The organism is Streptococcus sp. SN3 (assembly GCF_030439905.1).
The window spans coordinates 1-115343 of record NZ_JAQFJF010000002.1; the positions used below are offsets into that span (position 1 = coordinate 1).

Below are 115343 nucleotides of genomic sequence, written 5' to 3' on the forward strand. Positions count from 1 at the left end.
GAGGAAATATGCAAAGAAACGTGAAGTATCTTCCTACAGTAAAAATACTCGAAAGCACATAGAATAAGGCTTTACGAGCATTTAAGAAAATATAAAAAGATAATTAGAAATTTATACTTTGTTTATATGAAAAAGAGCAAAGTGATTATTTGCTCTTGATTTTTCTATAATTATGGATGGCTGACAATCAGCTGCAAATCTCCAGACAAGGTCCATTCTGTAACATCGCTAGGCAGGATGAAATGCTCTCCTTTTCCAAGAGGATAGACCGTCCCATCAACTTCTAGCTCACCGACACCTTCCAAGACACTGACCAAGCTATAGTCTGCTGTCTTTTTAAAATTGACCGAACCAGCGATATCCCATTTGTAAACAGCAAAGAAGTCATTGGCCACCAAAAGAGTAGAAGTCAAACTATCTGCCTGAATGGTAACAGGACGGCTATTGGCTGGCTCACCGATAGTTAAAACATCAATCGACTGCTCCAAATGCAGCTCACGAAGATTACCAGCATCGTCCTTACGATCAAAGTCATAGACACGGTAGGTCGTGTCACTGGACTGCTGAGTTTCCAAAATCAGAATACCTGAGCCAATGGCATGCATGGTGCCACTTGGTACATAGAAGAAGTCACCAGCCTTGACTGGGATTTTGGTCAGAAGATGGTCCCAGTCCTTGCTCTCAATCTGCTGGCGCAGCTCTTCCTTGCTCTTGGCATTGTGACCATAAATAATCTCTGCTCCTTCGTCTGCAGCAATGACATACCAGCACTCAGTCTTACCAAGCTCCCCTTCGTGCTCTAGTCCATAGGCATCATCAGGATGGACCTGAACACTAAGCCAGTCATTGGCATCTAAAATCTTTGTCAAAAGTGGAAAGACAGGTTCCGAACGATTGCCAAAAAGCTCACGGTGCTCGGCATAGAGAACATCTAACTTCTGGCCGGCAAATCGTCCGTTCTTGACGGTTGACACACCATTAGGATGAGCCGAGATAGCCCAGCACTCCCCTACATGGTCGCTGGGAATCTCATAGCCAAAGACATCGCGCAGCTTGGTTCCGCCCCAAATCTTCTCCTGCATCACAGACTGTAGAAATAATGGTTCTGACATAGTAGACTCCTTAAATATTTTTAACATCCAGCAAGGAATACCCCTTGATGTCGAAACGGTTGTTACTGCTTCTATTATAATATAGCTGGAGGTCCTTTGTCTACTCTCTTCCGAAAACAGGTCCTTTATAATAAAAAAAGTAAAGCTCCCCAGCAAATGCCGCAAAGATAGCCTACCAGCACATCCTTTGGATAGTGCACTCCGCCAATCACGCGCACTACGGCCAGCCCTGCTGAAAGCAAGAGGCAGATAAGTCCCGGCAGCCAGAAAAAGTAGAGTAGACACATGGAAATCACTGTCGCCGAAAAAACATGGCGGCTGGGCATGGATTTACCTGATGTATCCTTGGCCAGCAAGGGTTGAATATCCCATTTTTCGTAAGGACGTGCTTGATTCAGTCGTTTACGAATAGCTGACAGCAGACCAAATCCAATGGCTGGTAAGAAGAAAAAAGTAAGCATCCCTTTCCAGCCTTCCGTCAGAAAGGCACTGATTAGAACGAGACCATAAACAATAGGTATGAAGAGGGTCATTCCCCGATTAAAGTAAACCAGACCTTTCAGCCACTGAGGGCGGCTACAAAAGGGAGCCGTTAATTGTTGATAAAAAATCGTGTAGTCTTTCATGCTTGCTTACCCTGCTTTTCTAAAAGTTGGACTCTCATACTTTCTCTACTATAGCATATTTCTAGACAAGATGGTAGATAGATAGCAAAAGAGACTGAGACCCAGATCCCAATCTCTTATTGTTTATGTTTTCTCAGGAGTATTATTTCTCCAAGTTCCAGATTTCCTTGGCATATTGCTCAATGGTATCGTCTGAGGTAAACTTGTCTGATGTAGCGATATTAATCAAGCTCATGCGGGCCCATTTTTCTTTGTCACGATAGAGAGCATCAATCTTCTCTTGAGCTTCTACATAGGCATGAAAGTCTTCCAAAAGGAAGTATTCGTCATTGTGGGTAATGAGGGCTTCGTAGATTTCAGATCCTTCTTCACGGACGTTTGGAATGGTGCCGTTGACAAAGGTATCGACCACTCGGCGAATATCTGGATTGCTTTCATAGACACCGCGTGAGTAGTAATCGTGGCAGGCATAGTGCTCGTAAACTTGGTCCTTGTCCATCCCAAAGATGACAATATTGTCGTCACCGACCTCGTCCTTGATTTCGATATTGGCTCCGTCCAGTGTAGCCAGGGTAATGGCACCTGTCATCATAAACTTCATATTGGAAGTACCAGAAGCTTCCTTGGAAGCCAGAGAAATCTGCTCTGATACATCAGCAGCTGGAATGATGAGCTCAGCCAGACTGACGCGGTAGTTTTCCAAGAAGACAACCTTGAGTTTGCCTTGCAGGCTTTCATCCTTGTTGACCAGATTGGCTACTTCATTGATCAGCTTGATGACCGACTTAGCAAAGTGGTAGCCTGGAGCAGCCTTGGCACCGAAGATAAAGACGCGTGGCACCATATCCTTGTCAGGATTGTCCTTGAGGTCCCAGTAAAGCTTGATGATATGAAGTAAGTTGAGCAGCTGTCGCTTGTAAGCGTGGAGACGTTTCACCTGGACATCAAAGATAGCTTCTGTAGAGACTTCCACTCCTGTTGATTCCTTGATGAAGTCAGCCAGACGGGCCTTGGCTTCCTGCTTCACTCGGTAGAAATCACCCAGCACTTGCTGATCATCCTTGAATTCCAAAAGCTTGCGCAGCTCATGGATATCACTTCTCCAACCCTTGCCAATCAGCTTATCAATCTCAGCTGACAGAGGCTGGTCCGCAATCTGCAGCCAGCGGCGCTGGATAATCCCGTTGGTTTTGTTATTAAACTTCTCTGGGTAAATGCTGTAGAAATCACGCAAGGTGTCTTCTTTGAGCAGTTCTGTGTGGAGTTTGGCAACACCATTGATTGAATGACCGCCAATGATAGCCAAGTGAGCCATGTGGATTTGATTGTCCTTGACGATTCGAGTATTTTCGATAACTTGCGGATCAAGGCTGCGTCCAGCCATTTCAGCTACATAGCGGTTGTCGATTTCTAGGATAATCTGATAAACCCGCGGCAGGACATTCTTAAAAAGCTCTGCATCCCATTTTTCCAAGGCTTCAGACAGAATGGTATGGTTGGTATAGCTCATGGTGTTAACCGTAGCATTCCAAGCATCTGCCCATTCCAAATCGTACTCATCCATCAAGAGACGCATAAACTCAGCCGGTGCAACCGCTGGGTGGGTATCGTTGATATGGACAGAGACCTTCTCATGAATATCCTTGAGCGGACGCCCTTGCTTGAGGTAGGATTTGATAATGGTCTGCAGACCTGCACTGGTCATGAAGTATTCCTGGATCAAGCGCAGCTCTTTTCCTTCGTAGCTAGAGTCGTCGGGATAGAGAATAGCAGTGATGTCTTGCACCCGGCGACGAGCCTCAATGGTCGGATAGTCCAGTTCATGCTCCTCTGGAATTTCAACATCCCAAAGCCGGAGATTATTGACATTATCATTGCCAAAGCCAATCTGCGGCACATCGTAAGGAACGGCCCGCAAGGTTTTGGAATTCTCATAAAGTGGCACGATCCGGCCCTTTTCATTAGCATGGAGGGAAACATTTCCGAAGATTTTAACATCGACAATATCATGGTCCTTACGGGTCTCCCAGACATTGCCCAGACTGCCAAACCAAGCATCAGGAATTTCTACCTGATAGCCATCTACGATGCGTTGCTTAAAGAGTCCATAGCGATAGCGAATCCCATTTCCAAATCCTGGATAGCCAGTGGTTGCCAGCGAGTCCATAAAGGCAGCCGCCAAGCGGCCCAGACCGCCATTGCCCAAGGCCATGTCATACTCCGCATTCTTGACATCTTCAAAGTCAACGCCCAACTCGGCAAAGCCCTCCTTGACCATATCGAGGATACCTAAGTTGAGCAGATTGGTTTCCAGCATGCGTCCTGGAAGAAACTCGATAGAAAAGTAATAAGCTGTCTTTTGCTGCTGCTCAATCAACTGATTGCGACGCTCCAACCAAAGGGGCGTGATATACTTGCGGACAGTGCTGGCCAGAGCCTGAAAAAGCTCCACTGAAGTCGCATCAGCAACTTTAATCAGCTGTCTTTCATGTAGAATATCCTTAAAATCTCGAATAAAACGTTCTTTTGTTAGTTCCATAGTGGATGGTTATCTCCCTTTCTAAATAACGGGAAGCAGATTTAAACGTAGAAATACTTTTTTCAATTAAGATGGGAATCGCTCACTTCAGCCACAAGCTAAAAACAGTGCTCCAACACAGTATGATAATATATAAAAATGTAATTCTCACGGAAATCCTCCCTTGTCCCATGGACAAGAGAGGATTTTTTATACTGATTCCAAAGTAAATGTTATAGAAGTGATTGATATAAATCACTGTAAGCCTTGCTGGCTGTATCCCAAGAGAAGTCTCTTTCCATCGCCTGTTCTTGCAGAGATTTCCAAGCTTCCTTGTCATCGGCATAGAGCTTGAGTGCTTCCTTGAAGGTCCAAGTCAACCAGTAGCCAGAAAAGTTATTGAAGCTAAAGCCCGTTCCCTGTCCTGTATAGACATTGTAAGGCTCGACGGTATCACGCAGACCGCCCACTTCATGCACCAAAGGCAAGGTTCCGTAGCGCATGGCCATCATTTGTGAAAGGCCACAAGGCTCGAAGCGGCTTGGCATGAGGAAAATATCGCTGGCAGCGTAGATCTCCTGAGCCAAGGTTACATCAAAGAGAATATTAGCTGAAAGCTTATCAGGATAGGCATGACCAAACCAAGCGAAAGCCTGCTCAAAAGCTGGATCCCCTGTTCCCAAGAGGATAATCTGCACATCTTCCTGGAGGAGATTATGCAGCTCTTCCACTACCAAATCAAAGCCTTTCTGACGGGTCAGACGGGAAACAATCCCAACTACCGGCACATCATCACGCACAGGCAGACCAACTCGCTCTTGCAAAGCTCGCTTGTTTTCTAGTTTACCAGATAAGTCAGATTTGTTAAAGTGATGGGCTAATAGCGGATCCGTTTCTGGATTATAGATATCTGTATCTATACCGTTGACAATTCCGACCAGCTTACCGGACTCCATCCGCAGGATTTGATCCAAATTACAGCCAAATTCTGGTGTACGGATTTCACCTGCATAGCTTGGTGATACAGTCGTCACTCGGTCCGCATAGAGAATACCAGCCTTCATCCAGTTGAGACAGTCATTCCAACGCAGGGTTCCGTCTGCATAGCGCTCATAGCCCACTCCAAACAGTTCCCAAAGCATGCTGTCAGGGAATTGACCTTGGAACTCCAGATTATGGATGGTCAAGACGGTTTTGATATTCTGATATGCTTGAATCCAATGGTATTTTTCCTTAACCAAGAAAGGAATCATAGCTGTATGATAATCGTGAACATGCAGAACATCCGGAATGAAATCAATCCGCTCCATCAGCTCTACGGCTGCTAACTGGAAGTAGGCAAAACGCTCACCATCATCAAAATCCCCGTAAACATGGCCGCGGAAGAAATAATGCTGATTGTCAATAAAATAGAAGGACACACCGTTCAAGACCAGTCGCTTGATCCCAACATACTGCCGGCGCCAGCCAACACTGACTTCAAAGTAGAAAAGGTCTTCCACCTGGTCGCCAAATTTGGCATGGGTCATGTCATAGTAAGGCAGAATAACACCAACTTCATGGCCAGCCTTGACCAGTGATTTGGGGAGAGCGCCGATAACGTCTCCCAAACCACCTGTCTTAGAAAATGGGGCTCCTTCTGCTGCTGCAAATAAAATCTTCATCGAATTATGTCCTCTGTAACTTTTTGGCCCTTCTTGACTACGATTGGGTCTTCTGCTGTTCCGCGAATCACTACGCCTTCGGCAATTTCAACACCCTTGTCCACAATAGCGTACTCAACAGTTGCATTTTCTCCAACTTTGACTCGAGGGAAGAGAACACTGGATTTAACACTGCTTCCAGTCTTAATCTTGGTATTCCGCGAAATCACAGAATTGATGACTTCACCTTCCACAATGCTTCCTGACGCAAATTGAGAGCGAGCTACTTTCGAAGACTCAGCATAGTAAGTTGGCTCCTCATTCTTAACCTTGGTGTAAATCTTTTGGTTCGGACTGAAGAGAGAGTAGAATTTCTTGCTTTCAAGCATATCGATGTTGGATCGGTAGTAGGTCTCTACAGAATAGATATTCGCCAGATAGCCTGTATATTCGTAGGCAAATGCCCCTTCCTGAGTTGCTAAATCACGCAAGACATAGCGCAGTTTTTGCGGATGCTCTTTCTTAGCTTCTTCTTCCAGCTTTTCAATCAGCCATGGAGTATCCACCACAAAGATGTCTGTAGACATATTAAAGAGCTCAGCATCTTCTCGGCCATCAAAGAGTTTATGCCCTCTAACATGGTCCGTTTCGTCAATATCTAGGACAGCATTCACATCCGAAATATTTTCCTTATGCAATTTCTTATAGACAACTGTAATCGGCTGCTCTGTTGTATTGTGCAAGTGGAAAACTTGATTGAGGTCAATATTAACCAAGATATCACAGTTAAGTGCAACAGTTTGGTTGGAGCCAGAGCGTTTCAGATAGGTCAAAAGCTGATCATAGTATTCCTCACCTACTGTAGAACTTTCTACACGGGTATTGTAGATTCCCAGGTAATAGTGGCTGAGCAAGGTAGACAGACCCCACTCACGACCAGAACGAATATGGTCAAAAACAGAGCTGATATTGTCCTGTTGGAAGATACCAAAGACACTGCGGATACCAGCATTGGCAAGACTTGAAAGCGGGAAGTCAATCAAACGATATTTCCCACCAAATGGCAAGCTAGCTACTGGACGATGATTTGTCAGAGTTGACATATCATGGAAGCCGACTGTATTTCCTAAAATTGCTGAATATTTATCAATCTTCATCTTTTGGTACCCCCACTTTCTCGTTGTATCCGACAACATATACTTCCTCTGTGCCATCAATCTCTACACCATCAGAGATGATCGCACCTTCGCCGATAATGGCCCGCTTGATCTTAGCGTCTTTGCCAATAACAGCTCCACTCATGATGACAGAGTCTTCAATGACTGCGCCCTTTTTGACCTGAGCACCAGTAGAAAGAATAGAGTGTTTTACTGTGCCGTCAACGAAACATCCATCAACGACCAGCGAATCTTCTACATGGGAATTTTCACTGATGAAGTTTGGCGGAGAAATCAAGTTGCGAGAATAAATTTTCCAGCGACGATTGCGGCTGTCCAGAGCATTTTCTGGGCTGATGTATTCCATGTTGGCTTCCCAGAGAGACTCTACTGTACCAACGTCTTTCCAATAGCCTGCAAAGTCATAAGCATAAACGCTTTCGCCAGATTCAAGGTAGTTAGGGATAACATTCTTACCAAAGTCAGACATATCCACATTGCTCTTTTCAGCAGCTACCAGCATATTGCGCAGACGCTGCCAGTCAAAGATATAAATCCCCATAGAAGCCTTGGTTGACTTAGGATTTTCTGGTTTTTCCTCAAATTCAACAATCCGATTATTAGCATCTGTATTCATGATACCAAAACGGCTGGCTTCTTTGAGAGGCACATCCAGAACGGCTACTGTCAAGCTGGCATTGTTGTCCTTGTGAGACTGAAGCATGTCATCATAGTCCATCTTGTAGATATGGTCCCCAGACAAAATCAGAACATACTCAGGATTGATGCTGTCGATATAGTCGATATTTTGATAAATCGCATGGCTGGTACCTTCAAACCAACGATTTCCTTCGCTCGCAGAATAAGGCTGAAGAATGGACACGCCTGAGTTAATACCATCGAGACCCCAGCTAGAACCATTTCCGATATGACTGTTCAGAGCTAATGGCTGGTATTGAGTAATGACACCGACATTGTGAATACCGGAGTTGGCACAATTAGACAAGGCGAAGTCAATAATACGATAGCGGCCGCCAAACTGTACCGCTGGTTTTGCGATACTCTGTGTGAGCTTTCCAAGACGAGTTCCTTGCCCGCCGGCAAGAATCAAAGCTAGCATTTCATTCTTCATAGACTATTACTCCTTTGTGGAATCTTTTTTAACATTTTTACGAGCAATCCGACGCTTGATCTTCCAGATGCTGGCTCCAAGAGCTGGCAGTGTAAAGGTCAAAGTCTGTGGATAATCTTTCCAAAGTCCTTCTTGAGACTGAACTGTTTCGTTATGTTCCTTCCAAACACCTCCCCATTCTTCTAATTCAGTGTTCCATACTTCTTCATAAATGGCTTCCACTGGAACACCAATGGTAAAGTTCTTCCGCTCTACCGGCGCCATATTGAATACACAAACTAACATATCTCCTTTTTCCGTCTTACGGATAAAAGAGAGGACACTTTGATCAGTATTATCCGCATCAATGATTTCGATGCCATCATAGCTCAGATCAATTTCCCAAAGCGGACGATTGTCTTTATAGAAGGCATTGAGTGCAGCAGTAAAGCCCTGCATCTTCTTGTTCATCTGATCGTCCAGATTAGACCATTCTAGCTGCTCTTCTGACTTCCATTCTAGGAACTGACCAAATTCTGAGCCCATAAAGAGCAGTTTCTTGCCCGGATGGCAGATTTGGTAGGTCAGCAAGTTGCGGAGCCCTGCAAATTGATTGTAACGGTCACCCCACATCTTGTGCATGAGACTCTTCTTGCCGTGAACTACTTCATCATGCGAGAATGGCAGGAGGAAGTTTTCAGAGAATACGTACATAAAGCTGAAGGTCACTAGATTAAAATCGTACTTACGATAAATCGGATCTTCCTCGTAGAAGCGAAGGATATCATTCATCCAGCCCATATTCCACTTGTAGTCAAATCCAAGGCCACCCAGCTCTCTCATACCAGTAATCTTGGTCTCTGAGGAACTTTCCTCTGCAATCATCATGACATCAGGATGGGCTAGCTTAATGACCGTATTGAGGCGTTGCAGGAAGTAATAACCTTCATAATTGCGATTGCCGCCATCTTTATTTGGCTGCCATGGACCGCTGTCATAGTCCAGGTAAAGCATATTGCTGACAGCATCAACCCGAATCCCGTCCAAATGATAGAAATCAATCCAGAATTTAATACTGGAAATCAAGAAAGACTGAACCTGATTCTTGCCCAAATCAAAGTTGAGAGCACCCCAACCATAGTTATGAGCCCGATCGTGGTCCTGATACTCGAAAGTCGGTGTCCCATCATAATAGGCCAGAGCATCATCATTAATAGTGAAGTGACCTGGCACCCAGTCCACAATGACACCGATATTGTTCAAGTGACATTCTTCGACAAAATCCTGAAATTCCTCAGGTGTGCCATAGGTATGCTCAAAGGCGAAGTAGCCCATAAGCTGATAGCCCCAGCTAAGTCCTAGCGGATGAGCCATAAGCGGCATGAATTCCACATGTGTGTAGTTCATCTCCACCAGATAAGGAATCAAGTCTTCTTTTAACTGGGCAAAGCTATAAGGACTGCCGTCTTCATTACGTTTCCAAGATCCGGCATGCACTTCATAGATATTGACCGGCCGAGAGAAGAAGCCCCAGCGCTTCCGGCGTGCCAGCCAGAGACCGTCTTTCCACTTCTTCTCAGGAATAGTGCGAATAACTGCTCCCGTGCCCGGGCGCTCTTCCAGATAGATAGCCAGCGGATCAATTTTCAAAATTTCCTGACCACTGCTACGCTTGATATTGTACTTGTAAATATCTCCTTCCTTAGGTAGCTCTGTGAAGACTTCCCAAACGCCCGCTTCATTTCGGACCATAGGAATCTGCTCTTCATACCAATTGGTGAAATCTCCAATCAAATGGACACTCTGAGCATTAGGCGCCCAAACGCGGAAAGAGTAGCCAGACTTGCCGTCCACTTCATCCTGATGCGCCCCTAGATAATGCTGCAAATGAAAGTTTTCACCTGTTGTAAAGGTTCTTAATGCTTCGTTCTTATCCATGTAATCACCTTTCTATTTGTAAGCGTTTTCTATAATACTATTCTACATTATTTTTATCTCTTTTTCAAGTAAATTTCAAATATCCTTACGGAAAATCACTAAAACCGAACATTAGCTAAAATTAGTAATAAATGAGAGAGAAAACACTGCATTTTGTGCCTCTAAGTATGTTTTTATTCCTTTTTCGCTAAATATAGGAGCTATCCAAAACAAGAAAAAGATGAAAATTTTCATAAAGATATAGACCAATATGTAAATTTACATTTTAAAATAATAAGCAATTAAACATATAAATGCTTGATTCTTTTCAAATCATGAGGTAATCTTATTAGATTTACAAGTTCATCAATGTAAGAAAAAAGGCCGCACAAAGCCGCCTTTCTCATTATTTCACATCAAACACGATGGATTTCACTTGTGTCATCGCTTCGATACTGTAACGAATCCCTTGCACTCCTGCTCCAGATCCCTTAACTCCAAGGAATGGGAAGTTATCTGGACCACGTTGGGTCTTATTATTGATATGTACAGTACCCACTTCCAGTTTCTCAGCAATTTCAAATGCTTTAGGGAAATCATTTGTAAAGACTGAAGATTGAAGACCAAACTCTGACTGGTTACAGATCTGAATAGCCTCTTCAACGGAAGTCACACGAATAATCGGAAGAACAGGACCAAATGGCTCTTCCCAAGCTAATTTCATATCCAGTGTCACATGGTCAAACAAGGCAGGCCAGATGAGATTTGCTTCACGTTTGATTTCTGTCAAGGCTGACGCTCCCTTTTCCTGAGCATCTTCAATCAAGCCCCAGATGAAATCTGCTGATGCATTATCAATGACTGGTGTGATATCCGCATTATCAAAGGGATCCCCAACCGTCAGTTTCTCTACCTCTGCCTTAATCAGCGCCGCTAATTTGTCTGCTACGCTCTCCATGACAATGACACGTTTAATAGCCGTACAGCGCTGGCCAGAATAACTGTATGCCCCGCCAACAATCTGCTTAGCTGCATGCTCCAAGTCAGCATCTTCCAGCACAACTGCAGCATCCTTACCACCCAATTCTAACATAATTGGACGCATACCAGCTAACTTCCCGATGCGCTCACCGATTGGGGTGGAGCCAGTAAAGTTAATGTAGTTTACTTCCTTATGCTCAATGATGTAATCCCCGATTTCTGAACCACGTCCTGTGATGGTATTGAAAACACCAGCAGGCAGACCAGCCTCAGCAAAAGCCTGAGCCAAGAGCAGACCAGAGATTGAACCTTGAGTAGGTGGCTTAAACATCACGACGTTTCCGCCGATAAGGGCAGGAGCAATCTTAGAACCAGACAGGTTGACTGGGTAGTTAAATGGCGCAATGGCCAGTACAACTCCTACAGGCTCACGACGAACCACAGCCAATTTTTTCTTGCTGGCAGCTTCAAAGCCGCCACCTTCCATAACCTGACCGTGAATACGAATGCCCTCTTCAGCCGCATAGCGAATCAAGTCTGCTGTCCGGACTACCTCTCCGACTGCCGCTTTGATACCCTTGGCAACTTCTTTTGCAAGAATTTCGCCAATCTTCTCCTGATCACGCTCCAAAATATCCGCAACCTTATGCAAATAAGCTGCACGCTCAACTGCTGAAAGAGCTCGCCAAGCTGGCAAAGCCGCACGAGCGCTCTCCATCGCATAGTCAACCTCTGCCTGAGTCATGGCAGGCACAGTTCCTAAAATCTCATTGTTGATAGGAGATGAGATGGTAATTTCATTTTCAGAAACTTTCCACTCTCCATTTATATAGTTTTTATATTGTGTCACTTGTCCCCTCCAAAATGTTATTAAATATTATTTTACCAAATTTTCTGAAAATTTCAACCAAAAGTTATAAATTTAAAGAATTTTTTCACAATTAAGATAGATTATTAAATTTTGTTCATATTAGATCTGCTTATTTTCCGTTTTCTTTGATTTCAACTTTCTGCACAAGCTTCACTCTGCCCCTGAACAAAACTAAAAAAGACCAGGAAAATCTCCCTGATCTTAATTTTTTAGATTAATAGAAGTCCAGATATTCTTTTTCAAGTTCAAGAACTTCTTCCATCGTTGCACATTCAGTCAATGCACGCTGAGCCAGTTCTTCCATCTTCTTCGTATCCAGCTTCTTCATGAGGCTACGAGTCCGAAGAACAGAAGTCGCACTCATAGAGAATTCATCCAAGCCCATACCTACGAGCAATGGTACCGCTGTTTGGTCGCCGGCCATTTCTCCACACATACCTGCCCACTTGCCTTCAGCATGAGCTGCCTTGATAACATTGTTAATCAAGCGAAGGATAGATGGGTTGTATGGTTGATAGAGGTAAGAGACTTGCTCATTCATCCGGTCAGCTGCCATAGTGTACTGGATCAAGTCGTTAGTACCGATAGAGAAGAAGTCTACTTCCTTGGCAAATTGATCCGCTAGCATAGCTGCTGCTGGGATTTCAATCATGATACCTACTTGGATATTGTCTGCTACTGCAACGCCTTCAGCTTGCAGCTTAGCTTTTTCTTCGTCATAAACCGCTTTAGCTTTACGGAATTCTGTCAGAAGGGCTACCATTGGGAACATGATACGCAATTGTCCGTGTACAGAAGCGCGCAAGAGTGCGCGGATTTGTGTACGGAACATAGCATCGCCAGTTTCAGAGATAGAGATACGCAAAGCACGGAAACCAAGGAATGGATTCATTTCATGTGGCATATCGAAGTAAGGAAGTTCCTTATCTCCACCAATGTCCATCGTACGAACAACAACTGGTTTTCCATTCATGCCTTCAAGCACAGCCTTGTATGCTTCATACTGCTCATCTTCTGTCGGGAAGTCTTGAGAATCCATATAAAGAAACTCAGTCCGGTAAAGACCAACTGCCTCTGCACCGTTAGCATTGACACCTTCAACATCTTTTGGCGTACCGATATTGGCTGCCAATTCGAAGTGCTTGCCATCTGCAGTCACAGTCTGAGCATCCTTAAGCAATTCCCATTCAGCTTTTTGCTTAGCATAAGCCTCACCAGCTGCTTTAAATGCTGCGATTTGCTCTTCAGTTGGGTTGATAATCACTTCACCAGTAATACCGTTAGCTGCAATCACATCGCCGTCTTTTACAAGCTCAGTAATGTTATTAGTTCCCAATACTGCTGCGATTTCAAGCGTACGTGCCATGATAGCAGAGTGGCTTGTCCGGCCGCCGATATTGGTTACAAAAGCTTTAACAAATTTCTTATCCAGCTGTGCTGTATCAGAAGGAGTCAAGTCATGAGCAATCACAACTGATTCTTCATTGATAGACGCTGGGTTTGGCAATTTCTTACCCAAAAGGTTAGCAAGAACACGCTTCGTCACGTCGCGGATATCTGCCGCACGTTCCTGCATATATGGATTGTCGTCCATGTTTTCAAAGAGAGTGATAAACATGTCCGTTACTTCTTTCAGACCAGCTTCTGCATTGGTCTTTTTCGCACGGATTGTTTCTTTGATTTGCCCAACCATTTCAGGGTCAGCAAGTACCATTAAGTGAGCGTCAAACACCTGAGCGGCTTCCTCACCAAGGCTATCTACTGCTTTCTCACGGATAACAGAAAGCTCGTTCTGTGAAGCTTCAAGAGCTGCATCCAAACGAGCCTCTTCTGCATTCGTATCTTCGACTGAAACAGTCTCAAATGATAAATCCGGTTGAACTAATAGATATGCCTTAGCAACGGCAACACCGTCAGATGCTGCAATTCCTTTAAGCATTTCTGTCATATTAAGCCAATCCTTCTTTTTCCATTGTTTCAGAGATTGCAGCGATAGCATCGTCTGCATCTGCACCTTCAGCTGAGATCTTAACATCAGCTCCTTGGCCAACACCGAGACTCATAACACCCATGATAGATTTCAAGTTTACTGATTTACCTTTGTATTCAAGCGTAATGTCTGAAGCGAATTTGCTAGCAGTTTGAACCAACAAAGTTGCTGGACGTGCGTGAATACCTGTTTCTGCTACAATGTGGAAATCTTTAGAAGCCATAGTTAGACTCTCCTTTTAAATAATTCTTTTTGAGTTATTGTGATAACCCTTACAAGTTGATATTATATCACCTTTTGAAATCTTTTTCAAGAATTTTATAGCCCGCTTACAAAATATTTCTTAGGAAATGAAAACTCTTCTTATTATATTGAAGGTGGAATTTCCAAGCAAAAGCCCCTATCTTTCAGCTTTTATTCAAACATTTCTTCCAGCAAGTTTTCAATCATAAATTTCTTATTTTTATATTCTTAATTTCCATAAATTAAGAATATAAACTCCTCCCTCCACTCCTGCTAGTGATTCCCTAAATTCTGTAACACAAGATATTGGATTTTGGTTTTGGGGAGGAAAAGCTACTAGTCATTTTTCTAACATTTTAAGACTTGTTTAAGCATTGCCGCAACAGCATTTTGCTCCTTTTCTGCAATTTTTCACTTCTTTTCACCGCTTATACAAACACTATATATTGTATTGCAATCTATCCTATAACAAAATATCACACAATATTTAGTTCAAAACTATTGACATTCTATTTTCTTTTAGATATACTAGTTTCGTATTATTTAAAAGAAAAAACGAAAGTTTAGAGGAATTTTTAATGGTAACTATTTACTCAAAAAACAACTGCGTTCAGTGCAAAATGACCAAGCGCTTCTTAGATACTAATCATGTAGAATACCGCGAAATCAACTTGGATGAACAGCCAGAATTCATTGACCATGTCAAAGATCTTGGTTTCAATGCTGCTCCTGTGATTCAGACAGCAACTGAGGCATTTTCTGGTTTCCAACCTGGTAAATTGAAAAAACTGTCTTAATGTAGTTTATTTTGAGGGCAGCGCGCCTTGATTGGGAGATAAACTAAAAGACAGATTATCAGGGCAAACTGCAGCTCCTATGCTCATAGGGGCCGTTTCTTTTGTAAGGCGGATATTTTTCCGCTAGCTAATTATCTTATTTATATAGAAAAGGAAAAACATGGGACTCAAACATTTAGAGGATGTGACATACTTCCGACTCAACAACGAAATCAACCGTCCAGTTAATGGTCAGATTATGCTTCATAAAGATCAAGAAGCCTTAAAAGCTTTTTTTAAAGAAAACGTTGAGCCAAACACCAAGCAATTTTCTTCTATCACAGAAAAAATTAAATATTTAATAGAAGAAAACTATTTGGAGAAGGAATTTATTGAACTTTATTCTCCGGAATACATCGAGGAGCTGACTGCTTTTATCCATGCTCAAGATTTCAAGTTTAAATCTTTCATGGCAGCTTATAAGTTCTACAACCAGTATGCACTGAAGACCAATGATGGTGAATACTATCTGGAAAGCATGGAAGATCGGGTACTCTTCAACGCCCTCTACTTTGCCAACGGAGATGAAGCCATTGCCAAGGATATTGCCAATGAGATTATCCACCAGCGCTATCAACCGGCGACACCAAGCTTCCTCAACGCTGGTCGGGCTCGTCGCGGTGAATTGGTTTCTTGCTTCCTCATCCAAGTAACAGATGACATGAACTCAATCGGCCGCTCCATCAACTCTGCCTTGCAACTCTCTCGTATCGGTGGCGGGGTCGGTATTTCCCTCAGCAATCTACGGGAAGCTGGAGCACCTATCAAGGGTTATGAAGGAGCTGCATCTGGCGTTGTACCTGTTATGAAACTCTTTGAGGACAGTTTCTCCTACTCTAACCAGCTGGGCCAACGTCAAGGAGCTGGGGTTGTTTACCTCAATGTCTTCCACCCAGATATCATTGCCTTCCTTTCTACTAAGAAAGAAAATGCTGACGAAAAAGTTCGGGTTAAAACCCTCTCACTCGGTGTTGTCATTCCGGATAAGTTCTATGAATTAGCGCGCAAGAATGAAGAAATGTACCTCTTCAGCCCCTATTCTGTTGAACGCGAGTATGGAGTGCCATTTGCCTACCTTGACATCACTGAAAAATACGATGAATTGGTCGCTAATCCAAATATCACTAAGACCAAGATCAAGGCCCGTGATTTGGAAACAGAAATTTCCAAACTCCAACAAGAATCTGGCTATCCTTATGTCGTAAACATTGATACGGCCAACCGTTCAAATCCAATCGACGGTAAAATCGTCATGAGTAACCTTTGCTCTGAAATCCTGCAGGTGCAAGAGCCTAGCCTTTTGAATGATGCGCAAGAGTATCTTCACCTAGGAACAGATGTGTCATGTAACTTAGGCTCTACTAACGTTGTCAATATGATGACTTCACCTGACTTCGGAAAATCTATCCGAACTATGACACGCGCTTTGACCTTTGTCACAGACAGCTCGCACATCACAGCTGTGCCTTCTATCGACAATGGTAACAGTCTGGCGCATACCTTTGGTCTGGGAGCTATGGGACTGCACAGCTACTTGGCACAGCAGCTGATCGATTATGGATCAGCGGAAGCTGTAGAGTTCACTAGCATCTACTTTATGCTTATGAACTACTGGACTTTAGTTGAGTCTAACAATATCGCTCGCGAGCGTGGCGTGACCTTCCATAACTTTGAAAAATCTGACTATGCTAACGGAACTTACTTTGACAAATACCTGACAGGTGAATTTGTACCTAAGTCTGACCGTGTCAAAGAACTCTTCGCAGGCATCTTTATCCCATCTGCAGAGGATTGGGCAGAGTTGCGTGACAAGATCAAAGCTGATGGTCTCTACCACCAAAACCGCCTAGCTGTTGCACCAAATGGCTCTATCAGCTACATCAATGACGTTTCTGCTTCAATTCATCCAATTACTCAACGGATCGAAGAACGTCAAGAAAAGAAAATCGGTAAAATCTATTATCCTGCTGCTGGTCTGTCAACTGAGACTATCCCTTACTACACCAGCGCCTATGACATGGATATGCGCAAAGTTATCGATGTTTATGCAGCCGCAACTGAGCACGTGGACCAAGGTCTTTCCCTGACTCTCTTTATGCGCAGCGATATCCCTAAAGGCCTCTACGAATGGAAAAAAGAAAGCAAGCAGACGACCCGCGATCTTTCTATCCTGCGCAACTATGCCTTCAACAAGGGTATCAAATCCATCTACTACGTCCGTACCTTCACTGACGATGGTGGCGAAGTCGGTGCCAACCAATGTGAAAGCTGTGTCATCTAACAAGAGATTTTAGAAAAAGAAAAGAAAATTCGACCATGTTACAATTTTACCTTCCTCATCATTGTCAGGAAGGTAAAATCGTGAAGCATTGGGACAGTATCCAAGAAGGGATAGCTGATACCACATCAGGTCGTACCATCTACTAAAGGAGAAAGAATGCAAACTTACTACAAAGCCATTAACTGGAACGCTATCGAAGATGTGATCGATAAGTCCACCTGGGAAAAACTGACCGAGCAATTTTGGCTGGATACGCGGATTCCCCTATCCAATGACCTGGATGACTGGAGAAAGCTGTCCCACAAGGAAAAAGACTTGGTCGGCAAGGTCTTCGGTGGCCTGACCCTGCTAGATACCCTCCAGTCTGAGTCTGGTGTGGATGCCCTGCGCAAGGATGTCCGCACTGCTCACGAAGAAGCTGTCTTCAACAACATTCAATTTATGGAGTCCGTTCACGCCAAGTCTTACTCTTCTATCTTTTCTACACTCAACACCAAGTCAGAAATCGATGAAATCTTTGCTTGGACCAACACCAATCCATACCTGCAAAAGAAAGCTGAGATTATCAATGAGATTTACCTGAATGGTACAGCTCTGGAAAAGAAAATAGCCAGCGTTTTCTTGGAAACCTTCCTCTTTTACTCTGGTTTCTTCACTCCGCTCTACTATCTGGGTAATAACAAACTGGCCAACGTTGCTGAAATTATCAAGCTGATTATCCGTGACGAGTCTGTCCATGGAACCTATATCGGCTATAAGTTCCAGCTAGCTTTTAACGAATTGCCAGAAGACGAGCAAGAAAAACTCAAAGAATGGATGTACGACCTGCTCTACACCCTCTATGAAAATGAAGAAGGCTACACTGAAAGCCTGTATGACACAGTCGGCTGGACCGAAGAGGTCAAGACCTTCCTGCGCTACAATGCCAACAAGGCTCTGATGAATCTGGGACAAGATCCACTCTTCCCAGACTCGGCAGACGATGTCAATCCTATCGTCATGAATGGTATCTCAACCGGTACCTCCAACCATGACTTCTTCTCCCAGGTGGGTAACGGCTACCTGCTGGGCGAAGTTGAAGCCATGCAGGATGACGACTATAATTACGGTTTATAAGAAAAAGAATCCCTCTTTCCAAAATACGGAAAGAGGGGGTCTTTGACTGACTATTAATCTATTGACTATCATAGATATATTCTTCCAGATGTTCTGCGACTGTAATCTCAACTCCAACATCAGATGTTAGATAAATCACGGTACAGTCATGAGCTGGGACAATAGGAAATAAAAAGGGCTTCATATTTTGATAAATTCTATACATCCGCCTTTGACTCGTTGGATTTTCAAGATAAAGCTTGCTGTCACCACCAGAAAAGTCAGCTGGCAGAAGGGCATAATAAGCTACCAAAGCTCCATTTTCATCCAATACTCTAGTCTTATTTAAATCCTCAGCTATTTTTTTCATCATTAAAGTAGCCATCTTTTCCTCCCTTCATGTTTTTTATCCAAATAAAGGTGGAGCTAGGAACATCATCCCTAACTCCACTTATGCAGTCACTAATTAGATACGCGATAATACGGATGCTGGGAAGCAGTGATAGCATCTTGTCCAACTCGAATCTGTGCTTTAGGATTCTCGTTTCCAGTATCAGGCAAAACAGCTCCTTCTGGAATTACTAAAAAGGTTGCGCTACTGCTACCAGCAGTATAAGCAAGAGTAGATACATAACTACCATCGCTTACTTGACCTTTTAGTAAAGTATAATCGCTGGATTCTTTTCCATTCAGAGTATGAGAAACGACCCCTTGATTATTCAATACTATCGCATCCCCCAAATCATTTTGCCAAGTACCGGCTACAGTCGAAAAATCTCCTGCTGCCAAAGCATTGACATCGATACCCGCTGCTGGAGTGGCTGGGTCTTTCGTGTCAGACTTTGTTTCATTTTTAGGCTGAGCTTCAGAAGATACTGACGCTGCATCAGTTTCATCTGGGCTAGCTGATGGAACAGCTTTCGCTTCAGACTTAGAATCTGATTTAGAAGTTTGAACTGTTTGGCTAGAGCTACTACTTTGAGATGTTTGCTTGTCCTGCTGTTTACTGCAAGCACCAAGCAAGATAATGGAAGAAGTGAGTGCAGTCGCAAGAAACATTAATTTTGCATTTTTCATAAAAGAGGCCTCCTCATGAATTAATACCTTTTTGTAATCTTATTGTAACATTTTGAATTAATAAAATCAATAATCATATTGAAATATTATAAAATTAATTTATTGCTACATAACGACGGCTACCACTATACCCAACATAGCTAATCCACTGATGACCATCTGCAATAAAAGTTTGATCATAAAAGACTGTGCTCCCTTTGTCAAAGTTTGCTAGTTCTGGACTTGATATTTTAGCTTCAGACCGAATAGAAGCATAGCCTTGAAAAACGTAATTCCCTTTTGATGGAATAGATATAGTTGGTAATGCGACTTCCGTAGTAGCTGAGCCGGCACCTACAAGTTTTCCATCATCCTGAACGTAGTACAGGTGGACGTTGTATTTCCCTGTGGAATTTTTATGATCACTTACTTTAATAGTCTGTTTGTAAGTCCCATCTGGTTGCTTGCTAGCAGTGTACCAAACCACGTCATCCTGGTCATTGGCAGCAGACCATGTAGGTACCTTTACTTCTTTTACACCACCAGGATTAGAAACATTAGACACAATAATATCAAAGGTACCTGTCTTTGAAGTATTATTCCGAATAGTAATAGTTCCTGTCGGCCGGATTAATTCCTTATCCAAGGAGACTTCTGTCGTCGTTCCTGTTACACAAATCATTTGGCCATTATTTTGAACATAGTATAAATGCACATTATATTTTCCAGTGGAATATTTATGATCGCTAGCCTTTATTGTCAATTTGTAAGTGCCATCCGATTGTCTTTTAGGAGTATACCAAATAATATCATCTTGATCATTCGCACTAGACCATGTAGGTACTTTTACTTCTTTTACACCACCAGGATTGGAAATGTTAGATATAACAACATCAAAGGTTCCTGTTTTTGAATTATTATTTTGAATAGTAATTTTCCCTTCAGGCTTCTTAATAGAAACGGTAGTCTTCGTTCCCCCAGCTCCAACCATTTCCCCATTATTTTGAACATAATATAGATGGATATTATACTCTCCCGTAGAACCTTTATGTTTATTTGCATTGACAGTTATTTTATATGTTCCATTAGGCTGTTTAGCAGCAGTGTACCAAACAATATCATCTTGTCCATTTTCACTTGACCAAGTTGGTAATTTCACTTCTTTCACACCATACGGGCTAGAGACATCAGATACAATGACATCAAAAGTCCCTGTCTGAGCATTATTGTTTTGGATAGTCAAGGTTCCCTTTAAAGGAGCCTTTGTCTTTGTTACTCCAATGGCAATATATCTACGATTTCCAGCAAAGGAGAGATAGCTAATCCATTGATGGTCATCTGCTTCCAATTTACGATCATATGTAACAGTTTGTCCTGCATCATAATAAGCTAATTCAGGACTAGACATCTTAGGCTCAGCTTTAATGGAGGCTCTTTGAGTGAAATGATACACTCCACTGGCAGGGATTCCTTGATTATCAGAAGGCTGGGAAATCGGTGTGGATGTACCTCCAATGATATCTTTAAAATGTATAAAGCCTGAGATTGAACTTGCAGCAACTACTCTGCGATTATAACTTTTACTCCAAGCATAGTTATATTCTTCAATTTCTACATTATTTCCCAATACATTGGACACCCATGCTACATGTCCGTAACTTCCATCATCAATCCAAGCGACTGAGCCAAGAGCTGGATGATTATCTACCCTATATCCTTCTCTTCTTGCCCGATACCCCCATTCACCGCCATTTCCGTACGCACGAGGAATGTTAAAACCATTAACTGAACTTAATCTATAAGCAGTAAATGAAGTACAATTTTTAACAATAAGTCCCCAATCGTCCGCAGCATAATCAGGGAGATTTTTAAACCTTACTGGATAATCATCGCCTCGAGCGATTGAACCATTCCCTGTAGCCAGTAAAGTCGTATGTCCAGTCCCGTTTGCAACTTTACCAACAGTTGTTTTGAGAGTTGTTTTTTCTTCTTTAGTTGCACGGCGGCGGCTGACATCATTAACAATTGAGGTGGCTGGCTTATCTACATTCGAAGCGGCATAGCCACGTGTTACTAAATGTTTAGGATTAGTAGGATCATCTATAACTGGATTTATTTCAACAGTTTTCTGTTTTTCATTAACTGTTGAAGTTTGATCAGAAACAGGCTCAGTGTTGATTGGAATATCATTTGCATTTGTCGCTTTATTTTCAGTTTCTAGTGGTTCAGGAACTTCAGAAGTTACTCCATTTTCAATACTAACTAAATTGTTATTTACAGCATTTTTTGTTTCCGATTCAATATCAGAACTTACTGTTGCATTTGACTTTTCTGAAACACTCTGATTTGTGTCCACAGCTATGTCAGAAGGTGCTGTAGAAACTACTGAATCAGTACCAGTTGGCGAAATTACTTGATCAGCAGCAACTGTTTGAGTCCCTGCAAATAATAATGTTCCTAGAAGCACTGAAACTGCTCCTAGAGAATATTTACGAATAGAAAAACGTTGAACCTGCTTATTAAAAAATTGATTTTTCATTTTATTTGCTCCCTTTATTAATCTTTGTGCACGACAACATTTAATTTCCTAAAGCCAAAACCAAATCATGGCGAGATAATAAGAAATCCTAAACATGTGATTCTCTCCTTTCCTATTTAACTTTTTCCATGTTTCAATTATAGACTCAATTACAAATAAAAAACAGGACATAGATGTCCTGCTAGCCTTGATGATAGAGCCGAAGTTCTTTATTCCACTCCTCAGCCATTTTTTTAGATAGAAAAGTATGACCTAACAATCTTGCCAGTGTCAGTCCCTCTTCATAGTATTGTTGAGCTTTTTTCTCGTCCTTGTGTACGAAAAGCTCATATTCTCCCTCTAACATTCTTATCAGCGGTTTCTTTTGATAGTCCTCTGTCAATTCCATGATTACATTAAGTTTGTTGAGCGTATCTTTTGTATAAATGAACTCTTTTCGCTCGCACTCAATACCTGGGATTGTCAGTAGAGCATCTCGCATGAGAAAGAGATATTCATTTGGAATATAGTCAACTGACTGCAGTAATCGCTGAGCGATTCTTGCATATAATTCCTTATCAAACTTAGCTGACCGAATCTCCTCTTCATCTCCCACATAGATCTGATAGAGCTGGATGTAGAGTAAATCATTCACGTCATAATGCTTTTTACTCTGCAAATCGTCCAAATGCTGGGCAAAGAGAGTCATTCCATACTTATGGAATTTCTCAGAAGTATAAGTATAAATCTTTGATTGCAAGATATCCATTACATTCTGCTCAGCTTCTGGCAAATCATCATAATAAACTTCAAAAATTTCATCTATGATATGCTCCAATTCGAACAAAGCTTCGGTATTGCCATAAGTGGTCGTCCGAATCAGCTTATACTTCAAGCGCTGATAGTCAGTAGGTAGAGCTACATCTTCTTTTTTACTTCCTGTCAAAGTTGTCAAATCGACCTCTAGACAGAAAGCCAGATATTCTAAAGTAGAAAGAGTAGGCTGGGAAATGCCTGACTCCAAACGGGTTAACTGCCGTATAGAAAGCTTTGACTCATCACCACACAATTGCTCCTTAGTCCAGCCCCTATTTAATCGAAGCTGTTTCAAATGCTGTCCAAATTCTTTTCCTTGCATCGTCAATCCCCTCCCAAATAAATCAGGAAACTTTTGGTTATGTTATCATGTTATTCTAGATTTATTATAGCATAATTGGAAAGATTTTACTAATAAAATTCCAAAAAGATTACTTCCTTTTCTCAGTGATGAAATCTACCTAACTGTTGCAACAGTTAGGTAGAGCGGAGCTATTGAGACCTTAGGCTCAATAGCTAGTCATGGAACTCTGCAGGAGGTCGCTGACATCCGCCATCACTTGAGAAAAGCATGTAAATCTAAAAATTAGTATATTACAAGTATTAAAGGACCCCAAACTTAAAAGTTTAGAGTCCTTCTACCATATTCTTTTTTGAGTCTAAACACAAAAAAACTAGTAATACACATTCAAGTGAGAAGGCAAGACACGAATCGTTACTGGCAGTTGGTCACCCTCATCTCCGTCAACGTTGACGCTGAGCTCTGCCTTGTCATCAGCCAACTCAACTGTGATTTCCCTAAAGGTCAGATACTCGATATTATCACTTTCTTCTCCATTGCCCGAAATCAAATCCGGCACAGAAACCAAGGTGTCCAAGAGATTTTTATCCTTAAGATACAAAAGATGGAGCAAGCCGTCATTGACAGTAGCTTCAGGGAGAATGCTCTCGAAACCTCCGATAGAGTTGGTAGAGCCAATCAAGAGTGTACTGCTCTTTATCGTACGCTCTTCTCCATCAATATTTAAGTGAAATTCGTAAAAACTAGTATCCATCAACTGCTTGAAACCAGAGATAAAGTAGGCAAACTTGCCCCACTTGGTCTTGTCTTCTGAATCTACGTTGTTGATTGACTCAGGAATAGTTCCAATGGCAACCACATTCATAAAGTACTGGTCATTAATCTTGCCGATATCAAGTGGCTTGACTTTGTTGATATCCAGATTCTGAATGGCTTCTTCAGCGTCTAGAGGAATGCCGAGAGCACGCGCCAAATCATTGACTGTACCAAGTGGAAAGAAACCAAAAGTCGGACGATAGTCTAGTTCAGCCAGGCCGCTGATTCCTTCATTGACTGTTCCATCGCCACCCATGACAAAGACGCTATCATAATGGTCTTCTGCGGCTTGCTTAGCAAAAGCTGCTGCGTCTCCACCTTTTTCAGTATGCTTGACCACTACCTCATCGAAACATTCTGCCAGTTTTTCTCTTGCCAAGTCTTCATAGGACTTGGCTTTTTCGCCTCCCGAGCTAGGGTTGACAATTAATAGGACTTTAGACATAAGGAAACCTCTTTTCGTTTGATAGCTCATTATACCATCTGGAAAACACTTTCACAAGAATTTGAAACTTCTAGCTTTCGAAAAACCAGAAAAGCAGTTTAGTATTTAAACTCCATTCCACAGAAAAACACTTCTTGCGTTAGATTTTTCTGTCTAACTTTAGAAGTGTTGTCGTATATTTAACTTTTTCTACTAAAAGAAGACAATGAGAACAAAGGCAATTAGATTATTGGCCAAATGTAGCCCCATTGAGTAGCGCAGGTCCTTCTTAGCTAGATAGCCTAGTCCAAAGATTGCCCCCAAGATGAAGTAAACCAGAAACTGAACTAGATTACCCGGCATGTGCAGAAGAGAGAAAAAGCTGGCAGATACAGTTAAATAAAGCAGAATTTTCGCCAAGCTATTTTGGTCAGGAAAGAGAAACTTAGCCAAAAAACCTCGTGTCAGTAACTCCTCAAGAATAGGAGCAAAGATTACCATGTATAGGAAGGCAAAGGCTGGCTGCTGCTGAATCAACTCTACAGCAGTGTTCTGATTGGCAGAAGATTCAATAGGAACGAGCTGCTGGAAGATGATAAAAGCAAGCAAGAGAGCACTGGGTAGCCAGATAGAACTGGTTAGCTTGGTATTTTTGATTTCCAGTTTCAAATCTTTCTGGTACCATTTCCACATGGCAAAAGAATAGAGACTTGCAAGTATGACAAAAATCGGCAAAATCAATAGTTGAGAAGTTCCTCCTGTCAGAGAACCTATAGTGAAGACAACTATAGCCGAAAAGATATAGGAATAGGATAAGAGGACAAGAATATAAAGGCCAAAATTAGTAAAGAAAGTTTTTAATTTCATAGTGATTCCTTATAGATTGATTTACTTAAACATAGCTAGCAGCAGCATTATAGCCATAGGAAGATTGTTCAGGATATGAACCAACATGGAATCTTTTATATTCCCCCGACGAGCATAGGATAAATAAAGAACCAGTCCAAGTGCAAAATAAATTGGGAACTCAGTCAATTGGGTGATATGAGGCAGAGTGAAGACCACAGAAGTCACAATGGCAGCCAAAACTTTTTGATTATTTTTGAAAAAGAAGGCAGTCCCAAAACCGCGGAAAATTAATTCCTCCATGATAGGAGCAATAAAAGCAATCGTTGCAACAAAGAGTAAGGCAAAGAAGATATGCTGCGAAGACATCATTCCCCCTAGCCCTTGTATGGCGCTGTCATTACTGGTCTGGGAATTGCCGCTCAGGATGAGATTAAGATAAACACCGACAATAGCAGCCACTCTGGCAAGGAAAAAGAATAGAAAAGCAAAACCGATATCCTTGCCAGACAGTTTAAATTTCTTCTTTTCTTCAGGCACATACTTCTGATATCGCCGCCATAAGCTACGAAAAATCAGGAAAACTAAAATCAGATACAAGGCTACCAATAAGATTTCTGCATAAATAGGTAAACTCTTCCCGAGCCTTAAGAATAGCATTGGAGCAACATTTATAAGGAGGCTAAGAGCAATTAAGCCTATCCATTTTACAAGTCCTAAAGCAGTTGATTTGAAGTTGTTCATTTTGTATTCTCCTTTTGATAAATATTAATACCGACTTCCGTATCCTCAACAGCGATTTCCCCCTTCTGCCGAAGAATAGCGACAGCGAGGAAAAAATCTCCTGCACAGCCGGCTGCATGGAAGCTAGCAAGGACGATATAAGAAGCCGCAGTCAGAATATGCAAGGCATAGATCAAGGTCAGGGCTAGGCTAATCAGAAAGAAAGGTGCCAGGATGATGACAAGCATCCTTTTTCGACTGTAACGACTGCCTGGGCTGGTCGCATAGGCCATGCCGCTTTTAAAACCAAACTTGACCTTGGTATTTTCATCTCCCAAGACCTTGAAGAAAAAGCCGTGAATCAGCTCATGGATGACCATTAGAACAAGGAGGTAGAGTAAGTCAAAAAAATGAAAAACTTCGCTACCCTTGCCATACATCAGAATAGCAATCCAAGTAAAGAGGGCTAGAAAAGGGAAGATCAGCAATACAGCCGTTATATTCAGAGTCAGATTGACCTTTTTATTATGGATAAAATCAAGTTCTTTCAGTAGTTTCATAATTTCCGCCTTTCATCGGGAAATAAGCTTATTTGAAATATTTTCTTACCATTGGATAATACATAAGATTGATATAGATATGGATCACCACTAGGACGACAAAACCAGAAACGACATTGAGGGGTGTGAAAGTTCCCACTATCCCTAAAATAACATAGAGGGCTGGCAGAAGTCTCTGATTTACATTAAAGAGAATAAGATAGCACTGTTCATAATTGGCTTGCAGCTCTGACTCATCATAAGAGAGGGCAAATTCTTTTATTTCCTCAGTAGTCGGAAAGGCTGATAGCTTATAGTGCCGCACCTTCTGAACTGTCTTTAAAAAGACAACTTGCAAAATAATATAAAGAAAGGCAATCGCATAATCTATAAGACTCCACTGAAGAGGGCTCTTATGATTAGTGATATTTCCAATAAAAACAACTCCAACTAAAATCGTAAAAAGAACGATAGCACTGCTGATATTAAAGACAATAGTCGCATATTCCAGATTTTTAAAGGTTAGCCGGTACCATTCATAATTCTTATCCTCATCTGCTTCTTTTTCATAGGCTTCATTGTATTTACGAGTCCGATAAATCAAGAAAAAGACCAAGGGATAGAGGATGATAAGGCTGGCCCTACCTAGCTGGCGCAGCAGTTGAACAGAAAAAATAGTCGACCAACTGATGTTTTTTAGCAGACCAGTTTCAGAAAACAAAATAGACAGACCACCTATTAAAGCTCCAGCTAGAAATATAAGGACATTATATAAAACTCTTTTCTGTGTAGATATACGCTTTTGCTCTTTCACGACTTCTTCTCCTTTATTTTTTTACAATAGATGATACAAGAATGCTGAGGCTGAAGGACTGTTTTAGCTCCTCTTGAAATGAATCTTAATCGGTTCTTCATTCTGCTTCCTCCACCAGCCGAAAGATATTCTCAACATTTTCATTGAAAATATGGGCAATCTTAAGGGCAATCACAATCGATGGGGTATATTCGCCTCTCTCTATAAGGCTGATTGTCTGCCTGGAAACACCGGCCAGCCTAGCCAGTTCTGTCTGGTTGAGACCGTCACGCGCCCTCAACTCCTTGAGTCGATTTCTAAGCTGCATCATAAACTCCTTATTTATTATTCTCCCTTGGATAAAATCATTGTAACAGATTCTTTTCTTTTTGACAAGTATCTTTGTCAAAAAAATAATAATCATTGTCAAAAATACCATTATCATAGACAAAAAAGAATCCAGCTCAAACTGAATCCTTTTCCTTTATTCATCTACTTCTGAAAATACTTCTTTTAAAATAGCAATACCCTGCTGAATTTCCTCCCTGCTGATAGTCAAAGGCGGCAGGAGACGGATAACATTCTCTCCGGCTGTCAGGATAATCAAGCCTTTCTGACGAGCAGCTTCAACAATCTTTGATAGACTGTCACTTGTTTCAATCCCAATCATCATGCCCAGACCGCGAACAGCAGAAATCTTTGGATGATTCTGAAAAGCAAGCTGCAGCTGCTCCAATAAGATATCACTCTTAGATCTGACTTCTTCCAGAAAGCCTGCCTCTTTCATGATATGCAAAGTCTCCAAGGCAGCTGCCATGGCTAATTTATTGCCACCAAAGGTAGAACCATGACTGCCAGGTCCAAAAGCCGGAGCCAAGCTAGATTTTCCTAATAGAGCGCCAGCGGGCAAGCCATTGGCCAGCCCCTTAGCCAGTGTAACAATATCCGGTATAATCCCATAATGCTCAAAGGAATAAAGCTGACCCGTGCGCCCCATACCTGTCTGGACCTCATCAACAATCAGCAAAATCTCCTCTCGTCGGCAAAAATCAGCCAAGTTTTTGACAAAGGTTACTTCTGCTGGACGAACCCCCGATTCTCCTTGGACCAATTCCAGCATGACAGCTGCCGTATCCTGATTGACCAACTTTTCTACGCTAGCTAGATCATTGTAAACCGCATAGCTGAAATGGGGCACACCATCACCAAATCCTTTCTTGATCTTATCCTGTCCTGTTGCGGCCATAGCACCAAAGGTCCGACCGTGAAAGGATTGCTGAAAAGTTATAATGCCTTGCTTGCCAGTAGCTTTGCGGGCTAGCTTAATAGCAGCTTCATTGGCTTCTGCTCCGCTATTGCAGAAAAAAGCCAAATAATCATAAGAACCAGCCAGTTCCTGAGCCACCTGCTCTTGCAGAGAGCTAAGATAGAGATTGGGACTGTGCCAGATGCGCCCGGCCTGCTGGATCAAAGCCTGCTGGACCTGCGGGTGAAAGCCAAGATTGGTTACGCCAATCCCCGACGAAAAGTCCAAATAAGCCTTTCCCTCACTGTCAATCAGATAGGAGCCCTCTGCTTTAACAAACTCAATAGGCGCGCGCTTGTAGTTTTCAAATAAATAAGTCATCGTTATCCCTCTGCTATCAAGGTGCCCGTCAAAAGATTGTCACCAATCAGAACCTGCCCGACACCGGAAAGCACAGTCTGGACAGCACTCTCAATCTTAGGAATCATACCACCCTTGATGACACCTGTCTGAATCTTCTTGGAAACCTGACTGGTCAGAAGCTGGGGCAGGACCTTTTTGTCCTCTAGAACTCCTTCTATATCTGTCATCAGGATTAGCTTCTCTGCCTGCAAGCTGCTAGCAACTGCCGCTGCTAGATAGTCTGCATTGATATTTAAGAGATCGCCAGATGAATTTTCTCCTAGCGAAGCCAGCACTGGGACTATGTCCTCAGCCAGCAGTTGCTCTAGATAGGCAGTTTGAATTGCCGTCACATCACCGACATAGCCATAGAGCTCTTTATCGATAAAATCTGCCGAAACTGTCTTTCCCAAATGTGAAACCAGCTGAAGACTTTCAATATCTGAGTCGTTCAGTTCTTGTGTCAGCGTCCGGCCGACTTGACCTAGCAGGGCCTGCTCAATGATAGGTAAGTCAGACTTAGCTGTCACCCGCAACCCCTTAACTTTGTGAGTAGGCAGCTGGCGCTCTTTCATGAGTTGGTTAATGACCAGACCGCCCCCATGAACGACCACGATTTTCTTACCAGCTGCTATCCAATCTTGCATCTGCTTGATAAACTTATCAGACAGCTTTTGAGCTGCAACGCCACCAATTTTTATAACAATCACATCTTTCATTGCATTTCTCCTTAGGTTCTATAGAGGGCATTGATTTTCACATAATCATAGGATAGATCGCAGCCCCAGGCCTGAGCTTCAGCGTCCCCATCGTGTAGGTCAATGGTCAAGGTCAGCAGCTCTCCAGCCATGGCATCACTTGTTTCCTCGGGGTCAAAAGCCACAGGGCTAGAAGCCTGCATAACTGGAATCCCTTCAATCCAAATATCAATATTATCCACCGAGACGTCTGCTCCCGCATAGCCGATAGCTGCTAAGATTCGGCCCCAATTGGGATCTTGACCAAAAATAGCTGTTTTGACCAAGCTAGAGCCAACGACACTCTTGGCAATCATACGCCCGCTCTGTTCATTCTTGGCGTGCCGCACATTAACTTCAATCAGCTTGGTCGCTCCCTCGCCATCCTTGGCAATTTTCTTAGCCAAGTCAGCCATAAGATAGCGGAGCATCTTGGAAAACTTTTCAAATTCTTCCGTATCTGGTAGAATTTCTTCGTTTTGTCGGCAGCCATTTGCCATGACTAATACCATGTCATTAGTCGATGTATCGCCATCCACCGTGATTTGGTTGAAAGTCGTCCCCACATGCTGACTGAGAGCCTTTTGCAAGGTAGCACTGGAAATATTGGCATCACAAGTGATAAAGGCCAGCATAGTTGCCATATTTGGATGAATCATGCCCGATCCCTTAGCCACTCCCGCCATAGTCACCAGGTCTGAGCCAAACTCTTCTGTGATTACACAGGTCTTGGTACAAGTATCCGTCGTCAAGATAGCCTCAGCAAAATCTTCTGCCTTGCCACTCACCAGAATCTGTGACAGACCATTTTTCAGAGCATTCATTGGAAGCTGCTCGCCGATGACTCCTGTAGAAGCCAGACCTACTAAGTCAGGCTCAATCTTCAGCTTTTGAGCAGTCAATCGCTGCATTTCATATGCAGCATCTAGCCCCTGCTGTCCTGTACAGGAATTGGCAACACCAGAATTAACCACTATTGCCTGCAATTTCTGGCTCTTTTGAATTGTTGCTTTGGTCACTAGAAGCGGAGCAGCAATGACCTTATTGGTCGTATAGACTCCTGCCACACTGGCCGGTACTTCTGAGACAATCCAGCCAAAATCCAACTTCTTTTTCTTAAAGCCAGCGTGTAAACCGTCAGCCGAAAAGCCTAGCGGACTGGCAATCGTTCCATCAATAATCTTCATATTTAACCCTTTCTCATCTAGACATAGGACGGTTGACTGAGCAGGCCATCTGTTTCGGGAAAGCCCAGCATTAGATTCATATTTTGAACCGCCTGACCAGCAGCCCCCTTAATCAAGTTATCCAGCACAGCTACTACCGTTAAAATGTTTGTTACAGGATTATAGTCAAAACCAATATCTGTATAATTAGTACCGACAACCTGGTGCAGATTCGGCAGAGCTGCTTGGATACGGACAAAAGGCTTGTCCTGATAGCAATCTTGGTAAATAGCAGCCAGTTCTTCCCGAGTCAAAGGTTCCTTCAACTTGCTGTAAACCGTCGCTACGATGCCACGATTGAGCGGGATGAGGGAAGTTGAAAACTGAATCTGCTGCAATCTCTTATCAAAACGCTGCAACTGTTGCACAATCTCAGGAATATGCTGATGCTGATTCAGCTTGTAAGTCACATAGTTATCGTGCACATGGACAAAATGGCTGGATGCGGCTGGATTTTTCCCTGCCCCTGTCAAGCCACTCTTGGCATCAACAATAATGAAGTCCAGCTCAATAGCCCGAGCCTTCAGCAAGGGAATCAAGGCCAACTCTGTAGCTGTCGCATAGCAGCCGGGATTGGCAATAAATCGCTCCCCCCTGACATCTGTAAACTCAGACAGCCCATAAATAAACGCTTTTTGGACATAGTCTTCAGCTGGCTCTTTCTGATACCATTTTTTATAAATATTCCCTGGTAAACGATGATCACCAGATAGGTCAATAACTGGAAATCCCGCTTCTACAAAATCTTTTGACAAATCTTTAGCCACTCCGCTTGACGTTGCAAAGAAAACAAGATCTGCTCGTCGCATTATTTCCTGACTGTCGAAAGCTTCTATTTTCAGGTCGCAAATCCCCTTCAAATGAGGATAAAGCTCTGACGCAGGAGCCTCCATATCTTGGCTGGCATGAAGGGAAACGACTTCTGCCTGCGGATGCTGCAGTAAAATACGGAGGAGTTCCATTCCTGAATAACCAGTTATTCCTACAATCGAAATTCGCATATTTTTAAAACACCTCCGTATAAATATGCGTTTTATTTTACTCGCATATTTTCCCTTTGTCAAGTATTTTCTGTATTTTTATGCAATATTTTTGAAAATATCATTATTTATTCTAAAACAATTCATACTTTCTTGCCGAAAAACGGCCTATTTGCTTCTCATATAGAGAAGTAAAGGAGCTGAGAGCACAGAAAAAGATCCGCCCAAAGAGCAGACCTTTTCATCTATCTGTTATCTAATATTACAACTTCTCAGCAACTGCTGCTAGCAGGTCTGGAATAGCTGATTGCTTGCTGCCGCCGGCCATAGCCATGTCTGGCTTACCGCCGCCTCGACCATCTACAATCGGTGCCAATTCCTTAATCAGATTACCAGCATGGACGTCCTTGGTCTTGCTGGCTGCAAGGACATTGACCTTGTCACCAATTGCTGCGACCAGTACAAGAACATCTGAATAGTCCTTCTGCTTCCAAGTGTCCGCAAAGGTACGCAGGGCACCCGCATCAGACACAGAGACCTGACTAGCAATAAAGCTATGTCCATTTGCTTCTTGAACATTCTTGAAGACTTCACCAGAGGCCGCTGCTGCTGCCTTTTCCTTGAGCTCTGCATTCTCTTTTTGCAGTTGACGCAGCTGCTCTTGCAGCGCTTCTACCTTGTGAGGTACTTCCTTGATTTGCGGTGCCTTGAGAGTCGCAGCGATAGCCTTGAGCGCCTCTTCTTCCTCACGGTAGGCTGTGAAAGCTTCCTTGCTGGTGACCGCCAAGATACGACGAGTTCCGGATCCGATCCCCTCTTCTTTGACAATCTTGAAAATGCCGATTTCAGAAGTATTGCCTACGTGGGTTCCTCCGCAAAGCTCGACAGAGTAGTCACCGATGGTTACGACGCGAACTTCTTTACCATATTTTTCGCCAAAGAGCGCCATGGCACCCATTTCCTTAGCCGTGTCAATATCTGTCTCTACTGTCTCGATAGCAAGGGCTTCCCAGATTTTCTCATTGACTTCTTGCTCGATAGCGCGCAGCTCTTCTGCTGTCACCGCTTGGAAATGCGTAAAGTCAAAGCGCAGGAATTCTACTTCGTTCAAAGAGCCTGCCTGTGTTGCATGGTTACCAAGAACATTATGCAGGGCAGCATGCAGGAGGTGGGTTGCCGTGTGGTTTTTCATCACGCGATGGCGGCGGCTGTAGTCAATTTCCAGTTTATAGCTTTGACCCAGAGCCAGAGGAGCCAAAACTTCTACAGTATGCAGTGGCTGACCATTTGGCGCTTTTTGCACATCCTTAACTTGCGCTACCAGATTGCCTGCTCCATCAAAGATTTGACCGTGGTCAGCTACCTGACCACCCATTTCTGCATAGAATGGTGTTTCTGCAAAGATGAGAGCAGCTGTTCCTGTCTCAACAGACTCTACTGATGCATCATCCGCCACGATAGCAAGGAGTTCAGCAGTTAGCTCTTCTTTTTCGTAGTTAAAGACACTCTCTACAGTGATGGCCTGCAGGGTTTCATTTTGCATGCCCATTGAGCCGCCCTTGACGACAGACGCACGCGCCCGATCCTGCTGCTCTTTCATAGCTGCTTCAAAGCCAGCACGGTCCACAGTCATGCCTGCTTCTTCAGCAATTTCTTCAGTCAACTCCAGCGGGAAACCGTAAGTATCGTAGAGTTTAAAGGCATCTTGACCAGCAATAACAGTTTGTCCCTTAGCTTTCAAATCTGCCACGATTGTTTCTGCAAAATGTTGACCAGAGTGCAGAGTACGAGCAAATGATTCTTCCTCACTCTTGATAATCTTTTCGATAAATTCTTGCTTTTCAAGAACTTCTGGATAGTAGCTTTCCATAATCTTGCCCACAGTTGGAACCAGTTTGTAAAGGAAAGGCTCATTGATACCCAATTTTTGACCATGCATTGAAGCACGACGGAGCAGACGACGAAGAACATAGCCTCGACCTTCATTTCCAGGAAGAGCCCCATCACCAATGGCAAAGGAAAGCGAACGGATATGGTCTGCGATAACCTTGAAACTCATATTGTCGCCATCTTGGTCATAGACCTTGCCAGACAGTTTTTCTACTTCGCGAATGATTGGCATAAAGAGGTCGGTCTCAAAGTTGGTCTTAGCTCCTTGGATAACAGCGACCAAACGCTCCAAACCTGCGCCCGTATCAATGTTCTTGTGTGGCAATTCCTTGTACTCGCTACGTGGTACAGCAGGGTCAGCATTGAATTGTGACAAGACGATATTCCAGATTTCGATATAGCGATCGTTTTCAATATCTTCTTCTAAGAGACGGACCCCAATATTTTCTGGATCAAAAGCCTCACCTCGGTCAAAGAAAATCTCTGTATCCGGCCCAGAAGGTCCCGCACCGATTTCCCAGAAGTTGTCCTCAATCGGAATCAAATGACTAGGCTCAACGCCCATAGCAATCCAGCGGTTGTAAGAGTCCTTATCGTCTGGGTAGTAGGTCATGTAGAGCTTGTCTTTGGGGAAATCAAACCACTCAGGGCTAGTCAAAAGCTCGTAAGCCCACTCAATCGCTTCATCACGGAAATAATCGCCGATAGAGAAATTGCCCAGCATTTCAAACATAGTATGGTGGCGGGCAGTCTTTCCGACATTTTCAATATCGTTGGTCCGAATGGCCTTTTGAGCATTGGTAATCCGAGGATTTTCCGGAATGATGGTTCCATCGAAGTATTTCTTGAGGGTTGCTACACCAGAGTTAATCCAGAGCAAGGTTGGATCGTTGACCGGCACCAAGCTGACAGATGGTTCTACTGCATGACCTTTAGTTGCCCAAAAATCCAGCCACATTTGACGAACCTGAGCACTTGACATTTGTTTCATTTCTTTTTCTCCTTAATGTTTTTCTAAAAATAATTGCATTATGACGACGAATTTTCCAGCATTTCGACATAATCAATAGCGACACAGAGGGAAATCACCAAATCTGAATAAGTCTCATCATAGACACTCACCTGATAAGTAGAGGTTAGATGGAAAAGCTCCTTGGTAATCTCTGCAACGACTTGATTGCTGTCATCCAGCAGACGAAAGTTTAAATCCCAGATATTCCCTTCAACTCGAAGACCCAAATTATCAAATTTATATTTATCACGCAAAAAAGAGAATTTCTTACGGATATAAAAGCTATGCCCGCTGCTGAGTTTGATTTCAAACTGGGGCAAGAGGGTTAAAAGGGTCTTGGTAATCTGACTGACGATTTGTCCTTGACTATCATAGATAGTAAAGGTCTTAGGAATCTGAAAGAAAGAGCCTTCCACTTGGTAATCCACATTTCCTCGATCGTCCTTGATATCAAAGCGTTCGCCGCCTAAGCGAAATTTCTGTTTGACAAGATAGGTTTTCATTACGTTACCTCCAGAGTCAACATAAAAGACAAGTTCCTTGTCCGAAGGGCGAAAAACCGCGGTACCACCTTCATTCAATGAACTTGTCATTCTCATTTCGTATTCTATTTTTCAAGATGAGTAGCATGATTCTCCGTCTCAGATGGCTCGCAGCACCGCCAATTCTCTGAACTAAGAACTTGAAAAATCAATTCTCACCAGTCTTATTATACTTGCTTATTCTCTTTTCGTCAACCTTATTCTGCGGCTGATGATGAAGCTTCTGCTGAACTGCTTTCAGCTGCTGAGCTAGACTCAGAAGTCTTTGAGCTGCTGGCAGCACTTGATGAAGAAGTTGAAGAACCTGTCGTTTCGATATACTGAGCAAAGATAGATTGGAAAGCACTATCCTTAACCTTGATGTTAGCATCTTTCAGCTCTTTCGCCACAACGCTTTGGATAAAGCTAGTATCTTTTTCTTTTTGCGCAATGATAATCTTTTTCAGCTTGTCCTTGTAGTCTTTCCAGTTAGAAGATTTCTCTGACTTCTTGACTAGCTTAACAATATAGTAGCTTGCTGAGTACTGTGAATCTGGCACAGTCACAAGGTCTGAAACGCCATTTTCTTCCAAAGCAAAGGCAGCTTTTTTGACGGCATCTGGAACATCAGTAGAGCCAGAGTCAAACTTGATTTCTCCGCCTTTTTCCTTAGTGGTAGCATCGGTAGAGTTTTCCTTAGCGATTTGACTGAAGTCGGCTCCTTCTGCTTTAGCTTTTTCAAGAACTTCCTTACCTTTGTCTTCGCTGTCAACCTTGATGATTTGAGCTGTTACTTCTGGCGTGTAGTTTTCAAAGGCAGCCTTGTAGTTTTCATCAGTCAGCTCTTTTTCAGCAGCCTTCTTAACGGCATGCTCTACCAGCATATTGGTGCGGATTTGCTCCTTGTAGGCATCTTCGGTCAATCCATTTTGAGCCAAGACTTGGGCAAAAGCTGTACCGTAAGCAGTTTTAGACTTTTCGAAAGCATCCTTAACGTCCTTGTCTTTGACATCTTTGCCGTATTTTTCTTCAAAGATGTCTTTGATAGCCATCTGTAGCAAGACCTGCTGAGCTGCACCATTGTTTTTCACTTGATCGTAGAACTCATTGACAGTAATCGTGTTTCCTTTCATGGTCACGATGTCCTTGCCTTCTGAGTTAGAACATGCTGCTAATACAGCGACTGACAAGAGTGTCACAGCTCCTGCAAATATTTTTTTCTTCATTTTATATTGACTCCTTATTCTTAAAAGTTCATGTTTTCTATTGTAGCACAAATTTGAATTGATATCTTAAATTTTACTAAAAATTTTTGGAAATTAGGAAAAAATCAGAGATGTCATTTTTTTCTAATCATAAGCAGTCCATCTCCCAAGGGAAGCAGACTGGAAGTTAAATCTGAACTGTCCAAAGTTGCGTCAAACAGGCTGTGCAAGCCACGGTAAATAGCTCGTTGACCACGCTTAATTTCCTCAAAAGGCTTGGCAACATCGCCACCTTGAAAGACATCATCAATGAGGACCAGACCACCAGGATTGAGGCGCTTGAGGACATGGGGCAGAAAGACCACATACTTGGACTTGGCAGAGTCCATAAAGACAAGATCGTAGGAATCCTCCAGTGTCTCAAGCAAATCCACCGCATCGCCTTCCAGCAGGGTGATCTGCTGGTGGCTGTCATACTTGGCAAAATTATCCTTGGCCAGCTCAATCATCTCTGGATTGCGGTCAATAGTCGTAATCTGAGCCTGAGGAGCATGCTCCGCCATCAAAAGAGCCGAAAATCCAATAGCCGTCCCGATTTCTAAAATCTTCTCTGGCTGGAGACTTTCGAGTAGCAGGCGGAAGTAAGCCACTGTCTCATGGGGAATCACAGGTACATTTTCGGCTTTAGCAAAATCCTCCAGCTCCTTGAGTCCACCAGCGACCGGCTGGAGACGCTGTCTCATAAAGTCTACAATTTCTTCTTTGACCACTGGCCGACGCATATTGGGATTAGAGTTTTGGTTATAAGTCTCGACCATCTTATGCTAATCCCAACTTTTCTACCAAGGCTTCAAATTCATCCAAGCGACGCTCAAAGACAACAAAAGCAGCGTTTAGGTAGTCTTCTTTTTCCATATCTACCCCTGCTTTTTTGATGACATTGAGTGGGTAGTCAGAGTTCCCAGCTTTGAGATAATCCAGATACTTGTCCTTGTCTTCCTGACTGCCATGGACAATCTTTTCAGCCAAGGCAGAAGCCGCTGAAAATCCTGTCGAATATTGAAAAACATAGTAATCATAGTAGAAATGAGGAATCCGTGCCCATTCGTACTGAATCTGCGGATTATCTTCTTTCTTCAGACCATAGTATTTTTCGTTCAAGTCAGCATAGAGCTCATTGAGAAACTCGCTAGTCAAAACTTGACCTTCTTGGTCAGCCTTGTGGATTGCATGCTCAAACTCAGCAAACTGGGTTTGACGGAAGACCGTACCTCTAAATCCATCCAAAAAGTGATTGAGAATAGCAAAGCGAGTAGCGTCGTCTTCTACTTCTTCCAAGAGCTTCTCTGTCAGGATGTTTTCATTAGTCGTTGAAGCAATCTCAGCTAGAAAGATAGAGTAGTCCCCATAGACATAAGGCTGGGTCTCACGAGTATAGCTGGAATGCATACTGTGGCCTGTCTCATGCACCAAGGTAAAGAGATTGTCCAGCGTGTCCTGCCAGTTGAGCAACATAAAGGCATTGGTATCATAAGAACCGCCTGAGTATGCTCCTGAGCGCTTGCCTTGATTTTCATGAACATCAATCCAGCGCTCTGAAAAGGCTGTCTTGACTCGGCTCAAATAATCCTCACCCAGAATAGCCAGAACTTCCTCAGACTTAGCCAAGGCTTCCTCGTAAGTGAACTTGTAGTCTGTCTCTGACAAAGGTGTGTACATATCATACATCTTCAAATCAGAAATGCCTAAAATCTTCGCTCGCAAAGCGATATAACGCTGCAAAAGAGGCAAATGCTTATTGACAGCTGAAACTAAGCTGTCGTATACACTTTCTGGAATAAAGTCCGCTGACAAGGCCGCTTCACGGGCAGATGAAAACTTGCGGACTTTCGCATTGTAGTTGTGGACCTTGACATTGGTCTGCAGAGTCTTGGCATAGGTATGCTGATACTGCTCGTATACGCTGTAGAGAGCCTCGTAAGCTTCCTTACGGACCTCTCGGTTCTTAGACTCAACCAAGGTGATATAGTTACCGTGACTGAGCTGAACTTCATTTCCATCTTCGTCATGCACCATCGGAAAGACGATATCTGCATTATCCAAGATAGCAAAGGTTTCGCCCGCTGCACCAAAAATTTCACCAGCACCAGCCAATAGCTCCTCTTCACGCTGTGTTAGGATGTGGGCTTTCTTTTTCAAAAGCTTGTCAAAATAATGCTGATACTGCTGCAAGGCTGGCTGCTCAGCCAAGAAAGCTTGGTACTGCTCTTCTGTAATCGCCATAAATTCTGGCTCATAGAAAGCAAAGCTTTGACCAAAGTCGCTGTAAAGAGTCATACCTTTAGCCTGATACTCTTGGTACTTAGCTACACGTGTATCCTGGTCATTCTTCATATGAGCATAAGAATAAAGCTTTTCAATACGGCGCATCAAGTCCAACTGCACTTCAGTCGTTGTTAAGAGACTGTCCGCTGAATCAAGCAAATGCCCAGCCAGACTAGCTGCTTTCTTCACTTCTTCTGAAACCTGCGCCAACTCCGCTTCAAAGGTTTCATCTGTTGGGAAAATGGTACTCAAATCCCAAGTATATTTTTCTTCAATTTCATTTCTTTGTTTTGCCATAAAAAAATCCTCCGACTCCCCTATTCTATCACAAAATTCTACTTTTTATAAAACTCAAGTACCAAAATCACATAGTAGCTAGGCAGACAGACTTAATTAATAAAAAAACTCTTTGAACCTAATTCCTGACCAAAGAAAAATTAGATTCCAAAGAGTTCATTGCTAAATTTCTTCAAATTTCGTACCGCTGTTGTCTATAACGCTTACAACTTTTTTAGAAAATTGCCCTTTCATCGAGCTATCTATCTGATCTGCAGCTACTTTCACACTCTCCTGAACAGTCTTTGCGACATCGGTAAAAAGAGTATCATAATTGCTTTGAAGGCTGCTTTTTTGAGCTAACAAAAGAGGAGCTAAAACATTCGTTATAATTTGCTTTTCTATTGCTTTCCTAATTTCTGCCAAATCAGCTGTTTTAGATGGTGAAAAGTAACTTTTTACTGGTGTTGAAGCTATTTCTGATATAAACATAGACTTTTTCCTTTCCTCTACTCTAAACAGCGGATTTATTTAGAATCACGAAGACGACAATAGCTATCTTCAATTTCCCATTCTAAACGGCGTCTCTGCTTAGAGAATGTTTCCAAAACTTTCTCATCTTTTAAATCAAGATTTTTCAATTCCTCGCTGCTAGCCTCTTCTGCCAATATATCATAGGTTTCTATATACTGATTTAAAGCTTGCCATTCGATACTAGTGTCCCTTTCTTGTTTCCGTAAAATAGCAGTCGCCATTTCATACTCTTCTTGTAGCATGTCGGAAAAAGCTTTTTTCTTAGATAGTATGATATCTCGTTCTTTATCAATCTTCAAACGTTCACGCTGAAGTTCTGAGTATAGTTCCTCCATCTCTTTTTCTTTTTTAGCTATATCCTGCTTCATTGATTGATTTGGTTCCATTGCTCAAAATCTCCTGCTAATGTTTGATCCTTAGCCAGCAACAGCTCAATACCAGCTTTAATCTGACCTTGCAAAACTTCAAAGATAGTTAGAAGCATCTGAAATTTAGACAATCGACTTTCAAAGTGCTCTTGTAAAGATCCGACCAATGATTGATAATCTGCACCTCCAGCCTGATAGGCTGCAGTCACCTCATCTGGACTAAGACTGAAGCCCTGAGGAACCTTTCCTAACTGCTCTGCTAGCTTTTCCGCTTCGCTAACAACCCGATCTCTAGCCTGCTGCAACGTGTCATAGCCTAGTTTGGTCACATTTACTAAATTTTGAACAGTTGCCTGGGCTTGAACACTGTCTAGATAAATCTTTTCATTACTGCTAAATCCCCCCTTAGACAGATACTTCTTCATATTCTGGTAAGGAATCATATTTGCTTTGATGGTATCCTTGATAGTCGTCTTTCCAGTCCCATCCATAAGCACAAAATTTTTATTTTTATCGTAGATATAGCCCTCCATCATATGCTGATCGCCGATTTCTTTTTCGACCGTCGCAATATGATGTACAATACCAGCAGCATTTTCACTGCCAGATAAGCTGTAGCCTAAGCTGACGATATCCTTATGGTCGATATGATTAAAGATCTTATACTTAGCGCTATCCAGTCGAGCCTGCTGTTCCTTGGGCAAGAGAGGATAGATATTAGGGCCATTGTAGATATGGACTGTGCCAATATGGCGCATTTCCTCCTCTGTCAGGGTGGATAGAGCATACTGGATATCCATAGAGCCCAAAGAGTGTCCGTAAAGATCAATCTTGGCATTCGGATACTTACGAATGGTTTCCTTAAGATGCTTAGCCGCATCCTTAAACTGAGCAGGAGGAAACTCTTGTGTCTGTTTGAGATAACTAGCAGCTACCATAATATTCGGTGCAGCAATTCCTGTCGTGAAAGTTCCGCCAGAAACACCTGCAAGATTTGATATAACATTCTTCCTCAGCTCATTGAAAGGATTTTTATTGAAAGAATTAAGGCTCTGCTTCACAGCTTGACCAGCATCTTTATTAAAGATTCCGACTACATTTCCTATCTTATTACTTACGTCTCGATCTGCCTTATCTAGTTGTTCTCGGCTTTTTTGAGTAATAATATTTTTTGAATGACGATAAACAAAAGGGGTAGCATATTCTACTGCGCCTACAGGTCCCAGACGGTGAGACGCCGTCACAAAGTCTGTAGGCAGCCAATCCGTAACAGTGTCATGGAGCAACTTAGGAGTGTGCGTCTTGGTCTGAGAGCCCTGCATCATGACTGTCACATCCTGCACCTGAGCACGCTCAGCATCCGAAGCGGAGTAGGGAACAGCACCACGCAAATTCCCATTAGAGTCTTTGATTTCAGCTTCTGTTAAGCCACTTTCTTTATTAGTTAGCACATAGACCTGCTCTTCATGGCCATGTACATTATCATAAATTTGGGAGACAGTGCCGACATAGCCTCCATCTTTAAGTTTGACCTCTTGATTTACTTTCTCAATTTCATATTCTTGCAATGTAATATCAACTTTTTTCTTATCACTAAATCCTTTATCATATGTCATGTCATTCTCCCCTCAATTTCTTTGCGAGTTCACCAGAGATTACATAACCTGTATGCTCTAATTTCCCTTCAGATTCTTCCATCAATGTTGTTTTAATAGTTAATTCTGGATCACCATTGATTATAAGTTCAACGATTAACCCCCCCATAGGATTATACTCTAATTTATCTTTGTTAATTGAATATTCTTTTATAATCCCCTCCTCAGTCAATGCTTTAGAATCTTCCTGTCTTAGTAATTCTTCTATTGCTTTCTGCGCTTTCTTCCCCTCCGCAATCTGAATCATTTCTTCTTGTTCTGAACGACTGTTTATCATACTACAACCTCCTAAAATCATGCCTGAACTGAGCGTAATGATACTCAGAAAGATGACAAAAATTTTCTTCATGACAGCTCCTTTCATTTCTCTTCTTTGCTAAAACTGATTCCTTAACAAAAATGGGAAACTAGATTTAGATTAATGTCTTATATTAGTTATTATACTATTTTTATCGAGAATATGAAAGCGGAATCATAAAAGATTCATTAAATATAAAAAACTGTTCTTCATGGCTATTTACATTGTCGTATACCTGAGAAAGATTACCAATGTATCCATTCTTACCTGCTATTGAATAATTTCTCCCAAATTCTAATTCACGATACTCTACCAAAGCTGCTGCAACATTCTGCTTATCATTGTACTCTGCATTATTAGCCATGTTAATACTCTCCTAATAACTCACTCAATTCTTGTGGAATACCATATGATACAACTTCATATTCTCCAGTATCTTCTTCTTGAACAGTCATATCAATATTCAAAACTTCATTCCCATTAATAATTATGTAAACATTTAGTCCACCCATGGGATTATAATCTAACTTATCCTTTTGAATTTCATAGGATTTAATCTTTCCTTCTGGTGTCAAAGCTTTAGAATCTAAACCTTTGAGAAATTTTTCCAAGGTTTTCTTCATCTTTTTACTCTCCACAATCTGAATCATTTCTTCTTGTTCTGACCGACTATTTAGCATACTGCAGCCTCCTAACAACATAGCTGAACTGATCACGATGATACTCAGAAAAATGACAAATATTTTCTTCACAATGGCCCCTTTCGCTTCTCATCTTTGCTAAAGCTAGCTGAATTAGCACGATTTAGAATTTTTAACTGTCTAACTTATTACTTTATTATATTATACAGGATTCTCAAATATTCTAAAACTGAAAGTATAGCTAAAAATTTATGGCTTCATCAATGAGAAACTAACGATACTTAGCATTTTTCTCTTATCATCTCATAAAAAGCCGGTGAATAAACAATTTGCAGATTTTTTTGCTGGAGATTGGTGTAATAATTCTCAAACTGCTGATAATAGTCTGTCAGGTCAGTACTTATCTGACAGAAGGAGGTAGCTTGTATTGGCCGAACCTGCGGATAAAAATCCTCTGCAGTCTTAGTCAATAGATTATCGCCATTCTGGTAGAGCTGGGCCTGCAGCCTCATCCATCTAGGCTGCTGATAATAAAGCTGACGGCGTATATAATTGCAGATCTGCAGATCTTGCTGGGCCAGAAAACTGTTCAACTCCTGCTTTTGAAAGGGCAAACGCAAAATATCCAAAAGCCGGCCGTGACCAAAGGGAAAGTTCTTGGTCTTGTGCTGGACTTTTCCATGCAGATCTTCGTGAATCAGGTATTTGAGACGCAGAACTTGCTTTTCTTGATCCAGCTCCCAGAGATGAAAGCCCATATTTTTACTAAAATAGAGAAAATCCTTCTGCAGGCGAGTTAGGGAATCCTTGAGCCAAAGTTTTCGCCCCAAAAGCCAGAGAACCTGATAACCATACTGGCGGTAAGAAAGCGTCCGTTCCTGCAGTCGTTCTATACTTAGGGGACTGCACTGGACTTCAAGTGCCAGTTTCCCATCAACTAGCAAATCAGCAATCTGCTGCAGTGCAGGCAAAAAAGCCTCGACCTCAACTTCTTCTGTCTGGACAGCCCAGCGAAAAAGCTCGGCCTTAAGGTTCAGGTGCTCAGCGCTCTCATTTTCCCTGTAAAAACGACACTCTTCTAGCGAAATATGCGCAAAATGCGGCTGCATAACTTTCCCTTTTTTAAAACGGACTGCCCCTGAACAAGCCGGGCAGACGAAATCAGCCCCCTTCTCAATCTTCTCCTCCAGAGCATTACACAAAAGCCCCTTATGATTTCTCGCCACAAACATATCCTAGCCCCCTCTAAAATTTCTCTCATTTACTAAAATATTCGCAAAAGAAAAGAGAAACTATCTAGACAAAAAAACGAGTCAAGAGAGCATCTCTCCGACTCGTTTTCTATTATCCAAATAATTGATTTCCTTTTCGTTCTGGCAATTTTAGAAAGAGGGCCAGGAGACAGACTAAGCAGATAATAGCTGCTAGAAAGAGGTGCATTCCTTCGTAGCCCCAACTGTCCAAAAAGTGACCCGCAAGATTTTGAATGAGAATGGTTCCTAGACTGCGGGCTGTCTGGACCAGAGCAATGGCTGTAACCAGGTATTTTTCATCGACCAAGCTAGCTACGATTTTCAGGGTCACCATTATCAAAACCATGCCCGTCACGTGCTTGGAAAAAAGAGTCATCCCGATTTTCGAAATCAAACCCAGGTCCAAGGCATAGACACTGTACTGGAGAAAGATGATTCCCAGACAGATATAAAGAAGCTTCTTCATCGAAATCTTGTCCATAAAAAGATAGGAATAAAAGATAAAAGGCGCTTCAACCAGAACTGATAAGGCAACAACAGTCGAAGCCATATCCACCTCTAAGCCACTATGCTGTAGCATGGCAGGGATATAGGTATGACCAGTATTCCCCACCCCAGAGTAGAGGGCGACCAAAAGTAAGTAAAAGAGATAGATTTTGTTGGTCAAGAGTTTCCCCAGACCTGTCAGCTTGCGGGTATTTCTGCTTTCTAGGGCTGCTCGGTCGTGCTTGGGCTGGATTCCCAAAAGTCCTATGCTGCTGATAAGCATCATGCCAATAAAGACTGGGAAAATAGCCTGCGGTGAGACTCTTTGATAGATCAATCCTGCTAGCTGAGAGCCTAAGGCATAGCCAATGGTTCCCCAAATCCGAATCTTGCCATAAGTATAAGGACTTTGGGCCGCAAGAACATCCATGACTGGATTGACCCCGTTAACCAACATGAGAACTAGGCTATACCAGACCAGTAACTGCCAAAGCTGAGTCGCTTTCATGAAAAATACAGCCCCAACCATCATAACTAGAAAGCTAAAAAGGAAGATCTTTTTAATTCCCAAAGCATCGCTGAGAACTCCAAAAATTGGCTGAGCCAACATGGAGGCAAAGAACGAAGACGACACTACTAGCGATACTTGAGCATTAGAATAGCCTAAGTCCTGCATATAGACTGATATCAGGGTCGAAAAAAGAGAGTAGGCTAAGAAGAAAAAATTAAAGAGTAAAAAATGAGCTAGATAGCTGTTGTGAAACTTTTTTCTCATGAAAATCTCCTTAAAACAGAAAGAAAACTCAGCAAAAGAACTGAGTTTTAGCTTGGAAAGTCATTCCGTTCGTATGTGGCAGAGGACATTCCCTTTATTCAACATCTGTATTTCTACGACGTTCCTGCTTTGCAGCCTTGCGTTTTTGGCGACTGCGGTATTCAAAGTACAGAATGATTAGCAGGATACCAACAGGCAGCAGAATCAACATCTTATCGCTGAAGAACACACCATACCAAGGCTTGCTTTCTGATTTGCTGCCAGTCACGTTTTCAATGGCCTGAGCAACTGGATTCTCAACTTTATCGACTTTCATTTCATCAGAGATCTTGCTCGACAAGGTCTTCAAGCCATTTTCAGCCTTGAGAACATTGTTTTCAACCTTGACTTTAGGCTCGGTTCCCTTTTTAACAGTAGCGTAGAAATCCTCAGGCAGCTTATATTTCTGTCCATCAATCTCCTGCTCACCCTTGGATAAGAGTTTTTTGTACTCATAGTCCGCATAAGCCTTCTCAATCAAAGCATTACCAAAAGGATGGCGGTAATACTCACCGTCTTGGTCAGACCAGTCACCGACTCCCATAATCACAGCAATCATGCGCTGATCTCCACGCTTAATGGTCGCGATATAGTTGAAAGCACCGTTAGGACTAGAGCCTGTCTTCATGCCATCTACGCCCTTGAGTGCGTATTTAGCACCCGGCAGGGAGTAATTATAGGTTTCAAAGGTTTCCTCGTAAGGAGTTCCAGCTTTAACCGTAACCTTTGCTTTATTAGTATAGTTTAGAATCTCAGGATGGTGGTTGACAAAGTTGTAGGCCAGAATCGCCAAATCACGGGCTGTTGTCTGATTGCTGAGAGTATTATCGTAATTCTGAGGATTGTAATATCCCTTGAAAGAAATCGCTGCTGCACCGCTGGCATTGAACCACTTGGTATTCGTCATACCCAGCTCTTGAGCCTTGGCATTCATCCGATCCAAGAAAGCATCTGGATCATTGTCCGATAGATAATTGGCCAGCATAACGGTTGTCGCATTGGATGAAGGCACGATTGTCATGGTAATCAGCTCAGATACGGTATAATCCACACCAGCGACAATTTTATTATTAGAAATTTCATAAATATTTGCAGTGGCTTGATCCTGAGGTGTAGCTGTTATGACCGTCTTTTCACTGATTTTTCCTTCTTTAATCGCTTCAAAGACCAAGTAAAGCGTCATGAGCTTACTCATGCTGGCTGGGTCACGCACCTCATCAACATTATCCTCCCAGACAACATCACCTGTACTGCCGTCAATAACGAGAGAAGACTTGGGACGATTAATCGCCTGAACATTATCATGCGGATACATCTTTTTAGCCATATCCACCAATTCATCAGCCCTAGCAGCTAGTGGCGCTAAAGAGGTCAGGAACACAATTCCCAATAACAAAAGCTTTTTCTTCACAGGATCCTCCAAAGAACAATTATACCTACCTAGTATATCATATTTTACGCAAAGTCAACCATAAATCTAAAAATCCTACCTAAAAAATAGATAGGAAATTAAGAGACTTTTATCTGGCAAAACCAGTTTTATAGCAATAGCATTAAAATCTTAGTGATTTAACAAGCTAAGCGCTTCCTTATCAGCGATAATCACAACATCTGGATGCTTCTGGAGAGCACTGCCAGGCAGCTCCTCCGTCACCTCACCCTCAACAGTCCCTGCTATAGCCTTGGCCTTAGCTGAACCGTAAGCAAAGAGAATGATGGACTTAGCATTGAGAATGTTGCCAATCCCCATGGAAATGGCCTGAGTCGGAACATCTTCCATCTTGTCGAAGAATCGAGCATTGGACTGAATGGTGGACGGTGTCAAATCCACTAAGTGAGTCTGACTGTCAAAACTGGTTCCCGGCTCATTAAAGCCGATATGGCCATTCGTACCGATTCCCAAAATCTGCAAATCAGCCGGATGCTCTGCTAGAAGATGATTGTACCTCGCCACTTCCGCTTCTAAATCTTTCGCTGCGCCATTAGGCAGGAAGCTTGTTTTAAAAGGCTTTTGGTTAAAGAGATGCTGATTCATGAAATAGCGATAAGACTGAGGATCATCCTCCTGCAAACCAACATATTCATCCAGATTGACACTGAACATCTCTGAAAAATCAAGGTCACTCTCAACGATCTGCTTGTAAAATCCTTCTGGGCTGCTGCCTGTAGCCAATCCCAACGTTTTTGCTCCCTGAGCTAGTTTTTCCTTGAGCAATTCGAGAGCCACTTTGCCACCTTCTACTTGGTTTTCCACTTGAATAATTTTCATTTTCTACCTCCACTTCTTTTCTTAATTCTATTATATGGTATAGACCAATTTTTGTCAAGAAAAAGTCTGCTAAATAGACATAATTTTTAGTCATGCTCGCTTCCTTTTGCAGCAAATCGTGTTATAATAGAGACATGTTTTTACTGATTGTTTTATTGATTTTATTTTTAGTCGGAGTCTTACTCTGCAGCTTGAGTTTCCTCATGAAAAAACAACCAGGCTGGCAGATTGTAAGTTTGATTTTGGGCGGCTTGCTTACAGCTAGTCCCTTTCTACTCGCTGCCTATCTACTCTGGCTGATGAAAACAATATAAGGAGATACGATGAATACCGCTGATTTTGATTTTGACTTGCCCGAAGAGCTGATTGCTCAGACACCTTTGGAGAAAAGGGATGCTTCCCGCTTGCTAGTGGTCGATAAAGAAACGGGAGCCTTCTCCGACCAGCATTTTGACCAGATTATTGATCAGCTCCAGCCCGGCGATGCCCTAGTGATGAATAATACGCGTGTCCTGCCTGCCCGCCTTTATGGTATCAAACCTGAGACAGGGGGCCATGTCGAGCTGCTGCTACTCAAAAATACCCAGGGCGATGATTGGGAGGTGCTAGCCAAGCCAGCCAAGCGCCTCAGAGTAGGTGCTCAAATTTCCTTTGGCGATGGACGCTTAACGGCTACTGTGGTAAAGGAGCTTGACCATGGTGGTCGAATCGTACGCTTTGGCTACGAAGGGATTTTCCTAGAAGTCTTGGAAAGTTTGGGAGAAATGCCGCTGCCGCCTTATATCCACGAAAAACTGGCAGACCGCGAACGCTACCAGACTGTCTATGCTAAAGAAAACGGCTCTGCTGCTGCGCCAACTGCTGGACTTCATTTCACAGAAGAGCTATTGGAGCAGATTGCTGCCAAGGGAGTCAAGCTAGTCTATCTCACCCTTCATGTCGGACTGGGAACTTTCCGACCGGTTTCTGTAGATAGCTTAGATGATCACGAGATGCACTCCGAGTTTTACAGTCTGTCCGAGGAAGCTGCCCAGACACTCCGTCGGGTCAAGGCTAATGGCGGACGTATCATTGCAGTCGGAACGACATCTATCCGCACCTTGGAGACAATTGGCAGTAAATTTCAGGGTCAGATTCAGGCTGACTCTGGCTGGACCAATATTTTTATCAAGCCGGGATACGATTGGAAGGTCGTTGATGCTTTTTCAACCAACTTCCACCTGCCCAAGTCAACTCTGGTCATGTTAGTCTCTGCCTTTGCTGGACGTTCCTTAACGCTTGAAGCTTATGAGCACGCTATTGCTGAGCGCTATCGCTTCTTCAGCTTTGGTGATGCCATGTTTATCAAATAACTATAGGTGAAAATTTATGAATAAAATTGAAAGCAGACACCGTCTCATCCGCTCCTTAATCATGGAAAAGAAAATCCATACCCAGCAAGAACTTCAGGAGCATTTGGAAGCAAACGGCGTCATTGTAACCCAGTCCACTCTTTCACGAGATATGAAAGCACTCAATCTGGTCAAGGTCAGTGAGAACGATACTTCCTACTATATAATCAATAGCATCGCACCATCCCGTTGGGAAAAACGCCTCCGTTTCTACATGGAGGATGCTTTGGTCATGCTGCGGCCAGTTCAAAATCAAGTCGTCATGAAAACCCTGCCTGGGTTGGCCCAGTCTTTCGGTGCAATCTTAGACGCCTTAGAGCTGCCGCAGATTGTAGCTACTGTCTGCGGTGATGACGTCTGTCTGATTATCTGCGAAGATGATCAAGGAGCCCTTGACTGCTTTGAGAAGCTCAAAGAATTCACCCCACCATTTTTCTTTAGTAAATAAAAGCTGAGACAAATTGCCTCAGCTTTTTCTATTTACGATTTTTGCCTCAATGAAACCCATTAGTAAATCAGCAAGCCATATTTGACTAGAGCAATGCATTACCGAAGATAGTTTCAAAAAGTCAGCATTTAAGGTGTCGTAGCCAAACGATAAATAGCCCCTGCGTAAATATCCATTGCCCGATATAGATCAGCTAAGAGCAATCGTTCATTGACCTGATGCTCTGTCTGATCAGCTCCCGGAAAGAGAGCGCCGAAGGCAACACAGTTAGGCATCGTACGAGCAAAGGTCGCTCCGCCAGAAGACATAGCTGGACTGTTGTCTCCTGTTTTCTCCTGATAAATTGCCATCAGAGTGCTGACCAACTCGCTGTCCAAAGGTATGTATAGCGGAGCCAAGTAATCAAACTCCTGATAGGTCAGCCCGTATTGACTGGCTATTTCTGCCAGCTTTTCAACCAACTTATCCTTGTCTGCCAAGACCGGAATCCGCATGTCAATCCGAATCTCAGAGCGGTCAGAGCTTAAAGTCAGACCAGCAACATTAAAGGAAAGAAAGCCCGTCGGTTCATCAGACACAGGACCAAAGAGATGGCTGCCTGTCGCATCTTCACCAACCGCCTGATCAAGAAAGGCAAGAGCCGGATGCGAATCCAGGGACTGCAAGACCTTGGCTAGGCGAATAATAGCATTGACTCCTTGAGCGGCATCCTTAGCGTGCTTGGGCAAGCCGATAACCGTTACTTCTTCTGCCGTTCGCTCATATTCATAGCCTAAACCTTCCAAGCCAGCAACGACTGACTCCAGTAAGTCACCTGAATAGGAAGCCTTGGCAGGAACAACATTAAAAGCTTGACCAGCTTCGAGCTCTAAAGTATCAGAGCCAGGTCCTTCTAGCTTAAGCTGCAGAAGCCCCTTCTCAGCATAGGTCAAAGGGAAGGAAGAGTCTGGTGCAAAGCCAAGTGTAGCCTGCTCTTCTAGCTGGTTGTATCTACCCATACAACGCCAAAGTGTCTCCTCATCTGTACCAAAGATAAAGCGAACCCGCTTTTTAAATTCCACTCCACTGTCCAGCAATGCTTTTACAGCATAAAGAGCGGCCATGGAAGGTCCCTTGTCGTCCTGCACCCCACGACCAAAAATCCAGCCATCTTTGACAGTGGCTTCAAAAGGCGGCGTCTGCCAGTCCGACTCATCACCTGATGGAACAACATCCAAATGACAGAGAACGGCCAGGAGCTGGGCTCCATGACCGATTTCTGCATATCCGTAATAACCTTTAGGGTCGAGGTAGGTTGTAAAACCTAGCCCCCGACAGATTTCCAAAGTTTTTTCTAGGACATCTTGGATAGCTTGTCCAAAAGGTGTTCCATTTTGACCTTCCTTCAGTACTGAAGGATAGGAAACGATTGTTTTCAAAGATTCAAGAAAATCTTCTTTAACTTCTTCCGTTATAAAATTTTTCATGGAATCACCTCAGCTTCTAGCTTATAGGAACGGTAAGAAAGTTCCTAGGAGTAAGAGACCAATACTGATCGCAATGATAGCTACAATCAGCTTACCGATAAATTTCCACCAAGTACCAATATTGATACGTCCAAGTGCCAAAGCCCCCATAACAATACCAGAAGTTGGAGCAACCAGGTTCAGCACACCTGAAGCAGACTGGTAAGCTGTGATGATCAAGCTTGCCTTGACATTGACAAATTCTCCCAAAGGAGCCATGATTCCCATAGTTGCACTGGCCAGACCAGATGATGATGGGATAAGGAAGGACATTGGCAGGTAGAAAATGTAGGTCAAGACGATAAATACTTGTGATGACAGACCGCTGAGTCCTTGTTTGCCCCAGTTGAGGATAGTGTCTGTAATCATACCGTCATTCATGATAACTTGGATACCACGGGCAATTGCTACGATTAGGGCTACGCTAAGCAGGTCAGCTGCACCGTTCATAAAGGCTGAGATAATCTTATCTTCCTTGAGACCGTAAACAGCACCAATCAAGATTCCCATGAAAGCAAAGAGCATAGCTCCTTCTGGGAAGTACCAAGTACCCAGTGCGGAAGTAGATGAACCAACAATCTTACCAACAACTGGAAGACCAGTCAGCCAGGCATTGATGTCCTTAAAGATAGTAATACCGAGACCTGTCCAAGGAATGAAACTTAATACCATAAGGACAAATGTCAAAATGAACAATACTAAGACAATTCTTTGCTTTTTGCTCAGTGTTGACTCAACAGATGAAGAAGTTTCAACGTTGAAGTGTTTCAAATCTTCTTCGCGAGTGCTGTAAACCAGTGACTTGGTCGGATCCTTTTGAATTTTATCTGCATAGCGATAAACAAACCAAGTACTGAGAGCTGTCATGACAAACAAGAAGATGAGACGGAGAGCAATTCCTTCACCGGTACTAACACCAGCTGTTGCTGAAGCGATACCAGTTGCAAATGGATTTAGCGTAGAAGCCAAACATCCAATTTGCGAACCAAGCAGGATAATAGCCACCCCAGTCAGACTGTCAAAACCAACCGCCATCATCACCGGCACCAAAAGCGGATAGAAGGCCATGGTTTCCTCACCCATACCATAGGTAGTACCACCGAGGGCAAAGAGAGGCATCAAGACGACAATCAGCATCTTTTCGCGACCCTTGTACTTCTTAACGATAGAGGCAATTCCCACATCCAAAGCGCCAGTTTCATTGACAACACCAAGGAAACCACCAACCATGAGGATGAAGAAGGCAACATCTATCGCAGCAGTAGTTTCCTTGATTAAGGATCCTTCTTCTGGATGCGTACCCAGCATAGCACGAATCGGTGCCATCAGGACATCCCAAATCCCTTGCGGATTTTGCGCTTGTTTTTGATACACGCCATCTATAAAAGCTCCTGCTGGGATAATCCAAGTCAGCACTGCCATAATGGCAATGATTATCAACAATACGGTGTAAGATGAAGGCATCTTAAACCCTTTTTTTGTTTTTTCACTCATTTGTATTCCCTCCTAAACGTTTTTTACGAGGTTACGAACCTGCATTCCCCTGTATGAGTAAACAAGAAAACGCTTACTTTGTTTTTATTTTACCATATTAACATTGAAAAAGCTAGTATTTTTGAAAATAATCAAAGGTTTTCAGGAAAAGACTTGCAGCAGCGACAGAGCTCAGCTGCTATAGACTTTCAATCAGTTCTATGTCTAGCCTTTTTCAATAATCGTACCGCTCTCAGACTCAATCAGAGCACCAAGATTTTCCAGAGATGTGATAACTGCTTTACCTTCTGGACGGCCATTGACAAAGGCAATAGCTGCTTCTACTTTTGGAAGCATGCTGCCTGGTGCAAATTGTTCTTGCTTGATGTATTCTTCCAATTGAGCAACATTCACATGCTCTAGTTTTGCTTGGTCTGGTTTGTTGTAGTTAACAAAGACATAGTCTACACCCGTCAAGACGATGAAGAGGTCTGCATCAACCAACTCTGCCAAGCGCTGAGAAGCAAAGTCCTTGTCAATAACGGCTTCAACACCAGTAATATGGCCATTGTCTTCCTTGACGACAGGAATTCCGCCGCCACCCGCAGCCACTACTACTTGACCTTGATTCAAAAGCGTACGAATCGTTTCAATTTCCTTGATGTCTACTGGTTTTGGTGAAGCAACAACCTTGCGCCAACCACGGCCAGCATCCTCTTTGAAAGTCGCTCCGCTCTTTTCAGCTTCCGCTTTTGCTTCTTCCTCTGAGTAGAAAGGACCGATTGGCTTGCTGAGGTTGACAAAGGCTGGATCGTTCTTATCTACCACTACTTGCGTCACAACAGAAGCAACATTCTTTTCGATTCCTTCATCCAAGAGAGCATTTTGCAAAGCATTTTGCAGCCAGAAGCCGATGCTGCCTTCTGTCATTGCTACAAGAGAGTCTAGTGGGAAGGCAGGGTTCTTTTCAGAGTCTGCTGCCAACTGTTGCAGCAGCAAGTTCCCTACCTGTGGACCATTTCCATGGGTAATGATAAGATCATCCCCGTTTTTAATCAATTTCACCAAGTGTTTAGCAGTTTCCACCAAGGCTTCCTGCTGTGCTTTCGCTGATGGGTCAGATGAAAGGATGGCATTTCCTCCCAAGGCTACAACGATTTTACGATTTGCCATTAAATTCTCCTTAAATGCGCTTCAATGAATGCGCTTCCAATTTATTTTAGTAGATTATTTAATTTTCAATAAGAAAATGAGCATTTCTTATCATATAAAAGAGGGCCGGACTAAAGCTATTAGTCGCAGCCCTCATAGCTGTTGGTAGACGGTTTCTTAGGTAAGATTATACTTTTGGAATGTAGAGGTTTCCAAGAGTTGCAGCCATAACCGCTTTAATTGTGTGCATACGGTTTTCTGCTTGGTCGAAATGACGAGCATATTTGCTGCGGAAGACTTCGTCTGTTACTTCCATTTCCTCTACGCCGAATTTTTCAGCGACATCTTTACCGTAAACAGTATTTGTATCGTGGAATGCTGGTAAGCAGTGCAAGAAAATCAAGTTTTCGTTATCAGCTTTCTTCACCAAATCCATGTTTACTTGGTAAGGTTTAAGGAGGGCAACGCGTTCTGCAAACTTGTCTTCTTCACCCATAGATACCCAAACGTCTGTGTAAAGAACATCAGCACCTTTAACCGCTTCGTCAGCATCTTCAGTGATGAGGATACGTGCGCCGCTTTCTTTCGCAAAGCCTTCTGCCAATTCAACGATTTCTTTTTCTGGGAAGAGTTCTTTTGGTGAGAAGATGTGAACGTTGACACCAAGGATAGCTCCTGTTACCAGCAAGCTGTTGGCAACGTTGTTACGTCCATCACCACAGTATACCAATGTCAAGCCTTCCAGACGGCCAAAGTTTTCTTGAACAGTCAAGTAGTCAGCCAACATTTGAGTTGGGTGCCATTCGTCAGTCAGGCCATTCCATACTGGAACACCTGAGAATTCTGCCAATTCTTCTACCATGCGTTGGCTGAAGCCGCGGAATTCAATCCCATCAAACATACGGCCCAATACTTTAGCAGTGTCTTCTGTAGATTCTTTCTTACCAAGCTGGATATCATTTGCACCAAGGTATTCTGGATGTGCTCCCAGGTCAATGGCTGCTGTTGTAAAAGCTGCCCGAGTACGAGTAGATGTTTTTTCAAACAAGAGAGCGATATTCTTACCAGCAAGATAATGGTGTTGAATATTGCGTTTTTTCAAATCTTTCAAGTGAGCTGAAAGACCGATAAGGTATTCTAACTCAGCACGGCTAAAGTCTTTTTCTGCTAAGAAGCTACGTCCTTGGAATACTGAATGTGTCATTCTATTATTTCCTCTTTCTTTTCTTTATGTATTTGTTAGCACTTGTATGCTTAAATTTCTTCACGTTCAAACGGCATAGACATACAGCGTGGTCCACCACGACCGCGAACCAATTCACTTCCGCGGATCTTAATCAAACGCAAGCCGTATTCTTCCAAAATCTTGTTAGTAACGGTGTTGCGGTCATACACCACTACCACACCAGGTGCGATGGTCAAGGTGTTAGAACCGTCATTCCACTGCTCACGCGCAGCAGCTACAATATTGCCACCGCCACAGCGAATCAGGTGAACTTTTTCCACACCAAGGTTTTCTGCCAAGATTTCTGCCAAATCACCTTTTTCTTCAACAATCTTAAGTTTGTCATCAACATAAGTTACTGAGTAAACGCGAAGATCGCCTTCGATTTCTGGGTGAATCGTGAATTTGTCATAGTCAACCATAGTGAAGACAGTGTCCAAGTGCATGAACTTACGGTTGTTGGCAAATTCAAAAGCCAAAACTTTCTTGAAGCCAACATTTTTCTTGAAGATATTGACCAAGAGTTTTTCGATAGAAGCTGCGTCTGTACGTTGTGAAATACCAACCGCCAGCACATCTTTTGAAAGAACCAGTTCATCCCCACCTTCGATACGTGTATCTTCTTCACGGTTATATACAAGTTCAACATTTCCACCGTATACTGGGTGATATTTGAAGATGTATTTACCGTAGAGAGTTTCACGATTACGAGTATCTGCATACATGTGGTTGAGCGATACAGCATTACCAATTGTAGCAAATGGGTCACGTGTGAAGTAGAGGTTTGGCATTGGATCAATAGCGAATGGATAATCAGATTCCACCAAGTCCGTCAAGCCTTTTGCTTCTTCAGGAATTTCTGGCAATTCAACTTTTTGAACCCCTGCCATCGTTTTTTCAACCAACTCTCGGTTATCTTTGATACCACGAAGCAGTTCGCGAATAGCTTTCTTGGTTTCACGGCCGCGAATATTGGCTTCTTCCAGATATTCTTCGATGAATTGCTCACGGATTTCTGGAGAAGTCAGTGACTCAGCAGCTAGCTGCTCAAGATAGAGCACCTCAACTCCTTCATTACGAAGCGCTTGAGCAAAGTTATCATGTTCTTTTTGTGCATCTTCCAAGAAAGGAATATCATCAAAAAGAAGACGTTCTAAGTAGTCCGGCTGCAAGTTTTCCAACTCCTTGCCAGGACGGTGCAACATAACTTTTTTCAGTTTTCCAATTTCTGAGAAAACACGAATTGGATGTGTAGACATCTACTATCCTCCTTTTTCTTTGCGGTTTAGGTTTTTCTAATCCCGTTTACATGTACTATTCTAGCATTTAATGCTACCGCTTTCAAGAAAAAGTCTACATTGCAAATGCCAAATCCTTTGCTTTTTTCTATTTTTATTTTTATAATATTCTTCTTTAAAGCGTTTTCTTTGAATATTTTATGCATTATATTATTTTTGTGAATATTTATTTTTTAAAATAAAATCAATACACGGTTAATATTAGAATATTTTGAATATATTAAGCAAAAAAGAAGCCAATCAGAACCGATTAGCTTCCAGCAAGGTATTTCATGAAATACTCTTTCTCTTTAAAAGTTAATTTTTTATGTTGGTATTCAATCCGACCTTCATCTAAGAGCTTTTTCAGAACTTGATTGACCGTTTCCCGAGTCGTGGCTCCTAGTTTTGCCAACTCTTTCATACTGATAGGAAAGGGCAGGCTATCTCCTACCTTGCACAAATCCATGCAGAGCAGAGACAAGGACTGAACCACACGCTCGCTGGCACTGGCTGCTACAACATTGCGCAAACGAAGTTCCTGAAATTCCAGAATTTGCGACAGCCGCTTGGTAATAAACAAAAGCTGATCCACACTCTTCTTAGAATATTCTTCAAATAAATCAATAGGAATGGAGAAATATTCGACATTGGTGACAGCGCTGGCTGTATAATGGTAGCACTCATCAAAAAACATACCTCCATAGGGGAAAACACTGTTTTTCTTGACATAATCCATATATGAAAATGTGTCTGTCGAATCATACTGCTCAATCCGAACATAGCCTTGAGACAAGAGAAAAAGTCGCTCACGTCGATCCCCCGCAAAAAAGATAATCTGCCCTTTAGGAATCTTGCGATACTGAATCTCCACTGCTAATTTATCGAAAAGCTCCACTGGCAGATTGACAAAGGCAGGGTGCTGCCGGATAAATTGATAATGCTCCTTGGTAATCATGATAACCCTTTTATTTGATACTTGATACCATTATAGCATAAATCCGCTTACAAATAGAAAATGCTGACTATAAAAGTAAGAAATCCTAACAAAACAAAGAGGTGTGCCCATTTTCTATTCATGGAATTTCTGTCAGCTTGTACTTTTTTGGGCAAGTAATTGCCTACAATTATGAAAACCAAAGCAACTAGCATAGTTACAATTTTACGCACATCAAAACTCTCATTTAAGCCCCGATAAATGGTAGCTAGATACAGCGAAACAAAGGTAAAAGGAAATATCCAGCGAATAAGGTGCTTAAAGGTTCTATTTAAGATATCTTTGGCAATGGTTATCCAGTAAATCATAACTTCTAGTAGCATCATGACAATTGGAAAAGCCGAAACTACTAAAAACTTAGGTAAAAAAGCATTTCCTTTTCCAGATAAGTCAAAGTGAATAGCCAAGTTTTCTGGTAATGTTTGATAGACCCAGATGGCATATAAAACTGGCAGGAGCATGAGTCCAAGCGCCCAGCCTAATTCTTGTAAACTATTTTTTTTCATTTTCGTTTCCTCCTCCAAGAGATTGAAACCAGACAAGAATTTCTTCAAAAACAGTGACATCTAAGCTGTAATATATAAAGTTCTTCTGCTTTTCTTCTATGAGCAGACCGGCTTTCTTTAGCTGAGAGAGGTGGTAGGATACTGTCGCAGGGGTCAGCTCAAAAGCTTGAGCAATTTCCCCTGCTGACTTCGGACCATGCTTGAGCATTTCCAGAATCCCCCTTCGAACTGGGTCAGCTAGGGCTTTAAGCGTTTGACTGATGCCCATGATTGAACCTTTCCTTCAGGTAAACTTTCAAGATTTTCTTGGTCAGAAAGACTAGTGCCACTACTTCTACTAAGAGCAGAGCCTCAACAGCCAGTGGCGGAAGAACGCCTACCTGAGCCAGAGCAGGCGCTAAGTCAATCAGGGCGTGAAGTCCCAGAGCGGCTAAAAAATACACTGGAGCCTTCTCCTTGACCGCTTTCCAAACCCAGAAGGTCAGAAGGATTTGAATGAGAATAGCCAAGATCCGTTCAAAAGCCAAAAGATAGATGCTGCCAGCGTTCATGGAACGGACATTGTCAATAACTGCTTGAGGAATTTGAGCCAGCGTCTGAGCATTCCCCTGAGTCACTACCTGAGCTATAACCCAAAAGTTTAAGAGACTGACAATACCAACAAACAAAGCCTCAATACCACCATGCCCCAAGCCATAGGCCACACCATCCCTAAAGGTCAGTGGACGCTTCTTCTGCAGCCAGTAAAAGATGACCCAGCGGGCTGTTTCTTCAAAAATAGCTGCCGCAGCAATAGCATAAAGAACGTATAGCCAAGGATTTTCCGTCTGCAAAGCGATAGTTCCATCAGCCTGAGGCTGTAAAACGATACGATGCAAAATATTTTCCAGAACTTGACTAGACAGATAAAAGCCAACTCCCCCTAAAAGGAAAACTAGCAGAGAAATGTGCTTGGTCTTTTTAAAATAAACCAAAGGAACAAGGACTGACCCTAAAATCAGCAGCATGGCAATCAAGATATGAATGGAAATCATCGTTTTTCTCCTGAACTGTTTAGATTTTTTTCTAAATAGATTATACATCTTTCCTTTCTTTCTGTCAAATCTATTTTGATTTTTTTCTAAATAGATTTCAATCTAAAAGTCATCAAGCTTTACTGCATTTTAAAACAAAAAATACGCCCAGATTTTCATCTAAAGCGTATTTTTTCTGATTTCTATTAGATTAGTTCATATTAACCCGATGCCATTCATTGATGACGTAGGCTAACTGACCAACTTGCTCAATTCCGACACCACTGATCTCATCACTGGCCTCGGTGCTACCACCTAAATAAGCCGTATAGAGAGCTATAATATAGGGCTTCTCTTCCATGACTAGAGCATCCACATTGAGCGCTTCACGAACATATCCTGGCTTTTGATAAATGGTAATGTCACGCAGATAGCGCTTATAATACTCACCTGGGAAGGATTCGCCTATATAATAAAGGATATCCTTGTACTTTTCCTGATTTTTAGACAAATACTCAAGGACCTGAATATAGTAGTCCGTCGTGGTCTTATTATTCTCACGGCTGATCGTCTTAATATCAGCCTTGGACTGACCGTAGCGACTAAACATATCATAGGCCTTTTCCATGCCGCCTAGACGCTCTGCTAAAGCGTAGGCTGGAGTATTTTCAGAATAAACCAAGGAATATTCCTGCATGTCTGATATTCTCATAGCACCGTTGAAAGCACCAACATAGTTATCATGCTCGCCCCTATATTCATAGTTTGTATTGGTAATATCAAACCGCTCGTCCATAGAAAGTTTGCCGGCAGCAACCTCATCTACTACCAGCATATTGAGAGGGAGCTTGTAGGTCGATCCCGCAGTCATAGGCTGGGTATCATTCATTGCAAAGGTCTTGCCAGTCGTCAAATCCTTATATGAAAATGCAACCTGGGAGGGTTCAATTCCCATTTCAGTCATATAAGCCTGAATGACCTGAGTCAAATCCAAATTTGCATAGTCAAATCGCAGCCCCAAAGCATCCATAGTCGGGCCGTCCGCCTCCATGACCTTCTGCTTCTCCTCTGGACTTTTCTCAACAGGCTTCGGCTTTTCTTCAACTAGTTTGGAATCAGGCTTGACTTTCTCTTCTTTCTGTTCTTGCTCGCCAGACTTTGCAAGTTGGGCAGCCTCTTGTGCTTTCTTTTCAATAGCCTTATTTCGTTGGGTTATAAAAAGGAAGATGAAGCCCAGCAGACAAAGACAAGAAAGGACAGCTACGATAATCGTTACAATTTTTTTACTCAAAACATTTCTCCTAGCATTTGTATTATAAAAAATTATGAGGAAAATAACAAGTGAAACCCAGAAAAAAGGCATTTTAAGCATCAAAAAAGGCAAATCATTAATCGATTCGCCTTTTTATCTATTGAAACTGCCTGTTTATTTAGCAGCAGCGTAAAGTTCGTCAACCTTTTTCCAGTTAATAACTGAGAAGAAAGCTTGGATGTAGTTCGGACGAAGATTGCGGTATTTCACATAGTAAGCATGTTCCCAAACATCCAGTCCCAAGATTGGAGTTTTACCTTCTGAAATAGGAGTATCCTGATTTGCTGTTGAAGTTACTTCCAACTTACCTTCTTTGTTGACAACCAACCAAGCCCAGCCAGAACCAAAACGAGTTGTAGCCGCTGCAGTGAAAGCTGCTTTAAAGTCTTCAAATGATCCAAAAGTAGCTTCGATATCCGCTGCCAACTCTGCAGATGGTGATGTTTCTGCTGGTGTCATCAATTCCCAGAAAAGAGCGTGGTTAAGATGACCACCACCGTTGTTGATGACTGCTTGACGGATATCAGCTGGGATAGACTCCACATCAGCCAATAAATTTTCCAAGTCTTCACCAATTTCAGGATGTTTTTCAAGCGCAGCATTAACATTCGTTACATAGGTATTATGGTGCTTGTCATGATGCAAGTGCATTGTTTCTTCATCAATGTAAGGCTCTAACGCATCGTAAGCGTAAGGAAGATCAGGTAAGATAATTGCCATTTGATAGACCTCTTTTTCTATATGATTATAAAAATGATAACGCAATCATTAGAATTTTTCAACTATTTTGCTTGTAAGTCACCCGTCGCAATCTTGAGCAGAGCCAAATCAAACAGGTAATCTTTATCATACAGCCCCGACTTAATCTGGTAATCCGTTTCAATCAGACAGGCCATGGTCCTTTTAAGAAAGGCTAAACTCAGTGAGCGAGCATCCTTTAAAGCAAACTTGACTTGATAAGGATTGACCTTGCGGCCTAGATAGTCAGACAAATCAGACACAATCTGACTCTCAGCTCTGCCATTTTCTGCTAAAACCTTAACCTGCGTAAAGATACGAAACTGCCCCAGCATAATGGCAATAAGCTTGATTTCATCCTCACCTTGAAGAGTCAAATCTCGTACCAAACTTCTGACCTCATCAATCTTCTGCTGCAAAATCAGCTGGGTCAGGTCAAAAATATTGTCCTGAAGAGTCTTGGGAATGGCCTCGGCAATGTCTTCTAAACCAATCTGACCAGACTCTTTATAACCTTTCAGAAAGGCTAGATTTTTACTAACTTCACTGAACTGAAAACCTGATTTCAGCAGCAACTGATCGAAAGCTGTCGTAGCAAATTGTAATCCTTCTGCCTGCGCTTCCTTACTGAAATAAGCCCGTAGATCTGCTTCCTTGAGTTCTGCAGCCTCAAAAATTTTCCCGTCCCGTTTCAGTAGCTTGACCAGACGGCGCTTGCTATCCAACTTACCTTCTGCGAAGATAACCAGATGAGTTGTATCCGCTGGATTTTCTAGGTAATTTTCAAAAGATTTGAGTTCTTCATCAGTCAGATACCGCTTCTTGGCTGTTGTCAAATCAGCAAAATGGTCCAAAATTACGATTTTTTCATCCGCAAAAAAAGGCAGACTGACCAAGTCCAATTCCACATCCTGATAGTTTGCTTCTTTCATATCGAAAATAGCAGTGTTCAAATCACTCGGTTGAAACTGAATCTGGCGGAGAAACTGCTCTTTCAACAACTCAAACTGCCCCAAATCATCCCCAGCCAAAATGGTCAAAGCAGGAAGATTGCTTGGCGTGATTTTTTTAATTTCCTCAATAGCTAACACCGAAAGTCTCCCCTGCTTTATATTTCTTGTCAATTTTTTTCATGTATTGATTGTAACAAAAAAGAGTCGGAAAGTCTGTTATTTTCTTTGCAAACAAAATCTAATTTTTGAATAGATCTGCTATATAAATAGAAACTGTTACTAGCTTCATTTTTCTTTGTTCTAAAAAACTATCCATGTCCAGTTCTGTTCAAGATTTTCTACGAGCAATAGAACGAAAAGAGCTGGAAAAATTCCAACTCTTCTTTGTTTATTCTTGATTTTCAGTTGCATCCTCTACACTGTTTTCAGCTGGTGTAGAAGCTTGCTCCTCTTGAACTGATGAAACAAAAGGATTATCTTGAACAGGTGCCTGAGTTCCAAAATCTTGAGGTGTTGACTGCTCAGGTGTTTCAGCAGTAAATGGATTTTGAACTGGTTCTGTTTGCTCCACCGCTTGACTTTGCTCAGAAACAGGTTGTTGTGGCTGTTGACCAAACTGCTGTTCTTGGAAGCCACCTTGTTGCGGCTGTTGGCCAAATGGTTGGTTTTGGACAGGTTGTTGTGACTGACCAAACTGTTGTCCTTGGAAACCACCTTGTTGTGGCTGTTGACCAAATGGTTGATTTTGAACAGGTTGTTGTGGTTGTTGACCAAATGATTGGTTTTGGACAGGTTGCTGTGGTTGCTGACCAAATTGCTGACCTTGGAAACCACCTTGCTGTGGCTGTTGACCAAATGGTTGGTTTTGAACAGATTGTTGTGGTTGTTGACCAAACTGTTGTCCTTGGAAACCACCTTGCTGTGGCTGTTGGCCAAACTGCTGACCTTGGAAACCGCCTTGTTGTGGTTGTTTTTCATAGTTCAAACCTTGATTGTATGGCTGTTGTCCAAACTGTTGTCCTTGGAAGTTTTGCTGACCATATGAATTTCCAACCATTTCAGGCTTAGATCCTTGACAAAGCAAAACAATCAAAGCAATACTACATGGAAGAGATACTATTCCTGCAATAATATTTAGAACTGGAATAAATGATAGTAAAAAAGGACCAACATACAAGAAAAGAAATGCCCAATGATAACCAGCATCACGTAAACGACGGACAATGATAGCTAAATTAGGTACAAAAGTTGCCAGAGCATAGAGAATTAAGATGAAAATAAAGATTACAGCGAATCCTGCTCCAGCCAAGATTGCTGATGGATCTGATTCATATCCATAAGTTGAGTCTTGAACTGCTGCTGAAAGAATACTTCCAAAAGCAGATGCCCAAAAAATGATAAATAGCGGTGCAGTAACAATAACATGGCATAAAACTACCCACCAATAGTCTGACCGGCTAGACCGGCTTGAAAAATCAGCATAGTGTGTCCAGAATTTTTTATATGCAGCAAACATAAAATTCTCCTCTATAATTTTTTATACCCATTATCTTATCACAAATGCATAAATAAATCAATATGACTTCCTAACTGAAGCTAAGCAGTCTACAAAGTATCAGTTGGCATCTTTAACGCAGCTATCAACGAACCGTTTCAATCCTCCAGGAATTCCAACCAATCAAACGAATGGCCCCCTGCTGGTCAGTTCGATAGATGGCTGTATTAAACTTCTTAAATCTTTGCAAAGTTTCCTGATGCGGATGTCGATAACGATTATTCTGGCCAGCTGATATCAAGGCCAGTTTCGGCTGAATTTGCTCTAAAAACTCTGGACTGGAAGAGCCTTTGGAGCCATGGTGTCCTGCTTTTAAGACATCTGCTTTCAGCTGAGGGAATCGCTGCAGCAGTTCAATTTCTCCCTGCCTTTCCAAATCACCTGTAAACAAAAATTTTGTCTGAAAGAACTCCCCGTAGAGTACAATTGAATCATCATTTCCACCGTCTCCTGTTCCGCTAGGATAGAGAACCTGCAAAACTGAGTCAAACACCGGAATCTCATCTCCTACTTCTACGACATGGACAGAAGTTTCTATCTGCTCCAGCTTTTGAACAAAATCAGGCTGAGTCAGACTTCCTTTAGAAACATAGATTTCCTTGATGGAAAAATGCTTAGCTACCTCCAGCATATCTCCCATGTGATCGGTATCGGTATGAGTCAGGACCAATACATCCAGACTAGCAACGCCACGACTTTTGAGATAGGGAATTAAGGTCTTTTCTGCATTGGATGAAGTCTGTCGCTCCTGCCAAGCCTCTTTCTTTCCTATCTCGACTCGTCCTCCTACATCAATCAAAACCGTCCTGCCTCGCCAGTCCCTGAGAAAAATGCTATCTCCCTGACCAATATCCACTACTGTGATCTCGTTTTGCAGCGGATGCCTTGTTAGAAAAAATAAGAGAAGAGTAAGCAAACTAAAAGATAAAAGCCAGCTTTTCTTTCTCCGAAAGTCATAGATTAAAGCCAAAACCAAAAGCAGAGCAAACAGTAACCAGAGGTTGGGCTTCCCAAAAATCAAAGGACGCGGAGTAAAATCAGCTACCCAACGAATCACATCTTCGAGTAACTCAAAGAAAAAATTGGCCTGAGAAATTTTTACAAGTGGTGACAAAATAAAAATGAGGGTTAACCCCGGTAGCATCAGCAGGTCAAAGAATAGTGAAAATAGAAAAGTTAAAATCACAGACCAAGGCTGAAATTCAGAAAAATAGTAGATTAGTATAGGCAAAATCCCCAATGAAATAGTCAGACTTTCCGCTAAAAGCTTACGAATCGGCGGTAACTTTTCAAAATCCATCATAGAAATCAAAAAGGCATAGGCGCAGGACAAGACACCGCCTGCTGTCAGAAGAAAATTGGGCATGATGATAAAGAGAACCATCAGTGTCAGAGCAAAGTTATCTAATCTGGTCAGTCCTTGCTGGGCCAACAACTTCTGAACTAAGCTTCTGACGACAGAAACAGAAAAGCCTGTCAGTCCAGCGTAGATAAATGAAAAAGGTAGCTGCAAGGCGTTTACTGTCTCCCTCTTCATCCCCAAACGTAGAAGAATCCTGCGAAAACCATCCAAAAAGAAACCTACCTGCATACCAGACAAGGCAAACAAGTGGATGATACCCAAGCTAGAATACAGATTGCTCATTTCCGCAAACTCCGTATCCAAGTCACCAAACAAGAGTCCAGTCATATAATGACTCATCGGGCTGGGAAAATTACTTCGAATATAGACCAGCGCTTTTCTCCGCCAAACAGACAGCCAATCCAGTGGATTTAAGCTGGAAAATGGTCTTAGTGACTGAATCTTATTGATTTTTAAGGTACGGTAAATCCCCTGACTCTTTAAATAAGCCTGATAGTCAAAGCCCGAAAAATTTCGTTGCTGCTGGGCGTGTTCAAACTCTGCTTCAACATCAAGGACGACCAAATCTGTCAGTTGCTGAAAATCTTCCTTTTCACTGGCTGATTTGATCTTGTAGAAGACCTGATAAAGCCGACCGTCCGTTCGCCCTCGAAAGGATAGGGAATCTCCATTGACTTTGATCGTATCCGGCAAAACTTGAACCAAGCTAGCTGAAGGAGGTTCCTGCCTAAAGGCCTGCTCTGCCATTTCCCGACGAAGCAAGAAAAAGAGGACAAAAAGGGACAGGAATGCCAAGGCAGCTAGACTTTTTTTGAGAGGATAGCTGAAAAAGAGACGAAGTAGAAGTACCCCCAACCCAAAATAAGCCAAGGAACTGCCAGAGTAGACTGCAAAATAGGCCCATACAAGGATGAAAGCTAGATAGATAGGGGGGAGGGGTAGCTTTTTAATCCACTGTGACATATTCTTTCAGCTTTTCTAAGGTCTTATCTCCAATACCTGACACCTTTTTCAGATCATCTACTGACTTGAAGCGGCCATTGCTTTCGCGGTAGGCAATGATGTCTGAAGCCCGCTTCTGCCCGATGCCTGAAATAGTCTGCAGTTCAGTCTCTGTCGCCGTATTTAGATTGACCTTGTCCGACTTTCCACCACTGGCACCAGCAGAATCAGAAGCTCCTGCTTGATACTGGCCGGTCTGTGTGACATCGGCTCCTTCTTCACCAATCTTTGCCACATAGATTACTGCTTCATCTGTTAATTTTTGTGCCTGATTAATGGACTTAGCCTCGGCGTCTGCTGTCAATCCGCCAGCTTTTTGGATGGCTTCATGGACTCTCGCTCCCGCTCTCAGCTCATAGACACCAGGATTCTTAACTGCGCCTTTAATATCCACAGTGACTTGCTCACTCTCCTCTTCATCCGCCTTGGCCTTAGAAAGAACTTTTTCACTCTCTTCATCAGCTGAGCTGGATGAGGAAGTTACCTCTTGACTCAAGGCGGCCACCTGATTTCGCGGCTGGTGATTTCCTTTGATGAGGAAAAAGCCACCTAGCACAGTACCAACTACTGCCAGACCGACAAAGAGTTTGTATTCTTTCAGCTTTTCAATGATTTCTTCAAGCATATTTTTCTCCTTTGTCTTTTTATTCGTAAAAGATTGCAAAAAAATAAAACAAGCCGAGAATATTTTCAGCTTGTCATATTTTAAAATCTTTATTTTGCAAGAAGTCGTATAGATAGAAAGGCCATTGACAAAAATAGAAGCTGCAATATCAGTCTGCTTTGCTTATCCTGTATATCCAAGCTTCTATCTTTTGAGCTCTGCTATGTAAAAAAGCTAGATTTGCCAAAAGAAAAGCCATCACTAACACGCTTAGAATCAGAAGTAGCGACCAAGAAACCGACTGCTGACTCAGATAAAGGACAAAGACTAAGATGAGTATAGGAAAAGTCATCAGAGCTGTGAAGCCGCCCGGTACCCAGCGACGAAAGCGAAACACTTGCATGATATGGCCCAGCAGATGAAGAGTATGACAGAAACCAATAGCCAGAGCCAGCTCGGGAATGCGAAATAGAATCGCAAGCAACAAAAGGATAAAGGCCAGCAGAAATTCCTCCGCAATCATCAGAGCAATGCTTTCAGCAGAAAGATAACTCCCTCTCCCAGCAATGAACATCTCCTTTTGATAGTCTTGATGGTCTTGATTCTGAGAAATCCAAGGCCGAACCAGGATAATCTCATCAAACTCGTGCAGCATAAACAGTGATAAGGTTACAAAAGATAAAAAAGCAAGAGACATAGCATCCTCCTTATAAAATATACCAACATTATAACTCACTTGCATACAAAAATCAGCTCCCAAGCAAGATTGCTCAGCAAGCTGATTAGTATCTTATTTTCTATGCTTATCTGGATCCCAGACAAAGCTAGCAAAAAAGCTGAAAATGATGGTCAAAATTCCAATCAAAATAGCAGGAATAAAGACAAAGGCACGTAAAATCCGCAAGAAAATATTGCCTTTCTTTTGTGTCTGGTAAGGTGCTACTTCAGCATCCAGACGGTCAAACTCAGCATGAACACGGCGAGCCACTTCCTCAACTCCCTCATCATTCATCTTCTTAATGTCTGAAATATCAATTGGATTACCAAAATTCATGTCCACGCGCTCCCCAGCTGCCAAGCCTTTGAGGCTCATGGGACCAGCGTAGACCACTGGCATGATACGGACCTTAGCCATCTTAGCAATCACTGCCACTCCTCCCTTGACATCCGTAGAATGGCGGCTACCGCTTGGGAACATAATCAGTGAGCGATTGCTCTTTTTCAGCATATTGACAGGGTACTTGATAGCTGACGGACCGGGATTTTCCCGGTCAATAGGAAAGGCACCACACATGCGAATCCACCAGCCGAACACCCGATTTTCAAAGAGCTGTTTCTTGGCCATGAAAATGAACTGCTTGGGCTTGGTCGCAAAAGCCATGTAAACTGGATCCCACCATGTTCGGTGAGGGGCAACCAAGATATAATTTTCATCTTTTGAAGGAATCTTTTCTTTATTGTGGTAATGCGCATTGCCGTTCAAGGTCCACAGGATAAAAATCACTAAACCTCGCAAATAGGTATAAAACATAAACTCTCCTTATTTCAAACTGTGATTGTACTTGAAATTTATTACATCCTTTCCCATTATACCCTATACCCTTATAGTCTGCAATATTTTTCCAAACTTTAGCTGTAACAGCTGATTCTGATAGCCATTTCCCTAAAAAAATGGTATCATTAATCTCATGAACAAGAATGAATTAATCGGTTTAAACCAAACCCAAGTAGATGAAAAGATTTCGCAGGGCCTGACCAACGATTTTACAAGTGACACCAGTACTAGTAACTGGCAAATCGTTAAGCGGAATGTTTTCACCCTTTTTAATGCCCTTAACTTTGTTATTGCTGTAGCCTTGGTCTCTGTCCAAGCCTGGAGCAATCTAGTCTTCTTCGCAGTAATCAGCTTTAACGCCGTCACTGGTATTATTACGGAACTACGAGCTAAACACATGATTGACAAGCTCAATCTGGTCAGCCGAGAGCTGGTCACAGTCATACGTGACGGCCAGGAAGTTAAAATTCAGCCAGAAGAAATTGTACTGGGCGATCTAATCAAGCTGTCAGCCGGCGAGCAAATTCCTAGTGATGCCCGTGTAGTAGAGGGTGTTGCTGAGGCTAATGAAGCCATGCTGACAGGGGAGAGTGACTTGGTTCTCAAGGAAAAAGGCGCTGAGCTGCTGTCTGGTAGCTTTCTGGCCAGTGGGCAGATCTATGCTGAGGTGCACCATGTCGGCGCAGACAACTATGCCAACAAGCTCATGACTGAGGCTAAAACACTCAAGCCTATCAACTCGCGCATTCTATACAATCTTGCGAAAATTTCCCGCTTTACTGGAAAAATCATCATTCCTTTTGGATTGGCTCTTTTCTTTGAAGCCCTGATGATAAAGGGACTGCCTGTCAAAAACTCTGTCATTACCAGCTCGACAGCTCTTTTGGGTATGCTGCCAAAGGGAATCGCCTTGCTGACAGTCACGTCACTCCTGACAGCTGTCATCAAGCTAGGTATGCGCAAGGTTCTTGTTCAGGAAATGTATTCAGTTGAAACTCTGGCTCGGGTGGATACTCTCTGCCTAGACAAGACCGGGACAATTACCCAAGGTAAGATGACTGTTGAAGCCTTACATAGCCTTTCAGATAAGTTTTCTGATGAGACTGTCGTTCAAATCTTAGCAGCCTACATCCAAACCAGCGAGGATAATAACCCAACAGCCCAGGCTATCCGCAAGGGCTACGGCCACTTGGAGCACACCTATACTAGCGACAATGTCATCCCATTTTCTAGTGACCGAAAATGGGGCGCTATGCATTTATCAAGTGTCGGAACCATCTTTTTGGGGGCTCCAGAAATGCTGCTGGACAGTAATCCTGCAGCTGTTGGAGAGGCCCAAAAACGCGGATCACGGGTTTTGGTGCTGGCTCACAGCGACCAAGTGCTAGACAAACACAGCATCCAACTGCCTGAAGATATGACTGCTCTGGCTGTTCTGGAAATCACTGACCCTATTCGTGAGGGAGCGGCTGAGACACTGGACTATCTGCGTTCTCAGGATGTTGATCTGAAAATCATCTCTGGTGACAATCCTGTGACCGTTTCGCATATCGCGAGCCAGGCTGGATTTTCCAACTACGACAGCTACATCGACTGCTCTAAAATCAGCGATCAAGAACTGGTTGAGCAAGCTGAAGAAACAGCCATCTTTGGCCGTGTTTCTCCCCATCAGAAGAAGCTGCTCATCCAGACTCTTAAGGCCGCTGGTCGGACAACAGCCATGACCGGAGATGGGGTTAATGATATCTTGGCCTTGCGCGAAGCAGACTGCTCCATCGTCATGGCGGAGGGAGACCCAGCAACTCGGCAGATTGCCAACTTGGTCCTTCTTAACTCCGACTTTAACGATGTACCTGAGATTCTTTTTGAAGGCCGACGAGTTGTTAACAATATCGGCCGGATTGCTCCGATTTTCTTCATCAAGACCATATACTCCTTTATCCTGGCTATCATCTGTATCGCCAGTATCCTGCTAGGAAAATCTGAATACCTCTTGATTTTCCCATTCATCCCGATTCAGATCACCTTGATTGACCAGTTTGTCGAAGGTTTCCCACCCTTTGTCCTCACCTTTGAGCGCAATATTAAGCCGGTTGAAAAGCACTTCCTCAAACGCTCCCTGCAGCTAGCTCTGCCAAGCTCCCTCATGATTGTCTTCAGCGTGCTATTTGTCCGCATCTGGGGCAGCAGTCATGGCTGGAGTGACATAGAAATGTCCACCCTGACCTACTACTTGCTAGGCAGCATCAGCTTCCTGTCCGTCATTAGGGCCTGTCTGCCACTCAACCTCTGGCGCAGCCTGCTCATTATCTTTTCTGTCTTTGGCTTCTATCTATCAGCCTTTGTCCTGCAGCACCTTTTGGAAATTGCAACGCTGACAGCCGCAACTTTGCCAGTCTATCTGATTCTCATGGTCATTTTCGGACTTGTCTTTGTTGCCTGCACCATCAAGCAGAAATACAGATTTGATTAAGGAATAGCTAAAAAAGAATTATCATCTAAGCTCATGGAAACATGCGAGAGTCCTCGCATGTTTTTTTGATTGTGCAAAAACTTCCCATATCCCTTTGGAATCCTTGCTAAATCATGCTATAATTGACTTATGAACCAAGCAAAACTAAAAGACGGAGAACGCGTCAACCAGCTCTTTTCGACAGATGTCAAGATTATTCAAAATAGTGAGGTCTTTAGTTATTCAGTAGATAGCGTGCTGCTTTCCCGCTTTCCCAAGCTGCCTCAGCGGGGTCTAATCGTTGATCTCTGTGCTGGAAATGGCGCTGTTGGACTTTTTGCCAGCACTCGCACCAAGGCTCAGATTTTAGCAGTCGAGATTCAGGAACGTCTGGCAGACATGGCCGAGCGCTCCATTGAGCTCAATGATTTGACTCAGCAAATGCAGGTCATTCAGGACGATTTGAAAAACCTAGGACGCTATATCACTGGCAGCAAGGTTGATATGATTCTCTGCAATCCGCCATATTTCAAGGTTGACAAGAAATCCAATCTCAATGAAAGCCAGCACTACCTTTTAGCCCGCCACGAAATCTCAACCAATCTGGGAGAGATTTGCAAAATTGCCCAGCGAGTCCTCAAATCTAATGGTCGGTTGGCTATGGTTCATCGACCAGAACGCTTTTTAGATATTTTAGATACCATGCAAGCCCACAACCTGGCTCCCAAGCGCATCCAGTTTGTCTATCCAAAGTTGGGTAAAGAGGCCAATATGCTACTTATCGAAGCTATTAAAGATGGTTCCCGCGACGGTCTAAAAATCCTGCCTCCTCTCTTTATTCACAATCAGGACGGCAGCTACACTCCGGAGATTCACGAGATTTACTATGGAAAATAAAGCATATATGTACGTGCTTGAATGCGGGGACGGCTCCCTCTATACTGGCTACACAACGAATGTCCAAGCCCGACTCAAAAAACATCAAGCTGGCAAAGGCGCCAAGTACACCCGCGCTCGGCTGCCAGTTACCTTACTTTACCAAGAAGAACACCCTAGCAAGCCGGCTGCCATGTCGGCTGAAGCACTTTTTAAAAAGAAAACTAGACAAGCCAAACTGGCTTACATCAAAGAAAGGACTCAACATGCCTGAAATCCAGTTTAAAGGCGACTTTCATCATATCGAAATTTCCCCAGATAGTCATCTTGATATCGGTCAAGATGTCATCTTCCAATCTTTTACCAGCCTCAATGTAGCCAGCGGCGCACAACTCAAGCTAGGAACCCGGGTTTTCTTTAACGATCACTGCACTGTCCGCTGTCAGCACTCTATCGAAATCGGCAAGGACACCATGTTTGGTGATGGCGTCCGTATTTTTGACCACAATCATCAGTATTCTAATTACCATATCGAGAAGATTGATTATAGTGTTGCGCCAGTCAAGATTGGAGCTAACTGCTGGATTGGGGCCAATACTGTGATTCTCAAAGGTGTGACCATTGGTGATAATGTCATCATTGGAGCCAACAGCTTGATTTTCCAAGATATTCCCAGCAACTCTATCGCTATGAGCAAGGAAGAGCTTATCATCAAGGAGCGTCCACAGGGCAATTTCCATGCCTTTACGCTGACGGCTTCTGATACTTTGGAACAACTGGCCTATTTAGCAGAAAATCTGCCAGAATTAGAATTTCACATAGCTGCTAAGACCAATATTTCTCCTTACTTAGCCAGCTTTAATGACTATCCCAATATCAACCTCTACACCAATATTCACCAGGATGACTTTATTGAAGACTTGCTCGATAGGGCGGATATTTACTTGGATATCAATCACTGGGGAGAAGTCGACCAGATTGTTCAAAGAGCTATCAGCAAGGGGAAGCCAGTTTTGGCTTTCAGCCAAACTGCCCACCAGCCTGAAGAAAATACTTTACTTTTCGAATCGGACCAACCCCAGCAAATGGCTGATGAAATACGAAAATTAATGCAAGAAAAGTCTAGGACATAAAGGTCCTAGACTTTCTTTTGCAGTCGATATGCATTTTATTAACTTTATTCACCAGCAATGCCATTTGGAATGATAACTTCCTTGAGTAACTGCTCTTCTTCCTTGATACGAACGTAAAGGGTGATACAGTAAATCGGGAAGAGGATGAAAAGAGCAAAGTAGGCATGACTGAGCAGGGCCAAGCCCACCAATTCTGGTACAACATTCAGGAAATAATTAGGATGTTTGACATTGCGAAAGAGCCAGTGGTCAACAAACTTATGATCCTTAACCAGCATTAGCTTGATGGTCCAAACTGGTCCCAAGAGCTTAGCAACAAGGTAGAGCATAAACATAGAAAAGAGCAACAAGACAGCGCCCAATAGACTCACAAAGTCAAAAGCTGGCTTTTTCAGGATCAACTCCAGAAAGCAGACCGCGTAAAAAAGCATGTGTAGGTACTTCATGATAGTTGAGTTTTTCACCCCGTACTCCATGCCACCCTTGGCCAGAATATCCTGCTCATTCTGAGAGGATTTCCTCAAAAACACCAAACGAAAAAGCGACACAGCCGCAAAAATCACTATATTGATTGTCATAAGACCTCCTAAAATTTAATAATATATTTTATTATATAAGGAATTCCGCAGCAAAGTCAAGACTGTTGTTTACAAAAATCGACCAAGATATAAAAAAGCTGCGACTAGAATTTCTAGACAAAATCCCAGTCACAGCATCTATAAATTATTCATTTGAGCTAGGTTTCTCTCATCGGTCAGACATCACAAAATTTCAATATAGGTGCTGTATTTTTCCTTGACTTTCGGAGCGATATTGTCGTCCGTCACAACTGCACTGAGGTTGTCCAGCCGGTAAAAAGAATAGAAAGAATAGCTGTCAAACTTGCTGTTATCGGCTACAATGTATTTGCTGATGGCATTGTTAAGGATAATCGCGTCGCCGTTGCCTTCCTCTTCATTGCTGGTCGTAACATTATGACCGTCAATACCATTCGCCCCAATAAAAGCCTTAGAAACCTTGATTTCTTTCAAAAGATTATTGGCAAACTGACCGACAAAGGTTTGAGTCTTAGCCCGATAGCGTCCGCCAATCAGAATTAAATCTAAATTGGCTCTTTCTTTTAACTTTTCAAAAATTGGTAGCGAATTGGTGACGATGCTGATATTTTTGCCATCCAAATAGTCTCCTATAAAATCCGTTGTGGTGCCTGACCCAATAAAGACCGTATCCCCGTCAACAATCAAATCCGCACATTTACGGGCAATCTGCTTCTTCTCCTCAACATTCAGCATTTGCTTTTCTGAGTGAGAAATCTCGTTGAGAGCATTTTTGACCTTCTTATGGGCTCCGCCATGAACTCGGGTCAGCATGCCCTGCTTCTCCAAATCAATCAAATCCCGACGGATGGTCATATCCGTGACGCCTAGCATTTCTTTGAGATTTTTGACAGCAACCACACCTGTTTGATCCAGTTCTTGCAGAATGATTCTATGTCTACTTTCTTTCATTTTACATTCTCCTTTTGCTCCTGAATTTCTTACAGACTCACCTTCACCTTATTATACAACAGTTCCAGCATATAAACAAAGATTTGTGAATTTTTTTATTTTAAATAGCTTATATGTTGAATTTAAATCTATAAATTAGTTAATTAGTACTATTTAATCTGTTCTACAACAAGAAAACTAGACTTTATCTATATCAGCCTAGTTTTCTTCGCTTGACTATTTGTTTTTATGGCTTACTTTATATCTTATTCTAGCCACAAGCTTTTATTTTTCCTTTGCAGCGTAGGCTTCGTTACGTTTGATCATTTGTTTTCTATACCAAGCAAAGATTCCTACATAAGCTCCCAAGAAGATAACTGCACCGATGATTGCTTTAATATCACCAGTTGTAGTATTACCGATAGTCCAGCCTAGCAGCTTCTCAATCGGTCCTTCTAGCGTAGAGTGAGTGATTAATTGCGATTTGCTGACTCCTTCAGGGAAGGCACCAACACCTTTAGCAAGTTCTGTTGCGAATGGTGCAATCAGAGTTCCTGACAACAGGAAGAGCGGGAGCAAAAGACTTCCAAACACAATCATACGTAAGAGTTTGCCACGTGTAACTACCAAGAGCGCTGGAGTTACGCCCATTGCAATGATACCAGCCAATGGTAGAATACCATTCCCTACTTTAGAAAGAAGAACTGCTTCAATCAGCATGATTGGTGCAAGTACGTTAGCACAAGCCCAGATTTCAGCACGACCTGCAATAAAAGGCCAGTCCAAACCGATATTAAATTTACGGCCTTGTAGACGTTTTGTAGCAACGTTTGTAATACCTTGTGAAAGTGGTTCTACAGCTGCAATGAACCATGAACCAATCAATGAGAACAATTCCAAGCAGACACCGGCAGTCAAACCTAGAGTCAACCAACCTTTAATGACTAATTGCCAAGTATTTGCATCTTCTGCACCTGCTACAGGGTGTGGAGTTCCCATAAAACCAATGACCACCCCGAGAAGGAAACCGATAAAGAACTTAGAGCCCCAGAAACCAATCTTTTTATTCAGAGCCGCAGCATCAAAGTCATACTTATCTAACCAAGGGAAAAATTTATCAAAAATCTTATCCAAAACCATGATGACAGGATTCATCATATAGTTCATGTGAGTAGACGTCATCGGAGATGAACTTGGTGCATTCAAAAGATCATCAAATGTTGGCTTCATCAAGTCTGAGTTGATGATTTTCAAAACACCGACTAGGACAACTGCTGCAGTCGCAATCAGTAGTGATACAGCTGGACTCACATGATTGTTATCCGCATACCACTTAATTAGTAGTCCGGTGATGGACAAGTGCCAAATATCAAAGATGTCAACATCCAGTGTATCTGTCTTTTTCATAACCAGCATAACGACATTGACAATCAGCATGATAAGCAAGAAGTACAAGGTCCATGGAGAACCCCAAGTAATCGTTGCTAAAGGAGCCCAGCCAACATCTGTGATGTTAAGCTGAATGCCTGTATTTTCAACGAATTTTGCAAGTGAAGCTGAGAAAGCTCCATTCAGCATACCGATGATGGCCCCGATACCCGTCAAAGCAATGGCTAGCTTAATACCACCCTCCAAAGCTTTAGAAAATTTCACACCAAATAACAGAGCCAAGACAGTCAAGATAATCAGCATGACTATCGGGCCGCCCATTTTTATAATGGGATCAAAGAACTTATTCGCTATATCAATAATAGCATTCATAACAAAACCTCCTGGTTTAACCTTTTATAACCTAACTTAGACCATGCTCTTTAATGGCCGCTTCAATATTGTCATACACCGGAGCACTCATAGCTGGGATACGGAAGAGAATCGGTCCTGCTTCAATAACAGGAATTTCTGGTGTGAAGCCCAAATCTGTTGCTGCAATCGGTGTAAAGATATCGTATCCTTGAATTAAATCTTCATTGACATCCTTGACCATTACTGCATCACAATGAACATCATAACCGCGGTTTGACAACTCTTCCTCAAGGGCACTTTTGATTTGGTGGCTGGAATTCACACCAGCTCCACAGGCAGCTAAAATTTTAATCATGGTAAAAACCTCCATTTTATTTATTTGATGACTGTTGAAATATAGTGAAACAACTCTTCTTCAGTGCTACATTTAGCTAGCTCAGCTAAATTACCTTGGCTAGTGAAGAAGTCCATAAGCTGTGCCAAAATGTTAGTTTGACTTGAGCTAGAATGGTTAATAATAAAGAATAAAAGAGAGACTGAAACTGTCTGTGCAGGTGCAATCATATTGTGGAAAGTCACAGGCTGTTCCAACTTAACCACAACCACATTCTCTGTTAAGTTGTGCTCAATGTCTGTATGGGGAATGGCTACATTTGGCAAGTCTTTGCCTAAAAACTCCATATCCAATCCAGTTGGAAAAGATTGCTCTCTTTTTATCAGAGCCTCTTTATAAGAAGGCTTGACAATTTTTCTCTCTTCCAGTAAATCAGCTACCTGATAAAATAACTCTTCTTGACTTTTTGCAGTTAGACAAAAAACTAACTCTTTATCAAACAATTGAGAAAGCTCCATTATTACCTCACCTTGTTTCTTTTTGTTTGTAAATTCATTATATCATTATGATATAATATAGTCAATAGCTTATTATATATTTTTTATAAATTATTTGTTTACAATAATTAATAAATCGTGTACTATTTTGTTTGATTTGATAACCAAGTAACTAAATTACACTTTATGTACTTTTTGCTTATAAGATTTCTCACAAAAAACGCCACAAGATTGTGGCGCCTTTTATCATAAAATACTTAAATGTTCCAATCAAATTTTTTTACAAAAGACGAGTATAATAGCATTAACATCTCATCAAAAGAAAAAACTATGATACATATTTGATGTATCATAGTTCTAACTTTTTATTTATCACCCTTGTTACGGATAACAAAGCCGGTTTTCTTCTCGCTAGAAGTATTGCGTGGCTTCTTATGGTCCTTGCGGTAGCGATTTTCTTTGTCAAAACGCTCGTCTTTGCGACCTTTCTTAAATTGATCGCGGCGGCCACCTCGGTCACGGCGATTGTCATTGCTGCGACGGTTGCTATTTCCGCCACGACTGCCCTTGCCTTTTCCGCCAAAGCCACCGCCAGACGGTTTAAATGGCAGTGGTTTTTCACGGGCAATTTCTACTTCAGGAAGGGCATCTGGATCTTGCACCGTCAAGCTGAGGATATACATAGCCAGCTCTTCTGGGCTGAATTCTGCTGCCAGCTTACGAGCATCCTTGCCAAATTTCTCAAAGTTAGAACGGATGCTTTCATCCGCAAAATCGCGTTCAATCTTCTTAAGGGCAACTTTTTTCTTAGCTTGGAAAGCTTCCTCTGCAGTCGCTGGCTTAAGGCCTTTCATACGCTTCTTGGTCAGATTTTCGATGATCTGCAGATAGCCCATTTCATTTGGCGCTACGAAAGTGATAGACTGACCTGACTTACCAGCACGACCAGTCCGACCAATCCGGTGAACATAGCTTTCTGGATCCTGCGGAATGTCGTAGTTGTAGACATGGGTCACACCAGAAATGTCCAATCCACGCGCGGCCACATCTGTCGCCACCAAGACATCCAGATTGCCATTTTTAAAGTCACGCAGGACGCGGAGGCGCTTGCCTTGGTCCAAATCACCATGGATCCCCTCTGCTCGGAAACCGCGGATTTTCAGACCGCGAGTCAGCTCATCCACCCGGCGCTTGGTCCGGCCAAAGACGATAGACAGCTCTGGCTGCTCCACGTCCATCAGGCGAGTCATGGTATCAAATTTTTCATTTTCTTTGACACGGATATAATACTGATCCACCAGCTCCGTTGTCAGCTCTTTAGCAGCAATCTTGACATGCTCAGGCTCTTTCATAAACTTGACACCGATACGCTTGATAGCATCCGGCATGGTCGCTGAAAAGAGCAAAGTCTGACGTTCTTCTGGCACACGTGAAATGATAGACTCAATGTCTTCCAAAAAGCCCATGTTAAGCATTTCATCCGCTTCGTCCAAAATCAAAGTTTCAATCTGATTCAGCTTAAGCGCCTTGCGTTTGATTAAATCCAAGAGACGACCAGGTGTTCCTACGACGATATGAGCACCAGATTTGAGGGCCTTGATTTGCTTTTCGATGCTGGAGCCACCGTAGACAGAACGCACCTTGACCCCCTTGCTGCGGCCAAAACGGAAAAGCTCTTCCTGACTCTGCACGGCCAATTCACGGGTTGGAGCGATAATCAATGCTTGGACAGCAGGATTATCTGTATCAATCTTCTCTAGAGTTGGAAAGCCAAAGGCTGCTGTCTTTCCTGTCCCTGTCTGGGCCTGACCAATGACATCCTTACCGGCCATAGCAAGCGGAATCGTCTGCTCTTGAATAGGGCTTGCTTCTACAAAGCCAGCTTTTTCAATCTCTGCTAGTAATTCAGCAGATAAATGTAATTCATTAAATTTCAATGTTCTTCTTCTTTCTAAAGGTGGTGCGAAGCCACCTTATAAGGCTTTTGATACTCAACTATCGAAACATACCAAGTGCTTTTCTCTTGCTAAATCTCGATTTTCTGAGAGTATTCGCTCTTCTCTTCATAAATATGGTCTCTCAAGTCCAGGCACTAAAAAAGCGCCGACTCGGTCGCTAGTTCCCACTGAATAGAAAAACTGTATTTCTGCAACTAACCTAGTATACCACAAAAGCACCTAAAAAGATAGAACTTGACTGTAAAATATTTTATTAGAGATTTCTTTTGTAAAAAATGAAAACTTGAAAATCATTTTCAAAAACATTATAATCTACAAAGAAGAAAGGAGACAGGTATGAATAAATTTTTACGAGTGATTTTCATTTTACTAATCTTAGCTATGCTGAGCGCAGCTATGATCCAGATTTTCCAGCCCCAGCTCTTGGGCAATGAGTCCATCTATGGTCTAGCTCCCTACTGGCAGCGGGAAATTGGTTTCTGGAATCTGGCTATTCTGCCTTTAGTCATTGCCGCCAACATAAAGTATGATTGGTTTTATCTACGGATGACCCTGCTAGCACTGATTCTGGGTGGGCTGGGCTTTGGCACCAACCATCTGCTAGGCTATCTGGAAAAGGCGAATCAAGCCAATCTACTGGGCTGGATTGAAAATTACCTACTAGTCTTCTGCTGGATAATTGGCTGGGGACTGGAATATCGAAAAAGACAAAAAAGTGATGAAGAGGCTGTCTAGATAGGCAGATTCTTCATCATTTTTTCATTGTGGATACTTTTCTATATTAGCTAGCAGCTCCTCAGCAAATTGACTAGTGGTCAAGGCTGCTACTCCTTCCAGCTGACTGGCAAAATCCCCTGTCACTTTTTGCTCAAAGAGAGCCTTCTCAATGGCCTTAGTCAGGAGATGAGAGACCTCCGGCCAACCAATGTAATCAAAGAGCATAGCCCCTGATAAGAGAAGAGAAGAAGGATTAGCCCTGTTTTGACCCGCTATATCTGGTGCCGTTCCGTGAGTAGCTTCAAAAATAGCATGACCAGTCTCGTAATTGATATTGGCCCCTGGAGCGATACCAATCCCGCCCACCTGAGCAGCCAAAGCATCGCTGGCATAGTCACCATTTAGATTGGTCAAGGCGACAACATCAAATTTCTCTGGATAGAGCAGAATCTGCTGCAGAAAATTATCAGCAATGACATCCTGAATGATTAGTTTTCCAGAAGCCAGCTCGTCCGCATACTCTCTTTGAGCTAGTTCATAGCCCCATTTCCGAAAACCACCCTCTGTAAATTTCTGGATATTGCCCTTGTGAACCAGAGTTACCCGGCTCAGTCCTTTGGCTAGGGCATAGTCAACAGCCGCCCGTATCAGCCTCTCACTGCCCTGCTTAGAGATTGGCTTGATCCCAATAGCAGAGCTTTCTGGGAAGCAAATCTTGTCAACCTGCATATCCTCCTGCAGGAAAGCGATAACTTTTTTGACTGCATCCGTTCCACTCTCCCACTCAATCCCTGCATAGATGTCTTCTGTATTTTCCCGAAAAATCGTGATATCTGTCTTCTCGGGGTGCTTGAGCGGACTGGGAACTCCCTTGAAATAACGAACCGGCCGCAGGCAGGCATAGAGATCCAATTCCTGTCTCAGGGCCACATTCAGCGAACGGATTCCTTCTCCGACTGGAGTTTCTAAGGGACCCTTAATAGCCACCAGACAATCCTTAATCGTTGCCAGCGTTTCATCCGGTAGCCAGTCACCTGTCTGGTCTGCTGCTTTTTTCCCAGCCAAAACTTCCTTCCAAACAACCTTTCTCTGGCCGCCATAAGTATTTTCCACTGCCTTATCAAAGACCAGCTGGGCATTTTTCCAGATATCCACTCCAATCCCGTCTCCTTGGATGTAAGGAATAATAGGAGCATCTGGCACCTGCAACCGCCCTTTCTCAAACAAAATCTTATCTGCCATTTTATCTCCTTCCAATGGGAAGATACTCCAAACCTTGAGCACCAATATAGTTAGAACGTGGCCGAATCAGCTTATTGTTCTTGCGCTGTTCCTGAATATGAGCAATCCAGCCAGCCACCCGACTCATAGCAAAAATCAAGGTGTAGATACTGCTGTCAATGCCCAACACATGGTAAACCGTAGCCGAATAAAAATCGACATTCGGTATCAGATGCTTGGTATGCTTCATATAGGCTTCAATTTCCTCTGAAAGCTGATACCAGACCTCGTCCTTGGTTCCCTGTGTCAAGTCCTTGGCCATTTGACGCAGGTATTTTTCACGCGGATCTTGAGTCTTGTAAACTCGATGGCCAAAACCCATAATCTTCTCGTGAGAGGCCAGCTTACGGTCTAGGTAGGCCTGGCAATCCCCTTCCTCTCTGATTTCTTTCAGCATATCAAAGACACATTCGTTAGCGCCACCATGAAGGGAGCCCTTGAGTGCTCCAACAGCTGCTGTCACGCAGGAATAAATATCGGTCAAGGTTGAAGCGCAGACTCGAGCCGCAAAGGTTGAAGCATTGAGTTCATGATCGGCATGGAGCACCAAGGCGCAGTTAAAGGCTTTGACTTCAAGCTCACTAGCCTCTTCTCCCTTTAGCATATAGAGGAAATTGGCCGCAAAACCTAAATCCTCCCGCGGCTCTATCGGAGTCTGACCCGACCTCAGTCTGGCAAAAGCCGCAATAATAGTCGGCATCTTTGCCATAAGCTGGATGCTCTGCTCATAGGTAGCTTCTAGAGATGCTTCCTCAGCATGGACATTATAAACACCCAAAAGACTGACCGTTGAGCGCAAGACACTCATGGGATGAAGGTGCTTGCGGGACTGGATAAGGATGCACTGCTCCACCGCATCGCTAATGGCATAATTAGCTCGCAGATCTTCCTCAAAATGCTTAAGCTCAATTTGAGTCGGTAAATGCAAATGCCAGAGCAGATAAATCACCTCTTCAAAACTCGCATGGTGCTCTACCAATTCAGAAATATTGTAGCCTGCATAAGACAAAGAATCATCCACAATCTGGCTAATTCTGGTATCACAAGCAATGGTATCTTTCAAACCGTCCGTCTGACTCATGCTCATACCTCCTCTAATTTCTTTCTAACGACCATGGGCAAAATCCCCCCATTTTCATAGTAACGAATATCCGCCTCTGCATCAAAGCGCAGCCGAGCTTGAAAAGCTATTTCTTCAGCACCCTTTCGAGCTACCACATCAACTAACTGACCAACTTGTGGGTTCTGTGGCAGATTAATATCGAAAGTCTCCTTGCCTGTTAAGCCCAGACTATCCGCATTTTCACCCTCTAGATACTGCAGCGGAAGAACCCCCATCATGACCAGATTGGACCGGTGGATACGCTCAAAACTCTCTGCCAGAACCACCTTGACACCCAAAAGATTAGCCCCCTTGGCTGCCCAATCACGACTGGACCCCATACCGTAGTCTTTGCCAGCTAGGACAATGGTGTCAATTTGCTCCTCCTTGTAGCGCATGGCTGCCTCATAAATGGATAGCAACTCTCCTCTATAATCTGTGTAACCACCAATCTTTCCATCTGCCAGTTCATTTTTAATCCGAATATTGGCAAAAGTCCCCCGCATCATGACCTCATGATTCCCCCGACGGCTGCCATAGGAATTAAACTCTTGGTAATCCACTCCGTGCTCTAGCAAATAGGAAGCTGCCGGGCTGTTTCTGGCAATATTTCCTGCTGGGGAGATATGGTCTGTCGTCACCGTATCCCCAAATTTCGCCAGCACCGCAAGATTTTTCAGTGGCTGAATGGCTAAATCATCAGCTAAGCCATCAAAGTAAGGTGGATTTTGAATATAGGTCGAAGCCTGATTCCACTGATAATTCTGAGAAGAGGCTGTCGGAATCTGATTCCATTTTTCATTGTCGTCAAACACATGAGCATATTCTTTTTCAAAAAGCTGGCGCGTCACATATTTTTGAACATAATCTGCAACCAAGTCGTGCTCCGGCATCAAATCCATCAAATAAACAGGCTGCCCCTTTTGATCATAACCCAACGGCTCACTAGTCAGATCAATATTGGTATTTCCAGCCAGAGCATAGGCAACCACCAAGGGCGGACTAGCTAGGAAATTGGCCTTGACCAGTGGATTGATCCGCCCTTCAAAATTCCGATTTCCTGAAAGAACAGCACTAGCCAGCAAGTCAGTATCCGTAATCGCTTGAGCCACTTCCGGTCGGAGATTTCCTGAATTTCCAATACAAGTGGTGCAGCCATAGCCGACAAGATTGAAACCAAGCTGATCCAGATAGGACTGAAGGCCACTCTTCTTGAGGTAGCCTGTGACCACCTTGCTGCCGGGAGCCAAAGAAGTCTTGACAGTCTTTGAAACACGTAAGCCTTTTTCGACTGCTTTCTTGGCTAAAAGCCCCGCCGCCATCAGGACATAGGGATTGGATGTATTGGTACAGCTAGTAATGGCAGCGATAGCCACATGACCGGTCTTAATCGTCTCCTCATGATCAGAAAACTGAACCACTGCAGACTTTTCCAGCTCGCTCTCATCTAGCCCAAAGCCTCGGACCCCCGCTTCTCTGACTAGACTAGCTTGAAATTCCTCTTTAGCAGCTGTTAGTTCAATCAAATCTTGGGGCCGCTTGGGCCCTGAGATGCTCGGAACAATGCTGGACAAATCAATTTCGACTACCTTGGTATAAATTGGCTCAGCCCTTTCATCATAGAAAAGGTGATTTTTTTGAGCATAGAGACGGGTCAGCTCAATATGATCTTCCGTTCGATTGGTCAGACGCATGTAATTGAGCGTTTCCTCATCTATCGGAAAATACCCACAGGTAGCTCCGTATTCCGGCGCCATATTAGCCACTGTTGCCCGGTCAGCCAGACTTAGATTAGACAAACCAGGCCCAAAGAACTCGACAAATTTACCAACAACATTTTCCTGCCGCAAGATTTGCGTGACCTTTAAAGCCAAATCCGTCGCAGTCGCAATCTTAGGCAATTTACCCAAGAGACGAACACCAATCACCTCAGGAACTGGGAAATAAGAAGCTTCACCTAACATGGCAGCCTCGGCCTCAATCCCACCGACTCCCCAGCCCAGAACACCGATACCATTAATCATGGTCGTATGACTGTCCGTCCCAAACATGCTGTCCGGATAGAGTTGGCCATCCTTTTCAATGATGACATCACTGAGAAATTCGATATTGACCTGATGGATAATCCCAGTAGCAGGAGGAACAGCTCGATAATTATCAAATGATTTTTCTGCCCACTTGAGAAATTCGTAGCGCTCATTGTTGCGGACAAACTCCTGAGTCATATTGGCCTCTAGAGCTGTATCACAGCCATAAAAATCCACCTGAACACTGTGGTCAATAACTAAATCAACCGGAATCTCTGGATTAATCTGATCGGCCTGACCTCCCTGCCCAACAATCGCATCGCGCATACTAGCCAAATCCACTACGACAGGAACACCTGTAAAATCCTGGAGAATGACTCGACTAGGCTTAAAAGGAACTTCTCCGCTTGGTGATTTAGCTTGATAATGTATCAAAGAGATAATGTTATCTTTTGTTACGTCAATACCATCTTCCTTACGTAGAACACTTTCTAATAATATTCGTATAGAATAAGGAAGTCCTTCTATATCCCCTCCTAGTACATCTGAGGCTTTTCCAAGGTCTGTATATTGGTATGCTTTGCCTTTGTAATTTAAATCGTTTAGGTATTCTGCCATATTTCTACCCCTCACTTATTTTAAATTGTTTTATATTATACTTTATTATGAAATTTTATGCAATAAAAATTATAATTTTTATGTTATATTTTATAACATAAAATAACAGTTTTTTAAATATAGGCCAACTGTACCAATCATTTTCTTTCCTAAGTAAGAAAAAAACAAGCACCATTCTCAGTGCTTGTTATAGGGAAAATAATTTCAAATATTTACTTCTTATTGGCTAACCATTTAAGAAGCTTGGTCAGAAGTCCCCAGATAATCAGACTAATGACAACAATATAAATCCAGGCATTTTTATCATTAGACAAGGGCAGAGGAACATTCATACCAAAGAAACCCGTGATAACTGCAAGTACTGCCAAAAGGACCGAAATAATGGTCAAGACCGTCAAATTGTCATTCAGATTGTTATTCAGGATATTATTGTAGGAGCCAGAGAGCTGGCTGAGAACTTGAGCAATCAGATCGGTCATGGAGACAAGCTGACGAGCCTCAATCATAGCATCCTCAAACTGCTCGGTTTCTAATTCATCAAAACGGCGGTAAATGCCATGACTTTTGATATGCTCTAGGAGCATGCGATTCTGCTTAGCTGCAGCAACTAGATAGACCATAGAAGTTTCCAAGTCAGACAGGGCAAAAAGATGCTTTTTGGTAGTTGTCTGACGCAGGAGAGCATTAATCTCATCCTTACGCTTGTCCATCCGCTCAACAACCGGATAGTAAGAATTGGAGATTAACTCTAGACTAGCAAAGAGAAACTTATAGACCGATACTGGCTCATGACGCTCAGTATAAGCCTTCATCATATCGACAACATAGGCATTATCCTGGTTGCTGATCGTAATGAGCCGTCTCTGTTGCACCACAAAGGTCATAGGAATCGTCTCATAATGTTCCTTATCTGTCGCTAGATCAAGGACATTGTAGATAAAGACAACCGTTCCATTCTCACGATTGTAGTCCATGTGAGCCCGCTCGTTCTTATCCAGCGCATACTCGATGGTCTCCTGATCAATTTCATAATCCTGATAAATCCTGGCATTCTTTTTAAAACTATCTGAGTCAATGTTGATCCAGACAGACTGATCTTTTAGTTTTCTTTCCAGAAACATGGAACTCCTTTCTATAGGAACATTTAATTCTCACAAAATTATCTTACCTTCTATCTTTTTGAATATAAATGTATGTTAATTCAATTATAAAAGTTGCCTTTGCTTTTAGTTTTCTCATTAATTGCTCATAATTTCTAATTCTTTATTTTGAAAATTGTTGTTATTTTTTTAAAAAAGGGTCAACTGTTCTCCTTCAATATCTGTTTCTGTTTCGCTTTCTATTTCTCCTAATTCAGAAATATATTCTTTATCTTTTTTCCTATAAACGAGCTCTAAAAATTTTTTAGGACTTCGAATTGAATCGTTTAATAAGGAATTCTTAGCCAGATATAAAAATATTGAGCAAGCCTCAGCCTGGCAATTTATGGATTTGTTTGGATTAAAATTTATATCTGTAAAAGCATCGTATTGAAGAATGAAATTAGATAATTCTGTATTTTGAAATAACGCATTTACGTATAACCAGTTATAAAAATAAGTACGTGGTAGCAGAGGAAATTTTACTCCTAAAAAATCGAATTCAATTAATTTATCATTTACCTCAATTGAACGAACTTGTCTCTTTACTGCCTTGGCATCTAAATCCAAATCTTGATTTACACGTCCATAATTCTTAAACACTTTAGAAGACTGAAATAAAGATTCTACAGAGTATTTACTACCATTACGCAATGTAAGTTGAAGATTAAAAGCACTACATTCTTTCCCAAACTCTTCTTCAGAAGCAGTGGAAACTTCTAATACTTTTAAATTCCCAAATTTTTCTTTGAATTCTTTGTGAAGAGAATGTATAGATCTTTGTTTTTGCGAAACTGAGAAACCCGGATACCAATTGAATTTTATATTCTCTTTTTTAAAACTGTTTGAACTTGATTCATATATATAGACAAATCTCTCTGCCATTCTACTCCTCCAATTCATATAATTTTAATACTTTTCCTTGCATAATACTGTATGCTGAATTTCTCTTAAACCATTCATGAGAGTAATATATTTTTAAATTCCTTAATTCTATCTGACACAACTTTAATCTTAACACTTCATCCCTAGCTTGCTTTTTGCTACTAAAAACCAAACCTATTATTTTATCTTTCGGAATCATATCTGGAGATAAAACTTCTGCTTGATTATTGGTTGGTATATTAGGTAACATTGAGACACTACGATTAAGCCCTAGAACCTCTGTATTAAATAACTCCATAAACTTTTGGCTCCCCTTACCTATATGAGCACCTCTGTTTTTTGCAGCATTGACAGGACAAAAATATGTCTCTTCATTAATTATACTAGGCGAAATTAGCAAGACAACCCAATCATTCAAAAGCGATTCTTTTTCTTTTTCAATTGATTTTTCAAAAAAGAAAAAGTTTGGATACTCTACGGAAAGACATATCAATTCAGGGCGATTATCATAACGATGAATATCATTTAATTTCAAAAACTTGCATTCAGAGTCTCTAATCGCTTTATTAGAAATAATACCATTAGCCTCCTCATCACCAGTTCCTAATATATAAGGAAGATTGGAAGACTTTGTAAAATGGCAAAGACGAGTTATGCCTTTTTTAAAAACAATTTCTTGATTCACATTAACCTTCCCCTATCCACCAAGATAAAAATTCATATCATAGTTTTGATATGTTAAAGCCAAATTAGTAGTTGCCCTAGTAATTGCAACATATAATTGTTTTGCAACTTCATTATTTTCATTATCTTCAAGATTGCTATAATCTTCTATGTATTTGCTTTTATCTATATCAAGTACTAAGACATTATCAAATTCTAAACCTTTGACTTGATTAATAGTATAAAGTTCAACATGATTATCTAAGTCCAGAACCTTTAAAATTTTTGCTATAGTTTTAAAAGAAGTTGGATCCATTAGAATAATTCCATTGCTACCTATTTTATTCGTAAAAAAATTCGAAATAATGTTTTTATATACTTCAAAACTATTAGCCTGTTGTAATTGTGGAATTTCTCCATCTCTTCTAGACGAAACTCGGCTAATTTTTTCATCCTCTTCTTCCGTTATAAAGCCTTTTTCAATCAATATATTTGCCAAATTACTAATTTGTTTTGTATTCCTATAATTTTTAACAAAAGTCTCTTTGGATATATTATTGACACCTAATTGTTTAAAAGAAATCTTAGTTCCTAAAATTTGTTGAGCATAATCCCCTAATAAAATACAAGCTCCATTTTCCTTAGTTAAATAGGTTAAAGATTGTATCTTCGCTTTATCCATATCTTGAAATTCGTCTATAATTAAGAAATCAAACTTATCTTTATCCGGTATACGCTCCTTTCTTTCCTCTAATTTCCAAGAAATATCATCATAATCAAAATATTTAGGTGGATTCAATTGACTTCTATAATATTTATACCCTTTAAATATCCTATAAACTAACTCTCTCTCCTCTCCTTTGTTAACTGGATTTTTTCGTCCCCTTCCTGTTCTTTCAAGTTCTTGATATTCTTCTTCCGTTTTAACCATCATTCCTTGCAGCCAGGAAATCTCTTCTTTAAAAAATTCTATTTCTCTATTAAGAATTCTGCTGTCAGTATACTTTTCTATTTCTGCTAGTTTTTTTATAGAATCGTTTATACATTTTTCCTTTTCATCAACTTTTATAAAATCTAAACATTTTATTTCGTTGCCTGAATTTAATTTTCTTAACGTATTCCAAACTAGGCTATGGTATGTTGTAACAGAAATATTTCTTGGGACTTGAATCTGCAAACTCTGACATAATTGTGGTAAATGTTGTGTTTTAATTTGCTCAATAATAGGTTTATTGAAGCAAACAATCCCTATTTTTTTACTTGGATACTTGATAGCTAAATAGACTGATTTATATAAAGCCACCAAGGATTTTCCGCTTCCAGCGGCACCTAGAATAACCAAATTTTTTTCATCTGGTAAATAAAGAATTTTCGTTTGTTCTCCCGTTAGTTTCTTCATTATATCCCCCTAAACTATCATGATATTACAAAGCAAACTATTTCCTATTAGAATCACATCTTCTCTTCCAATTTAACATCTGGATATTTGTCCGCGAACCAGCGCAGGGCAAAGTCGTTTTCAAAGAGGAAGACTGGCTGATCAAAGCGGTCTTTGGCTAGAATATTACGGCTAGAAGACATGCGCTCGTCTAAGTCATCTGGTGAAATCCAGCGGACAGTCTTTTTGCCCATAGGATTCATGACCACTTCAGCATTGTATTCATTTTCCATACGGTGCTTGAAGACCTCAAACTGGAGCTGACCGACAGCACCCAGCATGTACTCGCCTGTCTGGTAGTTGCTATAAAGCTGGATGGCTCCCTCTTGCACCAGCTGTTCAATCCCCTTATGGAAGGATTTTTGCTTCATGACATTCTTAGCTGAAACCTTCATAAAGATCTCTGGAGTAAATGTTGGCAGAGGTTCAAATTCAAACTTATTCTTGCCTACAGTCAAGGTATCACCGACCTGATAAGTCCCCGTATCATAAACCCCGATAATATCACCAGCTACAGCATTGGTCACATTTTCCCGACTTTCTGCCATAAACTGGGTAACATTAGACAGCTTAGCAGACTTGCCAGTGCGAGGCAGATTGACACTCATACCGCGCTCAAACTCGCCAGAAACGATACGGACAAAAGCGATACGGTCACGGTGGCGCGGGTCCATATTGGCCTGAATTTTGAAGACAAAGCCTGAGAAGTCTGGGCTGAGTGGCTCGACTACCTCACCGTCTGTCTTCTTATGGCCATGCGGTTCCGGAGCAAACTTGAGGAAGGTTTCCAGGAAAGTCTGGACGCCAAAGTTGGTCAGGGCTGAGCCGAAGAAAACAGGTGTCAGTTTGCCCTCCAAAATCGCTTCTTCTGAGAATTCATTCCCAGCTTCGCTCAAGAGCTCAATATCTTCCTTAACTTGCTCATAGAAAGGATTGGAAGCAAACAGTTGGTCACCTTCTGCCAGAGTCGCAAAGCGCTCCTCGCCCTTATAAAGCTCCAGCCGCTCATTGTAGAGGTCATAAAGACCTTCAAAGCTCTTCCCCATTCCAATCGGCCAATTCATTGGGTAGCTGGCAATTCCCAAAATATCTTCCAGTTCTTCCAGCAAGTCCAAGGGCTCGCGACCATCACGGTCCAGCTTGTTCATAAAAGTGAAGACTGGAATACCACGATGCTTGACAACCTCAAAGAGCTTCTTGGTCTGAGCCTCAATCCCCTTGGCCGAGTCAATAACCATGACCGCAGCATCCACCGCCATCAAGGTCCGATAAGTATCTTCTGAGAAATCCTCGTGTCCTGGCGTATCCAGGATATTGACCCGCTTACCATCGTAGTCAAACTGCATGACAGAGGAAGTCACTGAAATCCCCCGCTGCTTCTCAATATCCATCCAGTCAGACTTGGCAAAATTACCCGTCTTTTTGCCCTTGACTGTCCCAGCTTCACGAATCTCGCCTCCGAAGTAGAGCAACTGCTCCGTAATAGTCGTCTTCCCCGCGTCCGGGTGGGAGATAATGGCAAAGGTCCGGCGTTTCTTAATTTCTTCTTGTAAAGTCATCTTCTTCTCTTTCTTTCATTTAGGATAATTGTAAATCTTAGTATTTGTTTTTTTATTTTACATCGGAGTATTTCAATCCTTTCAACCTACCTATTATAGCGGATTTAGCGCTTTTTTTCAATTATCTAAAGAAGATAAAAATCGCCCTTTCGAGCGATTCTATTCTCCTATGTCAATAAAATTTCCCTTAAAATCTGACAATGACACAAATTGCAACTATTAAGTTCAAACCCAGTAAATGGAGCAGGCGTTTTTTCTGGTTTCCAGTTCTTCTTTCTCTTCAGCTGTCACAGAAGCGTCTAGTTGAACCAACTTAAAGAGTTGATAGACAAACAGTCCATTTGTTACTAGAAGCAAGTCAAGTCATGATAAAGCTCTCTAATTTAAGAAAAATCCTGCCACATTAACTTGACAGGAGCTATAAATTTAAAGTGAATTAACTGCGGACCAGACTTAACTGCTTTTTCCACCGTTTCTTAAACAATATATCGAAGAGAACCAGGGCCAGAGAAAGGATGACCGACACAAGAAGGTACTTTATCCATAGGGGGGCATCAGGGATGAAAGGCGGACTTTTTAGCAGACCGTAATTACCTCCCGTCACTTGATTAACGCCGACTAGGAAAAGGTTGAGTCCAAAGGTGTAGGCTACAATCATGTATTTCTTGAGCAGGCTCTTGTCGTAGTGATTCATCAGATAAATCAAGGAATTAACCAAGAGTGCATAGTGGCCAATCAGGAAAGAAAAGCTGGTAATGTGCGGGAAATCATAGGGGTCAAAGACTGGATAGCCCAAGGCAAAGACCGCTCCGCTAGCTCCTAAAAGAGCAAAATACTGCTTGCTGCGCCATTTGTCTGGCAGAAAGACCACCGCAAACATAGCCAGGCGGCAATGATAGAAGGGCAGACTATTGGAAAAGGGAATTCGAAAACCAAAATACCAGCTATAAAGCATCAGCAGCTGAGCAATCTGAATCCACTTAAAAGCTTTAACAAAACGCGGATTATCATGGTATTTGAGCGAGCTCCAAATAGACAGCAAGACCAGAGCAATCATCACAGCATACCATAAAATCGAGATAGGCGGTGCCACCGTTTTTGTCGTAGTTAAAAAATCTTTCATAAATCCTCCATGAGATAATTAAGTTAGGGAAACTGTCTTGGTCTGCTCCACGCGCTTAAAAATTTCAGAAACCAAGCAAACTGCTGCACTTAAGACAATTGAGACAAGCAGATAATTGAGCAGGAGTCCGTGATTGCCAACAAGCGGCGGATCTGTAAGAAATCCATAAGAACCCTTTGTCAACATATTGATAACAAGCAAAAAAGCATTCATCATAAAGGTCGTCCACACCACTCGCTGCCAGCTCATAGAGAAAGTATGATAATATCTGAAAAGATAAATCAAACAATTTCCCAAGAGCGCTAGATGGCCAATGATAAAGGACAAAATAGTGATATGGGGGAAAGGGTAAGGATCAAAAATCGGATAGATAAAGGCTACAATCGAGCCAAAAGTCCCCAAAAGTGCAAAGTAAAATTTATACACTGAGCGATTAGGCAGAAACATCAAGGCAAACATAGCCATTCTGCAATGATAAAAGGGCAGACTCTCAGACAGTGGGGCAGCAGTCAGCATATACCAAGAATAGAGGCCTATCAGCTGGCAAGCTTGCATCCCGACAAATAGCTGCTGGTAAGCTTTCCGATTGTAGTAGAGATAGGAAAGCCAGATAATCGCAAAGACCAGCCCCAAAAGAACAAAATACCAAAGTCCCAGTTGAGGCGGTTCGGTTTTATAGGTTGTAAACATATCTCTTATTCCCATCTCCTAGGTTCCCATTCTAATATAAGGTTTGAACGAGGTTGATTTTACCTGTTGTTGCAATAATTTCTAGCTTTTTCAGACAAAGAGTATCCCAGAAACTTACTTCACTAATCCAAATACTGTTCTCTGTCTCCTTGATAAATCTCCCAAAGGATTTCCAACTGTTCTTTTGTAGTCCGCTTAGAAGATAATTCTGGTAAAGATTGGATAGCAAAGAAAGCTAACTCTTCTATTTCTGTATTAGGCTGAAAATCTCCATCCTCTATCTGACACTCGAAGACCAGTTTAGCATATTGCTTACTCTGAAATTGAAATTTATTAGTATCAAAAATTGCAAGCAGACGCGAAACTGAAACATTAAATCCCGTTTCTTCTTGGACTTCCTTGATGATATTTTCCTTAGGAGATAGGCCGACTTCACAAAAGCCGCCTGGTAAAGCCCAAGTTTTCTCATTTTTACCCTTGACTAAACAGACTTTTCCGTCTCGAACCAGTACAGCTCGGACATCAATCAAAGGAGTAGCATAAAAATCCGTTGGGCGCAACAGCTCTGCCAATTCTTTCCCATCCAAATCTGACCAATCAGCCAGGAGGTGTCCCAAAAGCTGACGGAGTTCTAAGTAACGTTCTCGATCAAATTCATCACGACTAAATGCTAGACCTGTCTCTGTAATAGAAAGGAGACGTTGAATGGTTTTTGCAGTTTCTTTAGTTTCCATCTTCCAAGTCCTCTACTAGCTTCGCCAGATTCATAGAATTGCTACCTTTGAGAAGGATCTGGTCGGCAGGAGTCAGCTTCTCTCTGACAGCTTGTTTCAGCTGTTCAAACTGGTCTTTCTCGTCATTTTTGATAAAGTATTGCACCTTGCCTGGCGGGTAAATCTCCTTGGCATAGTCATAGAGAGCTTCCATATCCTGCCCATAGAGGAAAAGGTCGGTCACAATTTCTGGATTGAGGCTAGTAGTCATCGAGCCGTGCATGGACTTAGAGTCCGCTCCCAGCTCTTTCATATCCGCCAGCACTGCCAATTTTCGTCCGCCTGGATTGGCCGGAATGGTCGAGAAAGTCTCCAGAATCAAGCGCATGGCTGTTGGATTGGCATTGTAGACATCCGATAGGATATCTGCGCCATTACCAGCTTTCTTCCACTCTGTTCGATTGCGGGTCAGCTCCAGCTCAGAAAAGGCTTGAGCAATATCCGCCTCAGATACACCCTCCTGCAGAGCCGCATAGGCTGCAATCATAGCATTAGTTGCATTGTACTTACCGGTCACAGGCAGGTCAATCCTTTGCTCTAAAAAGTTGCAGTCAAAGCTCAAGCTGTCCTTGCGCTCTTCCAGACGCGTCAGGAAGATATCCGCATCAGGACCAAAGCGAACTAGTTTGCAGTCTGCTGGCAGAAATTCGTTGACAATCTTATCTGCCGGAACAATCAAGAAACCATCTTTTCTCAAACCGTCTGCAATCTGCATCTTGCCTTGGGCAATTTCAGCTCGGCTGCCGAAAAATTCCAGATGGGCTTCTCCCACCAGAGTTACAATGCCCGTCTTAGGTTTGGCAAGTTCAGACAGGAGATGGATATCGCCCAAGTGGTCCTGCCCCATTTCTAAGACAAGTTTCTCTGTATCCTCAGGCATGTGAAGAACCGTGTAGGGCAGACCGATTTCGTTATTGTAATTGCCTTGTGTCTTATAGGTCTTGTAGCTGGTTGCTAGTAGCTGGGCCAACATATCCTTAGTTGTCGTTTTACCATTGGAACCTGTCACCGCCAGCACATCCACCTGCATCTTTTCCAGATAATACTGGGCCAAGCGCTGAAAGGCTGTCAGGACATCATCGACCAAGAGATAAGCCCCCTCTGCCACTGGACGCTCAGATAGGGTAGCGGCAGCTCCCTGAGCAAAGGCTGTTGGGATAAAGTCATGGCCGTCACGCGCCCCCTTGAGTGGCACAAAAAGATCACCCGACTCAATCAAGCGGCTGTCAAACTCCGCATTTCTAAGCGCAACATTTTCAAACTGAGTCACATCATTTTTCGCAGATAGGACTTCTGCGATTTCATATAAATCTAATTTCATACTTCTTCCTCGTTTTTCGGTTTGCTCGCAAAAAGAAAGGACCGAAAATTTTCAGCCCCTCTATTATATCATATTTTAGAGAAGATGCGCCTCTCTCTTAGCAAATGCCTCTTCAGCTAGGCCAACTAGCTTCTCAATCAAGTCAGGATAGGCCAGCCCCATATTTTCCCAAAGCAGTGGATACATGGACCACTGGGTAAAACCTGGCATGGTATTCAGCTCATTAAGGAAGACCTGACCATCTTCTGTATAGAAGAAATCACAGCGGGACAGTCCTAGACCTCCCAGAGCTCGGAAAGCGGTCTCTGCATTTTGACGCATCAGGCTCACCACTTCTTCTGGAATCTTGGCCGGAATATCCATAGTAATTTTATTATCAATGTATTTGGCTTCGTAGTCATAGAAAGCCACGTCCTTGACCACCTCTCCAGGCAGGGTACTCTTGACGTCAACATTGCCTAGAAGCCCAACCTCAATCTCCCGAGCTGTCACTCCCTGCTCAACCAGTACCCGGCTGTCGTATTTGAAAGCCAGGTCCAGAGAAGCACGCAGTTCTGCTTGGTTCTCCGATTTAGAAATGCCGACACTGGAGCCCATATTGGAAGGTTTGGTGAAGACGGGATAGGTCAATTTCTCCTCGATTTCCTGGATTTTTTGCTCTAGATCCTCACCATCGACCAGCGCCACATAAGGCACTTGGGCGATGCCTGCTGATTCCAGCACTCGCTTGGTCGTGATTTTATCCATAGCTAGGCTAGAAGATAAAATATTACAGCCGACATAAGGCATTTTGAGCACTTCTAGGAAGCCTTGGATAGAGCCATCTTCGCCCATAGGACCATGCAAGACTGGAAAGACCACTGCTCCATCTTCGTAAATATCGCTGGGCTTAATCTTCCGAGACATGTCCACTGTGGCATTAGTCATCAACTTCTCATCAGCCGCCGGATTTGCTTCAAATTCCTGAGTTTGGATAAAATCTCCATCCTTGGTGATGAAGTAAGTCTTCACCGAGAATCTATCATAATTGACAGCCCGCATGACGCTCTCAGCTGATAAAACCGAAACTTCCCGCTCTGCACTGCGTCCGCCATACAATAAAATCAATCTTTGTTTTGCCATGATTTTTCCTATCATTTTCTAAAAATAGTACGATTTACAAAAGCTGCCAGCTCGAAATAAAACAACCTAAAAAGCTTGGTTTTGCATCTACCTAGCTAGTCGATTCTTCTAAGCAGGAGCTTCTGTATCAGTCCGTTTTAGTATATCACAATTCCCAGCATTTTTGAACAGAAAAAAGGACTCTTCCAGCCAGCTAGAGCCAGAAAAATCCTTTATGTTTATAATTCCGTCCGATTTTCGATAGCGCGAATCAATGTGACCTCGTCCGCATACTCAATGTCGGAGCCAACCGCCAAACCACGCGCTAGGCGAGTCACCTTAATCCCAGCGGGCTTCAAGACCCGGGAGATGTACATGGAGGTCGCTTCGCCATCCGCAGTCGCATTGGTTGCGACGATAACCTCCGTCACTTCACTATCCATCAAACGAGTAATCAGACTCTTGAGATTGATGTCGTCCGGTCCAATGCCATTCATAGGTGAAATCAAACCGTGCAGGACATGATAGAGTCCGTGGTATTCCTGGATATTTTCCATGGCTGACACATCTCGGCTGTCCTCAACGATCAAAATAGTTGATTGATCGCGCGACTGGTCTTGGCAGATTGCACAAGGGTCTTCGTCCGTCAGGTTGCCGCAGACAGAGCAGTAGCTCAGCTCACGCTTAGCAGCCAGCAGATTCTTGGCAAATTCATTGACATCGTCATCGCTCATGCCAATAGTGTAAAAAGCCAGTCGAGTGGCTGTTTTGATGCCAATGCCGGGCAGCTTAGAGAAACTGTCAATCAGCTTGGCAATAGGGGTTGGGTAAAGCATAAAATCCTTTCTCTATTCTCAAAAAATCTCCTCAAACCAGATTGCTCTACTTGAGCACTGACAACTTAAGCTTTCTCCGTTTGCTGATGATTTTCATTGAGCACTAATTCATAGGGTGTTGTTGGTTGTAAAGATTGATAATATCGCGAGTGATACTGTGGCTGACAGTAGAAGATAGGTTCGTATTGTGAGGGAACACCACCGCCACCGCAATCTGCGGCTTCTCACTCGGTGCATAAGACACAACATTGGTATTGATGGCTTCTTTCTTACCCTTGTCCACAAAGGTCTCAGCCGTACCAGTCTTGGCACTGATTGGCACACTCTCTCCCTGAGAAATGGTCCGACCAGTCGTAAAGCCGCTGCTGCCATGAACCACTTGATAGAAGCCTTGCTTGATAATGCTCATATCCTCGTCAGAGATATTGACCTGGTTCAGCTCTTTGGTGTCAATTTTCTGCACCAAATCACCCAGTCCTCCTTGGTCGCTGTTGCCGTAAATGCCTTCAACGATATGCGGAGCCACACGCTTGCCATTATTAGCTACTGTTGAGGCATACTGGGCCAGCTGAAGCGTTGTATAGTTGTCAAACTGGCCGAACGAATTGGTCAGATAGTTGGCAAACGTAAACTTGTCTGGAAGATAGCCTGTGGACTCATTTGGCAGGTCAATCCCTGTCGAAGTGCCTAGACCATATTCTGCAAAAGTCGACCTCAACTTTTTCATGGACGGATCCAGCTCATCAAAATCTAGCTTCATATCAGCTGAGTAAGGCGTCCCCATCATCTTCAGCGCTACCTGCACCATATAGGTATTGGAAGAGTATTCCAAGGCCTCTTGGGCTGTGATGGCACGTGAACCATACTGGGTGAACCAAGAAGTGATACTGTCCGTACCGCCAAAGCTAATCGGCTGGTCTGTCAGGACTTGGTTTCCGCTAATGGCGTTATTCTCCCAGCCTGAGGTCAGAGTTGCAGCCTTGACCACAGATCCCGGAACGAAGACATTAGTCATGGTTCCCAAAGCATCGACCGAATTTTCTCCCGTTTCCAGGTCGTGCCGGACGCCTGCCATGGCCAAGACGGCGCCGGTATTTGGATCCATAGCTACAGCATAGACACCCTCAGAGTAGGTCGCATTGCCACTCGCCAACTCCGCATTAAAGGCATTTTTTAGAATGTCCTCCACTCCCTGCTGGAAGCTTAAGTCCACCGTCAGCTTGAGATTGTCACCCTTACTACCGTCAGAGATATTTTCCACACTCTCCATATTACCATTTTTATCTAGATGAATCTCCTTCTCAGCTCGCTTGCCTTGCAGAACTGACTCATACTGCTTTTCCAGATAGGAGGTCCCCACCCGGTCATTGAGAGAGTAGCCTTTTTTCAGATAATCATCCACTTCCTCAGCCGGAAGTCCAGTCTTTTCTGTCGAGATATTACCCACGATAGAAGCCAGCGAGGTATCCAAGACCTTGCGGTCCCAGCCCGTTGAGACACTGATACCTGGCAGCTCTTTGCTGCTGGAAGCCAGTACAGCTACCTGCTCTGTTGTTAGCGCATCTGTCTGGATGGTCCCCGTCGCAAAGTTGGAAATCGCATTCATCTGACTAAAGAGAACGATGGCCTTCTTTTCCTCATCCGTATAGCCCAGCTGCTTAGGGTCAATGCTCTCAGCTGCCGCCTTATAGATTTTGGACTCAGGCAGGCGGTTGTCATCTGTATCAAATTTCTTGTCCTTGGGTAGCTTTTCCACCACTTCCTGATAGACTGCGCTGTCCGCCAAATAATAATCCACCTCTTGGCGGTCTGTCACCTCTGTATCGCTGATACTGACATAGGTCAGGAGCTTTTGAGCTGTCGCTCGAATCTCTCCAGCCGTCAGCCGGTTATCTCGCGTATAGGTCACCACCTGCTTGGTCGTATTTTCCACCAAGGGCTTGCCAGTAGCATCATAAATCTGCCCACGTACTGAGCTAGTGGTAATCTTGGTCTTGCTGGCCTTAGCTAACTTATCCGTGTAAAAGTCCTGATTGACCACCTGCATATAGCCCAGACGAGCAATCAAGGCTAAAAACAAAAACATCACGATTCCAAACAGCAGATAAAGCCTTCTGGTGATGGAATGACTGTCAAATTTTCTCTTCTTCCTTGCCATTTTCTCTCTCATTCTAGTAAAAGTTCTGACCTTTATTTTACCATAAATCCAGCTCGATGAATGTTTCAAAACTGATAGAAAATCTGAAAATATGGACGAGCTAAGAAGAAATCCGCTAAACCTCGGAACCTAAAAGACTTGCTAGCTAGGCTTCTAGTAATCCTTGTCCTTCCTCTCCGGAAAAGCAAAGAATCTGAGATTATTCTCAGATTCTTTTAAGCTTATTTTCCAAGGTAGTATTCTTTTACTACGTTCAATTTTTCGTCAAATTCGAATACCAATGGTGGGAAGTTTGGAATTTCCACATCCATGATTTCATCGTCAGACAATTGTTTGATGTGCTTCACAAGGGCACGGATTGAGTTACCGTGTGCACCTACAAAGACATTTTTGCCATCTTTCAAAGCTGGAGCAATCTTGTCTTCCCAGAATGGAAGGGCACGCTCAAGTGTCACTTTCAAGTTTTCAGCATCTGGAATTACTGAGTCGTCAAGTGAAGCATAACGACGGTCAGTGTGTGCTGAGTGCTCATCATCGCGATCCATGTTTGGAGGCAATACATCGTATGAACGGCGCCAGATATGCACTTGCTCATCACCAAATTGCTCAGCTGCTTCTGCCTTATTTTTACCAGTCAGACCGCCATAGTGACGCTCGTTCAAACGCCATGATTTTTCAACTGGTACCCAAAGCTGATCAGACGCTTCCAAAGCAAGGTTAGTTGTCTTAATCGCACGCTTCAATACTGAAGTGTAAGCTTGGTCAAACTCGATACCAGCTTCTTTAATCAGTTTACCAGCGTCGATTGCTTGCTGTGTACCTTTTTCAGACAAGTCAACATCAGCCCAACCAGTGAAAAGGTTAGCTTTGTTCCATTCAGACTCACCGTGGCGAGCAAAAACTAATTTTACCATTAGATGGATTCTCCTTTTATTTTCCGAGGCAGTCCCCGTTTATCTATTCTATTTTACAAAATTTTCGCCTAAAAAGCTAGCCTATTTCGTCAAATCAGACGTTTTTCAACAAGAAAGCGCTTTTGTATTTCCGAGCAGAAACCTTTGCCCTAACACCCACCAGATAGATAAACCTCGTTGGCTTCCTTAAGCCACCAAGTCCGCCGCCTGTCTATCAGTTGATGAATGGCCAACAAGCCTGCTACTATCCAGTTACAAAGCATATTGACAAAGACAAAGAGCTCTACTCCCTTAGTCTGCTGGGCGGGAGTTAGCTGAATTTGCTTGACAATCAACGATTCTCCTTCCATTTCGTAAAACTTAGGCATATAAGCACTTAATAAGATGATAACAAAGATAAAGAGAGTAAGCTGAACTGGCCAAGAATAAAGAATTTTATGAAAATGCTCAATCCTCAATGAGAAGGTAAAAAATCGCTTAACACGCTCTCTTGCTACAAAAAGGATAAATAAGGGAATGTAGCCAAAAAGTGTCACACTAAATAAGGTGGGATTATGAGAACTAGAAGGAATAAATCTACTAAATCCATAGTCGCCTGTCCATAGAAACCAGCCACCTATAACCTGTGGCAACCAATAAGATAGAATGATAATGAGCAGTGTTGAAGTAATCCCAATTTTGACACTCCATACTCGCTTCACTTTTTGATAAATCAGAAAAAGACGTGAGCGATCCACACTGTTTTGAGGAAGATTTTCCTTTATTAGCTTGCCACAGGAAGGACAAATAGGATAGTCCGATTCCCCTTCAAAAAGAAGATGACGGCATTCCAAAAAAGGCGATTCTCTGCTTCCTGATATCTCTTCCTCCCAATCTCTTCTCCAAAACATAAGACCTCCTAAAAATCAAAATTTCTCTTCATATCAACACCCGCCAGACAGATAAGCCTCATTAGCTTCCTTGAGCCACCAAGTCCGTCTCCTGTCTATCAACTGATAAATAAGCAGTAAGACAGATACAATCCAGATGGAGAGCATATTGACAAAGATGAAAAGTTCTACACCTTTAGCATGCTGGGCCGGAGTTAGGTAATCATACTTTGATATGTAATTATCTCCAATCACCTTGTAGACACCTGGCATTACTTGATTAATCCCAGCAAATACTGCCAAGAAAAAAGCTAGCTGCACAGGTAAGGAATAGATGATTTTATGAAAACGAACGAAGCCCAAAGAAAAGCTAGTGAAACGCCTAGAACGCTCTCCAATAAAAAAGAAGATAAAAAGAGGAAGATAAGCAATGTAGGTAAAGTCAGATACTAGCGGTGTATGAGGTGTAATAGGAAAAAAGTCTCTAAAACCATAGTCTCCATTCCTCAAAAGCCAATTACTAAAATCTATTGGAAAACTATAAGATATAAATGCAATTAGAGTGATTATAATAAGTTTCCATTTCATAATCCAGAGTCGCTTCACTTTTTGATAAATCAGAAAAAGACGTGAGCGATCCACACTGTTTTGAGGAAGATTTTTCTTTATTAGCTTGCCGCAAGAAGGACAAATGGGATAGCCAGCCTCATCCTCAAAGAGAAGATGTCGGCATTCAAAAAAAGGAGATTCTTCGCCGTCTGGCAATTCATCCAACCATTTCTTTCTCCAGAACATAAGACCTCCTAAAAATCAAAATTTCTCTTCATATCAACACCCGCCAGACAGATAAGCCTCATTAGCTTCCTTGATCCACCAAGTCCGCTGCCTGTCTATCAACTGATAAATAAGCAGCAAGCCAGATACAATCCATATGGAGAGCATATTGACAAAGATGAAAAGTTCTACACCTTTAGCATGCTGGGCGGGAGTTAGCTGGCTATGTTTACCTATAAAGACATCTCCTTCAACCCCATAAATCTTTGGCATAATAATATTAATGAAGCAAATAACAGCGATAAAAGTAACAAGCCGAACAGGCCAAGAATAAAGGATTTTATGAAAACGCTCAAATCCTAAAGAAAAAGTAGAGAAACGTTTAAAGCGTTCTTTGCCCATAAAAAAGATAAATAAAGGAATATAGCCTTCATAAGTAAAGCTAATCATTGTAGGCGTATGACGGCTAGCAATGAAAAAGCTAGAAAAGCCGTAATCTCCAGTGGTTAAAATCCAACGGCTTAAAAATTCTGGAAGAAAAATAGCTGGTATCACAAACAAAGCTGCTGAAAATTCCCTTCCAAATCTTACACTCCATACTCGCTGCATCTTCTCCCGTATCAGGTGCAGACGTGCTTTGTCCGCGCCTTTCTTAGGAAAATTCTCTTTTATGAGTCCACCGCAGGAAGGACAAATAGGATAACCCGCCTCATCCTCAAAGAGAAGATGACGGCATTCCAAAAGAGGCGATTCATCACTGTCTGACAACTCATCCAGCCATTTCTTTCTCCACCAGAACATAAGACCTCCTAAAAATCTACCCTACCCACAAAGTAATACCCCTTAAAGATTTCGATACTACAGACTTATGACGAATTTACCTATATTGTAAATCCTTCAGAACTCTTCGAATCTCTTTGTACAAGGATTTATTCTGCTTCCATTATATCAAAAGAGAATTTGACTGTAAAATAATAGCATAAGTATATAAGGGGTTGTGCTTAAAATATCTGATCTTGCTAAGTGCTGTACTTGACTAGGTACCAACGTCTCTAAGCTCAGATGATATCCTGCGAACATGCCTTGCTAAAACACATAGAAAAAGGCTAAGAGACATAAGTTCTAGCCTTACCTTTTATTAGTAATAGAATATTGGCGCAGTAGCCGATAGCTCAAAGTACTGCTTTGAAGTTGCAGATTGAATTTGCGAAGCAAGTCACAACTTTGTTCGTCTTTGAGACTCCAAAAACTCCTAATCATTCTCGCAGTCACACCGCCTCTTGCTGGCATTGGGGGCATAGGCCATAGACAGTCGTCTGGCTTTGGGTGATGTGGTAGCCAGTCTGCACTTCAGCCTCATGCTTCACATCAGGAAGTTCCAGCTCCATATCAGCGATACGGCCACATTTTTCACAGATGACATTGAGGTGCTGATGGCCCATAAAGTCAAAGTAGGTCGTCGTATCATTGCGAACCTTGAGCTCAGCGACAAAGCCCTCATCAATCAGAACCTTGAGATTATTATAGACTGTTGCCAGACTCATATTAGGAAAATTGGGCTTCAAGTCCTGATATATCATTTCAGCGCTAGGATGGTCATGACTTTGGATAATATAGTCAATTACCGCCTTCCGTGTTTCTGTAATACGCACGCCCTTGGCGCGCAAATGGCCAATTACTTGGTCAAAGTCATGCTGATGTTCTTGTTTCATTATTTGCTCCGTTATAGCCTCTCATCTAAGTCGTTACCATTATACCATGACTAGGCTTATTTGGCTATTAAGAATGATTGTAAATAAGCTAAAAAGAAAAAAGCAGGACAGAACTAACCAAAGTTCACCATCCTGCTTCTGCATGATTGCTTATCCATTTAAGGCAATGCAAGCTTTAAACTAGTATTTTTTTCAATCCTCGCTCTATGCTTGGAATCTCTTCAAGCTTGCTAAATAAAGAGAACCGCCTATGATAGAAAGAATAGCACCAATCCAGCCCAAGAAGTCATTAAAGGTAAAAATTCCACCTACAATCATCAAGATAGAGCCTGCTGGTCCCACACGATTGTCATCCTTATAGTAGACAATACCAGCAATTCCCAAAGCTAGGATTGCAATTTTCAGGATGTCAAATACACCTAGCATAAAATAAATAACCCAAATGAAGAAAGGCCACAAAAGTAGAATAATACCACCAATAAGCCCAACAAGTCCATTTACGAGTGCTAATGTTTTTGTCTTCATCAACAGTCTCCTTTGTATAATTTTTTACTAAAATAGTTTACCATACTTACTAGAAAAATACAAGCTTATTTTTAATTTTATGAAAAATTCAAGCATTTGACTGCTTATAATGCTTATCTTTCCTTGAAAAATAAAAAGCCTGCTATTCCCAACAAAAGTTGAGATAACAGACTTTTCATATATTCTAGATTTTCAAAGCTTTTTACTGAAGCTTAATCTTAGTCACGCTGACGTTTGGTCAAGCCAACTGCTCCTCCAAAAGTCAAGAATCCAAGAATCAGCATCCAGATAGATGTATCTTGGCCGGTCTTAGGCAGAATTCGTTTCTTGCCAATCTCTTTAACTTTAGCATCTACAAGCAAGCGGTTGGTTACATTCATACCTTCAGCTTGATTGCTGTAGCCTTCAACTTCGTCCTCGCGGACACTATAGATGATTTCTTTTCCATCCTTGAAGCGTGGCAGATTTTCAAAGCTGTATTTCCAGCCCATCGCCTCATCAACAGTTACGCTGATGCCTGTATCCTGTCCATCTGCAAGTAAGTGAACAAGGACACTCTGTGGTCGGCGACCTGCAGCGTTATCATTGTCAATCCAGATCACACTGCCAGTAAGCGTAGTTGAGTCAGCTGCGAAAGTCCAAGTACCGACAAAGTGAACATCTGCACCATTAATGGTTGTTTCGTTCTTGTTATATGACTGGAAGCTCCAAGCGCCATCAGATGTTTCAACTTCTGTCTTCACCGGCTGGGTTGGAGTGGCCTTAGTGCCATCTGCCAAGTTAGGCTTGTCGGATGGAAGTATATCTTTCACTGCTTGCGGCAATTCTTTACCTGCTGTTCCACTAACGAACTCGTGAGTAGCCTTATAAGTTGGCGCTGGAGTAAAGTCCCATGTTCCAACAAAGCGAGCGTCCGCTCCATTGATAGTCTCTTCTGCCTTATCGTAAGACTTAAAGGTCCATGTACCTTCGGTTGTTTTCACTTCTGTCTTTGATGGCTGGGTTGGAGTGGCCTTAGTGCCGTCTGCCAAATCAGATTTATCGCTTGGAAGCAAAGCTTTCACTTCTTGTGGCAATTCTTTACCTGCTGTACCGCTGACAAATTCATGTGTAGCCTTGTAGGTTGGTGCCGGACTAGGCTTCGCCACAAACGTCCAAGTTCCAACAAATTTAGCATCTGCACCATTAATAGTTGCTTCGTTCTTGTCATATGACTGGAAGCTCCAAGTGCCATCAGATGTTTCAACTTCTGTCTTGACTGGTTGTGTCGGAGTGGTCTTAGTGCCGTCTGCCAAATCAGGCTTGTCGGCTGGAAGCAAAGCTTTCACTTCTTGTGGAAGTTCCTTACTTGCTGTACCGCTAACGAACTCATGCACTGCTTTATAAGTTGATGATGGAGTTGCTGTGAATTCCCATGTACCAACAAAGTGCGCATCTGCTCCATTGATGGTCTCTTCTGTTTTATCATAAGACTTAAAGGTCCAAGTACCATCAGCGGTCTTCACTTCCGTCTTGACTGGTTGTGTTGGAGTGGTCTTAGTGCCGTCTGCCAAATCAGGCTTGTCGGCTGGAAGCAAAGCTTTCACTTCTTGTGGCAGTTCTTTACCTGCTGTTCCACTAATGAACTCGTGAGTTGCCTTGTAAGTTGGCACTGGAGTAAAGTTCCAAGTGCCGACGAAGTGTGCATCTGCTCCATTGATGGTCTCTTCCGCTTTATCGTAAGACTTAAAGGTCCATGTGCCATCAGATGTTTCAACTTCTGTCTTGACTGGTTGTGTCGGAGTGGTCTTAGTGCCGTCTGCCAAATCAGATTTATCGCTTGGAAGCAAAGCTTTCACTTCTTGTGGCAATTCCTTACCTGCTGTTCCACTGACGAACTCATGAGTAGCCTTATAAGTTGGATTGGGGGTGAAGTCCCAAGTGCCGACGAACTTCACATCTGCTCCATTGATGGTCTCTTCGTTCTTATCGTATGACTTGAAAGTCCAAGTACCGTCTGTTACCTTCACTTCTGTCTTCAATTGTTCCGTTGGAGTTGTCTTAGTGCCATCTGCCAAATCAGGCTTGTCGGATGGAAGCAAGGATTTCACTTCTTGTGGCAATTCCTTACCTGCTGTGCCGCTGACAAATTCATGTGTAGCTTTGTAGGTTGGTGCTGAACTAGGCTTCGCCACAAACGTCCAAGTTCCAACAAATTTAGTGTCTGCACCATTAATGGTTGCTTCGTTCTTATCATATGACTGGAAGCTCCATGTGCCATCAGATGTTTCAACTTCTGTCTTGACTGGTTGCGTTGGAGTTGTCTTAGTACCATCTGCTAAATCAAGCTTGTCGGCTGGAAGTAAATCCTTCACTGCTTGTGGCAGTTCTTTACCTGCTGTTCCACTGACGAACTCATGAGTAGCCTTATAGGTTGGCACTGGAGTGAAGTCCCAAGTGCCAACAAAGTGCGCATCTGCTCCGTTGATAGTCTCTTCCGTCTTGTCGTAAGACTTAAAGGTCCAAGTACCATCTGCAGTCTTCACTTCTGTCTTGACTGGTTGTGTTGTAGTGGTCTTAGTGCCATCCGCTAAGTCAGATTTATCAGCTGGAAGTAAATCCTTCACTGCTTGTGGAAGTTCTTTACCTGCTGTTCCACTAACGAACTCGTGAGTAGCCTTATAGGTTGGCGCTGGAGTAAAGTCCCAAGTGCCAACGAACTTCACATCTGACCCATTGATGGTCTCTTCGTTCTTATCGTAAGACTTGAAGGTCCATGTGCCATCTGCCGTATGCACTTCCGTCTTAGTTGGCTGTGTTGGAATGGTCTTAGTACCATTCTCCAGATTCTTTTCTGTTTCTGGTGTTAGGTCTTTGATTTCCTGCGGGAGTTCCTTACCAGCAGTGCCACTGACAAATTCGTGTTTCTTTTCATAGAGCAAGTCAGTAGTAACTTGATTAGATGGTGCTGAAAGATTATCTACTTTTAAAGTCACGGTATTTGCAATCGTTGCAGCACCCTTTTCTGCTACCTTTTGATTGGTTGCAGTCTTGTAGGTAATGACAATATCCTGAGAAGAATTTGCTTTAACATACTCCGGTGTCATCTTGACCGTAACAGTCTGGCCTTTCTTTTCAATCGTGTAATCACGACCTTCCTGCAAGGCATTACCGCCAGCCTCAACCTTGAGCTCCTTGTAATCCAGACGCTCGTCAAAGGTTTCAGTCATCTCAATAGTAGTCGGGGTAGCCAAAATATCCTTACCAGGAACTGGAATCTTGAAGGTTCCCTTATAAGTCACCTCTTGACCTTCCTTAGCTGGAATCTTAACTGGATCCACTTCTAAGACTGGCTTGGGATCAACTTTTTCAATATAAAGACCAAAGACTGCCGAGCAAGCTTCTGTTGATAAATAACCGAAATTCAACGTGTTATCTGCAGAACGAACGGCCAAACCAGAGATGTTGTTTTCATTAGCAGCACCGCTAGTTGAAGTCGTTGCTTCCCAAATTGTCCGACCGCTCTGATCTGTTTGATTCAAAGCATTGGCATTGTTCATCAAGCGCTTATCAACAGCATTTTTATAATCATTAATATAGAAAGACTCTTTTAGACCAAAGCCGTCAACTACATCAATGTCAGTCGGTTTCATAACCAACTTCAAATCTGTATCCGAACCATCCGCATAGCGTAGCTCTGCTGTAACATCAGCCTCCACCCAGAAAGCTTTGTTCATAATGTTATTATGGGCCGCATCCACATATGGGATATTTCCAATCTCAAAAGCGCTTCTTTCCCACAACTCTGAAATAGAGAAAAATTCAACTGCATTTTTTTGAGCATCATTCATCTGAGCTTCTGCTGTAGATGAGTTCAGATAGTGGAGTGTTACCTTATTAAAAGTCAGATAGGCATCTACTTGTTTTCCATAAGCCGTTCCAACATTAGAGAACTTAAGAGAAAGCGGCTTATTAAAGACCTGATCTGCTTTTTGAGACTTGTCTACCTTGATGGTAAAATTTTCCATTTCTCCAGGATAAACCGCTCCCAGATACTCATAGTTTGGATTAGTCAGATGAACCTGTTCAATCGCCTCTGACTTAGAAAGAACACTGACATTGTTAACATTCAAGTCAAACTTATGAATATTCAACTTGGACAAATCCGTTCCATCCTTCAGCTCCTCCAAGGCAGACAAGGTCTGCATGGGGAGTAGAAAGATTGAAAAAAGAACGACAAACAATCCCATCAGCAGGCGAAATTTGCTGCCATAAGGATTAACAGGACTCAATGAGCCCTGAAGTGGTTTCCATTTCATTTCTTACCTCCTAAACTTTTTCAATGATCTCGCAATCATTACACAAAAAGAAATGTTCCCTTCATTTTATCATAAACACCTATGATTTAAAAGTACTTTTACTAAAATTTTAAACTTTTTATTTTAAGTCTTTAAAAATGTTTGTCTCTTATCATTTTCTTTTGTTTAGAGACAAATTTCTTCACTTTACTGCAAAATAAAAACTCCAAGAAAGTTCATCAATCAACTTTCTCGAAGCACCTAAATCTTTTATTGAGCTCAAGAACTGAAAGCAAAAAGAAAAACCTGACATACTCGCCAGAGGCAAGTGTATCAGGCTTTATTAATCAAAATTATTTTACAGCGTCTTTAAGAGCTTTACCTGCTTTGAAAGCTGGTACTTTAGAAGCTGAGATTTTGATTTCTTTACCAGTTTGTGGGTTGCGACCTTTACGTGCTGCACGCTCACGAACTTCAAAGTTACCAAAACCGATAAGTTGAACTTTTTCACCTTTTGAAAGGTACTCAGTTACAGCTGCGAATACAGCGTCAACTGCTGCTGCTGAATCTTTTTTAGTCAATTCTGTAGCTTCTGCTACTTTTGCGATCAAATCTTGTTTGTTAGCCATTTAACAAATCCTCCAAATTTTTTCTGGGTTAATAACCCTAACAAATATTATCATATCTAAAAAAAGCATTCAGGTCAAGTACTAAGCCGCTATTTTCTAAATTATTATGGTTTTATTCGTAACGAATCAGCACAGCCCAAGCATTTTCCCCTGTATGTGTCTGAATAATAGACCCTGTTTCCAGCACTGAAATAGGTTTCTTGACATATGGCTGTAAACTTTCCTTCATTTCTAGTGCCAATTCTGGGCTGCCTGCATAGGAAATTCCAATTTCAGCCACTTGCTTATTTTGCAGACTTGCTGTCAAATCATCCAACCATTTCTTAAAGGTCTTAGCGCCCCTTCCCTTGACAATGGGCTCCAGCTGATGATCCTTCATTTGCATGATAACCCGGATATTAAGCAAAGAGCTAATCAGACCGGAAACTCGGCCAATACGGCCTCCTTTAACCAGATTTTCTAAGGTAGAGAGACCGATATAGAGCTCTGTCTTTTCCTTTACTTCTTCAATTTTAGCTAGAATCTCCTCTAGGCTAGCTCCTTCTTTGGCCAGTTTAGCTGCTTCAGTGACTTGGAACTTCATAGCCTGATCAGTAAAAGAGCTGTCAACAACCGTCACATCAGCATTAGCCAAAGTCGCTCCCTGACGGGCTGCTTCGACAGTTCCTGACAAGGCATGAGACATGTGAATGGAGATAATCTGTGCTCCATCCTCTGCCAATTGCTCAAAAACATCAGCAAAGACTCCGACAGGCGGCTGGCTGGTTTTAGGAAGATTGCGACTAGACTGCATAAGACGAAGAAATTCACCTTCCGCTAGGTCCGCATCCGAATAGACCACCCCGTCCACCATAACAGAGAGAGGCACAATGGTAATGTCTAATTCCTTAGCAACCTCCGGTTCAATGGTTACGGATGAGTCAGTTACGATTTTTATTTTTGTCATAGATTTCCTACTCTGTATCTAAATTTTAACTTGTTATTACACTACATTATACCAAATTTTTATGGTTTTGTGGGGGAATATTCGCTAAAATCACAGCTCAGTCCAAGCGTTTCCTAAATTTAATCTGCTTGTTTTATTTTTTTAATCTTTTTGCGCTTCTTTAAAATTAGATGAAAAAGTGTTTACATGCAGCTTTTTTAGCTTTATTGGGGAAAATTTTAGGAAAAAGCTGGTTTTCAAAGAGAATCTCAGCAAAAAAAGATTGGGGAAATCCAATCTTTTTCAGTCTTCAGCTACCAAACCATCATTTTTTATGGCATACTGCTCTATGATGCCATTATGACCAAAGACAACTCCGTGGAGTACTCCTCCATAGACAGCTCCGCCATCCATTCCAATCTTGCCATCCTCAGTCATCCATAGCTGATCAGTTCCCGGTGCCTTATGTAAGAGGTAAAATGTCGGTGTATGACCAAAGACAATCGTTTTGCCAGTCTGATTACTGCCTTCGTGAAAAGGAGCGCGAATCCAAACTTTTTGATAATCACTGGTTTCTCGCCAGTCTTTCAGTTCCAAATCTAGGCCAGCATGGACAAAAATGTACTGTTCCGTCTCCAATAGGAAAGGCATCTGGCGAATAAAATCTACTAAATTGGCCGTCTCCGTCTTGACACGTTCCGCGTCTGCTACTCCATCTACAGGAGCATTAAGAGGTCGGCCTAAAAGCGAATTAATCGTCGTATCTCCGCCATTGCGTCGGTAGTGGTCATAAGATTTTTCAGGATTGTCCAGCCAGGTCAGAAACATATACTCATGATTGCCAGACAGACAAACAGCTCCTTCTTGGTCCACTAGGTCCTTGACCCGCTCCAAAACTGCTCGGCTGTCCTCACCACGATCTATCAAGTCGCCTAGAAAGACTAGTTGGCTACGACCGTCCCAGTGCTGGAGCAGATCATCTAGCATACTAGCCTTACCATGGACATCACCAATTGCAAAATATTCTGTCATATGCGCCCCTCCTAAAGGAGACCGAAACACTAGTGTCTCAGCCTCGCTTGTTTATTTTTTTAATAATTCTCTAGCCTGAGTCAAGGCAGCCTCTGTCACATCTTCGCCAGCCAGCATCTTAGCGACTTCCTGAACGCGCTCGTCAGCTGTTAGCAGGCGAACCGTTGAGACGGTCGAATTCTCATCCGAAATCTTCTCAATAAAGAACTGATAATCGGCAATCGCAATGACCTGCGGCAGATGGGAAATAGCCAAGACTTGGCCATTGGAGCCAATCTTGTGAATCTTCTGAGCAATAGCCTGAGCCACTCGGCCAGAAACACCCGTATCCACTTCATCAAAGACAATGCTGGTCTTGCCTTCCTTACGAGAAAAAGCAGACTTGATTGCCAACATGAGACGGGAGAGCTCGCCGCCAGACGCAACCTTCACTAAAGGTTTGAAATCCTCGCCTGGATTTGCCGAGATGTAAAACTCTACTTGTTCATTGCCTTCACGGTTGAACTTGCCCTTACTGAACTGCACTTTAAAGCGCGCCTTTTCCATGTAGAGGTCCTGCAGCTCTTGCTTGATTTCTGCTTCCAGCTGGGCTGCTAGTCCGTGACGAGCCTGACTCAGCTCCTGGGCCAGCTCTACCAGCTCTCTCTCCAAGGCCTTCAGCTCTCGGTCCATATCCTCTGAGGACAAGTTACTTCCAGTTAAAAGGCTGTATTCTTTGGAAATCTGAGCAAAGTAATCCAGCACATCATCTACTTGGCCGCCGTATTTACGTGTGATGCTGTTAATCAAGTCTAAGCGACTCTCCACCTGCAGCAGCCGATCTCCGTCAAAATCCAGTCCATCTAAAATGTCCTCTAAGCGCTTGCTGACATCTTCCAAGACATAATAAGTCTCTGACAAGTTGCCTGAAAGCTCCTTGTAGGCTGGATCGTAATCCTCGATAGACTCAAGGTCATTCATAGCTGAGCGGACATTGGTCAGACTGGAAAAATCTTCATTATCCAGCATAGTATAGGCATTCGTCAGCGTATCAGCAATGAACTTGTGGTTGAGCAAACGATCTCGTTCCTGATGCAGGGCAGTATCTTCACCGCTTTTGAGGGCTGCGCTCTCAATCTCCGCCATCTGAAACTCCAGCATCTCAATTCTGGACTTATGCTCCTGCTGATTTTTCTGCAAAGTCAGGACTTGCTTGCGCAGGCTTCGATAGCGGTCAAAGGTCTCCTGATAGCGGCCTTTGAGATGCAAAAAGTCTGCTGTTCCAAACTCGTCTAACATAGCAATATGAAGCTGAGGTCTCATCAGTTCTTCCTGATCATGCTGACCATGGATATCCACCAAGTGCTGGCCAACAGCCTTTAGAACAGACAGATTAACCATCTGACCATTGATACGGCTGACACTGCGGCCATTTTGCAGAATTTCCCGACGGATAATTAGCTCATCGGTCAGCTCCCAGCCCTGCTCCTCAAAAATCTCTCGCAAAGCTCTGCTATTTTCCAGCGAAAAAAGTCCCTCTATCTCAGCTTTGGGTGCCCCATGACGAATAACATCCGTTGTAGCACGGCTGCCCAGCATCATGTTCATCGCATCAATAATAATAGACTTGCCGGCTCCGGTTTCCCCGGTCAAAACCGTCATACCTTGCTCAAAATTAAGGGAAATCTCCTCAATAATGGCAAAATTTTTAATCGAAATTTCTAATAACATAGGCTTTCCTACCAATGGTGAATGATGGTTGCAATCCTTGCAGCTGCTTCCTCTGTCATCATAACCATCAAAATGCTGTCGTTGTCTGCCAAGATACTGAAAATATCCTCAGCAAATTCATTTCTAAGATGACGCTTGACCAGTGCTGTGCTCCCCGGTACCAGGCCGAGATTGATCATATTTCCCAAAACCTGACAGGACAGGATGTTATTTTCGGCCAAGCCCAGACTGCTGGTCATGGTCTTAGGCAGCTCGTAGATATAGGTGTTATCCTTGAGCGGTATCTTGACAATGCCCAGCTCTTTGATATCCCTAGAGACCGTAGCCTGCGTCGCTGTAATCCCAGACTCCCTGAGATGTTCTACAATTTCCTCCTGTGTGCCAATGTCATAGTCACTGACAAACCGTCTAATCTTTTCTAATCTATCCTTCTTATTCATCCTTAAATTCCTTGTGTGCTGCCTCTACGACAGCTGTCATCATAGCTGAATCAAGAGGTTGCGGCTCTGTGCTCTTTTCTAAATAGGCCAGAAATTCTACATTGCCCTGACCGCCCTGAATAGGCGAAAAATCCAGTCCCCTGACAGAAAAGCCAGCTTCTATCATAAATGCTGTGACCTTATCCAGAACTGCCAGATGGACCTTTTTATCCTTGACAATCCCTTTTTTACCAATCTGCTCGCGGCCTGCTTCAAACTGGGGCTTGATTAAGGCAACAACTTGCCCATCCTGAGCCAAAATCTCATGCAGAGCTGGCAAAATCAAACTCAGCGATATAAAGCTGACGTCAATACAGGCAAAGCTAGGCTCCTGTTCAAAGTCAGTCCTTTGGGCATAGCGAAAATTGAACTGCTCCATGCTGACAACCCGCTCATCCTGTCTGAGCTTCCAAGCCAGCTGATTAGTACCGACATCTACTGCATAGACCAGCTTAGCTCCGTGCTGCAGCATGACATCTGTAAAACCGCCAGTCGAAGCTCCGATATCCAAGGTCACTCGGTCAGTGACCGAAATATCAAACACTTGCAAAGCCTTTTCTAGCTTGAGGCCGCCTCGGCTGACATATCTGAGTTTCTCGCCTTTTAAGCGCAGCTCTGTGACTGCGTCAATCTTTTCACCAGGCTTGTCAAAGCGCTGGCCATTGGCTGCAGCAATAACCAGTCCAGCCATTACACCACGCTTAGCCTGCTCTCTGGTCTCAAAGAGCCCTTGTCTGTAGGCCAGCACATCTACTCTTTCCTTAGCCATTCAATCTCAAACTTTCTATTATCTTTTGAATTTCTTCGCTTGAAAACTCTGTCTTTTCTTCCAAGTCTTTCAGAATATCCACAGCTTCATCAAGGGTCTGATTGAAAAAGTTCTTAGCTCCATCCAGTCCCAGAAAGGCTGGATAAGTCGACTTGTCCGCAGCTAAATCTTTCTGCGGGGTTTTGCCCAGCTCTTCAAAGCTGGCCGTCACATCCAAAATATCATCCCGCACTTGAAAGGCCAAGCCCAAGAGCCCTCCAATCCTACGAAGCTTGTCTTGAACAGACTGCTGAGCCTGAACAATCAAACCAGCTGCGACAAAAGGATAGGTCAGTAGCTTACCAGTCTTATTGGCATGGATGGTTTTTAAGTCTTCTAAACTAATTGCTTGGCCTTCGCCTTGCATGTCCAGAACTTGTCCTGCGACCATACCAAAGCTCCCTGCTGCCAGAGACAACTCAGAAATCAAGTCCACCTTGACCTGACTAGGCAGCTCGGCCCTTGCCAATAGTCCATAGGGGTCCAAAAAGAGAGAATCACCTGCCAAAATAGCCATATCCTCTCCAAACTTCTTATGGCTAGTCAGGCGGCCGCGACGATAGTCGTCATCATCCATAGCTGGCAAATCATCATGGATAAGGCTGCCAGTATGAATCATCTCAAGAGCCGCCGCGACCTGATAGTGAGCCTCAGCCAGCTCAAGACCAAAAGCTTGAATCAATTCCAATAGCAGTAAGGGACGAATCCGCTTGCCGCCTGCCTGCACCGAGTACAAAATAACTTCTGATAAATCCGACGACACTTGCTGAGACCTATAAAAATCTTCAATCGTCAGACCAATTTTTTCCAGTTTCTCGTTTCTTGTCATTCCATTTCCGTTTCTGTGCCGTCTGCCTGCATGACCTTAACCAAGGTCTTTTCAGCCTTGTCCAGACTAGCCTGAAGTTCTTTTGAAAGCTTCATTCCCTTTTGAAATTCCGCAATTGCCTCTTCCAGCGCTACGTCACCATTTTCCAGCTTTTGAACAATGACTTCCAAGTCTGCTAAATTTTCTTCAAATTTCTTTTCTTTGGACATGTTTTACCTCTACTTCCAGCTGCCCATCCCGCATAAGCAGGGTCAGCTCATCTTTTTCTTCAATGCCAGCACTTGACTCGACAACCTTTTGATTCTTTTGGACAATAGCATAGCCACGCGCCACGATTCGACTGGTATCCAGCATAAGCAAGGCCTCGGACAATCTCCTGACTTGAGCCACCTTGTTATCATAAATGACCGCCATATTGCTGCGCAGCAAACGCTCCAACTGGGCAGTCTGCTCCTGAAAACGCTGAACGCGACTGAGTGGATTCAATGCTTCCAAACGATGCTGCAAGATTTTGACCCGCTGTTGCTCTTCACTATAATATTCGCGAATTTTTTGCTTTAGTCGCAGGTTGAGCTGATCCAACTTCTGCAGATGGCCATCGTAAAGCCGCTCTGGCTGTCGGAAGATAACAGACTGGGTTAGCTTATTCAATCGCTCTCGATAATTGCTCAGGCGATTGGAAATCGCTCGAGACATGCGGTTTTCCTGCTGCTGCAAATGTCCCAGCAGGTCTAGCTTGGTGACCGATGTTGCTAGCTCAGCCGCAGCCGTCGGAGTCGCAGCTCTGCGATCTGCTACAAAGTCCGCCAAAGTCGTATCGGTCTCATGGCCGACACTAGAAATAATAGGAATCCGAGACTCAAAAATAGCCCGAACTGTTTCCTCTTCGTTGAAAGCCCAGAGATCTTCGATAGAACCACCGCCTCGACCAATAATCAGCACATCCAAATCGGACCGCTCATTGGCCAGTCTGATGTGGTCAGCAACCTGAGCTGCAGCCCCATCTCCCTGCACTTTTGTCGGATAAAGGACAATCTCCACTCCCGGAAAGCGACGGCTGACCGTCGTGATAATATCCCGAATGACCGCTCCGCTGGGACTGGTTACGACGCCGATTTTCTTAGGAAATTGGGGCAAGGCCTGCTTGAATTTCTCTTGAAAAAGCCCTTCTGCGCCCAGTTTTTTCTTGAGCTGTTCAAACTGGATAGCCAAGGCACCGATACCATCCGGCTCTGCCTTTTCAATGATAATAGAATAGGAACCGCTCGGCTCATATAGCTGCACCCGACCAATGACATTGATTTTCATGCCTTCTTCCAGCTCAAAGCCCAACTTCTGGTAGACACCAGACCAAATCGTGACCTGAATGACAGCCTTCTCATCCTTTAATGAGAAATACTGATGATTAGGACGCCGGCGGAAATTGGACACCTGACCAGTCAGATAGACCCGCTCCAAATAAGGATCCCGCTCAAACTTCATCTTCAGATACTTGGTCAAGGTCGAAACCGACAAATACTCTGGCATGTCCTTTTCCTTTCTTTTCTAGTTTTTCCGTAACCTTTATTATAACAAAAAACTGCATAAAAAACCGATTACAAAGTCTAAAAATCCCCTGAAAAGCTAGAAAAAAACTGGGCTTCCACAAAAGAAACCCAGCTGACTTAAAACCTAAGAAAAAGTCTACTGACTCATCTCCTTCATCCACCTTGGAATAGCTCTGCTGATTGCCGTTGGTAGGACGACATAAGCTTCCTGACCCAATTTATCTGCGATAAGGGAATGAAGAAGGGTTGCAGCCGCCACTCGCTCAAAGAGACTGCTTAACTTGAACTGTCCAGCAAAAGCAGCAATCATACCAGCCAGCGTATCCCCCATGCCGCCAGTTGCCTGATAAGGTCCGCCTACTGTCAGCTCAAAGACCTGCTCTTGTCCGCTTTGATAGATGGTCGTTCCATGCTTTTTCTGCACGACAATACTGCCTAGAGGCAGCTGATTGACCGCCGCCTGATTGGCTGCTGCTGTCTGATCTGACAAGCTCAAACCCGATAAACCTTCCCACTCCTTCTGGTGAGGGGTAAAAATTGTCTGTGCTTTTGGAAATGGCAAAGCTGCTTTGCTAAAGAGAGAAATGGCTCCGCCATCCATGATGAGTATCTGCTGTTCTGCCACAGTCTGGACTACCTTTTGTAGGATATCTAGACCTAGTTGATTCTCTGCTAGACCCGGACCAATCAAGACTAGATCTGATTTAGCCAGCTGCTCTGTCAATCGGTCTTGCTCCTCTAGGTCAAAGGCCATAGCCTCCGGTAAATGACTGTGCAGAGGGGCGATATTTTCTCTATCTGTAGCAACAGTCACCAGACCGGCCCCACTATTGACTGCTGCCAAAGCTGCCATGATAATGGCGCCCCCATAAGGATAGGTCCCCCCAATCAATAAGAGACGGCCGTAATCGCCCTTGTGGCTATCCAAGGGGCGTTCCCTAATGACTCTTTTTAAAATATTTTCAGCATTTTTTACCATGAT

General features: G+C 42.8%; 106 protein-coding genes. 11 read left to right on the forward strand and 95 right to left on the reverse strand.

Features of this window, described 5'->3' with window-relative positions; all coding sequences use genetic code 11:
- Positions 1–170: 170 nt before the first annotated feature.
- The 10 genes from manA to PCY71_RS04020 form a co-directional block, all read right to left on the reverse strand.
- Positions 171–1112 (reverse strand): mannose-6-phosphate isomerase, class I, encoded by a 942-nt coding sequence (gene manA, locus PCY71_RS03975; RefSeq protein WP_032912488.1) that lies wholly within the window; start codon positions 1110–1112, stop codon positions 171–173.
- A 125-nt stretch (positions 1113–1237) separates the two neighbouring features.
- Entirely contained in the window at positions 1238–1738 is a 501-nt protein-coding gene (locus PCY71_RS03980; RefSeq protein WP_048771691.1) for a phosphatase PAP2 family protein, read from the reverse strand.
- Positions 1739–1880: 142 nt separating this feature from the next.
- The gene (locus PCY71_RS03985) at positions 1881–4277 is read right to left on the reverse strand and encodes a glycogen/starch/alpha-glucan phosphorylase (RefSeq protein ID WP_048771688.1); all 2397 of its coding nucleotides are present in this window, start codon (positions 4275–4277) and stop codon (positions 1881–1883) included.
- Between the two features lie 212 nt (positions 4278–4489).
- Complete coding sequence (glgA, locus tag PCY71_RS03990; RefSeq protein ID WP_048771685.1) at positions 4490–5920, reverse strand: glycogen synthase GlgA; 1431 nt, start codon at positions 5918–5920, stop codon at positions 4490–4492.
- Complete coding sequence (glgD, locus tag PCY71_RS03995) at positions 5917–7056, reverse strand: glucose-1-phosphate adenylyltransferase subunit GlgD (protein ID WP_048771682.1); 1140 nt, start codon at positions 7054–7056, stop codon at positions 5917–5919. The genes glgA and glgD overlap by 4 nt, the downstream gene beginning before the upstream one ends.
- A complete protein-coding gene (locus PCY71_RS04000; protein ID WP_002904142.1) occupies positions 7046–8188 on the reverse strand; it encodes a glucose-1-phosphate adenylyltransferase in 1143 nt (380 codons plus the stop codon). The genes glgD and PCY71_RS04000 overlap by 11 nt, the downstream gene beginning before the upstream one ends.
- 6 nt (positions 8189–8194) lie before the next feature.
- Positions 8195–10105 carry a 1,4-alpha-glucan branching protein GlgB gene (gene glgB, locus PCY71_RS04005; protein WP_002900750.1) on the reverse strand — a complete coding sequence of 637 codons (1911 nt, stop codon included), beginning with the start codon at positions 10103–10105 and terminating at the stop codon, positions 8195–8197.
- Positions 10106–10490: 385 nt separating this feature from the next.
- Positions 10491–11915, reverse strand: coding sequence for an NADP-dependent glyceraldehyde-3-phosphate dehydrogenase (locus PCY71_RS04010; RefSeq protein ID WP_048771677.1), 1425 nt, complete (start codon positions 11913–11915; stop codon positions 10491–10493).
- 235 nt (positions 11916–12150) lie between these two features.
- Positions 12151–13884 carry a phosphoenolpyruvate--protein phosphotransferase gene (ptsP, locus tag PCY71_RS04015; RefSeq protein WP_048771673.1) on the reverse strand — a complete coding sequence of 578 codons (1734 nt, stop codon included), beginning with the start codon at positions 13882–13884 and terminating at the stop codon, positions 12151–12153.
- 1 nt (position 13885) lies between these two features.
- A complete protein-coding gene (locus PCY71_RS04020) occupies positions 13886–14149 on the reverse strand; it encodes a phosphocarrier protein HPr (protein WP_002896017.1) in 264 nt (87 codons plus the stop codon).
- A gap of 598 nt (positions 14150–14747) precedes the next feature.
- On the opposite strand from PCY71_RS04020, the gene nrdH reads away from it, so the two are divergent.
- The 3 genes from nrdH to nrdF all read left to right on the forward strand — a co-directional run bounded on the left by nrdH (position 14748) and on the right by nrdF (position 18402).
- Positions 14748–14966 (forward strand): glutaredoxin-like protein NrdH, encoded by a 219-nt coding sequence (gene nrdH / locus PCY71_RS04025; RefSeq protein WP_002897920.1) that lies wholly within the window; start codon positions 14748–14750, stop codon positions 14964–14966.
- Between the two features lie 160 nt (positions 14967–15126).
- Positions 15127–17286, forward strand: coding sequence for a class 1b ribonucleoside-diphosphate reductase subunit alpha (gene nrdE, locus PCY71_RS04030; protein WP_002915596.1), 2160 nt, complete (start codon positions 15127–15129; stop codon positions 17284–17286).
- 156 nt (positions 17287–17442) lie between these two features.
- The gene (gene nrdF / locus PCY71_RS04035; RefSeq protein ID WP_002896021.1) at positions 17443–18402 is read left to right on the forward strand and encodes a class 1b ribonucleoside-diphosphate reductase subunit beta; all 960 of its coding nucleotides are present in this window, start codon (positions 17443–17445) and stop codon (positions 18400–18402) included.
- 58 nt (positions 18403–18460) lie between these two features.
- Here the strand turns inward: nrdF and PCY71_RS04040 are convergent, their stop codons facing one another.
- The 29 genes from PCY71_RS04040 to PCY71_RS04180 form a co-directional block, all read right to left on the reverse strand.
- The gene (locus tag PCY71_RS04040) at positions 18461–18766 is read right to left on the reverse strand and encodes a hypothetical protein (protein WP_002900763.1); all 306 of its coding nucleotides are present in this window, start codon (positions 18764–18766) and stop codon (positions 18461–18463) included.
- A gap of 77 nt (positions 18767–18843) precedes the next feature.
- Positions 18844–19458, reverse strand: a complete 615-nt coding sequence (locus PCY71_RS04045; protein WP_002904134.1) for a DUF6287 domain-containing protein — start codon at positions 19456–19458, stop codon at positions 18844–18846.
- Between the two features lie 94 nt (positions 19459–19552).
- Positions 19553–21976, reverse strand: coding sequence for a GBS Bsp-like repeat-containing protein (locus PCY71_RS04050; protein WP_002904133.1), 2424 nt, complete (start codon positions 21974–21976; stop codon positions 19553–19555).
- 181 nt (positions 21977–22157) lie between these two features.
- Complete coding sequence (locus PCY71_RS04055; RefSeq protein ID WP_002904132.1) at positions 22158–23093, reverse strand: XRE family transcriptional regulator; 936 nt, start codon at positions 23091–23093, stop codon at positions 22158–22160.
- 352 nt (positions 23094–23445) lie between these two features.
- Positions 23446–24363: a diacylglycerol kinase family protein gene (locus PCY71_RS04060; RefSeq protein ID WP_048771664.1), complete on the reverse strand. Its 918-nt coding sequence runs from the start codon at positions 24361–24363 to the stop codon at positions 23446–23448.
- A 162-nt stretch (positions 24364–24525) separates the two neighbouring features.
- Positions 24526–25179, reverse strand: coding sequence for a CPBP family intramembrane glutamic endopeptidase (locus PCY71_RS04065; RefSeq protein ID WP_301412455.1), 654 nt, complete (start codon positions 25177–25179; stop codon positions 24526–24528).
- 21 nt (positions 25180–25200) lie between these two features.
- Entirely contained in the window at positions 25201–25902 is a 702-nt protein-coding gene (locus tag PCY71_RS04070; protein WP_048771658.1) for a CPBP family intramembrane glutamic endopeptidase, read from the reverse strand.
- Positions 25899–26441: a DUF3267 domain-containing protein gene (locus PCY71_RS04075; RefSeq protein WP_301412456.1), complete on the reverse strand. Its 543-nt coding sequence runs from the start codon at positions 26439–26441 to the stop codon at positions 25899–25901. Before PCY71_RS04075 ends, PCY71_RS04070 begins: the two co-directional genes overlap by 4 nt.
- A 28-nt stretch (positions 26442–26469) precedes the next feature.
- On the reverse strand, positions 26470–27234 hold the full coding sequence (locus tag PCY71_RS04080) for a DUF3169 family protein (protein WP_268701299.1): 765 nt from the start codon (positions 27232–27234) through the stop codon (positions 26470–26472).
- 97 nt (positions 27235–27331) lie between these two features.
- On the reverse strand, positions 27332–27658 hold the full coding sequence (locus tag PCY71_RS04085) for a helix-turn-helix transcriptional regulator (protein WP_367317133.1): 327 nt from the start codon (positions 27656–27658) through the stop codon (positions 27332–27334).
- Positions 27659–27697: 39 nt separating this feature from the next.
- On the reverse strand, positions 27698–28840 hold the full coding sequence (locus PCY71_RS04090; RefSeq protein ID WP_048771645.1) for an acetylornithine transaminase: 1143 nt from the start codon (positions 28838–28840) through the stop codon (positions 27698–27700).
- Positions 28841–28842: 2 nt separating this feature from the next.
- The gene (gene argB, locus PCY71_RS04095; RefSeq protein ID WP_048771642.1) at positions 28843–29580 is read right to left on the reverse strand and encodes an acetylglutamate kinase; all 738 of its coding nucleotides are present in this window, start codon (positions 29578–29580) and stop codon (positions 28843–28845) included.
- A gap of 11 nt (positions 29581–29591) precedes the next feature.
- Positions 29592–30785 carry a bifunctional glutamate N-acetyltransferase/amino-acid acetyltransferase ArgJ gene (gene argJ, locus PCY71_RS04100; protein ID WP_048771638.1) on the reverse strand — a complete coding sequence of 398 codons (1194 nt, stop codon included), beginning with the start codon at positions 30783–30785 and terminating at the stop codon, positions 29592–29594.
- 17 nt (positions 30786–30802) lie between these two features.
- The gene (argC, locus tag PCY71_RS04105) at positions 30803–31825 is read right to left on the reverse strand and encodes an N-acetyl-gamma-glutamyl-phosphate reductase (RefSeq protein WP_011836705.1); all 1023 of its coding nucleotides are present in this window, start codon (positions 31823–31825) and stop codon (positions 30803–30805) included.
- 241 nt (positions 31826–32066) lie between these two features.
- On the reverse strand, positions 32067–34685 hold the full coding sequence (gene alaS, locus PCY71_RS04110) for an alanine--tRNA ligase (protein ID WP_048771633.1): 2619 nt from the start codon (positions 34683–34685) through the stop codon (positions 32067–32069).
- 38 nt (positions 34686–34723) lie between these two features.
- On the reverse strand, positions 34724–35305 hold the full coding sequence (locus PCY71_RS04115) for an LURP-one-related family protein (RefSeq protein ID WP_002910226.1): 582 nt from the start codon (positions 35303–35305) through the stop codon (positions 34724–34726).
- A gap of 140 nt (positions 35306–35445) precedes the next feature.
- The gene (prsA, locus tag PCY71_RS04120; protein ID WP_048771630.1) at positions 35446–36453 is read right to left on the reverse strand and encodes a peptidylprolyl isomerase PrsA; all 1008 of its coding nucleotides are present in this window, start codon (positions 36451–36453) and stop codon (positions 35446–35448) included.
- A 113-nt stretch (positions 36454–36566) separates the two neighbouring features.
- The gene (locus PCY71_RS04125; RefSeq protein WP_048771627.1) at positions 36567–37250 is read right to left on the reverse strand and encodes an O-methyltransferase; all 684 of its coding nucleotides are present in this window, start codon (positions 37248–37250) and stop codon (positions 36567–36569) included.
- A 1-nt stretch (position 37251) separates the two neighbouring features.
- Entirely contained in the window at positions 37252–39054 is a 1803-nt protein-coding gene (gene pepF / locus PCY71_RS04130; protein WP_002910232.1) for an oligoendopeptidase F, read from the reverse strand.
- A 162-nt stretch (positions 39055–39216) separates the two neighbouring features.
- Positions 39217–39525: a hypothetical protein gene (locus PCY71_RS04135; protein ID WP_002910233.1), complete on the reverse strand. Its 309-nt coding sequence runs from the start codon at positions 39523–39525 to the stop codon at positions 39217–39219.
- 35 nt (positions 39526–39560) lie between these two features.
- Positions 39561–39935 (reverse strand): hypothetical protein, encoded by a 375-nt coding sequence (locus PCY71_RS04140; protein WP_048771701.1) that lies wholly within the window; start codon positions 39933–39935, stop codon positions 39561–39563.
- Positions 39932–41551, reverse strand: coding sequence for a hypothetical protein (locus tag PCY71_RS04145; protein ID WP_048771625.1), 1620 nt, complete (start codon positions 41549–41551; stop codon positions 39932–39934). Before PCY71_RS04145 ends, PCY71_RS04140 begins: the two co-directional genes overlap by 4 nt.
- 1 nt (position 41552) lies before the next feature.
- The gene (locus PCY71_RS04150; RefSeq protein ID WP_048771695.1) at positions 41553–41939 is read right to left on the reverse strand and encodes a DUF1310 family protein; all 387 of its coding nucleotides are present in this window, start codon (positions 41937–41939) and stop codon (positions 41553–41555) included.
- A 100-nt stretch (positions 41940–42039) separates the two neighbouring features.
- Positions 42040–42252: a hypothetical protein gene (locus PCY71_RS04155; protein WP_002910237.1), complete on the reverse strand. Its 213-nt coding sequence runs from the start codon at positions 42250–42252 to the stop codon at positions 42040–42042.
- 1 nt (position 42253) lies between these two features.
- Positions 42254–42640: a DUF1310 family protein gene (locus PCY71_RS04160; RefSeq protein ID WP_002910239.1), complete on the reverse strand. Its 387-nt coding sequence runs from the start codon at positions 42638–42640 to the stop codon at positions 42254–42256.
- A 170-nt stretch (positions 42641–42810) separates the two neighbouring features.
- Positions 42811–43761, reverse strand: coding sequence for a competence protein CoiA (locus PCY71_RS04165; protein ID WP_048771622.1), 951 nt, complete (start codon positions 43759–43761; stop codon positions 42811–42813).
- A gap of 112 nt (positions 43762–43873) precedes the next feature.
- Positions 43874–45043 (reverse strand): MFS transporter, encoded by a 1170-nt coding sequence (locus tag PCY71_RS04170; RefSeq protein ID WP_301412457.1) that lies wholly within the window; start codon positions 45041–45043, stop codon positions 43874–43876.
- A gap of 94 nt (positions 45044–45137) precedes the next feature.
- Positions 45138–46493 (reverse strand): DUF1958 domain-containing protein, encoded by a 1356-nt coding sequence (locus PCY71_RS04175; protein WP_125434116.1) that lies wholly within the window; start codon positions 46491–46493, stop codon positions 45138–45140.
- 150 nt (positions 46494–46643) lie between these two features.
- Positions 46644–47351 carry a glucosamine-6-phosphate deaminase gene (locus tag PCY71_RS04180; protein WP_048771613.1) on the reverse strand — a complete coding sequence of 236 codons (708 nt, stop codon included), beginning with the start codon at positions 47349–47351 and terminating at the stop codon, positions 46644–46646.
- A 134-nt stretch (positions 47352–47485) separates the two neighbouring features.
- On the opposite strand from PCY71_RS04180, the gene PCY71_RS04185 reads away from it, so the two are divergent.
- Genes PCY71_RS04185 through PCY71_RS04195 form a run of 3 tightly spaced genes read left to right on the forward strand, consistent with a single transcriptional unit; the run spans position 47486 to position 49190 of the window.
- Complete coding sequence (locus PCY71_RS04185) at positions 47486–47665, forward strand: hypothetical protein (protein WP_002897949.1); 180 nt, start codon at positions 47486–47488, stop codon at positions 47663–47665.
- Between the two features lie 9 nt (positions 47666–47674).
- Entirely contained in the window at positions 47675–48703 is a 1029-nt protein-coding gene (queA, locus tag PCY71_RS04190) for a tRNA preQ1(34) S-adenosylmethionine ribosyltransferase-isomerase QueA (RefSeq protein ID WP_048771610.1), read from the forward strand.
- 16 nt (positions 48704–48719) lie between these two features.
- Complete coding sequence (locus tag PCY71_RS04195) at positions 48720–49190, forward strand: arginine repressor (protein ID WP_002896068.1); 471 nt, start codon at positions 48720–48722, stop codon at positions 49188–49190.
- A gap of 128 nt (positions 49191–49318) precedes the next feature.
- Here the strand turns inward: PCY71_RS04195 and PCY71_RS04200 are convergent, their stop codons facing one another.
- The 17 genes from PCY71_RS04200 to PCY71_RS04280 all read right to left on the reverse strand — a co-directional run bounded on the left by PCY71_RS04200 (position 49319) and on the right by PCY71_RS04280 (position 67396).
- Positions 49319–50656, reverse strand: a complete 1338-nt coding sequence (locus PCY71_RS04200; protein ID WP_002925460.1) for a dipeptidase — start codon at positions 50654–50656, stop codon at positions 49319–49321.
- A 21-nt stretch (positions 50657–50677) separates the two neighbouring features.
- Entirely contained in the window at positions 50678–52189 is a 1512-nt protein-coding gene (locus PCY71_RS04205; protein ID WP_002925462.1) for a YfcC family protein, read from the reverse strand.
- A gap of 204 nt (positions 52190–52393) precedes the next feature.
- Positions 52394–53341: a carbamate kinase gene (arcC, locus tag PCY71_RS04210; RefSeq protein ID WP_048771604.1), complete on the reverse strand. Its 948-nt coding sequence runs from the start codon at positions 53339–53341 to the stop codon at positions 52394–52396.
- 166 nt (positions 53342–53507) lie between these two features.
- Positions 53508–54524, reverse strand: a complete 1017-nt coding sequence (gene argF, locus PCY71_RS04215) for an ornithine carbamoyltransferase (RefSeq protein ID WP_002900826.1) — start codon at positions 54522–54524, stop codon at positions 53508–53510.
- A gap of 50 nt (positions 54525–54574) precedes the next feature.
- On the reverse strand, positions 54575–55804 hold the full coding sequence (gene arcA, locus PCY71_RS04220) for an arginine deiminase (RefSeq protein WP_002912023.1): 1230 nt from the start codon (positions 55802–55804) through the stop codon (positions 54575–54577).
- A 289-nt stretch (positions 55805–56093) separates the two neighbouring features.
- Positions 56094–56780 carry a Crp/Fnr family transcriptional regulator gene (locus PCY71_RS04225; RefSeq protein ID WP_002912020.1) on the reverse strand — a complete coding sequence of 229 codons (687 nt, stop codon included), beginning with the start codon at positions 56778–56780 and terminating at the stop codon, positions 56094–56096.
- Positions 56781–56827: 47 nt separating this feature from the next.
- On the reverse strand, positions 56828–57325 hold the full coding sequence (locus PCY71_RS04230; RefSeq protein WP_004187746.1) for a DUF1648 domain-containing protein: 498 nt from the start codon (positions 57323–57325) through the stop codon (positions 56828–56830).
- Entirely contained in the window at positions 57312–57593 is a 282-nt protein-coding gene (locus PCY71_RS04235; RefSeq protein WP_002896078.1) for an autorepressor SdpR family transcription factor, read from the reverse strand. The genes PCY71_RS04230 and PCY71_RS04235 overlap by 14 nt, the downstream gene beginning before the upstream one ends.
- Positions 57571–58359: a YhfC family glutamic-type intramembrane protease gene (locus PCY71_RS04240; protein ID WP_048771598.1), complete on the reverse strand. Its 789-nt coding sequence runs from the start codon at positions 58357–58359 to the stop codon at positions 57571–57573. Before PCY71_RS04240 ends, PCY71_RS04235 begins: the two co-directional genes overlap by 23 nt.
- A gap of 190 nt (positions 58360–58549) precedes the next feature.
- Positions 58550–59629, reverse strand: coding sequence for a serine hydrolase (locus PCY71_RS04245; RefSeq protein WP_293826298.1), 1080 nt, complete (start codon positions 59627–59629; stop codon positions 58550–58552).
- Between the two features lie 135 nt (positions 59630–59764).
- Positions 59765–60370: a superoxide dismutase SodA gene (sodA, locus tag PCY71_RS04250; RefSeq protein WP_048771593.1), complete on the reverse strand. Its 606-nt coding sequence runs from the start codon at positions 60368–60370 to the stop codon at positions 59765–59767.
- 62 nt (positions 60371–60432) lie between these two features.
- The gene (gene holA, locus PCY71_RS04255; protein WP_048771588.1) at positions 60433–61479 is read right to left on the reverse strand and encodes a DNA polymerase III subunit delta; all 1047 of its coding nucleotides are present in this window, start codon (positions 61477–61479) and stop codon (positions 60433–60435) included.
- A 250-nt stretch (positions 61480–61729) separates the two neighbouring features.
- Positions 61730–62857 carry a DUF805 domain-containing protein gene (locus PCY71_RS04260; RefSeq protein ID WP_048771585.1) on the reverse strand — a complete coding sequence of 376 codons (1128 nt, stop codon included), beginning with the start codon at positions 62855–62857 and terminating at the stop codon, positions 61730–61732.
- A 124-nt stretch (positions 62858–62981) separates the two neighbouring features.
- Positions 62982–65222, reverse strand: coding sequence for a DNA internalization-related competence protein ComEC/Rec2 (locus tag PCY71_RS04265; RefSeq protein ID WP_048771581.1), 2241 nt, complete (start codon positions 65220–65222; stop codon positions 62982–62984).
- The gene (locus PCY71_RS04270) at positions 65206–65886 is read right to left on the reverse strand and encodes a helix-hairpin-helix domain-containing protein (protein WP_032916008.1); all 681 of its coding nucleotides are present in this window, start codon (positions 65884–65886) and stop codon (positions 65206–65208) included. Before PCY71_RS04270 ends, PCY71_RS04265 begins: the two co-directional genes overlap by 17 nt.
- 148 nt (positions 65887–66034) lie before the next feature.
- Positions 66035–66607 (reverse strand): HXXEE domain-containing protein, encoded by a 573-nt coding sequence (locus PCY71_RS04275; RefSeq protein WP_048771575.1) that lies wholly within the window; start codon positions 66605–66607, stop codon positions 66035–66037.
- 48 nt (positions 66608–66655) lie between these two features.
- Positions 66656–67396: a 1-acyl-sn-glycerol-3-phosphate acyltransferase gene (locus PCY71_RS04280; protein WP_002900842.1), complete on the reverse strand. Its 741-nt coding sequence runs from the start codon at positions 67394–67396 to the stop codon at positions 66656–66658.
- 157 nt (positions 67397–67553) lie between these two features.
- Between PCY71_RS04280 and PCY71_RS04285 the strand changes: the two genes are divergently transcribed.
- From PCY71_RS04285 to PCY71_RS04300, 4 genes are all read left to right on the forward strand, one after another.
- Positions 67554–69893 (forward strand): cation-translocating P-type ATPase, encoded by a 2340-nt coding sequence (locus PCY71_RS04285; protein ID WP_002910265.1) that lies wholly within the window; start codon positions 67554–67556, stop codon positions 69891–69893.
- Positions 69894–70022: 129 nt separating this feature from the next.
- Positions 70023–70769 carry a tRNA1(Val) (adenine(37)-N6)-methyltransferase gene (locus tag PCY71_RS04290; RefSeq protein ID WP_002910266.1) on the forward strand — a complete coding sequence of 249 codons (747 nt, stop codon included), beginning with the start codon at positions 70023–70025 and terminating at the stop codon, positions 70767–70769.
- Positions 70759–71022: a GIY-YIG nuclease family protein gene (locus PCY71_RS04295; RefSeq protein ID WP_002910268.1), complete on the forward strand. Its 264-nt coding sequence runs from the start codon at positions 70759–70761 to the stop codon at positions 71020–71022. The genes PCY71_RS04290 and PCY71_RS04295 overlap by 11 nt, the downstream gene beginning before the upstream one ends.
- The gene (locus PCY71_RS04300) at positions 71015–71881 is read left to right on the forward strand and encodes a DapH/DapD/GlmU-related protein (RefSeq protein WP_002910269.1); all 867 of its coding nucleotides are present in this window, start codon (positions 71015–71017) and stop codon (positions 71879–71881) included. Before PCY71_RS04295 ends, PCY71_RS04300 begins: the two co-directional genes overlap by 8 nt.
- A 44-nt stretch (positions 71882–71925) precedes the next feature.
- Here PCY71_RS04300 and PCY71_RS04305 read toward each other — a convergent pair whose 3' ends face one another.
- From PCY71_RS04305 to PCY71_RS04330, 6 genes are all read right to left on the reverse strand, one after another.
- The gene (locus tag PCY71_RS04305) at positions 71926–72459 is read right to left on the reverse strand and encodes an isoprenylcysteine carboxyl methyltransferase family protein (RefSeq protein ID WP_002910270.1); all 534 of its coding nucleotides are present in this window, start codon (positions 72457–72459) and stop codon (positions 71926–71928) included.
- Positions 72460–72642: 183 nt separating this feature from the next.
- Entirely contained in the window at positions 72643–73389 is a 747-nt protein-coding gene (locus PCY71_RS04310; RefSeq protein ID WP_002900848.1) for a DeoR/GlpR family DNA-binding transcription regulator, read from the reverse strand.
- Positions 73390–73653: 264 nt separating this feature from the next.
- Positions 73654–75129 (reverse strand): PTS galactitol transporter subunit IIC, encoded by a 1476-nt coding sequence (locus PCY71_RS04315; RefSeq protein WP_002910271.1) that lies wholly within the window; start codon positions 75127–75129, stop codon positions 73654–73656.
- A gap of 31 nt (positions 75130–75160) precedes the next feature.
- The gene (locus PCY71_RS04320; protein ID WP_009659841.1) at positions 75161–75466 is read right to left on the reverse strand and encodes a PTS sugar transporter subunit IIB; all 306 of its coding nucleotides are present in this window, start codon (positions 75464–75466) and stop codon (positions 75161–75163) included.
- 20 nt (positions 75467–75486) lie between these two features.
- The gene (locus tag PCY71_RS04325; protein ID WP_002921872.1) at positions 75487–75963 is read right to left on the reverse strand and encodes a PTS sugar transporter subunit IIA; all 477 of its coding nucleotides are present in this window, start codon (positions 75961–75963) and stop codon (positions 75487–75489) included.
- A 344-nt stretch (positions 75964–76307) separates the two neighbouring features.
- Positions 76308–77879: a DEAD/DEAH box helicase gene (locus tag PCY71_RS04330; protein WP_002912002.1), complete on the reverse strand. Its 1572-nt coding sequence runs from the start codon at positions 77877–77879 to the stop codon at positions 76308–76310.
- A 357-nt stretch (positions 77880–78236) separates the two neighbouring features.
- On the opposite strand from PCY71_RS04330, the gene PCY71_RS04335 reads away from it, so the two are divergent.
- Positions 78237–78635 carry a hypothetical protein gene (locus PCY71_RS04335; protein ID WP_048771556.1) on the forward strand — a complete coding sequence of 133 codons (399 nt, stop codon included), beginning with the start codon at positions 78237–78239 and terminating at the stop codon, positions 78633–78635.
- A gap of 24 nt (positions 78636–78659) precedes the next feature.
- Here PCY71_RS04335 and icd read toward each other — a convergent pair whose 3' ends face one another.
- From icd to PCY71_RS04495, 33 genes are all read right to left on the reverse strand, one after another.
- The gene (icd, locus tag PCY71_RS04340) at positions 78660–79874 is read right to left on the reverse strand and encodes an NADP-dependent isocitrate dehydrogenase (RefSeq protein ID WP_048771552.1); all 1215 of its coding nucleotides are present in this window, start codon (positions 79872–79874) and stop codon (positions 78660–78662) included.
- Positions 79861–80979, reverse strand: coding sequence for a citrate synthase (locus PCY71_RS04345; protein ID WP_002917522.1), 1119 nt, complete (start codon positions 80977–80979; stop codon positions 79861–79863). The genes icd and PCY71_RS04345 overlap by 14 nt, the downstream gene beginning before the upstream one ends.
- 2 nt (positions 80980–80981) lie before the next feature.
- Positions 80982–83645 carry an aconitate hydratase AcnA gene (gene acnA, locus PCY71_RS04350; RefSeq protein WP_301412458.1) on the reverse strand — a complete coding sequence of 888 codons (2664 nt, stop codon included), beginning with the start codon at positions 83643–83645 and terminating at the stop codon, positions 80982–80984.
- A 212-nt stretch (positions 83646–83857) separates the two neighbouring features.
- Positions 83858–84766 carry a magnesium transporter CorA family protein gene (locus PCY71_RS04355; RefSeq protein ID WP_048771545.1) on the reverse strand — a complete coding sequence of 303 codons (909 nt, stop codon included), beginning with the start codon at positions 84764–84766 and terminating at the stop codon, positions 83858–83860.
- 168 nt (positions 84767–84934) lie between these two features.
- Entirely contained in the window at positions 84935–85669 is a 735-nt protein-coding gene (locus PCY71_RS04360) for a hypothetical protein (protein ID WP_216584406.1), read from the reverse strand.
- Position 85670: 1 nt separating this feature from the next.
- Positions 85671–86354: a DarT ssDNA thymidine ADP-ribosyltransferase family protein gene (locus PCY71_RS04365; RefSeq protein ID WP_002907015.1), complete on the reverse strand. Its 684-nt coding sequence runs from the start codon at positions 86352–86354 to the stop codon at positions 85671–85673.
- A 12-nt stretch (positions 86355–86366) separates the two neighbouring features.
- A complete protein-coding gene (locus tag PCY71_RS04370; protein ID WP_002910281.1) occupies positions 86367–87731 on the reverse strand; it encodes a UvrD-helicase domain-containing protein in 1365 nt (454 codons plus the stop codon).
- Positions 87732–87784: 53 nt separating this feature from the next.
- Positions 87785–89329: a peptide chain release factor 3 gene (locus tag PCY71_RS04375; RefSeq protein ID WP_002910282.1), complete on the reverse strand. Its 1545-nt coding sequence runs from the start codon at positions 89327–89329 to the stop codon at positions 87785–87787.
- Positions 89330–89765: 436 nt separating this feature from the next.
- Complete coding sequence (locus PCY71_RS04380) at positions 89766–90452, reverse strand: TIGR02206 family membrane protein (RefSeq protein WP_002910285.1); 687 nt, start codon at positions 90450–90452, stop codon at positions 89766–89768.
- Between the two features lie 18 nt (positions 90453–90470).
- The gene (locus PCY71_RS04385; RefSeq protein ID WP_002910286.1) at positions 90471–91157 is read right to left on the reverse strand and encodes a TIGR02206 family membrane protein; all 687 of its coding nucleotides are present in this window, start codon (positions 91155–91157) and stop codon (positions 90471–90473) included.
- A gap of 107 nt (positions 91158–91264) precedes the next feature.
- Entirely contained in the window at positions 91265–91876 is a 612-nt protein-coding gene (locus PCY71_RS04390) for an NUDIX hydrolase N-terminal domain-containing protein (RefSeq protein WP_048773752.1), read from the reverse strand.
- The gene (gene murF, locus PCY71_RS04395) at positions 91866–93236 is read right to left on the reverse strand and encodes a UDP-N-acetylmuramoyl-tripeptide--D-alanyl-D-alanine ligase (RefSeq protein ID WP_048773754.1); all 1371 of its coding nucleotides are present in this window, start codon (positions 93234–93236) and stop codon (positions 91866–91868) included. Before murF ends, PCY71_RS04390 begins: the two co-directional genes overlap by 11 nt.
- A 75-nt stretch (positions 93237–93311) precedes the next feature.
- The gene (locus PCY71_RS04400) at positions 93312–94358 is read right to left on the reverse strand and encodes a D-alanine--D-alanine ligase (protein ID WP_042762954.1); all 1047 of its coding nucleotides are present in this window, start codon (positions 94356–94358) and stop codon (positions 93312–93314) included.
- A gap of 218 nt (positions 94359–94576) precedes the next feature.
- Entirely contained in the window at positions 94577–95173 is a 597-nt protein-coding gene (gene recR, locus PCY71_RS04405) for a recombination mediator RecR (protein ID WP_002910290.1), read from the reverse strand.
- Positions 95174–95276: 103 nt separating this feature from the next.
- Positions 95277–97343: a penicillin-binding protein PBP2B gene (pbp2b, locus tag PCY71_RS04410; protein WP_301412459.1), complete on the reverse strand. Its 2067-nt coding sequence runs from the start codon at positions 97341–97343 to the stop codon at positions 95277–95279.
- 209 nt (positions 97344–97552) lie between these two features.
- A complete protein-coding gene (locus PCY71_RS04415) occupies positions 97553–98245 on the reverse strand; it encodes a phosphoglycerate mutase (protein ID WP_002900876.1) in 693 nt (230 codons plus the stop codon).
- A 149-nt stretch (positions 98246–98394) separates the two neighbouring features.
- Positions 98395–99135: a hypothetical protein gene (locus PCY71_RS04420; protein ID WP_002896116.1), complete on the reverse strand. Its 741-nt coding sequence runs from the start codon at positions 99133–99135 to the stop codon at positions 98395–98397.
- Positions 99136–99168: 33 nt separating this feature from the next.
- Entirely contained in the window at positions 99169–99909 is a 741-nt protein-coding gene (locus tag PCY71_RS04425; protein ID WP_002910294.1) for a hypothetical protein, read from the reverse strand.
- A 33-nt stretch (positions 99910–99942) separates the two neighbouring features.
- Positions 99943–100689: a hypothetical protein gene (locus PCY71_RS04430; RefSeq protein WP_002910295.1), complete on the reverse strand. Its 747-nt coding sequence runs from the start codon at positions 100687–100689 to the stop codon at positions 99943–99945.
- Between the two features lie 467 nt (positions 100690–101156).
- The gene (locus PCY71_RS04435; protein WP_002896119.1) at positions 101157–101600 is read right to left on the reverse strand and encodes a Fur family transcriptional regulator; all 444 of its coding nucleotides are present in this window, start codon (positions 101598–101600) and stop codon (positions 101157–101159) included.
- A 204-nt stretch (positions 101601–101804) separates the two neighbouring features.
- Positions 101805–102125 (reverse strand): hypothetical protein, encoded by a 321-nt coding sequence (locus tag PCY71_RS04440; protein WP_002896121.1) that lies wholly within the window; start codon positions 102123–102125, stop codon positions 101805–101807.
- A gap of 218 nt (positions 102126–102343) precedes the next feature.
- The gene (locus PCY71_RS04445; protein ID WP_301412460.1) at positions 102344–106423 is read right to left on the reverse strand and encodes an LPXTG-anchored SHIRT domain periscope protein; all 4080 of its coding nucleotides are present in this window, start codon (positions 106421–106423) and stop codon (positions 102344–102346) included.
- Positions 106424–106755: 332 nt separating this feature from the next.
- Positions 106756–107031, reverse strand: coding sequence for an HU family DNA-binding protein (locus PCY71_RS04450; RefSeq protein ID WP_301412461.1), 276 nt, complete (start codon positions 107029–107031; stop codon positions 106756–106758).
- Between the two features lie 112 nt (positions 107032–107143).
- Positions 107144–107977, reverse strand: coding sequence for a DegV family protein (locus PCY71_RS04455; RefSeq protein ID WP_002898007.1), 834 nt, complete (start codon positions 107975–107977; stop codon positions 107144–107146).
- A 282-nt stretch (positions 107978–108259) separates the two neighbouring features.
- Positions 108260–108988 carry a metallophosphoesterase gene (locus PCY71_RS04460; protein WP_125410649.1) on the reverse strand — a complete coding sequence of 243 codons (729 nt, stop codon included), beginning with the start codon at positions 108986–108988 and terminating at the stop codon, positions 108260–108262.
- A 51-nt stretch (positions 108989–109039) separates the two neighbouring features.
- Positions 109040–110698, reverse strand: coding sequence for a DNA repair protein RecN (recN, locus tag PCY71_RS04465; protein ID WP_111676137.1), 1659 nt, complete (start codon positions 110696–110698; stop codon positions 109040–109042).
- 8 nt (positions 110699–110706) lie between these two features.
- Positions 110707–111138 (reverse strand): arginine repressor, encoded by a 432-nt coding sequence (locus PCY71_RS04470; RefSeq protein WP_002910300.1) that lies wholly within the window; start codon positions 111136–111138, stop codon positions 110707–110709.
- The gene (locus PCY71_RS04475) at positions 111131–111946 is read right to left on the reverse strand and encodes a TlyA family RNA methyltransferase (RefSeq protein ID WP_002910302.1); all 816 of its coding nucleotides are present in this window, start codon (positions 111944–111946) and stop codon (positions 111131–111133) included. Before PCY71_RS04475 ends, PCY71_RS04470 begins: the two co-directional genes overlap by 8 nt.
- Entirely contained in the window at positions 111939–112814 is an 876-nt protein-coding gene (locus tag PCY71_RS04480) for a polyprenyl synthetase family protein (RefSeq protein WP_048772708.1), read from the reverse strand. Before PCY71_RS04480 ends, PCY71_RS04475 begins: the two co-directional genes overlap by 8 nt.
- Positions 112811–113023, reverse strand: a complete 213-nt coding sequence (locus PCY71_RS04485) for an exodeoxyribonuclease VII small subunit (protein ID WP_002896137.1) — start codon at positions 113021–113023, stop codon at positions 112811–112813. The genes PCY71_RS04480 and PCY71_RS04485 overlap by 4 nt, the downstream gene beginning before the upstream one ends.
- The gene (gene xseA / locus PCY71_RS04490; protein ID WP_048772706.1) at positions 113001–114341 is read right to left on the reverse strand and encodes an exodeoxyribonuclease VII large subunit; all 1341 of its coding nucleotides are present in this window, start codon (positions 114339–114341) and stop codon (positions 113001–113003) included. The genes PCY71_RS04485 and xseA overlap by 23 nt, the downstream gene beginning before the upstream one ends.
- The gene (locus PCY71_RS14955; protein ID WP_002919435.1) at positions 114286–114522 is read right to left on the reverse strand and encodes a hypothetical protein; all 237 of its coding nucleotides are present in this window, start codon (positions 114520–114522) and stop codon (positions 114286–114288) included. The genes xseA and PCY71_RS14955 overlap by 56 nt, the downstream gene beginning before the upstream one ends.
- Positions 114498–115340: an NAD(P)H-hydrate dehydratase gene (locus tag PCY71_RS04495; RefSeq protein ID WP_301412462.1), complete on the reverse strand. Its 843-nt coding sequence runs from the start codon at positions 115338–115340 to the stop codon at positions 114498–114500. The genes PCY71_RS14955 and PCY71_RS04495 overlap by 25 nt, the downstream gene beginning before the upstream one ends.
- Between the last annotated feature and the right edge of the window lie 3 nt (positions 115341–115343).

Coding starts and splice junctions, on each gene's coding strand:
- PCY71_RS04125 (WP_048771627.1), bottom strand. CDS start 37,250: ATGGTCGAGACTTATAACCAAAACTCTAATCCCAATATGCGTCGGCCA.
- arcC (WP_048771604.1), bottom strand. CDS start 53,341: ATGGCAAATCGTAAAATCGTTGTAGCCTTGGGAGGAAATGCCATCCTT.
- PCY71_RS03980 (WP_048771691.1), bottom strand. CDS start 1,738: ATGAAAGACTACACGATTTTTTATCAACAATTAACGGCTCCCTTTTGT.
- PCY71_RS04360 (WP_216584406.1), bottom strand. CDS start 85,669: ATGGCAGAGAGATTTGTCTATATATATGAATCAAGTTCAAACAGTTTT.
- PCY71_RS04280 (WP_002900842.1), bottom strand. CDS start 67,396: ATGTTTTATACCTATTTGCGAGGTTTAGTGATTTTTATCCTGTGGACC.
- PCY71_RS04480 (WP_048772708.1), bottom strand. CDS start 112,814: ATGACAAGAAACGAGAAACTGGAAAAAATTGGTCTGACGATTGAAGAT.
- PCY71_RS04145 (WP_048771625.1), bottom strand. CDS start 41,551: ATGACATATGATAAAGGATTTAGTGATAAGAAAAAAGTTGATATTACA.
- PCY71_RS04450 (WP_301412461.1), bottom strand. CDS start 107,031: ATGGCTAACAAACAAGATTTGATCGCAAAAGTAGCAGAAGCTACAGAA.
- murF (WP_048773754.1), bottom strand. CDS start 93,236: ATGAAATTAGATTTATATGAAATCGCAGAAGTCCTATCTGCGAAAAAT.
- PCY71_RS04170 (WP_301412457.1), bottom strand. CDS start 45,043: ATGAGAAAAAAGTTTCACAACAGCTATCTAGCTCATTTTTTACTCTTT.
- PCY71_RS04275 (WP_048771575.1), bottom strand. CDS start 66,607: ATGCAAGTGAGTTATAATGTTGGTATATTTTATAAGGAGGATGCTATG.
- PCY71_RS04040 (WP_002900763.1), bottom strand. CDS start 18,766: ATGGCTACTTTAATGATGAAAAAAATAGCTGAGGATTTAAATAAGACT.
- PCY71_RS04090 (WP_048771645.1), bottom strand. CDS start 28,840: ATGACTTATTTATTTGAAAACTACAAGCGCGCGCCTATTGAGTTTGTT.
- PCY71_RS04060 (WP_048771664.1), bottom strand. CDS start 24,363: ATGAGCTATCAAACGAAAAGAGGTTTCCTTATGTCTAAAGTCCTATTA.
- PCY71_RS04235 (WP_002896078.1), bottom strand. CDS start 57,593: ATGGGCATCAGTCAAACGCTTAAAGCCCTAGCTGACCCAGTTCGAAGG.
- PCY71_RS04185 (WP_002897949.1), top strand. CDS start 47,486: ATGTTTTTACTGATTGTTTTATTGATTTTATTTTTAGTCGGAGTCTTA.
- PCY71_RS04435 (WP_002896119.1), bottom strand. CDS start 101,600: ATGAAACAAGAACATCAGCATGACTTTGACCAAGTAATTGGCCATTTG.
- PCY71_RS04380 (WP_002910285.1), bottom strand. CDS start 90,452: ATGAAAGATTTTTTAACTACGACAAAAACGGTGGCACCGCCTATCTCG.
- PCY71_RS04390 (WP_048773752.1), bottom strand. CDS start 91,876: ATGGAAACTAAAGAAACTGCAAAAACCATTCAACGTCTCCTTTCTATT.
- PCY71_RS04310 (WP_002900848.1), bottom strand. CDS start 73,389: ATGAAAGAAAGTAGACATAGAATCATTCTGCAAGAACTGGATCAAACA.
- PCY71_RS04075 (WP_301412456.1), bottom strand. CDS start 26,441: ATGAAACTACTGAAAGAACTTGATTTTATCCATAATAAAAAGGTCAAT.
- PCY71_RS04225 (WP_002912020.1), bottom strand. CDS start 56,780: ATGATTACCAAGGAGCATTATCAATTTATCCGGCAGCACCCTGCCTTT.
- PCY71_RS04290 (WP_002910266.1), top strand. CDS start 70,023: ATGAACCAAGCAAAACTAAAAGACGGAGAACGCGTCAACCAGCTCTTT.
- PCY71_RS04300 (WP_002910269.1), top strand. CDS start 71,015: ATGCCTGAAATCCAGTTTAAAGGCGACTTTCATCATATCGAAATTTCC.
- PCY71_RS04315 (WP_002910271.1), bottom strand. CDS start 75,129: ATGAATGCTATTATTGATATAGCGAATAAGTTCTTTGATCCCATTATA.
- PCY71_RS04470 (WP_002910300.1), bottom strand. CDS start 111,138: ATGAATAAGAAGGATAGATTAGAAAAGATTAGACGGTTTGTCAGTGAC.
- xseA (WP_048772706.1), bottom strand. CDS start 114,341: ATGCCAGAGTATTTGTCGGTTTCGACCTTGACCAAGTATCTGAAGATG.
- PCY71_RS04165 (WP_048771622.1), bottom strand. CDS start 43,761: ATGTTTGTGGCGAGAAATCATAAGGGGCTTTTGTGTAATGCTCTGGAG.
- nrdF (WP_002896021.1), top strand. CDS start 17,443: ATGCAAACTTACTACAAAGCCATTAACTGGAACGCTATCGAAGATGTG.
- PCY71_RS04385 (WP_002910286.1), bottom strand. CDS start 91,157: ATGGGAATAAGAGATATGTTTACAACCTATAAAACCGAACCGCCTCAA.
- glgD (WP_048771682.1), bottom strand. CDS start 7,056: ATGAAGATTGATAAATATTCAGCAATTTTAGGAAATACAGTCGGCTTC.
- PCY71_RS04050 (WP_002904133.1), bottom strand. CDS start 21,976: ATGAAAAATCAATTTTTTAATAAGCAGGTTCAACGTTTTTCTATTCGT.
- PCY71_RS04000 (WP_002904142.1), bottom strand. CDS start 8,188: ATGAAGAATGAAATGCTAGCTTTGATTCTTGCCGGCGGGCAAGGAACT.
- PCY71_RS04335 (WP_048771556.1), top strand. CDS start 78,237: ATGAATAAATTTTTACGAGTGATTTTCATTTTACTAATCTTAGCTATG.
- PCY71_RS04370 (WP_002910281.1), bottom strand. CDS start 87,731: ATGAAGAAACTAACGGGAGAACAAACGAAAATTCTTTATTTACCAGAT.
- ptsP (WP_048771673.1), bottom strand. CDS start 13,884: ATGACAGAAATGCTTAAAGGAATTGCAGCATCTGACGGTGTTGCCGTT.
- PCY71_RS04445 (WP_301412460.1), bottom strand. CDS start 106,423: ATGAAATGGAAACCACTTCAGGGCTCATTGAGTCCTGTTAATCCTTAT.
- PCY71_RS04205 (WP_002925462.1), bottom strand. CDS start 52,189: ATGAGTGAAAAAACAAAAAAAGGGTTTAAGATGCCTTCATCTTACACC.
- PCY71_RS04115 (WP_002910226.1), bottom strand. CDS start 35,305: ATGAGAATGACAAGTTCATTGAATGAAGGTGGTACCGCGGTTTTTCGC.
- PCY71_RS04155 (WP_002910237.1), bottom strand. CDS start 42,252: ATGGCTAATAATGCAGAGTACAATGATAAGCAGAATGTTGCAGCAGCT.
- PCY71_RS04085 (WP_367317133.1), bottom strand. CDS start 27,658: ATGATAATGGTATTTTTGACAATGATTATTATTTTTTTGACAAAGATA.
- glgA (WP_048771685.1), bottom strand. CDS start 5,920: ATGAAGATTTTATTTGCAGCAGCAGAAGGAGCCCCATTTTCTAAGACA.
- PCY71_RS04270 (WP_032916008.1), bottom strand. CDS start 65,886: ATGCTTGAAGAAATCATTGAAAAGCTGAAAGAATACAAACTCTTTGTC.
- recN (WP_111676137.1), bottom strand. CDS start 110,698: ATGTTATTAGAAATTTCGATTAAAAATTTTGCCATTATTGAGGAGATT.
- queA (WP_048771610.1), top strand. CDS start 47,675: ATGAATACCGCTGATTTTGATTTTGACTTGCCCGAAGAGCTGATTGCT.
- PCY71_RS03985 (WP_048771688.1), bottom strand. CDS start 4,277: ATGGAACTAACAAAAGAACGTTTTATTCGAGATTTTAAGGATATTCTA.
- PCY71_RS04240 (WP_048771598.1), bottom strand. CDS start 58,359: ATGATTTCCATTCATATCTTGATTGCCATGCTGCTGATTTTAGGGTCA.
- alaS (WP_048771633.1), bottom strand. CDS start 34,685: ATGAAACAAATGTCAAGTGCTCAGGTTCGTCAAATGTGGCTGGATTTT.
- PCY71_RS04430 (WP_002910295.1), bottom strand. CDS start 100,689: ATGTTCTGGTGGAGAAAGAAATGGCTGGATGAGTTGTCAGACAGTGAT.
- arcA (WP_002912023.1), bottom strand. CDS start 55,804: ATGTCTACACATCCAATTCGTGTTTTCTCAGAAATTGGAAAACTGAAA.
- argB (WP_048771642.1), bottom strand. CDS start 29,580: ATGAAAGATGTGATTGTTATAAAAATTGGTGGCGTTGCAGCTCAAAAG.
- nrdE (WP_002915596.1), top strand. CDS start 15,127: ATGGGACTCAAACATTTAGAGGATGTGACATACTTCCGACTCAACAAC.
- PCY71_RS04285 (WP_002910265.1), top strand. CDS start 67,554: ATGAACAAGAATGAATTAATCGGTTTAAACCAAACCCAAGTAGATGAA.
- argF (WP_002900826.1), bottom strand. CDS start 54,524: ATGACACATTCAGTATTCCAAGGACGTAGCTTCTTAGCAGAAAAAGAC.
- PCY71_RS04070 (WP_048771658.1), bottom strand. CDS start 25,902: ATGAACAACTTCAAATCAACTGCTTTAGGACTTGTAAAATGGATAGGC.
- PCY71_RS04400 (WP_042762954.1), bottom strand. CDS start 94,358: ATGGCAAAACAAAGATTGATTTTATTGTATGGCGGACGCAGTGCAGAG.
- PCY71_RS04440 (WP_002896121.1), bottom strand. CDS start 102,125: ATGAAGACAAAAACATTAGCACTCGTAAATGGACTTGTTGGGCTTATT.
- argJ (WP_048771638.1), bottom strand. CDS start 30,785: ATGAAGATTATTGATGGAACGATTGCCAGTCCGCTAGGCTTTTCGGCT.
- prsA (WP_048771630.1), bottom strand. CDS start 36,453: ATGAAGAAAAAAATATTTGCAGGAGCTGTGACACTCTTGTCAGTCGCT.
- PCY71_RS04150 (WP_048771695.1), bottom strand. CDS start 41,939: ATGAAGAAAATTTTTGTCATCTTTCTGAGTATCATTACGCTCAGTTCA.
- PCY71_RS04135 (WP_002910233.1), bottom strand. CDS start 39,525: ATGTTTATATCAGAAATAGCTTCAACACCAGTAAAAAGTTACTTTTCA.
- PCY71_RS04305 (WP_002910270.1), bottom strand. CDS start 72,459: ATGACAATCAATATAGTGATTTTTGCGGCTGTGTCGCTTTTTCGTTTG.
- PCY71_RS04065 (WP_301412455.1), bottom strand. CDS start 25,179: ATGAAATTAAAAACTTTCTTTACTAATTTTGGCCTTTATATTCTTGTC.
- PCY71_RS04455 (WP_002898007.1), bottom strand. CDS start 107,977: ATGACAAAAATAAAAATCGTAACTGACTCATCCGTAACCATTGAACCG.
- PCY71_RS04475 (WP_002910302.1), bottom strand. CDS start 111,946: ATGGCTAAGGAAAGAGTAGATGTGCTGGCCTACAGACAAGGGCTCTTT.
- PCY71_RS04055 (WP_002904132.1), bottom strand. CDS start 23,093: ATGCAAGGAAAAGAATTTGGACAGCATTTGAAACAGCTTCGATTAAAT.
- PCY71_RS04260 (WP_048771585.1), bottom strand. CDS start 62,857: ATGTTTGCTGCATATAAAAAATTCTGGACACACTATGCTGATTTTTCA.
- PCY71_RS04495 (WP_301412462.1), bottom strand. CDS start 115,340: ATGGTAAAAAATGCTGAAAATATTTTAAAAAGAGTCATTAGGGAACGC.
- glgB (WP_002900750.1), bottom strand. CDS start 10,105: ATGGATAAGAACGAAGCATTAAGAACCTTTACAACAGGTGAAAACTTT.
- PCY71_RS04460 (WP_125410649.1), bottom strand. CDS start 108,988: ATGACAGAATATTTTGCAATTGGTGATGTCCATGGTAAGGCTAGTATG.
- PCY71_RS04420 (WP_002896116.1), bottom strand. CDS start 99,135: ATGTTTTGGAGAAGAGATTGGGAGGAAGAGATATCAGGAAGCAGAGAA.
- PCY71_RS04200 (WP_002925460.1), bottom strand. CDS start 50,656: ATGAAAAATTTTATAACGGAAGAAGTTAAAGAAGATTTTCTTGAATCT.
- recR (WP_002910290.1), bottom strand. CDS start 95,173: ATGCTTTACCCAACCCCTATTGCCAAGCTGATTGACAGTTTCTCTAAG.
- PCY71_RS04265 (WP_048771581.1), bottom strand. CDS start 65,222: ATGTCACAGTGGATTAAAAAGCTACCCCTCCCCCCTATCTATCTAGCT.
- PCY71_RS04345 (WP_002917522.1), bottom strand. CDS start 80,979: ATGAGTCAGACGGACGGTTTGAAAGATACCATTGCTTGTGATACCAGA.
- sodA (WP_048771593.1), bottom strand. CDS start 60,370: ATGGCAATTATCTTACCTGATCTTCCTTACGCTTACGATGCGTTAGAG.
- pepF (WP_002910232.1), bottom strand. CDS start 39,054: ATGGCAAAACAAAGAAATGAAATTGAAGAAAAATATACTTGGGATTTG.
- PCY71_RS04485 (WP_002896137.1), bottom strand. CDS start 113,023: ATGTCCAAAGAAAAGAAATTTGAAGAAAATTTAGCAGACTTGGAAGTC.
- PCY71_RS04320 (WP_009659841.1), bottom strand. CDS start 75,466: ATGATTAAAATTTTAGCTGCCTGTGGAGCTGGTGTGAATTCCAGCCAC.
- PCY71_RS04195 (WP_002896068.1), top strand. CDS start 48,720: ATGAATAAAATTGAAAGCAGACACCGTCTCATCCGCTCCTTAATCATG.
- pbp2b (WP_301412459.1), bottom strand. CDS start 97,343: ATGAGAGAGAAAATGGCAAGGAAGAAGAGAAAATTTGACAGTCATTCC.
- acnA (WP_301412458.1), bottom strand. CDS start 83,645: ATGGCAGAATACCTAAACGATTTAAATTACAAAGGCAAAGCATACCAA.
- PCY71_RS04415 (WP_002900876.1), bottom strand. CDS start 98,245: ATGGTAAAATTAGTTTTTGCTCGCCACGGTGAGTCTGAATGGAACAAA.
- argC (WP_011836705.1), bottom strand. CDS start 31,825: ATGCGAATTTCGATTGTAGGAATAACTGGTTATTCAGGAATGGAACTC.
- PCY71_RS04045 (WP_002904134.1), bottom strand. CDS start 19,458: ATGAAAAATGCAAAATTAATGTTTCTTGCGACTGCACTCACTTCTTCC.
- PCY71_RS04180 (WP_048771613.1), bottom strand. CDS start 47,351: ATGAAAATTATTCAAGTGGAAAACCAAGTAGAAGGTGGCAAAGTGGCT.
- PCY71_RS04140 (WP_048771701.1), bottom strand. CDS start 39,935: ATGAAGCAGGATATAGCTAAAAAAGAAAAAGAGATGGAGGAACTATAC.
- PCY71_RS04230 (WP_004187746.1), bottom strand. CDS start 57,325: ATGAAAAAAAATAGTTTACAAGAATTAGGCTGGGCGCTTGGACTCATG.
- nrdH (WP_002897920.1), top strand. CDS start 14,748: ATGGTAACTATTTACTCAAAAAACAACTGCGTTCAGTGCAAAATGACC.
- PCY71_RS04355 (WP_048771545.1), bottom strand. CDS start 84,766: ATGTTTCTGGAAAGAAAACTAAAAGATCAGTCTGTCTGGATCAACATT.
- PCY71_RS04375 (WP_002910282.1), bottom strand. CDS start 89,329: ATGACTTTACAAGAAGAAATTAAGAAACGCCGGACCTTTGCCATTATC.
- PCY71_RS04295 (WP_002910268.1), top strand. CDS start 70,759: ATGGAAAATAAAGCATATATGTACGTGCTTGAATGCGGGGACGGCTCC.
- manA (WP_032912488.1), bottom strand. CDS start 1,112: ATGTCAGAACCATTATTTCTACAGTCTGTGATGCAGGAGAAGATTTGG.
- PCY71_RS04325 (WP_002921872.1), bottom strand. CDS start 75,963: ATGGAGCTTTCTCAATTGTTTGATAAAGAGTTAGTTTTTTGTCTAACT.
- PCY71_RS04020 (WP_002896017.1), bottom strand. CDS start 14,149: ATGGCTTCTAAAGATTTCCACATTGTAGCAGAAACAGGTATTCACGCA.
- PCY71_RS04425 (WP_002910294.1), bottom strand. CDS start 99,909: ATGTTCTGGAGAAAGAAATGGTTGGATGAATTGCCAGACGGCGAAGAA.